Annotated in this window: 72 protein-coding genes and 1 pseudogene; 29 read left to right on the top strand and 44 right to left on the bottom strand. The window is 76.1% G+C overall.

Translation table 11 applies throughout. From position 1 onward, the window contains the following. The coding region (locus tag OF117_RS02825) for a hypothetical protein (RefSeq protein WP_263551266.1) at positions 1 to 1236 on the top strand (1236 nt) is incomplete at its 5' end. Positions 1237 to 1280: 44 nt separating this feature from the next. Here OF117_RS02825 and OF117_RS02830 read toward each other — a convergent pair. Beyond that, a complete protein-coding gene (locus OF117_RS02830) occupies positions 1281 to 2525 on the bottom strand; it encodes a sensor domain-containing diguanylate cyclase (RefSeq protein ID WP_263551267.1) in 1245 nt (414 codons plus the stop codon). Positions 2526 to 2728: 203 nt separating this feature from the next. Here OF117_RS02830 and OF117_RS02835 point away from each other — a divergent pair, with 203 nt between their 5' ends. Continuing rightward, positions 2729 to 3766 (top strand): glutathione S-transferase family protein, encoded by a 1038-nt coding sequence (locus tag OF117_RS02835; RefSeq protein WP_263551268.1) that lies wholly within the window; start codon positions 2729 to 2731, stop codon positions 3764 to 3766. Positions 3767 to 3846: 80 nt separating this feature from the next. Here the strand turns inward: OF117_RS02835 and OF117_RS02840 are convergent, their stop codons facing one another. From OF117_RS02840 to OF117_RS02850, 3 genes are all read right to left on the bottom strand, one after another. Continuing rightward, positions 3847 to 4092: a hypothetical protein gene (locus OF117_RS02840; RefSeq protein WP_263551269.1), complete on the bottom strand. Its 246-nt coding sequence runs from the start codon at positions 4090 to 4092 to the stop codon at positions 3847 to 3849. Between the two features lie 82 nt (positions 4093 to 4174). Next, complete coding sequence (locus OF117_RS02845) at positions 4175 to 5005, bottom strand: EAL domain-containing protein (protein ID WP_263551270.1); 831 nt, start codon at positions 5003 to 5005, stop codon at positions 4175 to 4177. 216 nt (positions 5006 to 5221) lie between these two features. Beyond that, positions 5222 to 6634, bottom strand: a complete 1413-nt coding sequence (locus OF117_RS02850; protein ID WP_263551271.1) for a DUF4407 domain-containing protein — start codon at positions 6632 to 6634, stop codon at positions 5222 to 5224. A gap of 303 nt (positions 6635 to 6937) precedes the next feature. Here OF117_RS02850 and OF117_RS02855 point away from each other — a divergent pair, with 303 nt between their 5' ends. Both OF117_RS02855 and OF117_RS02860 read left to right on the top strand, forming a co-directional pair. After that, positions 6938 to 7408, top strand: a complete 471-nt coding sequence (locus OF117_RS02855; protein ID WP_263551272.1) for a hypothetical protein — start codon at positions 6938 to 6940, stop codon at positions 7406 to 7408. A 272-nt stretch (positions 7409 to 7680) separates the two neighbouring features. Then, the gene (locus tag OF117_RS02860) at positions 7681 to 8085 is read left to right on the top strand and encodes a hypothetical protein (RefSeq protein ID WP_263551273.1); all 405 of its coding nucleotides are present in this window, start codon (positions 7681 to 7683) and stop codon (positions 8083 to 8085) included. Positions 8086 to 8214: 129 nt separating this feature from the next. Here the strand turns inward: OF117_RS02860 and OF117_RS02865 are convergent, their stop codons facing one another. After that, positions 8215 to 8946 carry an alanyl-tRNA editing protein gene (locus tag OF117_RS02865; protein WP_263551274.1) on the bottom strand — a complete coding sequence of 244 codons (732 nt, stop codon included), beginning with the start codon at positions 8944 to 8946 and terminating at the stop codon, positions 8215 to 8217. Positions 8947 to 9143: 197 nt separating this feature from the next. Between OF117_RS02865 and OF117_RS02870 the strand changes: the two genes are divergently transcribed. The 6 genes from OF117_RS02870 (at position 9144) to OF117_RS02895 (ending at position 16184) form a co-directional block, all read left to right on the top strand. Next, positions 9144 to 10685 (top strand): HNH endonuclease signature motif containing protein, encoded by a 1542-nt coding sequence (locus OF117_RS02870; protein ID WP_263551275.1) that lies wholly within the window; start codon positions 9144 to 9146, stop codon positions 10683 to 10685. A gap of 206 nt (positions 10686 to 10891) precedes the next feature. Beyond that, positions 10892 to 11515, top strand: a complete 624-nt coding sequence (locus OF117_RS02875; RefSeq protein ID WP_263551276.1) for a putative quinol monooxygenase — start codon at positions 10892 to 10894, stop codon at positions 11513 to 11515. 140 nt (positions 11516 to 11655) lie between these two features. Then, entirely contained in the window at positions 11656 to 13257 is a 1602-nt protein-coding gene (locus OF117_RS02880) for a SpoIIE family protein phosphatase (protein WP_263551277.1), read from the top strand. 110 nt (positions 13258 to 13367) lie between these two features. Continuing rightward, positions 13368 to 13979 (top strand): DUF6318 family protein, encoded by a 612-nt coding sequence (locus OF117_RS02885; protein ID WP_263551278.1) that lies wholly within the window; start codon positions 13368 to 13370, stop codon positions 13977 to 13979. Between the two features lie 428 nt (positions 13980 to 14407). Next, entirely contained in the window at positions 14408 to 14881 is a 474-nt protein-coding gene (locus tag OF117_RS02890; protein ID WP_263551279.1) for a hypothetical protein, read from the top strand. 190 nt (positions 14882 to 15071) lie between these two features. Beyond that, positions 15072 to 16184 carry an Ldh family oxidoreductase gene (locus OF117_RS02895; protein ID WP_263551280.1) on the top strand — a complete coding sequence of 371 codons (1113 nt, stop codon included), beginning with the start codon at positions 15072 to 15074 and terminating at the stop codon, positions 16182 to 16184. Positions 16185 to 16220: 36 nt separating this feature from the next. Here OF117_RS02895 and OF117_RS02900 read toward each other — a convergent pair whose 3' ends face one another. The 8 genes from OF117_RS02900 to OF117_RS02935 form a co-directional block, all read right to left on the bottom strand. Then, positions 16221 to 17339 (bottom strand): hypothetical protein, encoded by a 1119-nt coding sequence (locus tag OF117_RS02900; protein WP_263551281.1) that lies wholly within the window; start codon positions 17337 to 17339, stop codon positions 16221 to 16223. Between the two features lie 138 nt (positions 17340 to 17477). Then, positions 17478 to 18500: a hypothetical protein gene (locus tag OF117_RS02905; RefSeq protein ID WP_263551282.1), complete on the bottom strand. Its 1023-nt coding sequence runs from the start codon at positions 18498 to 18500 to the stop codon at positions 17478 to 17480. A gap of 13 nt (positions 18501 to 18513) precedes the next feature. Continuing rightward, positions 18514 to 18732 carry a hypothetical protein gene (locus OF117_RS02910; protein WP_263551283.1) on the bottom strand — a complete coding sequence of 73 codons (219 nt, stop codon included), beginning with the start codon at positions 18730 to 18732 and terminating at the stop codon, positions 18514 to 18516. A gap of 33 nt (positions 18733 to 18765) precedes the next feature. After that, positions 18766 to 19995: an NAD(P)/FAD-dependent oxidoreductase gene (locus OF117_RS02915; protein ID WP_263551284.1), complete on the bottom strand. Its 1230-nt coding sequence runs from the start codon at positions 19993 to 19995 to the stop codon at positions 18766 to 18768. Further along, the gene (locus tag OF117_RS02920; protein ID WP_263551285.1) at positions 19992 to 21071 is read right to left on the bottom strand and encodes an acyl-CoA dehydrogenase family protein; all 1080 of its coding nucleotides are present in this window, start codon (positions 21069 to 21071) and stop codon (positions 19992 to 19994) included. Before OF117_RS02920 ends, OF117_RS02915 begins: the two co-directional genes overlap by 4 nt. Further along, positions 21068 to 22219 (bottom strand): acyl-CoA dehydrogenase family protein, encoded by a 1152-nt coding sequence (locus OF117_RS02925; RefSeq protein WP_263551286.1) that lies wholly within the window; start codon positions 22217 to 22219, stop codon positions 21068 to 21070. Before OF117_RS02925 ends, OF117_RS02920 begins: the two co-directional genes overlap by 4 nt. 30 nt (positions 22220 to 22249) lie before the next feature. After that, positions 22250 to 22987, bottom strand: a complete 738-nt coding sequence (locus tag OF117_RS02930; RefSeq protein WP_263551287.1) for an enoyl-CoA hydratase/isomerase family protein — start codon at positions 22985 to 22987, stop codon at positions 22250 to 22252. A 63-nt stretch (positions 22988 to 23050) separates the two neighbouring features. Further along, positions 23051 to 25198 carry an acetate--CoA ligase family protein gene (locus OF117_RS02935; RefSeq protein ID WP_263551288.1) on the bottom strand — a complete coding sequence of 716 codons (2148 nt, stop codon included), beginning with the start codon at positions 25196 to 25198 and terminating at the stop codon, positions 23051 to 23053. Between the two features lie 130 nt (positions 25199 to 25328). Here OF117_RS02935 and OF117_RS02940 point away from each other — a divergent pair, with 130 nt between their 5' ends. Continuing rightward, positions 25329 to 26069, top strand: coding sequence for a TetR/AcrR family transcriptional regulator (locus OF117_RS02940; RefSeq protein WP_263551289.1), 741 nt, complete (start codon positions 25329 to 25331; stop codon positions 26067 to 26069). 114 nt (positions 26070 to 26183) lie between these two features. On the opposite strand, the gene OF117_RS02945 is transcribed toward OF117_RS02940, so the two are convergent. The 4 genes from OF117_RS02945 to OF117_RS02960 all read right to left on the bottom strand — a co-directional run bounded on the left by OF117_RS02945 (position 26184) and on the right by OF117_RS02960 (position 29598). Continuing rightward, a complete protein-coding gene (locus OF117_RS02945; protein ID WP_263551290.1) occupies positions 26184 to 26960 on the bottom strand; it encodes a fumarylacetoacetate hydrolase family protein in 777 nt (258 codons plus the stop codon). 2 nt (positions 26961 to 26962) lie between these two features. Continuing rightward, complete coding sequence (locus tag OF117_RS02950; protein ID WP_263551291.1) at positions 26963 to 27751, bottom strand: SDR family oxidoreductase; 789 nt, start codon at positions 27749 to 27751, stop codon at positions 26963 to 26965. Positions 27752 to 27776: 25 nt separating this feature from the next. Beyond that, the gene (locus OF117_RS02955; protein ID WP_263551292.1) at positions 27777 to 28640 is read right to left on the bottom strand and encodes a fumarylacetoacetate hydrolase family protein; all 864 of its coding nucleotides are present in this window, start codon (positions 28638 to 28640) and stop codon (positions 27777 to 27779) included. Positions 28641 to 28710: 70 nt separating this feature from the next. Further along, positions 28711 to 29598: a dihydrodipicolinate synthase family protein gene (locus tag OF117_RS02960; RefSeq protein WP_263551293.1), complete on the bottom strand. Its 888-nt coding sequence runs from the start codon at positions 29596 to 29598 to the stop codon at positions 28711 to 28713. Positions 29599 to 29749: 151 nt separating this feature from the next. Here OF117_RS02960 and lhgO point away from each other — a divergent pair, with 151 nt between their 5' ends. Beyond that, positions 29750 to 30991: an L-2-hydroxyglutarate oxidase gene (lhgO, locus tag OF117_RS02965; RefSeq protein WP_263551294.1), complete on the top strand. Its 1242-nt coding sequence runs from the start codon at positions 29750 to 29752 to the stop codon at positions 30989 to 30991. Positions 30992 to 31082: 91 nt separating this feature from the next. After that, entirely contained in the window at positions 31083 to 32270 is a 1188-nt protein-coding gene (locus tag OF117_RS02970) for an MFS transporter (protein ID WP_263551295.1), read from the top strand. 25 nt (positions 32271 to 32295) lie between these two features. On the opposite strand, the gene OF117_RS02975 is transcribed toward OF117_RS02970, so the two are convergent. The 8 genes from OF117_RS02975 to OF117_RS03010 form a co-directional block, all read right to left on the bottom strand. Further along, positions 32296 to 33198 (bottom strand): NAD(P)-dependent oxidoreductase, encoded by a 903-nt coding sequence (locus OF117_RS02975; protein ID WP_263551296.1) that lies wholly within the window; start codon positions 33196 to 33198, stop codon positions 32296 to 32298. Further along, positions 33195 to 33476, bottom strand: a complete 282-nt coding sequence (locus tag OF117_RS02980) for a hypothetical protein (protein WP_263551297.1) — start codon at positions 33474 to 33476, stop codon at positions 33195 to 33197. Before OF117_RS02980 ends, OF117_RS02975 begins: the two co-directional genes overlap by 4 nt. Positions 33477 to 33499: 23 nt before the next feature. Next, entirely contained in the window at positions 33500 to 34765 is a 1266-nt protein-coding gene (locus OF117_RS02985) for a CynX/NimT family MFS transporter (RefSeq protein WP_263551298.1), read from the bottom strand. Beyond that, the gene (locus tag OF117_RS02990) at positions 34758 to 36962 is read right to left on the bottom strand and encodes an Ldh family oxidoreductase (RefSeq protein ID WP_263551299.1); all 2205 of its coding nucleotides are present in this window, start codon (positions 36960 to 36962) and stop codon (positions 34758 to 34760) included. Before OF117_RS02990 ends, OF117_RS02985 begins: the two co-directional genes overlap by 8 nt. Further along, complete coding sequence (locus tag OF117_RS02995; RefSeq protein WP_263551300.1) at positions 36959 to 37792, bottom strand: DUF6282 family protein; 834 nt, start codon at positions 37790 to 37792, stop codon at positions 36959 to 36961. The genes OF117_RS02990 and OF117_RS02995 overlap by 4 nt, the downstream gene beginning before the upstream one ends. Beyond that, positions 37789 to 40050, bottom strand: a complete 2262-nt coding sequence (locus OF117_RS03000) for a TRAP transporter permease (protein ID WP_263551301.1) — start codon at positions 40048 to 40050, stop codon at positions 37789 to 37791. The genes OF117_RS02995 and OF117_RS03000 overlap by 4 nt, the downstream gene beginning before the upstream one ends. A gap of 2 nt (positions 40051 to 40052) precedes the next feature. Further along, the gene (locus OF117_RS03005) at positions 40053 to 40574 is read right to left on the bottom strand and encodes a hypothetical protein (RefSeq protein WP_263551302.1); all 522 of its coding nucleotides are present in this window, start codon (positions 40572 to 40574) and stop codon (positions 40053 to 40055) included. Positions 40575 to 40665: 91 nt separating this feature from the next. Then, entirely contained in the window at positions 40666 to 41682 is a 1017-nt protein-coding gene (locus tag OF117_RS03010; protein WP_263551303.1) for a TAXI family TRAP transporter solute-binding subunit, read from the bottom strand. Positions 41683 to 41879: 197 nt separating this feature from the next. On the opposite strand from OF117_RS03010, the gene OF117_RS03015 reads away from it, so the two are divergent. The 3 genes from OF117_RS03015 (at position 41880) to OF117_RS03025 (ending at position 45012) form a co-directional block, all read left to right on the top strand. Further along, positions 41880 to 42710, top strand: a complete 831-nt coding sequence (locus OF117_RS03015; protein WP_263551304.1) for a GntR family transcriptional regulator — start codon at positions 41880 to 41882, stop codon at positions 42708 to 42710. 192 nt (positions 42711 to 42902) lie between these two features. Continuing rightward, entirely contained in the window at positions 42903 to 43664 is a 762-nt protein-coding gene (locus tag OF117_RS03020; protein ID WP_263551305.1) for an SDR family NAD(P)-dependent oxidoreductase, read from the top strand. 64 nt (positions 43665 to 43728) lie between these two features. Further along, positions 43729 to 45012: an MFS transporter gene (locus OF117_RS03025; RefSeq protein WP_263551306.1), complete on the top strand. Its 1284-nt coding sequence runs from the start codon at positions 43729 to 43731 to the stop codon at positions 45010 to 45012. A gap of 24 nt (positions 45013 to 45036) precedes the next feature. Here the strand turns inward: OF117_RS03025 and OF117_RS03030 are convergent, their stop codons facing one another. Then, positions 45037 to 46272 carry a CaiB/BaiF CoA transferase family protein gene (locus tag OF117_RS03030; protein ID WP_263551307.1) on the bottom strand — a complete coding sequence of 412 codons (1236 nt, stop codon included), beginning with the start codon at positions 46270 to 46272 and terminating at the stop codon, positions 45037 to 45039. A 191-nt stretch (positions 46273 to 46463) separates the two neighbouring features. Here OF117_RS03030 and OF117_RS03035 point away from each other — a divergent pair, with 191 nt between their 5' ends. Together OF117_RS03035 and OF117_RS03040 are read left to right on the top strand one after the other, a co-directional pair. Then, a complete protein-coding gene (locus OF117_RS03035; protein WP_263551308.1) occupies positions 46464 to 46928 on the top strand; it encodes a DUF222 domain-containing protein in 465 nt (154 codons plus the stop codon). 306 nt (positions 46929 to 47234) lie between these two features. Further along, positions 47235 to 47642 (top strand): HNH endonuclease, encoded by a 408-nt coding sequence (locus OF117_RS03040; protein WP_263551309.1) that lies wholly within the window; start codon positions 47235 to 47237, stop codon positions 47640 to 47642. Between the two features lie 51 nt (positions 47643 to 47693). On the opposite strand, the gene OF117_RS03045 is transcribed toward OF117_RS03040, so the two are convergent. The 7 genes from OF117_RS03045 to OF117_RS03075 form a co-directional block, all read right to left on the bottom strand. Then, positions 47694 to 48743: an acyl-CoA dehydrogenase family protein gene (locus tag OF117_RS03045; RefSeq protein ID WP_263551310.1), complete on the bottom strand. Its 1050-nt coding sequence runs from the start codon at positions 48741 to 48743 to the stop codon at positions 47694 to 47696. A gap of 73 nt (positions 48744 to 48816) precedes the next feature. Further along, positions 48817 to 49986, bottom strand: a complete 1170-nt coding sequence (locus tag OF117_RS03050) for an acyl-CoA dehydrogenase family protein (protein ID WP_263551311.1) — start codon at positions 49984 to 49986, stop codon at positions 48817 to 48819. Positions 49987 to 50100: 114 nt separating this feature from the next. Next, the gene (locus OF117_RS03055) at positions 50101 to 50457 is read right to left on the bottom strand and encodes a hypothetical protein (protein WP_263551312.1); all 357 of its coding nucleotides are present in this window, start codon (positions 50455 to 50457) and stop codon (positions 50101 to 50103) included. Between the two features lie 117 nt (positions 50458 to 50574). Then, positions 50575 to 52818, bottom strand: a complete 2244-nt coding sequence (locus OF117_RS03060) for a SpoIIE family protein phosphatase (protein WP_263551313.1) — start codon at positions 52816 to 52818, stop codon at positions 50575 to 50577. Further along, positions 52815 to 53612 (bottom strand): alpha/beta fold hydrolase, encoded by a 798-nt coding sequence (locus OF117_RS03065; protein WP_263551314.1) that lies wholly within the window; start codon positions 53610 to 53612, stop codon positions 52815 to 52817. The genes OF117_RS03060 and OF117_RS03065 overlap by 4 nt, the downstream gene beginning before the upstream one ends. 122 nt (positions 53613 to 53734) lie before the next feature. Next, positions 53735 to 53962, bottom strand: a complete 228-nt coding sequence (locus tag OF117_RS03070) for a hypothetical protein (RefSeq protein WP_263551315.1) — start codon at positions 53960 to 53962, stop codon at positions 53735 to 53737. Between the two features lie 179 nt (positions 53963 to 54141). Further along, positions 54142 to 54795, bottom strand: a complete 654-nt coding sequence (locus tag OF117_RS03075) for a hypothetical protein (RefSeq protein WP_263551316.1) — start codon at positions 54793 to 54795, stop codon at positions 54142 to 54144. Positions 54796 to 54973: 178 nt separating this feature from the next. Between OF117_RS03075 and OF117_RS03080 the strand changes: the two genes are divergently transcribed. Next, entirely contained in the window at positions 54974 to 55816 is an 843-nt protein-coding gene (locus tag OF117_RS03080; protein ID WP_263551317.1) for a DUF1206 domain-containing protein, read from the top strand. A gap of 66 nt (positions 55817 to 55882) precedes the next feature. Here the strand turns inward: OF117_RS03080 and OF117_RS03085 are convergent, their stop codons facing one another. Both OF117_RS03085 and OF117_RS03090 read right to left on the bottom strand, forming a co-directional pair. Further along, positions 55883 to 57097: an acetyl-CoA C-acetyltransferase gene (locus tag OF117_RS03085; protein WP_263551318.1), complete on the bottom strand. Its 1215-nt coding sequence runs from the start codon at positions 57095 to 57097 to the stop codon at positions 55883 to 55885. Between the two features lie 77 nt (positions 57098 to 57174). Next, positions 57175 to 57543 (bottom strand): STAS domain-containing protein, encoded by a 369-nt coding sequence (locus OF117_RS03090; protein WP_263551319.1) that lies wholly within the window; start codon positions 57541 to 57543, stop codon positions 57175 to 57177. Positions 57544 to 57769: 226 nt separating this feature from the next. On the opposite strand from OF117_RS03090, the gene OF117_RS03095 reads away from it, so the two are divergent. Further along, positions 57770 to 58078, top strand: coding sequence for a hypothetical protein (locus tag OF117_RS03095; protein WP_263551320.1), 309 nt, complete (start codon positions 57770 to 57772; stop codon positions 58076 to 58078). A gap of 45 nt (positions 58079 to 58123) precedes the next feature. Here OF117_RS03095 and OF117_RS03100 read toward each other — a convergent pair whose 3' ends face one another. After that, positions 58124 to 61186, bottom strand: coding sequence for a sacsin N-terminal ATP-binding-like domain-containing protein (locus OF117_RS03100; RefSeq protein WP_263551321.1), 3063 nt, complete (start codon positions 61184 to 61186; stop codon positions 58124 to 58126). Positions 61187 to 61308: 122 nt separating this feature from the next. Between OF117_RS03100 and OF117_RS03105 the strand changes: the two genes are divergently transcribed. From OF117_RS03105 to OF117_RS03115, 3 genes are all read left to right on the top strand, one after another. Beyond that, positions 61309 to 62862: an aldehyde dehydrogenase family protein gene (locus tag OF117_RS03105; RefSeq protein ID WP_263551322.1), complete on the top strand. Its 1554-nt coding sequence runs from the start codon at positions 61309 to 61311 to the stop codon at positions 62860 to 62862. A gap of 80 nt (positions 62863 to 62942) precedes the next feature. Then, positions 62943 to 64553 carry a GMC family oxidoreductase gene (locus tag OF117_RS03110; protein ID WP_263551323.1) on the top strand — a complete coding sequence of 537 codons (1611 nt, stop codon included), beginning with the start codon at positions 62943 to 62945 and terminating at the stop codon, positions 64551 to 64553. Positions 64554 to 64692: 139 nt separating this feature from the next. Beyond that, positions 64693 to 65040 carry a nuclear transport factor 2 family protein gene (locus OF117_RS03115; protein WP_263551324.1) on the top strand — a complete coding sequence of 116 codons (348 nt, stop codon included), beginning with the start codon at positions 64693 to 64695 and terminating at the stop codon, positions 65038 to 65040. Positions 65041 to 65212: 172 nt separating this feature from the next. Here OF117_RS03115 and OF117_RS03120 read toward each other — a convergent pair whose 3' ends face one another. Then, entirely contained in the window at positions 65213 to 66613 is a 1401-nt protein-coding gene (locus OF117_RS03120; RefSeq protein ID WP_263551325.1) for an MFS transporter, read from the bottom strand. Between the two features lie 332 nt (positions 66614 to 66945). On the opposite strand from OF117_RS03120, the gene OF117_RS03125 reads away from it, so the two are divergent. Next, entirely contained in the window at positions 66946 to 68565 is a 1620-nt protein-coding gene (locus OF117_RS03125; RefSeq protein WP_263551326.1) for a DEAD/DEAH box helicase, read from the top strand. 146 nt (positions 68566 to 68711) lie between these two features. Beyond that, entirely contained in the window at positions 68712 to 69194 is a 483-nt protein-coding gene (locus OF117_RS03130) for a hypothetical protein (protein WP_263551327.1), read from the top strand. A gap of 43 nt (positions 69195 to 69237) precedes the next feature. Here the strand turns inward: OF117_RS03130 and OF117_RS03135 are convergent, their stop codons facing one another. Next, positions 69238 to 69777 carry a helix-turn-helix domain-containing protein gene (locus tag OF117_RS03135; RefSeq protein WP_263551328.1) on the bottom strand — a complete coding sequence of 180 codons (540 nt, stop codon included), beginning with the start codon at positions 69775 to 69777 and terminating at the stop codon, positions 69238 to 69240. Between OF117_RS03135 and OF117_RS03140 the strand changes: the two genes are divergently transcribed. From OF117_RS03140 to OF117_RS03155, 4 genes and pseudogenes are all read left to right on the top strand, one after another. Further along, positions 69751 to 71118, top strand: a complete 1368-nt coding sequence (locus tag OF117_RS03140; protein ID WP_263551329.1) for an alpha/beta hydrolase — start codon at positions 69751 to 69753, stop codon at positions 71116 to 71118. The two genes, OF117_RS03135 and OF117_RS03140, sit on opposite strands and share 27 nt — an antisense overlap. Before the next feature lie 97 nt (positions 71119 to 71215). Further along, positions 71216 to 71704 carry a cupredoxin domain-containing protein gene (locus tag OF117_RS03145; RefSeq protein ID WP_263551330.1) on the top strand — a complete coding sequence of 163 codons (489 nt, stop codon included), beginning with the start codon at positions 71216 to 71218 and terminating at the stop codon, positions 71702 to 71704. Next, positions 71704 to 72114, top strand: a complete 411-nt coding sequence (locus tag OF117_RS03150; protein ID WP_263551331.1) for a hypothetical protein — start codon at positions 71704 to 71706, stop codon at positions 72112 to 72114. The genes OF117_RS03145 and OF117_RS03150 overlap by 1 nt, the downstream gene beginning before the upstream one ends. A 1479-nt stretch (positions 72115 to 73593) precedes the next feature. Further along, positions 73594 to 76953 (top strand): annotated as a pseudogene (locus OF117_RS03155) (cation-translocating P-type ATPase); the annotation flags it as partial. Between the two features lie 79 nt (positions 76954 to 77032). Here OF117_RS03155 and OF117_RS03160 read toward each other — a convergent pair. The 6 genes from OF117_RS03160 to OF117_RS03185 form a co-directional block, all read right to left on the bottom strand. Then, entirely contained in the window at positions 77033 to 78040 is a 1008-nt protein-coding gene (locus OF117_RS03160; protein ID WP_263551332.1) for a sugar phosphate isomerase/epimerase family protein, read from the bottom strand. Between the two features lie 74 nt (positions 78041 to 78114). After that, positions 78115 to 79272 (bottom strand): xylose isomerase, encoded by a 1158-nt coding sequence (gene xylA, locus OF117_RS03165; RefSeq protein ID WP_263551333.1) that lies wholly within the window; start codon positions 79270 to 79272, stop codon positions 78115 to 78117. Next, a complete protein-coding gene (locus OF117_RS03170; RefSeq protein ID WP_263551334.1) occupies positions 79269 to 80447 on the bottom strand; it encodes a Gfo/Idh/MocA family protein in 1179 nt (392 codons plus the stop codon). Before OF117_RS03170 ends, xylA begins: the two co-directional genes overlap by 4 nt. Positions 80448 to 80535: 88 nt before the next feature. Beyond that, entirely contained in the window at positions 80536 to 81594 is a 1059-nt protein-coding gene (locus OF117_RS03175; RefSeq protein ID WP_263551335.1) for a substrate-binding domain-containing protein, read from the bottom strand. Positions 81595 to 81723: 129 nt separating this feature from the next. Further along, entirely contained in the window at positions 81724 to 82917 is a 1194-nt protein-coding gene (locus OF117_RS03180) for an ABC transporter permease (RefSeq protein WP_263551336.1), read from the bottom strand. Continuing rightward, positions 82914 to 84461 carry a sugar ABC transporter ATP-binding protein gene (locus tag OF117_RS03185; RefSeq protein WP_263551337.1) on the bottom strand — a complete coding sequence of 516 codons (1548 nt, stop codon included), beginning with the start codon at positions 84459 to 84461 and terminating at the stop codon, positions 82914 to 82916. The genes OF117_RS03180 and OF117_RS03185 overlap by 4 nt, the downstream gene beginning before the upstream one ends. Positions 84462 to 84930 lie beyond the last annotated feature (469 nt).

Raw genomic sequence — 84930 nt, forward strand, 5'->3', positions numbered from 1 at the left:
GGCCGCGTCACCGGCCGCGTCACCGGCCGCGTCACCGGCCGCGTCGCCGGCCGCGTCACCGGCCGCGTCGCCGGCCGCGCTCCGGCGGCGCGGCCCCCCGCGCGCCCTCGCCTGCCCGGCCTCGGCGCCGTCGTGCCCGCCGTCCGCCGCACCGCCGCGGCCCTCGCCCTCGCGCTGGCGGCCGGCTGCACCGCGGGGACCACGCCGGGCCCCGCCCCGCCCGCAGAGCGGGGCCCGTTCAGCGAGCTCCTGGGCACCGTCGATCTCGACGCCGCCGTCGACGCCGACGTGCGCCTCTTCGACCTCGCCGCCCTCCCCGGCGGCGGAGCGGTGGCCCTGCTCGGCGGCGACTCCGGTGACAGCCACCTCGTCGAGGTCGCGGCGGACGACAGCGGACCGGGGATCGGCCTCGGCGTCGGCGGCGTGCGCCGCATCCCCGCCGTCCGTCCCGGCGCCGACGTCGTCGCCGCCCCCGACGGCGCCGTGCTCGTCGTCGGCACGAGCGAGGCGACCGGTGAGCTGCAGCTGCGCGCGGACGGCGGGACCACGCCGCTCGGCCCGCCCGCCGACGCCGTCGCGACCGCCCTCTCCCCCGACGGGGACGACCTCTACGTCGGCGCCGGGGCCCGGCTGGTCCGGGTCGACCTGCCGACGCGGCGGACGACGGGCGTCGACGTCCCCGCCGCCGTCACGCACGTGGCGACCGGCCCCGACGGCGGCCTCACCGCCCTGCTCGCACTCGACCGCGGCGACGCCGGACCCGGTGTCGCCCTCGTCCGGTACGACGCCGACCTGCGACCGGCCGGTCCACCCGTCGACCTCGTCGCGGAGGGCAGCAGTGCCCGGCCCGCCGGCCTCCAGGTGACCGACGACGGCACCGCCGTCGTCGCCCTCGGCGAGCAGGCCCCCGGCCCGTCGCGGCCGCGGCTGCTCACCGTCGACGACGGCCGCATCGCGACGGCGATCGACCTGCGCGGCACCGAGGACTCCGGCCTCGACCTCGCCGTCGACCCGGCCGGGCGCCACGCGCACGTGCCGCTGGCCGCCTACCAGGTCGAGCCGGCCGTGGTCACCTTCGACCTGGCGACCGGCGAGCGCGTCGGCGAGGTGGTCCTCTGCCCGACCGGGGCCGGCAGCCTCGGCGCCGTCGCGCTGGCCGCCGACGGCGGGACCCTCACCGTCTCCGGCGTCTGCCTGGGCGAGGGCCTGGCGACGACCGCCTTCGTCATCGGGTGACCGGCGGCCCGGGGCCGCGGCCCGGGGCTCCCCCTGGAAGCTCGCTACGCCGACAGGTCCTCGTCCTCCACGACGTGCAGCACCCCGCGCCCGCGCTCCTTGGCGCCGTACATCGCGCGGTCCGCCACCGACAGCACCGCCTCGAGCGTCGTCCCCGGCCCGGCCATGGCCAGGCCGATGCTGGCCGAGATCCGCACGGTCCGCCGTCCCACGTCGACCTCGTCCACGAGGGCGGCCGCGAGCCGGTGGCCGAGGGTCTCCGCCGTGGCCCGGTCGACCCCGGGCAGGATGGCGGCGAACTCGTCGCCGCCCAGCCGCCCCACGACGGCCCCCGGGACGACGTCGAGGACGGAGCACCGCAGCCGGTCGGCGAGCCGCACGAGCAGCTGGTCACCGACGGCGTGCCCGCCGCGGTCGTTGACCTCCTTGAAGCGGTCGAGGTCGACGAACAGCACGGCGCCGCCCCCGTACAGGGCCGCCCGGCCGGCGTCCAGGAGGTGACCGCGGTTGGCCAGCCCGGTCAGGGGGTCCTGCCGGGCGGTGCGCAGCAGCGACCGCCGCCACCCGTCGGCCTCGGTCGCGACGGCGGTGAGCCGGTCCACGGCCTCCCGCAGACCCAGCAGCTGCTGCGCGTCGGCCGACGGCGACAGCTCCCTCACCGCCTGGGCGAGCAGGTCGAGGACGGCGTCCAGGGGCTGCCGCGTCGCCACCGCCTCCAGCGCCCGCCCCTGGACGGCGAGCAGGCCGGCGTCCCACCGGTGCGCGGCCACCTGCCGCCGCAGGGAGAGCACGCTGCGCACGAGCCGGACCTGGATCTCCAGCACGTCCTGCTCCGCCGCGGTGAACTCCCGCGGCTCGTCGTCGAAGACGCCCAGCGAGCCGAGGACGAAGCCGTCCTCGTCGATCAGCGGCACACCCAGGTACGCGCGGATCGCGCCGGCCACCACGGCCGGGTTCTCCCGGAGGACCGGGTGGTCGAGCGCGTCGGGCACCCGCAGCGGGGCGCGCAGGGCCACGACGTACGCGCAGAACGAGAGCTCGTCGGCGACGTGCGAGTGCGGCGCGCCCACCCCGCGCTCGGCGGGGAAGCACTGCTCGTCCGGGCCGACGAGGTTGATGATCGCGATCGGCGCGCGCACCGCCCGCGCCATGTACGCCACCACCGCGTCGAGGTCCGAGACGCCGGCGTGGCCGGGCAGCCGGTAGCTGTCGATCGCCGCCAGGCGCTCCGGTTCGGCAACGGCCGGGCGGGGGTCGGGCAGGACGGGCGACGGCACGCCGGTGGTCACGCGGCGGAACCCTAGCTGCCGACGGTCACCCGGTGAACACGCTGCGGCGCGCTTCCGGAACGTTCATGTACCTGAACGCCGGGCCCGCCCGCTCGCGCCCCGGCTCCTCCCGCGCCCCCGCCTGCGTCGGCGGGGACGGGCTCCCGCGAAGATCGTCAAGCGCTCAACCTGCGCCCACGCCGTTCGTCGCCCAGGCTGGGTGCATGGCGAACGACACCTCCGGATCCGGCTACGTCGAGCAGGGCGGCTACGAGCGGGACACGCAGTACCTCGCCGACCGGATCACCGCCGACGGGTCGAGCGGCTGGCCGGTCGAGCCCGACCGCTACCGGCTGGTCGTCGCCCGCGCGTGCCCGTGGGCCAACCGTGCGGTCATCGTGCGCCGGCTGCTGGGCCTCGAGGACGTCATCTCCATGGGCATCTGCGGTCCGGTGCACGACGAGCGCAGCTGGACCTTCGACCTCGATCCCGGCGGCCGCGACCCGGTGCTCGGCTACGAGCGGCTGGAGGAGGCCTTCCTCGCCCGCGACCCCGGGTATGCGAAGGGCATCACGGTGCCGGCGATGGTCGACGTCCCGACGGGAGCCGTCGTCACCAACGACTTCCCGCAGATGACGCTCGACTTCTCCACCGAGTGGGCGAAGTTCCACCGCGACGGCGCGCCCGACCTCTACCCCGACGAGCTGCGCGACGAGATGGACGACGTCATGCGGCGCGTCTACACCGAGATCAACAACGGCGTGTACCGCTGCGGCTTCGCCGGCGACCAGACGGCCTACGACGAGGCCTACGCGCGGTTGTTCGCCACCCTGGACTGGCTCGAGGAGCGGCTGTCCGGGCGGCGGTACCTGATGGGCGGGCACGTCACCGAGGCCGACGTCCGCCTGTTCACGACGCTCGCCCGCTTCGACGCCGTCTACCACGGCCACTTCAAGTGCAACCGGCAGAAGCTGGCCGAGTTCCCCGCGCTGTGGGGCTACGCGCGCGACCTGTTCCAGACCCCCGGCTTCGGCGACACCATCGATTTCCCGCAGATCAAGGAGCACTACTACGTCGTCCACGCCGACATCAATCCGACGCAGATCATCCCGGCCGGTCCCGACACGTCGGTCTGGTTGACCCCGCACGGCCGCGAGGAGCTCGGCGGGTCGCCCTTCGGCGACGGCACCCCGCCCGGACCGCCGTCGGCGGAGGAGACGGTGCCGGCCGAGCACGGGCCGGGCGGCATCCCGCACCGCTGAGCCCGGACCGGGTGGCTCTCCCGCGCCGCTGAGCCCGGACCGGGTGGCGTCCCCGCGCCCGGGGACCGTGGCCGGCGCGGTCAGCTCCCGGACTGCGGCGTCCAGGCCCCCGTCGACAGCTTCTGGAACACCACGCCGAGGGCCTGCAGCAGCGTCAGGGACTCGAGTGTTCGCAGCCGCGAGGCCTCGGCCTGCACCTCGGCCCAGCTCACCTCCGGCGCGGACTCGCGGAACAGCTTCCGCGCCTCGGCCAGGGCCTGGGAGACGCCGGTGAGGCAGACGTCGGGCCCGAACAGGGGCCGCACGCCGATCGGTTCGATGCGCATGGGCCCGACGCTAGGAACCGGACCGCAAGGAATCCGCAGGGAAGCGGTGAGGAAGGCGCGAGATCCGCCGGCCGGCCGCGGATCAGACGACGGCGGCCCGCTCCCGCTCCATGCCGTTGGTACTGCCCGTGAGGCACTCGGCCAGCGGATCGGCGGCGGCGAACAGCCACCCCTGCGCCGTCGGGCAGCCCATGCCGAGGAGCGCGGCCCGCTGCTCCTCGGTCTCCACGCCGACCACCGTCACCGCGAGGCCGGCCTCGCCGGCGAGGTCGACCAGCCGCTGGACGACGGCGCGGTCGCGGCCGCTGCCGAGGAAGCCGGCCACGTAGCAGCGGTCGATCTTCACCCCGTCGGCTGCGACCGCCCGCAGCCGCCGCAGCGAGATCCCGCTGCCGGCGTCGTCGACGACGACCGCCACGCCGGCGTCCCGCAGCTGCCCGATCGGCCGCGCCGCGCCGTGCAGGTCGTCGACGACGAGCGCCTCGGGCACCTCGATCCGCACGAGCGACGGCGGCAGGCCCGCCTTGCTGGCCGCGTCGACCAGCAGCTCGGGCAGGCCGGGCGCCAGCACCCGCTCGGCGCTCACGTTCACGTGCAGTGCGATGGCCGCCGCGTCGTGGCTGAGGGCTCGCCGGTGCGCGGCGAAGTCCGCGATCGCAGTGCGCAGCACCCAGTCGTCGAGCAGCGGCAGCTCGCCCGCGCGCGCCAGGTCGGCCAGGAAGGTCTCCGGCGTCAGCAGCCCGCCCCGCGGGTGCCACCAGCGGACCAGCGCCTCCACGGCGACCGGCGCCGCATCGGCGAGCCCGACGAGCGGCTGGTACCGGAGCTGGAGCTCACCGCGTGCGGACGCGCGGCCGACGGTCGACTCGGCGTGCTCCACGGAGCGGGCGCTCCGGGGCGAGGGGATGTGCATGGCGGCTGCCTCGTGCTCCGCAGGGCCGGCGGGGGATCGGGAGTTCATACCGGAGGGACACGCTACGGAGTGGGACGCCGGCGGAGTGTCGCCCGAGCCGGGGTCGCCACCCTCCCGGGTCAGGCGCCCGCCGTCGCGGCGATCGGCCGGCCCGCCGTCCCGACGGCACAGCGCGGGAGACCGCCGTCCCGATCGCACGCCTGGGCGGCGCCGGCATCAGACCGCCGTCGGCATCCGGTCCGACGGGCGGCGGCGGACCGAGCGCACCGTGCGCACGGCGTTGCGGGCCCGGTCGAAGACCGGCCCGGTGTCCCACAGCGGCCGTCCCGGCCGCACCGGCGCGGCGGCGGTCGGCACCGGCGCCTCGGCCGCCCGGGCGGCGGCCAGCGCGGTCGCCTCGGCCTCCGCGAGCGCCGCCCGCCGCCGGGCCAGGATGGCCTCCTTGCGGCGGTCGATCCGCTCCCGCTCGGCCAGCACGAGCAGCTCCTCGTTGGCCATGGCCACGGTCCGGCGCGACTGCTGCTGCAGCTCCTCGATGTCGACGTCACCGGCATCGCGCAGCGCGGCCAGCCGGTCGTAGGCGCTCGGCGGGCCGAAGTTGAGCAGCAGCTTCATCAGCACCGGCAGGATCTCGATGCACATGAACAGCAGCGAGAGCATGGCCTGTGCCGCCGCGAGCGTGGCGTTGCGGTCACCGAGGCGATCGAGCGCCTCCAGCCGCATGAGCAGCCCGCCGGCGCCCTCGTTGGTCGCGTCGAACGCGTCCTGCAGGCGGTCCTGATCGGCGGTGAGCCGGGTCAGCTCGGCCTTGTCGGTGGCCAGCGACGCCGCGGCCAGCTCGGCACTGCGCGCCTCGGCCGCCGCGGCCGCCGCCGTCGCCGCGTCGAGCTCCGCGCGGGCGCTGTCGACCGCGGACGCCTGCGCGTCGGCGGCCGCGCGGGCCTGCTGGAAGGCCAGGCCGGTGCCCGCGTCGCCGGTGCCGCAGGTGCCGTCGAGCTCGCACTGCGCCCTGGCCTCGAGCTCGCGCTCGGTGCCGACGGCCGCGTCGTAGGCGGCCTGCTTGGCGGCCAGCTCGCCCTGCACGTCGGCCAGCTCGGGATCGCTCCTGCCCCCGCTGGCGACGATGGCCTCTCCGTCGGCGATCCGCTGCTCCAGCTCGGGCAGGTGGGCGAAGCGCGCGTCGCCCTCCAGCCCGGCGCGGTAGGCGTCGGCGGCCTCGGCCTGCATCGTCACGATCTCGGTGTCGATCTCGCGGTGGAACACCTGCAGCGTCAGCGGCGTCGCGATGACGACGCCCAGCACGAGGGCCAGCCCGACCCGCGGGACGGCGAGCAGCAGGTTCCGCTTGAGCGACGCGTCGTGCGCCATGCCGACCAGGAGCATCCGGTCGAGGTTGACCACGACGGCGCCCCAGCCCAGGCCGACCAGCAGGGCCAGCGGCCACCAGACGCCCAGCGCCATGGCGACGGCGAACGCCGCCGACAGCACGGCCAGCCCGCCGGTGCTGAGCAGCACGCCGCCCAGCGCGACGAACCGCGGCCGCGCGCCGGGCGCCGCGGCCAGGACGTCGGGCCGCGCGCCGCCGAGCGCCGCCAGTCCGTTGCCGATCGACCGCAGTGGAGCTGCCATGCAGAGCCATCCCCCAGGCGACGGGGGTCGTGGAGCAGCCGCCGCCTCCCCTGCCTCATCGGCAGTCCGGGCAGGTCACCGAACGACCAGGTCGGTGATCGCCGTCGCACGGCCGATCAGGAGCCGGCACCGCTCCGGCGGCTCCCGGAGCCACCCCTGCCCGGTGCGTCGGCGGAGGCCGACCGCCGCTGATAGCACGTCCCACGGCTGTCCGACCTCGGCCGGCGGGCCGGGCCTGTGGACGCCGTCCCCGCCTGTGGACGGCGCCCGCGCGACGACGCCCTCCGGTGCAGGGTCCGGCGCATGACGACTCCCCCGATGACCCAGGTGCCGGTCCGCTCCGGCCTCGCGCTGACCCGACGCTGGGCCGCGCTGCTCTCGCCGCCGGTGTTCTCCGCCCGCAGCCTCTGGATGACGTGGCTCGACGGCGACGGCGTCCAGCTACCGCTGGTGCTGCCGATCGACGACTTCCCGTCCCGGCCGGACCTGGCGGCCCTCGACGGCCTGCGGCAACTGCACGACGACGGCCTGCGGCAACTGCACGACACCGTGGCGGAGCTGTACCTGGCCGATGGGGGCCACCTCGCCCTGGCGCTCTGCCGGCCCGGCGAGTGCGTCATGGACGGGGACGACGACGAGTGGGCCGAGCTCCTGCGCGAGGCGTTGGACGACCATCGGATCGACCAGACCTGGAGCCTGCACCTGGCCGCGGGTGGCCGGGTGGTGCCGCTCGTCGAGGCCCCCGCGCGGACCTGGGGCGGGCCGTCGTCGTGACGCAACCCGTGCGACCTGCGGACCGCAGCCGGCCCGTCGACGGCGTCGACGGCGTCGACGGCGCTGCGCCGGCGGTTCCCGCGCCGAGCTGGCGGGCGGGTCCGACGGCGAGCTGGCCGACCGGTCCCGCGGCGGGCCGGCCGGCTGATCCGGCGGCGGGCTGGCCGACCGATCCGACGGCGGGCGCCGGCGCGCCGCACCCACGGGCTGCGCCGCCGGAGCGCCCGGACGGCACCGTTCTGGAGCCCATACGCCGCCGCATCTCGCGGCGGGTGCTGGCCCTGGCCGTGGGGGCTCCGCTCCTCGTGGTGGTGACCTCCTTCGTGGCCTTCGACGCCCCCTCGGAGCCACCGAGCCCACGGGCGGCTGCCGAGGAGTACTTCGAGGCCATCACCGCCGAGCGTTGGGACGTGGCCTGGGACCTGCTGTGCTCCGCCGACCGGCGGGACGAGCAGGCGCGCAGGCGCTACATCGACCACTGGGAAGAGTCCGCGCGCCTCCTGCCGCCCCTCGGAGATGACCCCTTCACCGCCGCGCGGGTTCGCCCTGACGAGCGATCCTCGGTGCCGGCCTTCTTCGTCGAGATGGTGCTGCCCGAGGACTACGGCTCACTTCCGCTCGGTGAGGTCCACGTCGTCTGGGAGGACGACGCGTTCCATGTCTGCTTCGACGCGTGACGGCCCCTGATGTCCCGGAGGCCTCCGTCCGCGCCCTGGGAGTCGTGCCTCCCGCGTTGACGCGGTGGCCGAGTCGTGCCCCGCGTGACGGGGTCGGAGAGCCGCCCCCCGCCGTGGCACCGGTGAACGTCAGACGACGCGGATGCGCAGCCGGCGGAAGCCGCGCCCCTTGTTCTCCATCTTGGTCACCTCGACCCGGCCGACCATCGACGTCGAGGCGACGTGCGTGCCGCCGTCCGCCTGGGTGTCCAGCCCGACGATGTCGACGATCCGCACCACCTCGATGTCCGGCGGCAGCAGGTTGGTCGCCGTCCGGATGATGTCCGGGATCGCGAACGCCTCGTCCCGCGGCAACGTCTTCACCTCGATCGGCCGGTCCGCGGAGATCTCGGCGTTGACGGCCTCGGCGACGCGGTCCTTGAAGTCGGCGGGCACCTCGGCGAGGTCGAAATCCATCCGGGCGGTCAGCGGCTCCATGTTCCCGCCGGTCACCAGGGCACCGAAGTCGCGGAACACCACACCGGTCAGCACGTGCAGCCCGCTGTGCGTGCGCATGAGCTGGGTGCGCCGCTCGTCGTCGAGCGCTCCTCGGACCGCGGTGCCGACCGGTGGCACCGGATCGCCCTCGACCGGGACGAGGTACAGCTCGTCACCCTTGCGCGTGCCGGCGATGCGCGTGCGGACCCCACCCCACAGCAGCACGCCCTCGTCCGGCGGCTGCCCGCCACCGCCGGGGTAGAAGGCCGACCGGTCGAGCACGATGCCCTGATCCGGGTCGGCCGACAGCACGACGGCGTCCCACTCGCGCAGCGTGGCGTCGTCCAGGTCGAGTCGGTGGGTGTGCCCGTGCGCAGTGGTCATTGCTGCATGCTGCCCGGCGCACCGACCCATCGGCAGCCCGCCCGGCACCGTGACGAGGGACGCCGGCCTGAGCTGCGGAAACTGTCGTACCCGTCTTCTACGGTGCGGTCATGTGGGCAGACGAGCCGCCGCGGGAACCCGTCGAGTGGACGCCGTGCCCGGTGCTGCCCTAAGACCTCGCGCCGGAGCTGTCCGACATGGAGCTGGTGTCCGACATCTGGGCCGCCGACGCGCACGCCGCCCGCGAGCACGCGCGCAAGGCCGAGGCGATCGCCCGGTTGGCCCGGCGCCGCCGTCGTGACGCACTGGCCGAGCGCGGCGACCGCGGAGGACGTGGCCTCGACTCCCGCATGCTGGTGCACCCGGTGCTGGCCGAGGTGTCCGAGGACTTCGTGGCCGAGCTGGCGCTGATCCGCAACTGCTCACCGTCCGAAGCGGAGGCGCTGGCGGTGGAGGCCATCCTGCTGACCACCTCGCTGCAGCCCACCTGGTCGGAGCTGTACGCGGGACGCATCGACGTCCGCAAGATGCGCGCGGTCGTCGACCTGCTCGGCCAGGTCGACCCCGAGGTGGCGGCCCGCGTGCAGCAGCGCGTGCTGCCCAAGGCCGAGCAGCGCACGGTCGCCTGGCTGCGCGCTACGATCCACCGGCAGCTGGCCCGCCTCGACTCCGAGGCGGTCGACCGCCGGCGTGCCGAGAAGGCCAGGCAGGCCGACGTGCGCGCCCACCCGGTCGGCGACGGCATGAGCCAGCTCGTCGCCGATCTGCCCACCCCGGCAGCCGCGGCGTGCGCCGATGCGGTCGACCAGTACGCCAAGCTGTTGCGGGCCGACGGTGACACGCGGCCCATCGGCATGCTGCGCGCGAGCGTGCTGCACGACCTCATCCTGCGCCCGTGGGACACCAGCCGGCCGCCGGTCACCGCCGTCCTGAGCATCCATGCGCCCCTGCCTTCGCTGCATCCGGCCCTCCCATCACCGGCCACGAGCGCCGCCGCCCCGGCCGACGCCGGCGCGGCAGCATCGACCGGACCGCTCGCCGGAGGTCAGCGAGCTGCACGGCCCGACGGGCAGCCGGCGTGCGAGGTCAACGGGCAGGTGGTCACCGCCGAGCAGTGCCGCGCGCTGCTCCAGGAGTTGGACATGCTCGGCGTACGGCAGGCACCGCCCGGTGGCTGCGTGCAGGTCGCCATCGGTGACCCCGCCACCGGTCGGCTGGTCGCCGTGGCCACCCGTCGCGAGCTGCGGCGCGCCGCCGGGAGCGGCCGCCGGCGACGGCGGCGCGGCGCAGCCACGCGCACCACGATCGGCGCCGCGGCTGCCACCGGTGACGGCGTCGGCCTCACCTCGGCCGACGGGTCGGGCTTGCGTCCGCCTCCGGCGACGACCTCCTACTCCCCGACCGCGGCCCAGCGCAGGTTCGTCACGGTCCGCGACCGGCACTGCCGCATGCCCGGTTGCCGCCGCCGTCCCGGTCGGCTCGACATCGACCATGCGGTCGCGCATGCCGATGGCGGGGCCACCGACTGTTGCAATCTCTGCTGTCTGTGCCGTACCCACCACCGGATCAAGACCTTCGCCCGCGGGTGGCGCTTCGAGTTCCTCAGCGATGGCCGCCTGATCGTCCGAACTCCCAGCGGGGTCACCCGCACCACCGCCCCACCCGGCTACTGCTGGGACGACGAACCCGATCCGCCCTGGCTCGACGAGCAGGCGCCGCCCGATCCGCTCCTGGTGTAGTGGTCGCGTGCCCGCGAGCGTGCCGCCAACGGGGTCGAGACCATGGAGTCGTCTTCGACGCTCGCGAGACAGAAGTGCGCCGCGACCGTCCGGCGGCCGCCATCGCGTCGTGGCGCCGGACCGTTGTGGACCCCGGAGGACGCGAGGAGGCTGTGCCGCGCGGCGACGCCGCTGGGGCGCCGCCCGCGTCCTGGAAGGAGGGCGGCATGTACGCCCGCTCAGTCATCGTCCACGCCGACCCGCAGCGGATCGACGACGGCCTTGCCTACCTGCGTGACGAGGCGATGCCGGTCGTCCAGGACACCCCGGGTTGCGTCGGGATGTCCATGCTCTGCGACCGCGACTCCGGCCGGTGCATCGCCACCACGGCATGGGAGTCCGAGGAGGCGATGCGCGCCAGCGCGGAGAGCCTGCGGCACCTGCGCGAGCGCTTCGCCGACGTCCTGGGCGGCACGATGGAGGTGCAGCAGTGGGAGGTCGCCGGGATGCATCGACGGCGGCCGGCCGGGGAGGGCGCGTGCACCCGCGTCACCTGGAGCCGCGCCCGCGACGCCAGCCAGGTCGACCACATCATCGAGTCCTGGAAGGCGACCATGCCCATGCGGCTGGACGAGATGGACGGCTTCTGCAGCGTCAGCCTCATGGTCGACCGGGGCACCGCAAGGGCAGCATCGGCTGTCACGTACGAGAGCCGCGACGCGCTCGATCGGTCGCGCTCGGCCGCCCAGGCCATGCGCGACCAGTTCGTCACCGCCATGGACGTCGAGGTCACCGAGGTCGCCGAGTTCGAGCTCGCCTTCGCCCACCTCCGCGTACCCGAGATGGCCTGACCGGAGGTTGCCGGTGCGTGCGGCGACCGCCCGCACGCACCGGCGCCTGCTGGCACCGACGGCTCATCGTGGGCGTAACGTCCTGGACCGACCTCCTGTCGCATGGAGCGCCCGCGGCGGCGAGAAGGGCTGGGCGGGGCGTGACCGAGTGGGGTAGCGCGCCCGGCGGCGGCAGCGAGCGCGCCCTCGAGGCGATGCCGATCGGCCTCATCGTCGTCGACACCGACTGGCGCGTGTCGTACATCAACTCCGCCGGTGAGGCCGTCGTCGGCTACACCCGGCAGCAGCTGGTCGGCATGTCCTACTGGGAGGCGTTCCCGGCCAACGTCGACAACGAGTTCGGCCGTACCTACCGCGAGGTCGCGGCGACCGGCCGACCGGCGATGGTCGAGGCCTTCTACCCCGACCCGCTGAACAAGTGGTTCGAGGTCCGCGCCGTCCCCGGGCCCGCCGGCCTGTCGCTCTACTTCACCGAGGTCACCGAGCGCCGGCTCGCCCAGGAGCGGCTCGCGCTGCTGGCCCGCGTCGGTGTCGAGCTCGCCGCCACCCTCGACGCCACCGCCGCGGCCGCCCGGATCCCCGGGCTCGTCGCACCCATCCTCTCCTCCTGGTGCGCACTCACGCTCGTCCGGGACGACGGCACGCTCCGCGACATCGGCAGCTGGCACCCCGACCCCGAGGTCCGCCCGCTCGTGCAGCGCTACGCCGCCGCAGCCGCGCACGCCCCGGCACCCGGGTCGTCTGTCACCCGCGTGCTCGACTCCGGCTCCCCCGTCGTCGAGACCGGCGGAGCGCTGACCGTTCCTCACGACTGCGACGAGTCCGTCGCGGCCGTGCTCGCCGAGCTCGCCCCCGGCACGCTCACCGTGCTGCCCGTGCGCGGCCGCGACCGGACGCTCGGCGCGCTCTCCCTCGGCACCAACCGCCTCCGACCCGTCGCGCCCGGCGACGTCACGACCGCCCAGGAGGTCGCCGACCGGCTCGGCCTCGCGCTGGACAACGCGCGCCTCTACGACCAGCAGCGCCGACTCGCCGAGGAGCTGCAGCGCAGCCTGCTCACCGCGCCACCCGAGTCCGACGTCGCGGAGATCGCCGTCCGCTACCTGCCCGCGGCCGAGGCCGCCCGCGTGGGCGGCGACTGGTACGACTCCTTCCTGCACCCCGTCGGCGCCACCGCGTTCGTGATCGGCGACGTCGTCGGGCACGACACCGCCGCGGCTGCCGCCATGGGGCAGCTCCGCAGCCTGCTGCGTGGCGTCGCCGTGGCCACCCGCGCGGGCCCGGCCGGCATGCTCAGCGCCCTGGACGCCGCGATCACCCAGCTGCAGATGCGGACCTACGCGACGGCGGCCGTCGCCTGCCTCTCGCGCGACGGGGACGGGCGGGCGACGCTGCTGTGGGCCAACGCCGGTCACCCGACACCCCTCGTGCTGTCGGCCGACGGCGGCGTGTGCGAGCTGGGCGGCGGTCGCGGCGAGCTCATGCTCGGTGTGGACGCGGCCGCGACGCGCACGGACACCGAGACCGTGCTCGATCCCGGCGCGACCGTGCTCCTCTACACGGACGGGCTCGTCGAGAGACGTACCGGTCACCTCGATGCCGGCACGGCCGTGCTGCGCGCCGCGCTGCACGAGCTGCGCCACCTGCCACTCGAGCAGCTCTGCGACGCGCTGCTCGACCGGCTGGTCGAGGGACGCCCCGAGGACGACGTCGCGCTCGTCGCCCTCCGCGTCCGCAGCTGACCCGCCCGTCGTGCCGTCTGACCACATGCCGGACGGCGCGGTGTCGCCCGATCGGGCCACCGTCCACAGGCCGTCAGCGGACGACGGTCCGCGCTGGCTAGTCTCCGGCCGTGCGTGATCACCGACTCCGGGCAGGGCAGCAACCTCGACGGCTGGCCGTGCTCGGCTTCGCGGCTGCCGTCCTGGTGCTGACCGGCTGCAGCGAGGCGCCGCAGCAGCCGGCCGCGGTCGACGCCGCACCGACGTCGGCATCCGCGTCCCCCACGGAGGAGGAGCTGCCGCCGCTCGGCCCTCCGGATTTCCCGGTCCCCGACGAGGCCCGTACTCAGGACGAAGCCGGCGCCGAGGCCTTCCTCCGCTACTACATCGAGCTCATCAACCGTCAGCAAGCTGTTCCGGACGGTCAGCCGCTCCGCGACCTCGGTCCTGACTGCAGGGAGTGTCATGTAATTGCGCAGCGGTTCGATGACGCCGCGGCGGCGGGATACAAACTAGAAGGCGGACAACTCTCAATTACAAGCGATCTTGGGACGAAGGCATCACCCAATGAGGCGGAGATTGCCTTCATAGCCCGCGCCGAAGCGGCCGCCGCGTATGGAATGACAGGGACGCCCATCGCCGGCCTTCAGTACCCGGCGCAGGAGGCGTTGTCCTCGGGTCTCGGCGTGGTCTGGTCGCCTACGGATGAGTCCTGGCTAGTGAGCAAGTTAACGATCGGATGACGAGATCACTGCGTCGTGTCGCCTTGGCCGTATCGACCATAGCAGGATTGACTGTCCTACCCGCCGACATTGCGCTTGCCTGCCCATTTAGCTCATGTCCCGAGGTCGATTTAAAGCATGGCTCCGCAACGGTAAACCTGTCCCGTGACATCGCCGGGCAATTATACAAGCAGGGTGACGATCAAATCGCCGACTATCAATGGCGCCTGCAACACATGTGCACCATCTCCGATGCAGAGAGAGGCGGCTGTTCAGCCACGAACTTCCAGTCATGTCCTGAGCCGCCCGGACGTGTTGTCAGATACCTAGTGCTTGAGCGGCGACCCATTGTTCGCCCTGATGGCACAGTGGCAGACGGTCTCGTCCCACCATCTGGTCTTCAACCTGGTTCCCCGATGGGCGCCTGGACGGAAGTCAGGCGCGGGTGCTTGGACATCACCGTGCTCAACCCGCCGCCGAGTCCGGGCGAGGTCTACAGCTACTTCCGCCGCCTGCCGCTGCCCCAACTGGCGGCACGACACCAGCCGCCGGGCAACGGCCTGAGCAACCTGCCGGTGATCTTCTACACCGACGCCCCGACGACGCAGACCTTCACCGTCGACGTGCGCGGCTTCGACGTGGTCATCGACGCCCGTGCCGTCGAGTTCACCTGGCGCACCGGTGACCCGGCCCGACCGACCATCACCACGACCGACCCGGGCGCGCCCTACCCCGACCACACCATCACCCACGACTACCGGTCGGGCACCTACACCGCGTCGCTCACGGTCACGTGGGCCGGTGACTTCTCCATCGACGGCGGTCCCTCGACCGCCATCCCCGGCACCACCACGACCGACGGCCCGGCCGACACCTTCTCCGTCCTCCAGGCCCGGCCCGTCCTCGTCGACCCCTACCGCTGACCGCACATGCCGGCCCGCGGCACCGACACGGCTCACCGGACCTCCCAGTCGACCTCCGGGACGGCTTGGCGAAACTGTGGGGAGAGCCCACCCGCCACCGTTCCGCACCACAGCCGCCACGCACCACGGGAGAGAACGTGAGCACTGCGCCGTCCCGCACGCCCGCGACCGGCACCTCCGGTGAGCGCCGGTGAGCGACGCACGGCCGGCCTCCCGGCGCTTCCCCGCCGACCTGCTCCACCGCCAGGTCACCTCCGTGCTCAGCGCCTGGGGCATGCCCGACGACCTGGTCGAGACCACCGCCGCCGTCATGGTCGACACCGACCTCGCCGGCATCGACTCGCACGGCATCCAGATGCTCACCACGTACGAGACGCTCCTCCGCCGCGGCGAACTGCAACCCGCCGCCCGGCCCGCAGTCGTCAGGGAATCCGCCGTCTCCGCCCTGGTGGACGGTCGCGCCGGCCTCGGCCACCCCGCCGCCGCCATGGGCATGCGGCTCGCCGTCGACAAGGCCCGCGAGGCCGGCGTCGGCCTGGTCGGCGTCCGCAACTCGCACCACTTCGGCGCCGCCGGCCACTACGCCGCCATCGCCGCCGACCAGGGCATGCTCGGCCTCGTCACCACGACCACGCGGCAGATCGTCGGCGTCCCCACCCGCGGCGCCCTCCCCCGCCTCGGCACCAACCCGATCGCGTTCGCCGCGCCCACCGGACCCGGCCGGCCACCGTTCCTGCTCGACATGTCGACCACAACGGTCGCCGTCAACAAGGTCAGGGTCTACGAGCTCAACGACCGCCCGCTGCCCACCGGCTGGGTGCTCGACGGCGCCGGCCGGTCGGTCACCGACCCCGCCGCCGCGGTCCGCCAGATCAACGACTCCACCGAGGGCGGCCTCACCGCGCTCGGCGGCGAGGCCGACAAGGGCAGCCACAAGGGCTACGGCCTCGGCGTCGCCGTCCAGATCCTCGCCGGGGTCCTCACCGGCTCCTCCTTCGGGCCGCTCCGCGAGCCCGGCGGTCCCGCCGACATCGGCCACTTCTTCATGGCTCTCGACCCGCACCTGTTCCGGGACGGCGACGACTTCACCGCCGACCTCGACGCGGTCGTCGACGTCCTCCACGACACCCCGCCGGCCGACCCCGACCTCCCCGTCCTCGTCGCCGGCGATCCGGAGGCGATCAGCCGGGCCGAGCGCGCCCGCACCGGCATCCCCGTGCCCGACGCGCTCGTCGAGCGCATCCGCGGCCTGTGCGACCGCGCCGGTGTGCCGTTCCTCCTCGACGGGCCGGCGCCGGGCTGACCGGTACGCGGGGGTGACCGGCGCAGGGCTGACCGGCTACAGCGGCACCACCGGCGCCGTCACCGACCGGGTGCCACCCGACCAGCCGGGGAGCAGCAGCATCTTCACGCCCACGCCGCCGGTCACCACCAGGTGCAGGTCGGACGGCGACGGCGCCACCGCCAGCCCCTCGAGCACCGCGGGATCGGTCGGGAACCCGCCGCCGGACGACGCCGACCCGGACCGCACCGACCCGGACGACGTCGAAGCGGACCGCGCCGACCCCGACGCCAGCGACGCCACCAGCTCCGCCGCACCCGCCCGCAGCTGCGCGCCGCCCCGGTCGAACAGGTGCCGCGCGATCTCGTCCGGGCCCCAGCCGCGGTCGGCCAGGAAGCCCGCCAGCTCCGGCGGCAGCAGCAGCACCGAGTCGTACTGCGCCGCCCGCCGAGGGTCTCCCGCCGCCAACCCCACCGCGGCCAGCGCCGCCGCGACCGGGGCCAGCAGCGTCTCGGCGTCCCGGTACCCCAGGCCCGGCAGCACCTCGACCGTCCCGGCCACGCCGAGCACCGTCACCGCGTCGCCGCTGACTCCCCGCCGCGCGGCCAGCGACGGCCACGGGCCGTCCTCGCCCTCCGCCGTGCAGCAGGTCAACTTGGCGGGTTGTCCATGGGTCGACATGTCGGTGAGTCCACTCGTCGCCCCGCCGATCCCGGCCAGCGCCAGTGCCACCGCCCGACCGACGCACACGTTGGCCCGGCTGCCCGGCCCGAGCCCGTTGCCTCGCGAGGTCATCCCGAGCCGCGCCGCCACGGGGCCGTGCACCAGCACGCCCACCGCGGCCGCCCCGGTCGTGGTCGACATCCCCAGCAGGTTCACCCCGGCGTCCAGGGCCGACCGCGCCGCGGCCACCACCACCGGCAGCTCCGCCGGCCGGCACCCGGCCAGCACCGCGTACCAGGCAACCGCCCGCGCGGTCAGGTCGCCGCCCAGCGCCGGCACCCGGCCGTACACCAGGTCCGGCGCCTCCACGTCGGCGAGCATCGCGGCCAGCCGCGCGCGGGTCGGCGGCACAACCGGCAGCCCGTCGCCGTGCCCGGCCTCGAGCAGCCGCTCCAACACCTCGACCGGGTCGGCGTCGTCGGCCACGACCGGCAGGCCGGTCGGACCGGTCACGCCGGCGCTCCGTCCGGCGCGGCCGTCACGCCGGCGGCCCGTCCGGCGCGGCCGTCACGCCGGCGGCCCGTCCGGCGCGGCCGTCACGCCGGCGATCCGTCGGGCGCCGCCGTCACGCCGCCACCGGGCCGCGCTCGGTCATGCCGGCACGGCCCGCGACACCGCCGCCGTCGCCCCGAACGACGGGATCCACGCCGAGTGCTTCCCCGCTCCCCCGGCCACCAGTACGTGCAGCTGCTCCGGACCGGTGCTCACCGTGTACGCGTCGCCGTCGGGCACGACCCCCCAGTCCTCGAACTGCTTGCGGTTGTTCGCCGACACCTTCGCCACCGGGATCCGCGCCTGCTCCCACAGCCGCTGCTGCAGCGCCGGCACCGTCCACCCGTCGCGCGCCAGGGTCGCCGCGTGCTCCGGCCCCAGCACCAGGAAGTGCGGACCCTTCACGTACACGTTGTTCGACCCCGGCTGCGCCATCACCCCGGAGATGGTCAGCAGCAGGTCCTCGGCCGACGTCCCGCCGTGGTCGTTGACGTTGTGCGGGCCCTCCGTGGCCGCCACCGTCACCACCGACTCGCCGGGCGCGAAGCCGCGCCGCGCCGAGTACGGCTCGAACGGGCTCTCCTCCTCGTTCTCGCCGAAGCAGAACGTGTACTTCGCCGGCCCGCCCTGCGTCGAGCGGTCCATCGAGCCCGGCCGCGCGCCGCCGATGTTCGTCGTCACCAGCTGCACCGCCCGGCCGATCACCGCGTTGGCCCGCGTGCCCTGGCCGAAGCAGTTCGTGCCGCAGTTGACCCGCAGCGCGGTGCGCACCGGCCCGGACACGACCACCAGCGGCGCGCACGGGTGCGTCGTCGCCAGCACGCCGTGCAGGTTGTACTCGGGCGCCTGCAGCGCCCGCACCGCGGCGAGCACCACCGGCACGTCGGCCGGCCGGCAGCCGGCCATCACGCAGTTGGCCGCGAAGCTCTCAGGCGTCGGCACCAGCCCGGACGGCGGCAGCGGACCGAGCTCCAGCTCGACGCCGTCCAACGCGCGCAGCGCCGCCTCCACCCGGGCCGGCGTCGGCGCGACCAGCGGCAGCCCGTCGCCCCAGCCGCGCCGCAGCGCCTCGTCCTGCCAGTCGTCCTCGGTGATGCCCGGCAGGTCCAGCACCGCGCTCACGATCGCACCCCCGTCACGACGACCCCCGCGCCTCGTCGGCCACCGCCAGCAGCTCCCCCGTCGCGGCCTCGACCCGCGACGCGAGCTCGGCCTCGTTCAGCCCGCCCACCGGGTGCGGCACGACGACGAACCGCGGCGACACCCGCTGCGCCTGCGCCTGCGCGCGCACCAGCGGCAGGAAGCTCTCGGTCACCACCAGCGGCGCCACCACGCCGCGCTTCTCCAGCTGCACCGAGTCGTGGAGACTCCACGACGAGCACGAGCCCTAATCACCGACCGCGACCAGCACCATCTTGAACCGCTCGGACAGCCAGTCGATGGTGTCCTTGTCGGCGGCCACCGACGCGTTCGGCTTGCTCGCGAACCCCAGCTCGGGCAGCGCCCAGTGCTCCTGCAACCGCGCACCCAGGCCCTGCAGCAGCTCGGTCGCGTTCGGCTTGGAGTTGCTGAACAACGCCACCTGCGACCAGTCCGCGGTGCCCCCGCTCGCCATCGCCGCCGCCTCGTCGGCCGGCGGCACCCCGTGGGTCGGGTCGACCACGCGCAGCCCGCCGGCCGGCGGCGCAGCAGCCGGCGTGGGTCCGGCGCCCGACCGCAGCGCCGCCACGGCCGCCCGCCCCGCGGCCGCGCCGTCGGCCTCCGCCGCCGGCAGCTCCTCGACCGCACCGGCGCGCGCGTCGCCGGCCACGAACAGGTTCCGGACGGCGGTCCGGCCGCCCTGCTCGGCGACCAGCCGGCCCGCCCCGTCGACCGGCAGCCCCTCGACCAACGCCTCCGGTCCGCGTCGCCCGACGTAGGGGAACACCCCGCGCACCGTCAGCTCCCGCTCGCCGTCGACGGTCCGGACGACGACGCCCGACAGCACGCCCTCGCCGCGCAACCCCACGACCGACGCGCCGGCGAGCACCTCGACGTTCTCCACGGCCGCCAGCCGCGCCGCCCGGGACGCCGACCACCGCGGCTCCCCCGGCACCAGCACCGTCACCGCCGACGCCAGGCCGGCCAGCTCGAGCGCCTCCTCGGCGGTCCACTCGTCGTCGCCGACCACGGCCACCGGCGCGCCGCGGAACAGCGGCCCGTCGCACCCGGCGCACGTCGACACCCCGCGCCCGGCCAGCTCCGCCTCGCCGGGCAGCCCCAGCCGCCCGGGCCCGAGGCCGGTGGCCACGACGACGGCGTCGGCGGTGATCTCGCCGTCGGCGGTGTCCAGCCGCAGCGGCCCCTCGCCGTGCACCCGCGTCACCTGCGCGTACCGGACCGCCACCCCGGCGGCCTCCGCCCGCTCGACCAGCCGGGCCATCAGGTCCGGGCCGGAGCCGGTGAAGCCCGGCACGCCGTGCACCGCGGTCAGGTTGACCAGCTGCCCGCCCGGCGCCAGCTGGTCGAACACGGCGACGTCCAGCCCCGCGCCCGCGGCCTCGGTCGCCGCGGCGAGCCCGGCGGTGCCGGCCCCCACGACGGCGACGTCCCAGTGCGCGTCCCGCCCGGCGCTCACGCCGTCACCAACCCGGTCGAGATCCGCGGCCACAGCTCGTCGGCGCCGGCCTCGGCCAGCCGCCGGCCCAGCTCGCGGTTCCACCAGCGCTCGGAGCCGAACTCGTCGCGCCACGACCACAGCCGCCGCGACAGCTGGCCCAGCTCGTACTCCTTGGTCATCCCGATCGCGCCGTGCGCCTGGTGCGAGTGCCGGGCCGCCGTCGTCGCCGCCTCCGACGCCACCGCCTTCGCCGAGGCGACGTCGGCGAACGACGGGTCGGGCCGCGCGTTGCCGGCCGCCACCTGGACGGCGAGCTGCGCCAGCTGCGCCTCCTCGGCGATGGTCACCAGGTGCGCCTGCACCGCCTGGAAGCGGGCCACCGGCCGGCCGAACTGGTGCCGCTCGCCGGTGTAGCGGACCGTCAGGTCGCTGACCCGGGCCAGCGCGCCGGAGATCAGCGCCGCCCGGGCCAGGGCGCCGCGCAGCCGCAAGGCGTCGGCGTGCACCCCAGGCGGCGCCTCGGCCACGGCGTCGTCGGGCAGCGCCCCGCCGTCCCAGGTCAGGGTGTCGCGCGGCTCGTCCGCGAGGTTGCGCCCCGGCGTCACCGACGCCGACGACGTCGGCGCCGACACCACGTACGTGCTCCCGCCGGACGGCGCCAGCAGCACCACCCGCTCGGCCCGACCGCCCCACGGCACCCGGTGCACCCGCGCCGACAACGACCACGAGCCGGGCCCGCCGGTGAGCGACACCGTGTCGTCGGGCCGGCCCACCGCCACCGACAGCGGCCCCTCCGGCAGCTCCAGCCCGGCCGCGCCGAGCGCCCAGCCGCCGAGCAGCCCGGCCTCGGCCAGCGGCACCGGCGCGGCGAACCGGCCGGCGACCGCGAGCAGCGCGCAGGCGTCGGCGACGTCGCCCCCCGACCCGCCGGCCTCCTCGGGCACTGACACGTACGGGAAGCCGGACTCGGCCAGCGCGTCCCACAGCCGCGCCGACCAGCCGGAGCCCTCCGCGGCGACGACGTCCTCGGGCGTGCACAGATCGCCGAACAGGCCGGTCGCGACCTCGACCAGCATCGAGCGGTCGTCACTCATCGACCCAGTCCCTTCGCCGCGACCCCGCGCAGGATCTCGTTGGTGCCGCCCCGCAGCGTGTACGACGGCGCGGTCAGCACCGCCTCGGCGAGCAGCGCCTCGAACAGCGAGGCCGACCCGGCGTCCAGCTCGGTCTCGACAGCGGCCCGCAGCGCCTCGACCACCTCCTGCTCGAAGCGGGTGCCGATCTCCTTGACCAGCGCCGCCTCCACCGCGGGCGCCTCCCCGGCGTCCAGCGCGCGGGCCACCGACAGCGACATCTGCCGGATGGCCCGGTAGCGCGAGGCCAGCCGGCCGAGCACGACGGCCTCGTCGTCCGTGGCGTGCTTGCCGGCGTCGCGCCCCGGACCCTCGCGCAGCCACTCGCGCAGCAGGGGGAACGTCGACAGCCAGCGGTCGGGACCGCTGCGCTCGTAGGCCAGCTCGCTGGTCACCTGCTGCCAGCCGCTGCCCAGCTCGCCGAGGACCATCTCGTCGGGGACGAACACGTCCTCCAGCGCCACCTCGTTGAAGTGGTGCGACCCGTCGAGGTACGGGATCGGCGAGACGCGCACCCCGTCGGCGTGCAGGTCGACGATCAGCTGCGACAGGCCGGCGTGCTTGCTGCCCTCCTCCGGCGGGGACGTGCGGCAGAGCACGGCGAACCAGTGGTTCCGGTGCGCCTCGCTGGTCCACACCTTGGTGCCGGTGACCCGCCAGCCGCCCTCGACCCTCGTCGCCCGGGTGCGCACCGAGGCCAGGTCGGAGCCCGAGTCGGGCTCGCTCATCCCGAGGCTGAAGTAGATCTCGCCGGCCGCGATGCCGGGCAGGAAGCGGCGGCGCTGCTCCTCGGTCCCGAACTGCAGCAGCGTCGGCCCGGTCTGCCGGTCGGCGACGAAGTGCGCGCCGATCGGCGCGCCGGCGGCCAGCAGCTCCTCGGCGACGACGAACCGGTCGACCGCGCTGCGGCCGTGCCCGCCGTACTCGGGCGGGATCGCCATGCCCACCCAGCCGCGGGCGGCCAGCTTCCTGGAGAACTCCGGGGCGTGCCGGCCGGCGAAGCCCAGCGCCGGCCGCGAACCGGCCGGCAGCTCGGCGGCGAGGAACTCGCGCACCTCGGCGCGCAGCGCCTCCTCGGCGGCGGTCAGCGACGTGACGGCGAAGTGCATGCGGGGCGCTCCCTGGGTCGACCGGGCCGGTCAGGCCGTCTCGCGGCGGCGCTGCGACCACATCTGCGTGGCCCGCTCGAAGTGCAGGGCCGCCTCCCAGCCGATCCCCGGCGGGCCGGCCTCGGTGCGGAACGACCGCGCCGCCTCCCGGGCCAGCTCGGGGTCCTTCGCCGCGCGGCCGGCCAGCTCCATCGCGAGGTCCTCGACCTCCTCGTCGGGCACCGCGCGCCAGGCCAGCCCGATCTCGGCGGCCCGCGTGCCGCTGATCTCCTCGCTGAACAGGCCCATCGCCGCGGTCGCCTCGCGGCCGGCGGTGCGGCTGGAGATGGTGAAGTAGCCGCCGCCGGGGTGCAGCCCGATGCGCAGGAAGCCGGCGAGGAGCCGGGCGGTCTCGCTGACGATGCGCAGGTCGGTGGCGAGCGCCAGGTTGATCCCGGCGCCCACCGCGGCGCCGCGGACGGCGGCGATGGTCGGCACCGCCAGCGTGCCCACCCGGCGGAAGGCGGAGTAGACCGCGCCGAGCTCCTTATAGGTCGTGTCCTCGGCCTGGTCGGCGCCCGGCGTCCAGCGCCGCCGGTCGGCACCGGAGCAGAACGTGCCGCCGGCGCCGCGGACCACCGCCGCGCCGATCGCCGGGTCGGCGTCGACCTCCTCGCACAGCGCGGAGAGCTGCATGCCCATCTCCGGCGTCAGGCCGTTCTTGACGTCGTGGTTGTCGACGGTGAGCACGGCGATGCCGCCCTGCTTGTCCAGGTGGACCTGTCCCACGTCTGTCCCTCTCGGTCGGTCACGCCGGTGCGACCTGCTCGCCCGGCGGTGCTGCCGGTGGCGCTACTCCCCGAGCGGCGCCTTCGGTCCGGTGGTGGTGCGCACGAGCACGTCGACGGCGGCGGCACCGCGCCCCCGCCCGGCGACGATGAGCGGGTTGACCTCGAGCTCGGCGAGCCGGTCGCCGCCGGCGACCACGGCCCGGGAGAGCCGGACGACGGCGTCGACGGCGGCAGGCACGTCGGCGGGCTCGGCGCCGCGGAACCCGGCGAGCAGCGGCCAGGCCTTGAGGCCGCGCAGCATCTCCCACGCCTTCTCCGGCGGAACCGGGGCGAGGGCGGAGGCGATGTCGCGGTACAGCTCGGTGGTCACCCCGCCCAGGCCGACGGTGATGACCGGCGGGAATCCGTCGCGTCCGGCGGTCGCGCCGAGGATCAGCTCGGTGCCCGGGGGGATCAGCTCCTGCACCAGGACTCCGGCGACGTCGGGCACCCGGTGCCGCCGCGCGGCGGCCGTCAGCTCGGCGAAGACCTGCGCGGCCTCCTCCGTCCGGACGCCGACTCGGACCCCGCCCACGTCGCTCTTGTGCGCCAGGTCGCCGGCCTCGAGCTTGAGCACGCCCGGCCCGTCCAGGGAGGCGACCGCCTTCTCCGCCTCCTCGGCCGTGGTGACCAGCGTGGACGACGGCTGCGCGATGCCGATCGCGCGGAGCAGCGCCGGGCCGTCGACCGGCGACGTCGCGACCAGCCGCCGCACCTCGTCGGCCGGCACGTCCGGCGCGGCCGGCAGCACCGGCGGCGTGCCGCGGTGCGGCGGCGGGGCCATCCGGGCGGCGCAGCGCGCGATGTCGCCGACCGAGCCGAAGACCGGGATGCCCGCCTCCTTGAACGCCGCGCGCCCCTCGACGGTGAGCTCCTGCCCGGCGATCCACCCGACCAGCAGCGGCACCGGCAGCGAGCGGGCGGTGGTGACCAGGTCCTCGGCCAGCCGGGCGCCGGCCTCACCGACGACCATGGTCACGAACACGGCGACCGCGTCGACCGAGGGGTCGTCGGCGACGATGCGGCACACGTCGCCGAAGGCGTGCGCGCCGCGGTTGAACAGCTGCGCGGTGACGTCGACCGGGTTGGCCAGCGCACCGAACGGCGGGATGAGCGGGCGCAGTCGGTCCTGCGTCGCGGCCGAGAGCTCCGGCATCTCCAGGCCGAGCTCCTCGGTGAGGTCGGCGGCCAGGCTGCCCGCCCCGCCGGAGGTCGTGACGACGGCGATCCGCCGGCCCTCCGGCCGCCTCCCCTGCGCGAGGACGGCGGCCACCGACAGCAGCTCGTCGATGTCGTCGACCAGGACGACGCCGTGCTCCTGGCTGGTGAGCACGAAGGCCACGTCGTCGCCGAGCATCGACCCGGTGTGGCTGGCCACGGCCCGCCGCCCGGCCGACGACCGGCCCGACCGCAGGACGACCAGGTGCTTGCCGACGGCCCGCGCCTGCCGGGCCAGCGCGGCGTAGCCGGCGCCGTCGCCGGTGGCCTCGACGTACAGCATGAGCACCCGGACGGCCGGGTCCTCCAGGAGCTCGCGGCCGACCTCGACCAGGTCCAGGTCGGCCTGGTTGCCGGTGCTCGCCCAGGCGGCCAGCCCCAGGCCCATGTCGGTGGCCAGGTCGAGCACCGAGCCGCCGACGGCGCCGCTCTGCCCGACGTAGGCGACGCCGGAGTCGTGCGCGAGCGGGCGGTCGGCGGCGGCGGTGAAGGTCGCGACGACGCCGGTCGGCGCGTAGAGGAAGCCCTGGCAGTTGGGGCCGAGCACCCGGACGCCGGTCTCCTCCGCGACCGCGGCCAGCCGCTGCTGCAGCGCGACGCCCTCCGCGCCGACCTCGGCGAAGCCGGACGCGTAGACCACGGCGGTGCTGGCGCCGATCGCGGCGGTCTGCCGGATGGCGTCCTCGACCCGCTCGGCGGCGACCAGCACCAGCACCAGGTCGACCGGCCCCGGGACGTCGGCCAGCGTCGGGTAGCACCGCTGCCCGACCAGTTCGTCGTAGTTCGGGTTGACCGGGTAGATGCCGCCCGCGTAGCCGTGGTCGACCAGGTAGCGCAGCGGCCGGGACATCAGGTTCTCGCTGCGGCCGGAGATGCCCAGCAGCGCGATGCCGCGCGGGCGGAGCAGCGCCTGCAGGCCCCGGGGATGGGCGGCGGGCGGCTGCTCGGGCATGGGGAGGCGCACCTTCCACGGAGGGACCACGAGGGGATGACGGGGGGCTCGCCCGCCAGCTAAGTTGACGTCGACGTCAATGTCAACGGCGACCGGACGGTGCCGCTCTCGCGACCCCAGGGGGACGACCGTGCCACCCACCAGCCCGGGTGCCACCGCAGCCGGCGGCCCGACCCGGCCGCCCGCCGGCGCCGGCGTGGCGGCGCCGCCGACGACCCTGCCGACCACCGAGCGCGGGCGGCGGCAGCGCGAGCGGCTGCTGGCCGCGGCCCGGGTGGTGTTCGAGCGCGACGGCTTCCTCGACGCGCGGGTCACCGACATCTCGGCCGAGGCCGGCGTCGCGCACGGAAGCTTCTACACGTACTTCGGCTCGAAGACCGCCGTGTTCCGGGCCCTGCTGGCGGCCACCATGGACGAGCTGTACGACACCCTGCGGGTCGGGACCGCGGACTCCGGCGCTCCCACCGCGGATGCGCCCGCGCCGGCCGGCACCCGCTCGGCGGAGGAGGCCGTCCGGCGGGTCGAGCGGGCCAACCGCCGCTTCGTGGCGATGTACCGCGAGAACACCGCGCTGATGGCGCTGTTCGAGCAGGTGACCACGTTCGACCCGGAGGTGCGTGCGCTGCGCCAGGCCGCCCGCGAACGGATGGTCGGCCGGGTCCGGCACAGCATCGAGCAATTGCAGACCGACGGCCTGGTCGCCGCCGACCTCGACGCCGAGTACAGCGCGCACGCCCTCGTCGCCATGGTCAGCGGGCTGGTGCACTACTGGCTGGTGCTCGACGGCGACTTCGAGGAGGAGCGGCTCGTCGCCACGCTCACCCGCCTCTGGACGACGTCCCTCGGCCTCGCCCCCACCCCGACCGTCTGACGTCCCGCTCCCCGGTCGGTGCCCACCCGCGCTGCTCGTGCTCTGGGTGCGCGGCGCACCCAGCGGACGCACCCAGAGCACGACCTGCGCCGGACCAGCCTCGGCCGGGCGGCATCAGCCCCCGGCGATCCGCGTCGTGAGGGTGCCGATGCCGTCGATGGTCACGCTGACCTCGTCCCCGCGCTGCAGCGAGCCGACGCCCGCGGGCGTGCCGGTCAGCACGACGTCGCCGGGCAGCAGGGTCATCGCCTGGCTGATCCACGACACGCACGCGCCGACGTCCCGCAGCATGTCGGCGGTCGTGCCGTCCTGGCGCACCTCGCCGTTCACCGTCGACCGCAGCGGCAGCGCGGACGGGTCCAGCTCGGTCTCCACCCACGGCCCCAGCGGGCAGGCGCCGTCAAAGCCCTTGCCGCGGGTCCACTGGCCCTCGGACTTCTGGATGTCGCGCATCGTCAGGTCGTTGGCCACCGTGTAGCCGAACACGTACCCGTCGACGTCCTCGGGCGCGACCGCGCTGCAGGTCCGGCCGATCACGACCGCCAGCTCGCCCTCGAAGTGCAGGTCCTTCGTGAGCCGCGGGTAGGTCACCTGCGCGTCCGGACCGACCACCGACGTCGACGGCTTGAGGAACACGATGGGGATCTCCGGCACCTCGTTGCCGAGCTCCTTGGCGTGCTCGGCGTAGTTGCGGCCGAAGGCCACGACCTTGCTCGGCTCCACCGGCGCCAGCAGGCTCACCTCGGTGAGCGGGGTGCGCTCCTCCGTCGTCCGGACGCCGTCGTACGGGGCACCCTGGAGGCGGACGACGGCCGCCGCGTCGCCGTCCCCCTCCACGACGCCGTAGGACGCCGGACCGCCGCCGGCGGGGCTGTAACGGGCGATGCGCATCGTCAGATCGCCTTCACCATGCCGCCGTCGACCAGGAAGTTCTGCCCGGTCAGGTAGGTGTTCGCGCCCGAGACGAGGAACGCGGCCACCTTGGCGAACTCCTCCGCGGTGCCGTAGCGGCCCAGCGGGATGGCCTTCTCCGTCTGCGCGCGGACCTCCTCGACCGAGATGCCGGCGGTCGTGGCGCGGTTCGCGTCGAGCGAGGCCACCCGGTCGGTGGCGATGCGGCCCGGGCCCACCGTGTTGACCAGCACGCCGTGCGGGGCGAACTCCAGCGCGACCGACTTGGCCAGGCCGAGGATCGCCACCCGGTAGGTGTTCGACAGCAGCAGGTTCTCGATGGGCTGCTTGATCGACGACGACGCGATGGTGACGATCCGGCCCCAGCCCTGCTCGCGCATGTGCCCGAGGACCCCGCGGAACAGCCGCACGGTGGACAGCAGGTTGAGCTCGAAGGCCTCCTGCCAGGCGGCGTCGTCGAGCGCGTCGAAGCCGCCGGGCCGCGGGCCGCCGGCGTTGTTCACCAGCACGTCGACCCCGCCGAGCCGCGCGCGGGTCTCGGCGAGCAGCCGGTCGAGGTCGTCGCCGCTCGACACGTCGGCCGGGCAGTGCTCGACCTGCGCGCCGGTCTCCTCGGCGATCTCGGCGGCGGTCTTCTCCAGCTGCTCGGCGCTGCGCGCGGAGATCATCACCCGCGCGCCCTCGGCGGCCAGCTGCCGGGCGGTCGCGCGACCCAGCCCCTTGCTGGCGGCGGTGACGAGGGCGACCTTGCCGGTCAGTTCGAGGTCCACGTGCGTCCTCCGGGTAGTCGGTGAATCAGGCGACGGGGTTGGACAGGTCGCGGAAGCCGGTGATGGTCACGCCGGCGGTGTCACCGGGGCGGATGTGCACGGCGCCGGGCGTCCCGGTCGAGATGATGTCGCCGGGCAGCAGCGTCATCACCTTCGAGTGGAAGCTGACCAGCCACCACGGCCGGAAGGTCATGTTCGAGACGACGTTGCGCCGGTGCTCGCGCCCGTTGTGGATCGTCGCCACCTCGAGGGCGTCGACGTCGGCCACCTCGTCGGTGGTGACCAGCTCCGGGCCGAAGCTGAAGAAGGTGTCGAAGCTCTTCGACCGGGTGAGGTAGCGCGGGTTCTTCTCGAGGATGTCCTCGGCGGTCATGTCGACGATCGTGGTGAACCCGGCGACGACCGAGGGCGCGTCGGCCTCCTCGACGTCCTTGCACTCCCGGCCGATGACCACGCCCAGCTCGCCCTCGGCCGTCGTCCGCTGCGACTGCGGCGGGATCCGGATCTCGTCACCCGGTCCGATGATCGACGTGTCGGGCTTCAGGAAGCTGGCCGGCTCGGTCGAGGGCGCCTTCTCCGACAGGTCGGCGGCGTGCTCGACGTAGTTCAGCCCGATGCCCCAGATCTTGCGCGGCCGCCGGTAGAGCGGCGCGTAGCGCAGTTCGTCCTGCGGCAGCACCAGCCCGTCGAGCCGGCCGGCGTCCGCGTCCGACAGGCCGCCGACCCAGTCGCGCAGCTCCGCCAGCCGGCCGGCCTCCAGCAGCTCCAGCACGGTCGCCGGCCAGGACGTGCCGAACGCGTCGTTGACCGCGGGCAGCGGCGCCGCGCCCGCGGGGCGGACGACCGCGCCGGGCTCGGCGCCGTCGAGGCGGAGGGTGGTCAGTCGCACGGAGGAGTGCCTCCCGTCAGGGGGGGTGGGTTCGGGTTCCCGGCGTGGCGCCGGGTCGTCGGGCCGCCGGCTACAGGCCGACGGCGGCGATGAGGTCGTCGAGCTCGGCGAGGGTCAGCTCGTCGACCGGCGGGGCCGGGAACCGCGCGTGCGGCGAGGCGATCGCGCCGCGGCGGGCGAACACCTGCTTGCGGATGGTCACCCCGCCCACACCCAGCTGGGCCTCGTAGCGGATCAGCGGCAGGTGCCGGAAGAACCACTCCTGCGCCGCCTTGCGGTCACCGGCGGTGAACAGCTCGTAGGTGCGCACGAGGACCTGCGGGAAACCGAAACCGGTCATGATGCCGTCGGCGCCGCGCAGCAGCTCCTCGTACAGGTAGACGCCGCCGAGCCCGCCGAAGATGCCGACCGGGCCCTTGGCCTTGCTCTTGACCGCTGTCACCTTGGGCAGCGTCGGGGTCTCCTCGAGCTTGAGGTACCGGCAGCCCTCGATCTCGTCGAGCAGCCGCACGATGAACGGCGCCGGCATGGTCACCCCGGTGTTGACCGGCTCGTCCTGGACGACGACCGGCACGGACACCGCCTCGGCGACGACCCGGAAGTGCTCGAAGACCAGGTCGAGGTTCTTCACGTTGTCCGGCGCGGCCAGCATGACCGCCGCGGCGCCGGCGTCCTCGGCCCGCCGCGCGTAGTCCAGCGCCATCCGCGTCGCCCGCGCCGACACCCCGGCCACGACCGGCACCCGCCCGGCGGTCGCGTCGACGTAGCGGCGCAGCACCCGCTCCCGCTCCTCGTCGAGCAGCTTGGCCGCCTCACCCATGATGCCGAGGATGGTCAGGCCGTGGGCGCCGGCGCCGAGGTAGTCCTCGACGAGGGTGTCGATGCTGCGCTCGTCGACCTCGCCGTCGTCGGTGAACGGGGTCAGTGTGATCGGCAGCACACCGCGGAGCTCGGTCACCGGGAGCTACCCTGCTGGCACGGACGGCGGACGGCGGGGCCTGTCGCTGTGGGCGTGATCACGACGTTCACCGTATCGGCCCCCGACCTGGCCCGAGACCGCACCCCGGGAGCCGCCCGGGGCCCCGCCGCCCGACCGGGACGGGAGGACCATGGCCGGCACCGCCAGCAGGACCCGCTACGCCGTCGTCGGCGGCGGCATCATCGGCGCCGCCGTCGCGCGCCGCCTGCTCGAGCTGCGGCCCGACGCGCACGTCACCCTCCTGGAGAAGGAGGACCGGCTCGCCGCGCACCAGACCGGCCGCAACAGCGGGGTCGTGCACGCCGGCCTCTACTACCAGCCGGGCTCGCTGAAGGCGACGCTGTGCCGCCGCGGCGTCGGCCTGCTCGAGGAGTTCTGCGCCGAGAAGGGCCTGCCCTACGACGAGATCGGCAAGGTGCTCGTCGCGCTCGACGCCGAGGAGGAGCAGCGGCTCGGGGCCATCGCCGAGCGGGCCCGCGCCAACGGCGTCCCCGGCATCCGGATCATCGACCGCGCCGAGCTGCGCGAGCTGGAGCCGCACGTCACCGGGATCGCCGGGCTGCACTCGCCGTCCACCGCGATCGTCGACTACGTCGCGGTCACCCGGGAGCTGGCCGCCGACGCGCAGGCCCGCGGCGCCCTCGTCCGCACCGGCTTCCCGGTCACGGCCATCCAGCACACCACCGGCGGCACCGACGAGGAGGTCGTGCTGCGCGGAGCCTCCGGCGAGGAGGTCGTCGCCGACCGGGTGCTGCTGTGCGCCGGGCTGCACGTCGACCGCCTCGCGACGCTGGCCGGCGACGTCGACGCCCCGCGCATCGTGCCCTTCCGCGGCGAGTACTACGCGCTGTCACCCGAGAAGCGGAAGCTGGTCAACGGTCTGGTCTACCCGGTGCCCGACCCGCGGTACCCGTTCCTCGGGGTGCACCTGACCCCGCGGGTCGACGGCGAGGTGCTGGTCGGCCCGAACGCCGTGCTCGCACTGGCCCGCGAGGGCTACACCTGGCGCACGGTCTCGCCGGCGGACCTCGTCGACATCGTCCGCTACGCCGGCTTCCGCCGGTTCGCCAGGCAGCACTGGCGCACCGGCATCGGCGAGATGCGCGGCTCGCTGTCCAAGCGGGCCTTCACCGCGGCCGCGCGGCGCTACGTGCCCGAGCTGACCGTCGACGACCTGGTGCCCTCGACCGCGGGCATCCGGGCGCAGGCGCTGGAGGCCGACGGCGGGCTGGTCGACGACTTCCGCATCACGCAGAAGGGCGCGGTCGTCGCCGTCCGGAACGCGCCCTCCCCCGCCGCGACCTCCTCGCTGGCCATCGCCGAGCACCTCGTCGACGTCGTCCTGGCCGACGGCGCCGCCTCGGCGGCGTGACCCCCGCCCCCGGGGAGTGACCGGCCTCCCGCGCCGCGGCCGGGCCCGCCGCCCGGTGGGCTCGGCGGCGGCCGCGACCGCGGCGGTCACCGTGACCACCGTCGGCGTGCTGCCGGCCTACCTGGTGGGCGTGCTCTCGGTGCAGCTGAGCGCGGACCTCGGCTTCGGCCCCTCGCTGCTCGGCGTGCTGGTCGCCTCGTTCTTCGCGACGTCGGCGGTGTCGGCGTTCACCGCGGGCGCGCTGGTGCGCCGCGTCGGCACGGTGGCCGTGGTCCGGCTGTCGGCCGGACTGGCCGCCGCGTCGCTGGTCGTCGCCCTGCTCGCCCGGGACGTCGCGGTGCTGGTCGGCGCCCTGGTCGTCGCCGGCTGGGGCAACGGCATCGGCCAGCCGGCGAGCAACGACCTCATCGCCCGCGCGGTGTCGATGCCGCGCCAGGGGCTGGCCTACGGGCTGAAGCAGGCCGCCATCCCGCTCGCCACGCTGCTGGCCGGCGCGGCCATCCCGCTGGTCGCCATCCCGCTCGGCTGGCGGGCCGCGTTCGCCATCGCCGCCGGGCTCACCGTCGTCGTCCTGCTGTCGGTGCCCTCTGCGTCGCGGCTCGGGACGCGCGCCGCGTCGCAGCCGACCGAGGCCGCCGGCCCGTTCCGGCGGGCGCCGCTGTTCGTGCTGGCCGCGGGGCTGGCGCTGGGCGCGGGCACCGGCAACGCGATGGGCTCCTTCCTCGTCGTCACCGCCGTCGACGCCGGCATCGCGCCGTCGACCGCTGGTGTGCTCGCCGCGGTGGCCAGCGCCGGGGGCGCGGCCATGCGCGTGGTCATGGGCTGGCTGGCCGACCGCGTGCGCACCCGGTGGCTGCTGGTCGTGGCGGCGCAGATGGCGCTCGGCGGGATGGCCTACGCGCTGCTCGGCACCGGCGTCGAGGCGCTCATCGCGGCGGGGGCGGTGCTGGGCTACTGCACCGGCTGGGCGTGGGCGGGCCTGTCGACCTTCGCCATCACCCGGATGCACCACGGCATGGCGGCGCAGGCCACCTCGATCACCCAGGGCGGCATGGGGCTGGGCGCGGCGGCGGGCCCGCTGCTCTTCGGCGCCGTCGTCGCGGCCACCTCGTACGCGACCGCCTGGTACGGCACCGCGGCCTTCGCCGTCCTCGCCGGGGTCGTCATCGTGATCGGCCGGCGGATGCTGATGCGCGACCGGCCCGCGCTCGTCGAGGCCCACCGCGCCCGCCGCGCCGGCCGGACCCGTCGCCGCAGGAGGGTGCCCGCCGCCCGGTGACCGCCGACGCGGCGCTCCCGGTCGCTCAGCCCGCCGGCGGGCCCTCGGGCAGGCCGCGGAGGACGGCGAGCGCCTCGTCCAGCGAGGCGGGGACGTCGCCGGCCGCCCGCCCGGCCGCGGCCAGCCCGCGGGCGGTGCGCTCCTGCCGGGCCACGAGCGCGTCGGACATCAGCGGCTCGACGCCGGCCCCGCTCACCGTCTCGCGCACCATCCGCGCCTCGACCTGGCGGCGCCCCGCGTGCCCGACGTGCGTGGTCACGAGCATCGCGGCGAAGTCGCGGGTGGGCCACCGGTCGAGCGTCTCCTCGACGATCGCCATGAGCGGCTCGACCACGTCCAGCTCGCGGGCGGCCAGCAGCGCCTCGACCCACAGGCACTCCATGCCCTTGACCACCACGCTGCGCAGCATCTTCAGCGCGGCGGCCCCGCCGACCGCGTCGCCGACGACGACCGTGCGCAGGCCCGCCCCGGCGAGCAGCCGGGCGGCCTCGGCGGCGTCCGGCCCGGCCAGCGAGATCGGGATGCGCGCACCGTCGAGCTGGATGCCGCCGCCGGTCATCACGCCGTCGACCACCCGGGTGCCGGTCAGCGCGGCGGCCACGGCGTGCTTGGCCGCGGGCGTCGTCGAGTTCAGGTCGACGTACAGCTGACCGGGCCGGGCGTGCGGCGCGAAGGACTCGGCGGCCGCCACCGCGGTGGCCGGGGTGACCAGCGACAGGACGACGTCGCAGCCGGCCAGCCCGCCGACGTCGTCGACCGGGGTCGCTCCGGCGGCGCGCACCTCGTCGGCCAGGGACGGCCCCCGGCCGGGGTCGGCCAGCACCCGGTCGTGGACGGCGAGGTCGACGCCGTCGGCCGCGGCGAGCGCACCGCCGATCACCCGCCCGGCCTCGCCGAACCCGATGAGCCCCCACCGGCGGGCGGTCACGACGGCACCTCCGCGACGCGCACCTCGGTGAGCGCGGCGGTCACCCACGACCGGTCGAGCGTGCCGGCGGCGATGTCGGCGGACATCGCCTCCTCCATCCGCAGCCGCTGATCGCCCGCCGCGACCACCTCGGCCACCCGCTCGGCGGGCACGACCACCACCCCGTCGGCGTCGCCGACGAGCACGTCGCCGGGTTCGGCGAGGTCCGGCGCGCCGGCGCGGGTCAGCAGGTCGTCGTCCGGTCGCGGGCCGCGCGGGTGCAGCCGGCAGGTGCTCATGGGGTCCTCCTCGGGTCGGGCGCTCAGCCGGCGGGCGCCGGCAGCGCGCCCCGGGTGGGTCGGGACAGATCGGGCACCGGACCCGGCGGGCGACGCAGCCGCAGCGATGCGACCGGCAGCCCACGGGCGCGGCGGACGATGCGCCGGCCCAGCCGCACGGTCAGCGCGGCGGCCAGGCTCAGCGCGGCGGTCGTGAGCCAGGCGGCGGTGTAGGAGCCGAGCTGGGCGACGACGCCGAACAGCACCGGCCCGCCGGCCGCCCCGAGGGAGAGGCCGGTCTGCACGAAGCCGGTCACGCGCGCCGCCGCCGCGCGGTTGTCCTTGACGATCGCGAAGTGGTACAGGCCGGTCCACGCCCAGCCCAGCACGTAGGCGAGCACCGCTCCGGCCAGGAAGGGCACCTGGGCGCCGGTCGCCAGCAGGCCGTAGCCCAGCGCGCCGCCGGTGAGCAGGTTGGCGATGAACACCCAGCGGCTGCGCGAGGGGTGCCGGTCGGCCAGCCAGCCGAACCCGATCCGGACGCCGAGCCCGAGCACCGAGCAGCCGGCGAAGAGCACGCCGGCAGTGCCCGGCGCGAAGCCGGCGGCGACGGCCGAGTCGACCAGGAAGACCCCGATCGACGTCGAGGCGGCCGCGCCGAGGAAGCCGCCGAGGGTGAGCACGACCAGCCCGTTGCGCGGGAGCCCCTTGTCCGGGCCCCGGGCGGCCGCGCCGGCAGCACCCTGCCGGGTGTCGCGGCGGCTGACCGCGGTGGTGACGAGGACCGCGAGCGCCAGCACCGCGGCCGCGCCCATCGCCCAGCGCCAGCCGAGCACCAGGGCCAGGCTCGGCACGGCCAGCCCGCCGAGCAATGTGGCCGCCGGGATCGACGACTGCTTGACGCCGAACGCCACGCCGAGCCGGTGCTCGGTCACCAGCTCGGAGATGCCGAGGTTGGCCGCCGGCTGCGCCACCGCGTTGCCGAGCCCGCCCAGCGCCAGCGCGGCGATCAGCCAGCCGGGTGACCGCGCGGCGGCGATCGCCGACAGCGACAGCATCGACAGCCCGGCGGCCAGCGCCGCGCCGCGGCGGGACCCCAGCCGCTGCACCAGCCGGCCGCCGGGCCGCGCGAGCGATCCGGACACGGCGAACAGGGTGGACGCGGCGAAGCCGAAGAAGCCCAGCCCGATGCCGAGGTCGGCGCGGATCTGCACGGCCAGCGCCCCGACGAAGAAGGCGGGCAGCACGCCGAGCACCGAGACGGCGACCGCCTGGAGCACCGCCCGGGCCGGAGCCCGCCGCTCACCCACGGACGACGGCGTCGAGCGGGCGGCCCACCTGCTCGGCCAGCGCGTGCAGTGCCCGGTGCGTCTCGGCGTCCAGCGGCACCCCTCGCTCGCGCCGCCGCGCCCGCTCGGCGGCCGCCCGCTGGCCGGGGGTGCGCACCGGCAGGTCCTCGTCGACCGGGGCCAGCGCCCGCAGCCCGTCGAGCAGCTCCCGGGCGCCGGTCCGCACCGCCCCCGGGTCGCCGAGCCGCGCCGGGTCGAGCACGGCGACGAGGTGGCTGACGTCGGGGTGCCCGCCGCCGGCGCGGAAGGTCAGGTTGCCGACGCCGGGCCCGGTGGGGCCGTGAGCGAGCACGGCGGTGAGGATCTCGACCAGCAGCCCGAGCCCGTAGCCCTTGTGGCTGGACCGCTCGCGGTCGCTGCCCAGGGGCAGCAGCGCTCCCTTGGCCGGGTAGACCGCGGCCGGATCGGTGGTCGGCCGCCCCTCCGGGTCGATGCCCCAGCCCAGCGGCACCCGCTTCCCGGCGCGCAGCGCGATCTCGAACTTGCCGCCGGCCACCGCGGAGGTGGCCATGTCGAACACCATCGGCTCCTCCCCGGCGACGGGCAGCCCCAGCGCCAGCGGGTTGGTGCCGAGGTAGGGCCGGGCCGCCCCGGTCGGGGCGACCACCGGGCCGGTGTTGGTGGCGGCCAGCCCGACCAGCCCGAGCTGGGCCGCCTCGTACGCGTACGCCCCGCTCGGCCCGTGGTGGCTGCTGTTGCGCACGTTGACCCAGCCGATGCCGTGGGTGCGCGCCCGGGCCACCGCCTCGGCCAGCGCCACCCGGCTGACCGGGTGGCCGAGCAGGTGGCACCCGTCGACGAGGGCGACCGCCCCGCCGTCGGAGTGCACGACCGGCTCCCCGTCCGGAACGATGACCCCGGTGCGCAGCGCCTGCACGTACGCCGGGAGCCGGGCGATGCCGTGCGAGTCGATCCCCGACAGGTCGGCGTAGCCGAGCACCTCGGCGACGTCGCGGGCGTACGCCGGCCGGACGCCGACCGCCTCGAGCACGTCGGCGGTCCAGCCGGCCAGCGCGTCGGCCGGCACCCGCACCTCCGGCTCGTGCACCTCCACCGGCAGCGCCGTCCCGGGCGCGGGCACGCCCGGCGCCGCGGCATCCGCCGGCGTCGGCCCGGGGGCGTCGAAGGCGGCGAGCACGGCGTCGGCGACCGTCGCCGTCGACACCGGATCGACCCCCTCGGGGGCGAGGTCGTAGGTCCACGGGCCGGTGCGCAGCACCGTGCGGGTCGCGGCGCGCAGCCGCGCACCGGCCTCGCGGGTGGCGTCGAAGTGCTGCAGCAGGGCGACCAGCGCGAGGAAGCCGCCGAGCGGGTCGGCCTGGTCGCGGCCGGCCCTCCGCGGCGCCGAGCCGTGGGCCGGCTCGAACAACCCGACGCAGCGGCCGCGCGCCGGCTCCCCCGGGTGGATCGACGCCGAGCCGCACAGCGCCGGCGACCCGGCCCGCCCGGCGGCCAGGTCGGAGAGGATGTCGCCGAGGAGCCCCTCGGTGACGATGACCGCGGGCACCTCGGCCCCGGCGCCGAGCTCGTAGGCCGCGCGGTCGACGTACCGGTGCTCGACCGCGACCCCGCGGGCGGCGGCCACCTCGCCGGCCACCTGCCGCCACAGCCGGCCGGTCGCGTACAGGTTCGCCTTGTCGACCGACACCAGCCGTCCCCCGCCGCGCTGCGCGAGCACGTCGCAGCCTAGGTGCACGACCTCGGCCACCCGCCCGGGCGTCAACCGCAGCACGTCGGCGGCCTCGCCGCCATCGGCGCTGTACGTGCGGTCGGCCGCGCCGCCGTAGGAACCGCCGATCAGGTTCCGGACGACGGTCAGGTCGCTGGTCTCGTCGACCGGGATCTCCCGCACCGAGATGCGCAGGTCGTACCGCTCGCGCAGCCGGTGCAGCGCGACCTCCGGACGGGGGCAGACGTCGGCCGGCACGCGCGGGTCCTCACCGACCGCACCGAGCAGGATCGCGTCGGCCGCGTCGCAGGCGGCCAGCGTCTCCTCGGGCAGCACCGATCCGGTGTCGCGGGCGGCGGTCGCGCCCACCGGCCACGGGCCGGTCACCTCGACCAGCCCGCGATCGGCCAGCCCGCGCAGCAGCCGCGCCGGACCGTCGAGCACCTCCGCGCCGACGCCGTCGCCGGGCAGCAGCGCAACCCGGATCACCGCTGCACCAACCGCCGGCCCACGGTGGTCATGATCGTCTCGGCGTCCGACTCGCCCACCGTGCGCTGCAGGTCCGCCAGCCACCCGGGCAGCGCCTCGGGCATCGTGGGGTAGGAGGCGTGCCCCAGGTCGCCGCCGAACGCGAGCAGCTCGTGCGGGTACACCTCGCCCAGGCTGATCGACCCCGGGCCGTCGGTGAGGATGTCGGGCAGGATGCCCAGCTCGAGCACCACGCCGAGCTCGCGCAGTTCGGGCACCGCGGCGTCGTCCCAGCGCAGGAACGGCATCTTCGGGTGGTTGAGCAGCATCCGGGTGATCCCTGCCGCCCGGGCCGCGCGGAACAGCACCAGCGCCTCGGCGCAGGTCAGGTGGCCCGAGGCGAGCACCAGGTCGTGCGCGGCCACCACGTCGAGCACGTCGCGCCAGGCGGGCAGCAGCCGGCCGCCGTCGAGCACGTCGACCCGGGTGAACGCCAGGCCCTTGTGCACCGACAGCTCCGGGTCCGCCGCCGCGGCGATGTGCGCCGGTGCCGACACCGTCGGCATCCACACCACGCGCGCGCCGAGCCGGGCGGCCACCTCGACGGCGTCGGCGTTGGCCCCGCCGACCGGCGAGTTCAGCACGATCCCGCCGACCACCTCGATGCCGTCGGTCTCGCCCCGCGACGCGGCCAGCGCGGCCCGCTCCGCCGTCGAACCCTCGTGAGCCTTGAGGACGGCGAAGTCGACGCCGACGGTGCCGTGCGCGCCCAGCACCTCGTGGTCGAGGCCGTGCCGCTGGACCAGGCTGGGCGCGCCGTGCACGTGCAGGTCGGCGACCCCCGAGATCACTTCTCCGTCCGCGGGGCGCCCGCGGGGAACGCCTCCGTGGAGGGTTCCGGCGGCGAGGCCGGACCATCCCCCGACGGCTTCCCGCCGCCGAGGGCGTCGACCGTCGTCGTGCTCCCGGTCGCCGCGGGCTCCGGGGTGCCCGCGCCGGCTGTGGTGCTCGGCCGCTCGCGGTGCCGGCGCAGGTTGACCAGGTGCACCGCCACACCGGCGGCGGCGAAGCCGGCACCGATGAGGATCGCGGTCGGCTCCATGACCAGCAGCGCGACCGCGGCGACGAAGAACAGCACCCGCTCGGGGATGCGCGCCGGGCCGAGCAGCCACGACCCGGTGACCACGGCCAGGCAGGCCACCGCGACGACGGCGGTCGTGAAGGCGACCGCCACCGTGCCGATGCCGCCCTCGAACAGCAGGCCGATGCCGTTCGGGGAGAGCACGAAGATGAACGGCACCAGGAAGGCCGGCAGCGTGTACTTCCAGGTCAGCCACATGGTGCGCACCGGCTTGCCACCGGTGATGGCGGCGGCGGCGAACGGCGAGAGGGCCGTCGGCGGGGACACCTCGCTGAGCACCGCGTAGTAGAAGATGAACATCGCCGCGGCGAACGGCTCCACGCCCACCTGCTGCAGCGCCGGCGAGATGACGACGAACGAGATGATGAAGCTCGCCGTCACCGGCACCGCGAGGCCGAGCAGCACGACGACGATCGCCGAGAAGATCGCCGTGAGCACGACGTTGCCGTTGGAGAAGTCCACGATGATCCCGGCGAGGCGCAGCGCCAGGCCGGTGAGGGTCATGACGCCGACGATCAGGCCGGCGACGGCCATGACCGGGATCACCGACAGCGCGCCGGTGGCGCCCTGGCTGAGCGCCTGCCAGATCCGCTTGGGCGTGAACCACGACTGCCGGTCGAAGAAGGCGAGCACGAACGCCAGCGCCGTGGCGTAGACGACCGCGCGGAACGGGGTGTAGCCCAGCACGAGGAAAAGCACGATCGCGCCCAGCGAGCTGAAGTGGTACCCGTAGCGCAGCAGCAGCTTCCACGCCGACTGGGTCTCGATGTCGACCACGTGGGTCTTGTGCCGGCGGGCGTCCATCTCGATCGCCAGGATGATCCCGAGGTAGTACAGGATCGTCGGGATCGTCGCCCAGATCAGCACCTCGAGGTAGGAGACCTGCAGGTACTCGGCGATGATGAAGGCCGCCGCGCCCAGGGTCGGCGGCGACAGGATGGCGCCGATGCCGGCCGCGGCGAGCACGCCACCGCCGTGCTCGGCCGGGTAGCCCGCTCGCTTCAGCAGCGGCCAGGAGATGCCACCGAGGGTGACCGTCGTGGCGACGCCGGAGCCGGACACCGTGCCGAGCAGGAAGCCGGAGAGGGTCACCGTGCGGCCCGGGCCGGCCGGGGACTGGCCGAAGGCGGCGAAGGACAGGTCGATGAAGAAGCGGGTCGCGCCGGAGGCGGCCAGGACGGCGCCGTAGATGGTGAACAGGATGATGTAGGTCGCCGCCACGTCGAGCGGGGTGCCGAAGACGCCCTGGGTGCCCATGATGTTGTGCCCGACCAGCCGGGGCCACTGGAAGTCGGCGGTCGTGAACGGGGAGGGCATCGAGGCGCCGAAATAGGCGTAGGCGAGGAAGCCGAGCACCACGACCGGCACGAGGACGCCGACGGTGCGGCGGGCGGCCTCGAGGGTGAGCAGGATGAGGATCGTGCCCATCACGAGGTCGAGGTCGGTGGGCAGGATCGCCCGCCGGAAGAAGCCCTGCCAGTCGTTGACGATGTAGAGCGGCGGCACCAGCGACAGGCCGGCGAGCACCCAGTCCAGGACGTTCGGGTTGTCGCGCTTGCCGGCGGCGCGGTCGGTCGCCGACCGGCCCCAGCCGCGGTAGGTCAGGAAGGTGAGGAACAGCCCGAGGCCCAGGAACAGCGGCAGGTAGACCTGCCGCGGCATCGGGTTGAAGACCCAGTAGAGGGCGAACAGCGACAGCGCGACGCCGAAGACGGCGGTGATGTGCCCGGGGATGCCCGACAGCGTCCGCGCGGGCTTCTCCGCCTCGAACTCGGCGAGCAGCTTCTCCTCGTCGATCATGTCCGGGTCGTCGGCCGGCGGCGCGTTCTTCGACTGGTGGAGCGTCGCCGCGTCGAGGACGCCGCCCTGCCGGTGGGCGGCGTGGTGCGCGACGTCGTGCCGCAGGTGATCGGCGCGGGCCTCGTCGTCCTCGGCGGAACGCGCCCGTGCGCGGCCGGGCAGTCTCATCTCTACTCCTCGATCTCCAGTAGCACGGTCGGGTCCTCGCCGGTCACCAGCCGCCAGATCGGGACGGGATCGGCACCCGGGACGTACAGCGTCCGTTCGCCCAGGTCGGTCGCGGCGATGTTGAGGACGTCGAAGACGGCGGGCCGGGCCGGGTCGGGCTCGGCCACGTGGTCGAGCCGGTCACCGGGTCGGGCCGGGCGGGGCGGCCCGGGGACGGCGTAGTACTCCTCGAGCACCGCGACCTGCTCGGCGGCGATCTCGACGAGCGCGAAGCGGCCGTCGCGCAGCACGCGGTACCGCTCCTCGGCGAGCGTGCCGTAGATGCTGTTGCGGTAGCCGACGGCGAACCGGTCGCCGTCGAGGGGGACGCGGGCGACCAGCCCGCCGTCCGGGGTGCGCACGGTGACGGCCGGCCCGCCGGCCCCGGCTCCGCCGGCCGTGACCAGCGCCCCCGCCGCGACCAGCAGGGCGAGCAGCAGCGCGACCACCGCGGCCGGACGGGCGCCCCGGCGACGCCGGGGCACAGCCGTGCTGCCGGGGCCGGACGACGGTCCGGCACCCGGCAGCACGGCGGTGTCCAGGGTCAGGCCCCCGGTCCGGCGGCCGCCGCGCGGCTCAGCCGACCTCGTCGAAGTAGGTCTGGGCTCCCGGGCAGGTCTCGATGAAGCCGATCTCGCCCGCCGTGGTGGCGTCGAGCTCCTCGGCCGCCGGGTGCACGGTGATGAGCTGCTCCTGGTTCTCGAAGATCGTCCGCGTGATGGCCTCCTGCAGGGCCTCGTCCATGTCGCTGCGCACGACGAGGATGTTGGGCGAGACGACGTTCGGCACGGCCTCGTCGACGCCCTCGTAGGTGCCGGCGGGGATGTCGGCCTCGAAGTAGTACTCCCCGTACTCGGCCGCCAGGTCCTCGGCGTACTGGCCGGTCGGGAGCAGGACCAGCTCGTTGGTGCTGGCCAGGTCGACGATCGCCCCGGTGGGCAGGCCGCCGGACCAGGCGCCGGCGTCGATCGTGCCGTCCTGCAGCGCGGCGACGGTCTCGGCGACACCCAGCTGCGCCCGCTCGATGTCGGCCTGCGGGTCCAGCCCGGCCGCCTGCATGATCCGGTCGGCCGTGACCTCGGACGCCGAGCCGACCGCACCCGGCGACACGCGCTTGCCGCGCAGGTCCTCGATCGAGGTGATGCCGGTCTCGGCGGTCGTGAAGAAGTGCACGAAGTTGTTGTAGAGGTTGCCGAGCGCGCAGATCTCCAGGGGCTCGGTGAACGTGTTCTGCCCGGCCGCGGCGTCCGCGACGACGTCACCCAGGCCCAGGGCGAGCTGCGCCTGGCCCGACTGCAGCAGCTGCATGTTGTCGACGGAGGCGTTCGTCTCCTGGACGGTCACCGTGAGACCGGGGACCTGCGCGGAGAGCACGTTCGCGATGCCGCCGCCGTAGGGGTAGTACACGCCGCCGGTGCCGCCGGTGGCGAAGGTCAGGCTCTCGTTGAACTCCTGGGTGTCGCCGCCGCCGGCGGCCTCGCCGCCACCGCCTTCGTCACCACCGCACGCCGTGAGGGCGAGGCTGGCCGCGATGCCCGCGGCGAGCACCAGTCGGGACCGCCGCCGTGCGGCGGCGCGGGGCAGAGAGGTCATCGTCGGCCTTCCTGTGCGTTGCTCGGAGAGTGCCGCCCGACCCGGGACGCGGGCGCCAGGCAGGCGCCGGACGGCTCACGTCGCCGGCCGGCGGCCGGTTGGTGTCCCGAGTGAAGCAGCTCACACGAGGATCTGTCTATTGTTTACGATGTTGTGACCTGGGGCGCCGGCTCCGGGAGTCTACGGAGGTGGCGGCCGTGGTCGATCCTTCCCCCATCCACGCCGTTCCGCTGCGCGAGCACGTGTACGAGCGCCTGCAGGAGATGTTGATCGCCCGTGTCCTGCCGCCCGGTGGCCACCTCGTGGAGGAGCGCCTGGCCGGCCAGCTGGGGGTCAGCCGCGGTCCGGTGCGCGAGGCGCTGCAGCGCCTGCACCGCGACGGGTGGGTGACCCTCCGGCCGCGCTACGGCGCCTTCGTCAACCAGCCCACGCCCGACCAGGTCACCGAGTTCTTCGAGGCCCGCGAGCTGCTGGAGAGCTGGGCGGCCTCGCTGGCCGCGCAGCGCTGCACGGACGGCGACGGCGCGGCCCTGCTGCGCATCTGCGACGAGGCCGACGAGGGCCTGCGCACCGGCCGGGCGGCCGGGGAGATGGCCGCGCTGACCGCGCGGTTCCACACCACGGTGCTCGAGATCGCCCGCAACCACATCCTGCTGGAGTTCGGTCGCCAGCTCTCCCACCGCAGCCGCTGGTTCTTCGCCCCGCTGGTGAGCTCGCTGGCCCCGCGCGCCTGGGAGGAGCACCGCGCGGTGGCCGAGCTGATCGGTTCGGGCCGGGCGGACGAGGCGGCGGCGGCCATGCGCACCCACATCAGCGAGTCCCGCGACGCCTACCTGGAGACCCAGCCGGTGGCGCCCGACGGCGGGGCGGACGCCGCGGTGCCGGCCGCCGCGGTGCCGGCCGCCGCGGTGCCGGCCGCCGCGGTGCCGGACGCCGCGGTGCCGCACGCCGCGGTGCCGGACGCTGCGCCCGTCGGCGCGGGGCGGCCCGCCGGCGACGCGCTCCCGTCCCGGGCGGCACCGACCTGAGCGGCACCCCCGTCCGCGAGCGGACCCTCGCGGACGGGACCATCGCGCCCGGGACCGTCCCGGTCGAGACCCACCACGAACGGGACCACCGCGAACGGGACCACCGCGAACGGGACCATCGCGAACGGGACCATCCCGGGCGACACCCATGCCGTGCCGCCGCCCGGCGGCACGGCCCGAGAGAGGAGAACCGTGGAGAGCGATTCGGTGGTGCTGGTGACCGGCGCGTCCAGCGGGATCGGACAGGCCTGCGTCGATGCGTTCCTGCGCGAGGGCGCGCGGGTGATCGCTGCGGCCCGGCGCGGCGACCGCCTGGAGCACATGCGTGAGGGCCGCGAGGACCGCGTGCTGCCGCTGACGATGGACGTGCGCCACCGGGCGGAGGTCACCGCCGCGCTCGACGGCCTCCCCGACGACTGGTCGACGATCGACGTCCTGGTGAACAACGCCGGCCTGGCCGCCGGCCGGGGGCCGGTGCACACCGACGACCCCGACGACTGGGACCGGATGCTCGACACCAACGTGCGCGGACTGCTCAACGTGTCGTCCTGGGTGCTGCCGCGGATGGTGGAGCGGGGGTCCGGTCACGTCATCAACATCGGGTCGAACGCCGGCCGCGAGGTCTACCCGGGCGGCACGGTCTACTGCGCGTCCAAGGCCGCCGTGGAGCGGATCACCCGCGGCATGCGCATGGATGTCCTCGGCAGCGGCGTCCGGATCAGCCAGGTCGACCCGGGCATGGTGCAGACCGAGTTCTCCACGGTGCGCTTCCACGGCGACGAGGCCGCGGCGGCCAAGGTGTACGAGGGGCTGACACCGCTGAAGGCCGAGGACATCGCCGACGTCGTCACCTGGGTCGCCTCGCGGCCGCCGCACGTCGTCGTCGCCGACGTCCTGGTCTACCCGCTGGACCAGGCCGGGTCGGGCAAGTTCGCCCCGCGGCGGGCGGGGTGAGCGCGCGCTGAGCGCGCCGGGCACGGCAACCCGGCCGCGGCGCCGGGACTTCCCCGGCTGGCGGATGGTGTGGACGGTCTCGGCGACCGAGACCGTCGCCTACGGCGTGCTCTTCTACAGCTTCGCGGTGTTCCTCGTGCCGATGCGCGCCGAGCTCGGCGCGAGCACGGCGGAGCTGTCCGGCGCGCTCACCCTGTCGATGGCGCTGACCGGTGTCGCCGCCGTCGGCGCGGGCCGGTGGCTGGACCGGCACGGACCGCGCGGGCTCATGACCGCGGGCAGCCTGCTGGCCGCCGCCTCCGTCGTCGGCTGGTCGCAGGCGCGCGACCTGCCGCAGCTCTACCTGGCCTTCGCCGGCATCGGCATCGCCGGTGCGGCCGTGCTGTACGAGCCCGCCTACGCGCTCATCAACACCTGGTTCCGGCGCGACCGCCCGGCCGCGCTGGCCACCCTGACCGTGGTCGCCGGTTTCGCCTCGACGATCTTCCTGCCGACGTCGCAGGCGCTCGTCGACGCGCTCGGCTGGCGGAGCGCGCTGCTCGTGCTGGCCGGGCTGGTCGCGCTGTGCGCGCTACCGCACGCACTGGTGCTGCGTCGGGCGCCGGCCGACCTGGGGCTGGCCCCGGACGGCGGCGCGGCGCGGCCCGCCGGGGCGGCGCTGTCCGCCGGCGCCTCGCCGTCTGCCGGCGCCTTCCCGGCTCCGGGTCCGGAGCCGGAGCCGGAGCGGGGATCGGGGACGGCGGCGGCCGCGCCGGGAGCCGCCTGGCGTCGGCCCGCCGTCCGCCGGCTGACGCTGGCCGCGTCCATCGAGATGGTCGCGATCATGGCGGTGGCGGTGCACCTGGTCGCCTTCCTCCGCGGCAACGGCGCGGGCGCGACCGTCGCCGCCGTGGCCACCGGTGCGCTGGGCGCGCTGTCGGTGGCCGGCCGGCTGGTGCTGACCGGGCTCGGCCGCCGGGTGGGCATGGCGCGGCTGACCGCGGCGCTGGTCGCCGGGCAGGCGGTCGGCGTCCTCCTGCTGCTGGTCCTGCCGCGGCCGGTGGGCATCCCGGCGTTCGTGCTGCTGTTCGGCCTGGGCTTCGGCGTCATGCACATCGCCCGGCCGGCGCTGCTCGGCAGCTACGTGCCGACCGCCGTCTTCGGCCGCGTGTCGGGCGCCCAGACGCTGGCGACCCAGGCGGGCCGGGTCGTCGCCCCGGTGTCGGCCGGCCTGCTGATCGGCGCGGCGGGCTACGAGGTCACCTTCGCCGCGGTCGGGGCGTGCGCGCTGGCCGCGGCCGCGCTCGTGGTGGCCGCCGAACGGGCGCACGCCGCCGAGCGGTCGCGCGCGGCCGTGCCGCGGACCTGACCGCCGCCACGTCCGCGCCCGGCGTCAGGCCGGCGGGCCGGCCTCGGTCTCCCCCGCCGGGTGGTGCGGCTTGCCGGTGGCCTCGGCGATGCGGGCCTCGTCGAGGCCCAGCGCGCCGAGCACCTCCGCGGTGTGCGCGCCGAGCGGCGGCGCGCCGGGCAGAACCGGCGCCCCGCTGCGGGCGAAGGTCCAGGGCAGCCGGGCCTGCACGAGCGGGCCCTCGGTCGGGTGGTCGACCTGCTCGAACAGCCCGACGGCGGCGAGGTGCTCGTCGGCGAAGAGGTCCTCGACGGTGTTGACCGGCATGGCTGGGATGGCGTGCTCGTCGAAGGCGGTCTGCCAGTGGGCGGTCGGCTTCTCCGCCAGCTTCTCGTCGACGAGCCGGTACAGCTCGTCGATGCGCTCGGTGCGGCCCCGGATGGTCGCCAGTTGCGGATCGGCGGCCAGGTCGCGCCGGTCGACCAGCGTGAAGAAGCTGCGCCACTGCGCATCGGTGTAGATGAGCACCGCGATGGTGCCGTCGGCGGTGCGGTAGGGGCGGCGGTAGGGGGATGCCGTCCGCGCGTACCCGGTGCCGCCGGTGCGCCCGGCGTAGACCCGGGCGCCCTGCTGCTCCATGAGCAGGAAGGTGGCCATCGACTCGAACATGGGGACCTCGACGGCCTGGCCGCGGCCGGACACCGAGCGCTCGTGCAGCGCGGCGAGGATCGCGGCCAGCGCCATCACGCCGACGGTCTTGTCGACCATCTGGGTGCGCACGTACTGCGGGTCGCCGTCCGCCCCGCCCTGGACGGCGGCCAGCCCCGACACCCCCTGCACGACGTCGTCGTAGGCCGGCCGGTCGCGGTACGGCCCCGCGGCGCCGTAGCCGACGGCCGAGCAGTGCACGATCCGCGGGTTGCGGGCCAGCACGGTGCCCGCGTCGATGCGCAGCTTGGCCGCCGCCCGTGGGCGCATGTTGTGCAGCAGCACGTCGGCGCGGTCGACCAGCAGGTCGAACGCCTCGCGGCCGGCATCGGTGGTCAGGTCGAGCACGACCGACCGCTTGCCCCGGTTGAAGTTGAGGAACGTCGGACCCAGGCCGGAGTGCCGCTCGTCGGCGACGTACCGGATGATGTCGCCCTCCGGCGGCTCGACCTTGACGACCCTGGCGCCCATCTGGGCCAGCAGCTCGCCGCAGTACGGGCCGAGGAACGTCGAGGTCACGTCGAGCACGGTGAGGTCGGCCAGCGGCCCGGCGGCCGCCGAGGGGTCGCTCACCGCCCGTCCGCGGAGGTCATCGGCGCTCGCACGGGGCTCACCGTAGCGACAGCCGGCCGTGGGCCAGGTCCGGCCGTCGGCGGTTGACCGGCGTTGACCACGACTCCCGACCTGTGAGCCCACCGGGGCCACCGGGGGTCCGCCGCACCGGAACGCCGAGAAGTGTCGTACCTCGTACGTGCGTTCGGCCCGTGGAGCGGATCGGTGGTCGGCGGTCGGTGGAGGGGCTGCTGCTCGACTGGTCGATCGCCCGGCCCCGGCCCGGCCGCCGGCTGCCCGTGGGTCTGCCGAGCCGCGAGCAGAAGGCCGCCGAGCTGCAGCGGGTGCAGGCGGAGAAGGCCTCGATCGCCGCCTACGAGGCCGAACTGGTGCTCGGCCTGGCCGACGACGCCCCCGACACCCTCGACCCGCCGCCCGACCACCCCGGCGCCCGGCGCGGCTCCCGGGCGCCGGACGCCGAGCTGCCCGGGGTCAGCGAGTTCTTCGTGCCCGAGCTGGCCGTGGTGCTCGGCTGCGGCCGGGGCACCGCCGCCCACCTCGCGCACCGGGCCCGGGCCTACCGGGAGAACCTGCCGGCCACGTGGGCCGCGCTGGCCGCCGGCGACCTGGACGAGCCGCGGGCCAGGGTCCTCGCCCCTCGCACCTGGAGGGCATGAGCACGCTGGCCGCCGAGCTGCCCACCCCGGTGTCGGCCGAGTGCCTGGACACCGTCGACCAGCTCGCCGCCATGCTCAGGGCCGACGGCGACCCCCGCCCGATCGGCGCGCTGCGGGCCGTGGTGCTGGCCGACCTGATCCGCCGGCCGTGGAACACCCGGCTGCCCGCGGGCCACCACCACCCCCGAGCAGCTCGAGCAGCGGGCCCGGCGCGGCTGCCCCGCCCACCCCGACCGCGACTGCGGCTGCCCGCTGCTGGACCGCCCGGCGGCGACCGCGGCCTACGCGCCCACCGCCGCCCAGTGCGTGTTCATCGACGCGCGCGACCGCGCCTGCCGGTGCCCGAACTGCGGGCAGCGGGCCGGCTGGGCCGACCACGACCACGTCGTCCCGCACGCGGTCGGCGGCCGGACGACCTGCGAGAGCCTGTGCTGCCGGTGCCGCAGCCACCACCGGCTCAAGACGCTGGCCCGCGGCTGGCGGTTAGTCCTGGACGACGACGGCACCCTGCACGTGACCACCCCCTCGGGCATCACCCGCACCACCCGCCCACCCGGCCTCCGGCCACCGGTACCCGAACCACCCGGAACACCACCCGCGACCGGGACACCGGTGCCCCAGCCACCGGTGCCCGAGCCACCGGTGACCGAGCCGCCGGGGACACCACCCGCGACCGGGACACCGCACCCGGACGACGACCCGCCGCCCTTCTGACCACCGGCGCAGGTCGGCTCGTCGCCATGCCCGACGACCGACAGGGCACCGTCACACCGCGCGGGTCAGGGCTCCCCAGAGGTCGTCGCCGCTCCGGGCCACCAGCCCGGCGCCGAGCACCCGTGCCCAGTGCAGCTCGCTGCCGGCCTCGTCGCGCCAGGACCACAGGCGCCTGGTGAGGTGGTGCAGCCGGTACTCCTGGGTGAAGCCGATCGCACCGTGCACCTGGTGCCCCAGCCCGGCGACCACCTCCACCGCGGCGCCGGCCCGAACCTTCGCGGCCGCGGCGGCGATCGTCAGGTCGCCGCCGTGCTCCAGCACCTGGACGGCGGCGTCGGTCAGCGCGGCCGCCGCGGTGACCTCGCCGGCCATCTGCGCCAGCTCGACCTGCACCGCCTGGAACCTGCCCAGCGGGCGGCCGAACTGCTGCCGCTCACCGGCGTACTGCACCGTCCAGGCCAGCACCTGCTCGGCCGCGGCGGACAGCTGCACGGCCCGGGCGAGCGCGTGGCGGGCACGCAGCTCCTCCGCCTGCTCGAAGGTCAGCTCGGCGGCGTCGGCTGGTGTCCCGTCGAACACGACCGAGCCACGCGGCTCGCCGGCGAGGTTGCGCGCGTCGCTGGCGTCGAGCCCGTCGGCCGCGACGCGGGCGAGCACGGGTCCCGACGGGCCCGCCGCCAGCACGGCGAGGTGCGCGGCGACGCCCGACCAGGGGATGTCGGTGGCGGTGCCGGTGAGCGACCAGCCACCGTCGGACCGCTCGGCGGTGACCGCCCCCGCGGCCGCGACCGAGAGCGGCTCCTCCGGGGAGGGCAGGTCCAGCCCGGCGGCGAGCAGCGCCGGCCCGGCCACCAGGATCTGCTCGGCCACCGGCACCGCCGCCGCGCCCGCGGCGAGGGTGCGCACGACGGCCACGGCGTCGGCCGGCTCGCCCCCCGAGCCGCCGGCCTCCTCGGGCAGCCCGACACCGGTGAGCCCCGCCTCGGCCAGGTCGCGCCACAGCCCGTCGTCCCACGGGCGCTCCGGTGACAGCACGAACGGCTCGTGCCCGGCGAGGATGTCGCGGACGGTCTCGACGACGAGGTCCTGGTCGGAGGCCATCAGCGCTCCACCTCCTGCTCGACTCCGGCCTCGTTCCGCTCCTCGGTCGCCGGCGCTCCCGGCTCGGCCGTCGTCATCGCAGCCCCAGCCCGCGGGCCACGATCCCCTTGAGGATCTCGTTCGTGCCGCCGCGCAGCGTGTAGCCGGGCGCGTGCAGCTGCGCCTCGGCCATCGCCCGGCCCAGCGGATCGGGCGACTCCAGCGACGGCACCACCTCGAGCACCGCACGGATCTCGTCGACGACGTCCTGCTCGAACGTCGTCCCGACGTCCTTGACCAGCGCCGCGGGGATGTCGGGCAGCTCGCCGCGGTCCAGGGCGGCGGCGATGCGCAGCGACAGCTGGCGCAACGCGAGCAGCCGGGCCGACAGCCGGCCGAGGGCGGCCAGCTGGGCCGGGTCGCCGGTCTCCGCGGCGCGCCGCCCGAACTCGGCCAGCAGCGGGTAGGTGGACAGGAAGCGCTCCGGTCCGGAGCGCTCGAACGCCAGCTCCGCGGTCACCTGGTGCCAGCCGGCGCCCTCCTCCCCCAGCAGCATGTCACCGGGGACGACGGCGTCGTCGAAGACCACCTCGTTGAAGTGGTGCCCGCCGTCGAGGATGCGGATCGGGTTGATCGAGATGCCCGGCAGCGACAGGTCGACCAGCAGCTGGGTGAGGCCCTGGTGCTTGCCGCGGGGGCCCTCCCCCGGCGGGCCGGTGCGCACCAGCACGATGCCGTAGTGGCTGTGGTGGGCGTTCGACGTCCAGACCTTGGCACCGTTGACCACCCAGTCGCCGGCGCCGTTGCGGGCCGCGCGGGTCCGGATGCTGGCGAGGTCGGACCCGGAGTCCGGCTCGCTCATGCCGATGACGAAGTAGCACTCGCCCGCCGCGATGCGCGGCAGGATCTCCTTGCGCTGCTCCTCGGTCCCGTAGCGCAGCAGGTTGGGGCCCGACTGCCGGTCGGCGATCCAGTGCGCGGCGACCGGGGCGCCGGCGGCCAGCAGCTCCTCGGTGACGGCGTAGCGTTCCATCGCCGTCCGCTCGTGCCCGCCGTACTCCTTCGGCCAGGTCATGCCGAGCCACCCGCGGGCGCCCAGCTTGCGGCTGAACGCGGGATCGACACCGGACAACCAGGTGTCGACGTGCGTCGTGAAGGTGCCGGCCTCCCGCTCCGCGGCGAGGAACTCGCGCACCTCCTGCCGGACGCGTTCCGCGGCGTCGGACCGCGGCGGTGGCGCCAGCGTCAACGAGGTGCTGCTCATGGTCGGCGACTCCCCACGTCGGTGTGGTCCTGCCCGTCCCGTTCTACACGGGGACGGCGACCCCCCGCCGCCCGGAAGCCGGTCGGTCCTCCGTGGCCGCAGCCGGACCGCCGGTCAATCCTCCGGGACCGCGGCCTGTCCCTCGCCGTCCCGGGGCTCGCGCGGGCGGACCAGCTCGCGCAGTTCGCCGGCGACGTCGCCGGCCGCCACGGTCAGCGAGCTGAGCGCGCCGCTGACCAGCCGGCGCACGCCGGCGCCGTCGAGGCCGAGGACGGAGCCGAGGCCGGCGGCGACGTCGAGCCCGGCGAGCGGTCCGGGGAGCACCGTGCCCGGGCCCCGCTCGGCCAGCTCCGGTGACCAGCGCATCGCGTCGCCGGACACCGACCAGTCACCGGTCGAGCCGTCGATCGCGTCGGCCACCGGATCGGGGACGGCCGCGCCGGCGGCCGCCGACCGGGGCGCCTCGTCCATGCCCGCCTCCTGCCGTGGGGGACACGCCCATCGTCACCCCTGGGCGGTCCGGGTGGGAACCGACGGGGCTCCCGATCCGCGCGCAGTGACGCTGCTGGGGGCCCCGCTCGCGCTGGGTCACCGCCGCTCGGCGCGGGTCAGGGCCAGCAGCGCGATGTCGTCGGCGCGGTGGTCGCCCGCCAGGTCGGCGAGCAGCCGGTCGCACAGCCGGTCGGGGTCGTCGCCGGCCTCGGCCGCGACCGCCAGGACCCGGTCCAGGCCGGCGTCGATGTCGGTCGTGCGGCTCTCCACGAGACCGTCGGTGAACAGCAGCAGCGTGGCCCCCGGGACCAGCTCGGCCGCCCACTCGACGGCCGGCGACGGCGGCGCGCCGAGCATGGGCGCGGGCGGCACGGGCAGCAGCTCGGACCGGCCGCCGGCGATCAGCACCGGCGGCGGGTGTCCGGCCGAGGCCAGGCGCAGGCACCCCGACTGCAGGTCGAGGGTGGCGAACAGCGCCGTGGCCATGCGCTGCAGACCCAGGAACGGCCACCCCTTCTGCAACCGGTCGACGACGGCCGCCGGCTCGGGGCGCTCGGCGAGCATGGCCCGGTAGACGCTGCGCAGCTGCCCCATCGTCGCCGCGGCGGTGATGTCGTGGCCCACGACGTCGCCGACCGCCAGCGCCACGGTCGACCCGGGCACCACCGCCACGTCGTAGAAGTCGCCGCCGACGTCGACCCCGTGGCTGGCCGCGACGTAGCGCACCGCCACCGACAGCCCGGGCACCGACGGCGGTGCCGGCGGCAGCAGGAAGGCCTGCAGCGTGTGCGACGTGACCGCCTCGAACTCGTACCGCTGCGCCTTGTCCAGCACCTGCGCCACCTGCAGCGCGAGCTGTTCGGCCACCTCGACGTCGGCCGGGGTGAACGGTCCGCGCCGGGAGTCGTTCCCGAGCGTGATCGCGCCCAGCACCCGCCCGCCCACGCGCAGGGGCACGCTGACGAGGCTGACCAGCTCGAGCCGGCGGGCGACCTCGGCGTGCCGCGGGCCGGTGGTGATGCGCGTGAGCGCGGCCTCGTCGAGCCGGCGCACCCAGTGGGTGCGGCCGTCGGCCAGCGCCCGCGAGGCGGGGTGCACCGGATGCCGGCCGGGCAGGTGCGCCTCGCGCAGCTCGTCCAGGAGCGCCTGCCGGTCCGGATCGGCGTGGCGGGCGGCCGGCCGGGTCGGGCCGGAGTCGCCGACGAGGTCGACGACCGCCGCCGTGGCCAGCCGCCGGACGGTCAGGTCGGCCAGCCGCTGCACGGTCTCCGTCACGCTGGAGGCCTCGGCCATCAGCCGGGCCGCCTCCAGCAGGAGCGCCGACCGCTGGGCCTGGCGCGCCGTCTCCTCGTGCAACCGGGCGCGCTCGAGCGCCTGGCCGGCCTGCCGCCCCAGCGTTGCCAGCAGCTCCAGGTCGGCGTCCGTCCGCACCGGTTCCGCGCCGGGCTCGGTCGGGTCGATCAGGCCCTCGTCGGGGGCGCCGAGCGCGATCACCAGCACCCCGAGGTAGTGGCTGTCGGCCGACACGGGGACGACGACGAGCCCGGTGAGCGCGGCCTCCTGCATCGCGGCCGCCATGGCCGGCCGCCGGCTGCGCAGCCCCTCGTCGAGCGGGACCGGTCGCACACCCTCGGCGAGCGTGAGCACCAGCCGGCCGCGCGCCGCCGCCTCCAGCTCGGCCAGGAGGTCCGCCGCCAACCCGCTCGACCGGGCGACGCCCAGCGTCGGCTCGTCGCCGTCCGTCCCGCCCAGCAGCACCAGCGCGGCGCCGCGCGCCCGGAGGGCCGCCCGGCCGCGCTCGACCACCACGGCGGCGACGTCGTCGACCGTGACGGCGGCCGCCAGGGCCGAGACGAGCTCGTGCAGCGTCCGGGCGCGGTGCTCGAGCCGCTCGGCCTTCCGCCGGGCGGAGAGCAGCTGCTCCTCGTACCGCCGCCGGTCCGCGGCTTCGAACAGGGTCGCCCGCACGAGCAGCGGCTGCCCCTCGTCGTCGCGCACCTCGACCGCGTTGAGCAGGCAGGGCAGGACCGAGCCGTCGGTCCGGAGGACGTCCACGGCGATCTCCCGGACGGCGCCGCGCATCCGCAGCAGCGGCGCGACGTTGGTCTCGTGGAAGACCCGGCTGCCCACGGCGAACAGGTCGGTCAGCCGGGCGCCCACCACGTCGGCGGCGACCCGCCCGGTCCAGGCGCACAGCGTCCGGTTCACCTTGACGACGCGGCCGTCGGGGGTGGCGGAGACGTAACCGACGGGTGCGTCCTCGTAGACGTCGGCGGGGTCCTCGTCGAGCGACCGGTGACCGCGCTCGGATTCGTCGAGCGGGCGGTGGGTCCCGGTCATCGGCCGAGGAAGGCGCGGATGGCGGCGGTCGTCTCCTCCGGCGCGCTCAGCTGCGGGCAGTGACCGGTCGCGCGCAGCTGGACGAAGGAGCTGTCCGGCACGTGCGCGTGCACGTACCGGCCGACGGGCACCGGCGCGATGACGTCCTCGCTGCACTGCAGCACGAGGGTGGGTACGGCGACGCGCGGCAGATCGGCGCGGTTGTCGGACAGGAAGGTCACCCGGGCCAGGTGGCCGACGACGTCCGGGTCGGACCGGCAGAACAGCTCGGCCAGCTCGCCGGCCAGCTCGGGCCGGTCGGGGTTGGCCATGATGACCGGCGCCATCGCCGCCGCCCAGCCGACGTGGTTGGCCGCCTGGGCGGCCAGCAGGTCGGCGATGTCGGCCCGGCTGAACCCGCCGACGTAGTCGCCCTCGTCGACGTACCGCGGGCTCGGGCCGACCATGACCAGCGCACCGAAGAGCTCCGGCGCCTCCTGGACGGCCAGCGCGCCGATCATCGCGCTCACCGAGTGGCCCACCAGGACGGCATCGCGCAGGTCGAGCTCCCGGCACACCTCGACGACGTCGGCCGCCCAGCCGGCGAGCGAGCCGTGCCGGTCGGGGTCGTAGGCGGACCGGTCGGCGCCGCCGTGCCCGGCGAGGTCGAGCAGCACGACCCGGTAGTCGGCGGCGAGGTCCGGCAGGACGAGCCGCCACATCGACTGGTCGCAGCCCAGCCCGTGCACGAGGACGAGCGGCCGGCCGTCGGGCGCCCCGGCGACCCGCACGTTGTGGCGTGCGAGGACGCTCATGCGCCGAACCTACGGGACGGCGACGGCGGATCAAGCCCTCCGCTCGCACGGACCGGACGCCCCGGTCGAGCGGACGCGGCTGCCGCCGGACGGTGCCACCGGCGGCGTCCCAGGAGGGGCCGTCAGTAGCGGGAGGTGCCGCAGTCGGCGCAGCGCTTGCGGGGCGCCCGCGTCTCACCCCGGCAGTTCGGGCAGCTCCACGTCTCGGCCTCCGGCACGGACGCCCGCACACCGGCGCGGCCGCGGTCCAGCGCCGAGGCCCGCCCGGTCCCCGACGTCGGCCCGCCGGCCGCCGTCCGTGCCGGCCCGGGCGCCGGGTCGCTCCCGGGCACGCTCGTGGTGGTGACCATGATCCCTCCGTCCTGGGCTCGCGGGACCTCGTCGTCCTCCGTCGCACCCGACGGTAGGCAGCGGTCGTGACGCGCCGGTGTCGCGGAGTTTGCGTCGGCGTGGCCGGTCGTCCCGGGCGCACCAGTGGCACCGCGCCCGGTGCCGTCCTCCGATCCGGCGCGGGGCCGAGCCGGAGGGCTCAGCCGCAGCCGCCGGCGCCGCACGCGCAGCCGGCGCAACCGGCGGGGCGCGCCGGCTCGGGCCCGGCGGCGACGGCCCGGAGGTTCACCGCGGCCAGCAGGACCGGGACGGCGAGCACGGCCACGGCCAGCGCGGTGACCACCGTCGCGACGCCGGCGGCCCGGTCCCAGCCCTGGAGGGTCCCCGTGGCGACGAGCGCGCCGGTGACCAGCACCGACCACACGAGCAGGGCCAGGCCGCCGCGCCGGGGCGTGCCCCGGCGGGTGAGCAGCCCGAGCGCCGCGCCGAGCAGCAGCACCGGGACGGCGACCAGCAGCACCCGACCGGCCAGCGCCGAGGGCACCAGGGCGACGGCGACCGCGGCGGCGCCGACGACCAGCACGACCCCGCCCAGCGACCCGGCCGAGCCGGCCAGGTCGGGGACGTCGCCCAGCGAGCCGGACCGGGCGCCGCGCACCAGCAGTGCGCCGCGGACGGCGAGGAACAGGCCGACCGCGCCGAGCAGCAGCCGCGCACCGCCGCCGTCCCAGACGACCGCGGTGCCCGCGACGGCGAGCATCGCCAGGCCCAGCGCCAGCCACCGCGGCCAGGTGCGCCGGGCCACGGCGGGGGTCGTCTGCGCGGTCAGGATGCCGGAGGGGGCGGTCGTCACGGCTGCCAGTGTCCCCCACCGGCCGGCGGGCCGGACGCGCCCGTCCGGGCTCCGGTCGCCCGGTGGCCCGCCCCGCCGCCCGCCTCCTCCGCTGGTCACCGACGCGGATCGACCGGCGGGCCGTCCGGGGCTGTGCCACGCTCAGGTGTTCCCCCACCGCGGTCGGAAGGAGCGGGTCATGAACGCGCGCAGGACCGCGGGGTCGGCGGCCGGGCAGGCCGCGCACAGCGACGCGCTGGAGCACCTGGCCCGCGTGGGCCTGATCGCCTACGGCGTGGTGCACCTGCTCGTCGCGTGGCTGGCGCTGCAGCTGGCGTGGGGCGGCGGAGGGGGCGAACCGGCCGACCAGTCCGGCGCCCTGGCCACGCTCGCGGAGACCCCGGTCGGCGGCCCGCTGCTGTGGGTGGTCGGGCTGGGCCTGGTGGCGCTGGCCGCGTGGCAGGCCGCCGAGGTCGCCCGCTGGCGGCACGGCTGGTCGGCGTCCGGGGAGGACCGCAAGAAGGCCCTGTGGAAGTCGGGCAAGGCGCTGGCCAAGGCGGTGGTCTACGGCGCGCTCGGCGTCCTCGCGCTGCGCTTCGCGACCGGCGGCGGGCAGTCCAGCGGCGGGCAGCAGCAGCAGACGGCCGCGGGCGTGCTCGGCTGGCCGGGCGGGCAGTGGATCGTCGGCGCCGCCGGGCTGGTCGTCATCGGCATCGGCGTCCACCACGTCCACAAGGGCCTGTCCAAGGGCTTCCTGAAGGAGATCGACACGTCCAGGTCCGACGCGCGGGCCCGGCGGTTGGTCACCCGCGTCGGCCAGGTCGGGTACCCGGGCAAGGGCGTCGCCCTGCTGCTGGTCGGCGGCCTGGTCGTCTGGGCCGCGGTCACCTACGACCCGCAGAAGGCCGGCGGCCTGGACGCCGCGCTGCGCACCCTCCAGCAGGCCCCGTTCGGCTGGGCGCTGCTCACCCTCGTCGCGATCGGCATCGCCGCGTTCGGCGTCTTCTGCTTTGCCCGGGCCCGCTACCCGGAGCGGCGGTGAGCCGCCGGGGCGGGCATCAGGTCCTCCCCACGACCCGACTCCGCGCCCCGGTCCGCTCCGCGCTCGTCAGGTGACCCGCTCGAAGACCGCGGCCAGCCCCTGACCCCCGCCGATGCACATGGTCTCCAGGCCGTAGCGGGCGCCGCGGCGGTCCATCTCGCGCAGCAGCGTGGCCAGGATGCGCCCGCCGGTGGCGCCGACGGGGTGGCCGAGGGAGATGCCCGACCCGTTGACGTTGGTACGTGCGAAGTCGGACTCGGTGAACCCCCACTCGCGGGTCACGGCGAGCACCTGGCTGGCGAAGGCCTCGTTCAGCTCGATCAGGTCGACGTCGGCGAGCTTGAGATCGGCGGCGGCCAGGGCCTTGGCGGTGGCCGGCACCGGGCCGATGCCCATCGTCGCCGGCGGCACGCCACCGATGCCCCACGACACCAGCCGGGCGAGCGGGCGGAGGCCGAGCTCGGCGGCCCGGTCCGGGTGCGTGACAACGCAGATCGCGGCCCCGTCGTTCTGGCCGCTGGCGTTGCCGGCGGTGACGGTGGCCTCCGGGTCGTCGCGGCCCAGGATCGGCCGCAGCCTCGCCAGCGTCTCGACGGACGAGTCGGCACGGATGTGCTCGTCGCGGTCGACGACCGTGTCGCCCTTCCGGCCGGGAACGGTCACCGGCACGAGCTCCTCGGCGAAGCGGCCGGCGTCGGTGGCCGCGGCGGCCCGTTGGTGGCTGCGGACGGCGTACTCGTCCTGCTCCTCGCGGCCGATCCGGTACTCGCGGCGCAGGTTCTCGGCGGTCTCCAGCATGCCGCCGGGCACCGGGTGGTTCTTCCCGCCGGCGGTCACGCGGCCGCGGGCCAGCCCGTCGTGCAGCAGGACGCCGGGGCCGGCCTTCACGCCCCAGCGCATGGCGGTCGAGTAGAACGGCGCGTTGCTCATCGACTCGGCGCCGCCGGCGAGGACGACGTCCGACGCCCCCGAGGAGACCTGCATCGCCGCGTACAGCACCGCCTGCAGGCCCGAGCCGCAGCGCCGGTCGATCTGGATGCCGGTCGCGGTCACCGGCAGCCCGGCGTCGAGGGCGGCGACGCGCCCGATCGCCGGCGCATCCATCGTCGGGTAGCAGTGGCCGAGGACGACGTCGTCGACCGACTCCGGCGGCAGTCCGGTGCGCTCGAGCAGCGCCCGGATCACGGTGCTGGCGAGGTCGACGGCCGGCACGTCGCGCAGCGACCCGCCGAAGCCGCCCACCGGTGTCCGCAACGGTTCGCAGATGACGGCATCGCGCACGGGAACCCCCTGGTCGACCGGCAGTGTGTGCCCAGTCTGCCCCCGCGGCCGGGGGCCGCGGGAAGGGGGTCGGTCGGTCAGGCGGCGCTGCCGGTGCCCGGCTCCACCTGGACGACGCCGAGGAGCTCCCACAGCCCGGTGATCTGCAGCGGCCGGATCACCGCGCGCGAGGAGGCCAGCACGCGCAGCCGGACGTCGTCGCGCGCGGCCCGACGGTGCGCCGCGGCCAGCGCGGAGAGGCCCGCGGAGTCGAGGAAGGTCACCAGGTCGAGGTCGACGGTCACCTCGCGGGCGCCACCGTCGAGCACGGTGTCGAGGTGGCGACGCAGCAGCGGGGCCGAGGAGGAGTCGATCTCCCCCATGGCGGTGACCCGGACCTGCGCCGCGGATCCGGAGACGGTCACGGAGACGAGGTCGCTGGTGGGGTCGATGGAGGTTGCGGTCACGGGTGCACCTCTCAGTAGTGGTGCCTGCCGGTCGGGGCCGACGGTGGACCTCGGACGCTCGAGGCACCAGCCCGAGCGAGGCGGCTCGTGTGTTCAACCGCATCCCGGACCCTAGGGTCGGAAGCCCCTGTTTGGCAAGGGAGCGCAAGATAGTTGTGCCCCACCAGTCACAGGTGCTTCGCGGCGGCTCGCGGCGGCTCGCATCCCGGCGCGGATACTGCTAGGCGTGCCGACCGCTCCCGCCTCCCGCAGGACGACCGTGCTCGTCGTCGCCGCGTGCGCGGCCGGCGCGGTCCTCGCGTTCCTGCTGCTCGACCCCGTGCTCGCCGCGGCCCTGACCATCGGCGGCACGACGCTGGCCCTGGTCGCCCTGCTGGCCCGCGACTGGGACCGGCACCCCGACTTCGAGCAACGCGAGCTCGCCCGCGCCCGCCGCCGGGCGGTGAAGCGCGAGCGCACCACGGAGGCCCGGGCCCGCGACCGCGCCCGGTGGGAGGCGTACCAGGCGAAGAAGGCCGGCCGCCGCCCGGGGTGACCGCCGTCCGCGTGCCCGGCCGTCGTGCCCCGCACCGGACGGTGATCACCCCCGGGAACCGCCACCGAGGCTGTCGTCGGCAGCCAGCTCGTCGGCCCGTTCGGGGCAGGCGAACGCTTCGGCGAGCGCCTGGCGCCTCCCCCACGCCCCGCACCGCCAGGCCAGCGCCCGGCCCAGCGCCGCCGGGCTGCCGTCGACGTGGTCGACGCCGTCCTCCGGCCACCAGGCCACCGCGCGGCCGCCCACGGTCAGCCGCTCGTGCACCGCGACGCCACCACCGAGCGCACCGCCGCCCTGCGCACTCCTGCCCCGCGCACCCCCGCCGGGCGCCCCGTCGTCCAGGGCGGGGCGGCCGAGCCGGGCGGCGGCCAGGCCAGCACCGGGCAGCGCGCTCCACGCCAGCCGCCGCGCCGGGCTGCTCGTCACCGACGCGCGCACCACCTCCGAGGCCAGCGGCAGGTCGAGCAGGTCGGCCACCGGTCCAGGGGCGCCGCCGGAGGGCACGAGCGGCGCATCGACCAGTGGCTGCAACCACGGTGCGTCGAGCACGACGGCGTCGCCGACCACCCGGTCGGGGCCGACCCGGACCCGCGCGGGCGGGTCGACCGCGACCCCGTCCAGCGCCGCGGCCAGCCGGGCGTGCACCTCGCGCAGCACGTCGGGACGCACCGTGCGGGCGGGGTCGCCGAGCCGCCGCAGCAGGTCCAGCGCGCCGTCCACGTCGCCCAGCACGTCGGCCACCGAGGCCGGCGGCGCGAGCAGCTCCAGCAGGTCGGGCGGCAGGTCGGCCGGCTCGTACAGTCCCTGCAACTCGGCGCCGTCGGGGTGCCGGAGGCGGTCGGGCCGCCGTCCCGCGAGCACCGGGCGGGTCCGCAGCCACCAGCGCAGGTACGACGGCGCCGTGACCGGCCCGAGCCGGACGTCGTCCCGGGTCACCGGCGGCAGCGCCGCCAGCAGCGGCAGCGCGGCCGCCCAGTCGGTGACCAGCTCCAGGTCGCGGACGGCGGTCACCTCCGGCCACGCCGGCGCAGGTTCCCCCGGCGGCAGCCGGTCGAGGACGGCGTCGACCCACTCCTCGACGGCGTCGACGTCGAGGTCGTCCGGGTCCTCGGCGCGGACGACGGCGAAGGTGTCGAGCACGCCGACCGCCCGCAGCACCGCCGGGTCGGCGCCGGCGGCGACGTCCGGGTCGAGCGTGCCCAGCGCGTCCCCGGCGACCGCGCCGGCCAGCGGGGAGCCGGGCAGCACCAGCTCCCCCGCCGGCGCCCAGCCGCCGTCGGCGTCGGGCAGCGCGAGCTCGGCCAGCCAGGGCAGCTCGCCGGGGCGGACGCCGGCCGCCGCCACAAGCGCCAGCACGGCCCCGGCCAGCTCCTCGGGGTCCTCGCCGTCGACCTCGTCGAGGGCGTCGAGCGAGCCCTCGACCGCGGCCCGCACCGCCGGGTCGGCGAGCACCCCCGCCGCGGTGGCGGGCTGCGCGCCCAGGCGCTCGAGCACCCGCCGCGCCGCGGGCGACCCGGCGGCCCCGGGCGCGGCCAGCCGCAGCCGCAGCGGTCCGAGCCGGTCGACCGGCAGCGCGGGATCGGGCAGCAGCACGCCCGCCGGGGCGTGCGCGGTGCGCCCGTCGGCCAGCGGCACCGGGAGCGCGGCCAGCTCGTCGCGGTCGGCGCCGTCCAGCGCGGCGTACAGCCGAGCCCACCACGCCGGCGGGCGGGCGACGCCGCGCACCGCCTCCACCACGTCGGCCAGGCGGAGCCGCCGCACGCCGAGGGCGGCCAGGGCGGGCAGACCGGACGGCGCCGACCAGCCGGCCGGCAGCAGACCGGGCAGCACGTCGGCCAGCGCCGCGACCCGCTCGTCGGTGGCGTCGTCGAGCGCCGCCGCCCGCTCCGGACGCAGCCGGTGGCCGTCCCGCTCGCCGGGCAGCCACGCCGTGCCGCGCAGCCGGTCGAGCACCGCCGTCCCCAGCGCGGCGTCGAGCTCGGCGCCGGCCAGGCCGACCCGGGGCACCAGCGCGAGCACCCCCGGATCGGCCGGCAGCGCCGTGAGCAGGTCGGCGTAGGCGTCCGCGGCCGCCGCGACCAGCGCGTCGGTGACCGGGCCGGGCAGCACGTGCCGCCGGTCGGGGCCGAGCGGGAAGGGCGCGATCAGCCGCACGGGCAGCGACAGCGGCTCGTCGCTCGGCGTGGGGGCGTGCACGAGCTGGCGCAGCGGCAGCGGTCGAGGGCGGCCGTCGTCGTCCAGCGGCACGGCGCAGGTGACCGTCCAGCCGCGGCGGGCGCGTTCCTCGACCGGCCGGTCGGCCAGCAGCGCGGGGTCCAGCTCGCCGGTGCGCCGCACCACCTGCCAGCGCGTCGTCGTCGCGCCGTCGGTGATCCCCGCGACCGCGGCCGCGCCCGGCCCGCCGGCGGGCGCCGGGGCGTCCACCGACAGGGTGCGGACGGCGCCGTCGCGGACCACCTCGACCGCGCCGAGCCCGGGCAGCGCGAGCAGCAGCTCGGCCGGCAGCTCGTCGAGCGCCGCGACCACCGCGGACCGGGAGCCCGAGCGCAGCGGCAGCACCACCTCGGTCGCGAAACCCTCCGGCGGGGCGCCGTCCGCGGGCCACGGCAGCCGCAGCACCGGCACCGCCCCGTCCCGGCGGGCCAGCTCGTCGGCCAGCGACGGCACCACCGCCACCTCCGCCCGCGTGCCCGCGGCGCTGAACCGGACCCCGCCCGAGGTGGAGATCAGCGCCGGCTCGTCGCTGACCGCGAGCACCGCGGCGAAGCCGACCCCGAACCGGCCGACGCCGCCGGGCTCGTCGCGCTTGGCCGAGGCCCGCAGCGTGGCCAGCGCCTGCACGCCGTCGGCGTCCAGCGGGGCTCCGGTGTTGGCCGCCCGCAGCACCTCGCCGGCCAGCTCGAGCCGCAGCCGCCCGGGCGTGCCCGCGCGCAGCGCGGCGTCGGCCGCGTTCTGCGCCAGTTCCACCAGCAACCGGTCGCGGTAGCCACCGCGGACCAGGTCCTCCTCGGCGTTGGCGTCCTCGCGGAAGCGGGCCGGCGAGGCGGCCCACGCGGCCAGCACGCGGGCGCGGATCGCCGCGGTGTCGAAGGGGTCGGCGGCGGTCACGCGCGCCAGCATGGCAGCGCGGACGACGGCGTCCGCGGAGGGCGGGCGGACCACCGGCGGGCGGATCGGCGGGGTCCGGCTCGGCCCGCCGACGGTCCGCTACGCGCCGGTAACCTCGCGTCATGTCGCTCGCCGAGGAGATGCACCGGGCCGGTCGGGCCGCCGCCGGCACGGTCGACCCGCACGGCGCGCCGGGGACGTTCGCGTCGACCGACCCCGCCAGCGGCGCGGTCGTCGGCGTGTTCCCGGTGCACGACGCCGACACCGTCCGGGCGACCGTGGCCCGTGCCCGGATCGCCGCCGAGCACTGGCGGGCGCTCGGTCCGGACGGGCGCCGGCGGCGGCTGGCCGCGTGGCGCGGCTACCTGGCCCGGCGCGTCCACGAGCTGGCCGAGCTGGTGCACCGGGAGAGCGGCAAGCCGCACGCCGACGCCGTCCTCGAGATCTGCCTGGCCGTCGACTCCGTCGCGTGGGCCGGCCGGCACGCGCGGAGGGTGCTCGGCCCGCGGCGGGTGCGTCCCGGCCTGCTGTCGGTCAACCACGCCGCCTCCGTCGAGTACCAGCCGCTGGGCGTCGTCGGCGTCATCGGGCCGTGGAACTACCCGGTGTTCACGCCGATGGGTTCGATCGCCTACGCGCTGGCGGCCGGCAACGCCGTCGTGTTCAAGCCCTCCGAGCACACCCCCGCGGTGGGCACCTGGCTGGCCACCGCGTGGCGGGCGGCGGTGCCCGACTGCGCCGACGCCTTCCTGGTCGTCACCGGCTCCGGTGGGACCGGGGCCGCGCTGTGCCGGGCGCCGGTCGACAAGCTGGCCTTCACCGGCTCGGCGGCCACGGGTCGGGCGGTCATGGCCGCCTGCGCCGAGACGCTCACGCCGGTGCTCATGGAGTGCGGCGGCAAGGACGCGATGATCGTCGACCACGACGCCGACGTGGCCGCCGCCGCCGATGCCGCCGTCTGGGGCGCGATGAGCAACGCCGGGCAGACCTGCATCGGCATCGAGCGGGTGTACGCGACCGCGGCGGTCTACGACAGGTTCGTCGCCGAGGTCACCGCGCGGGCGGCCCGGCTGCGCCCGGGCTCGGACGACGAGGCCGCGTACGGACCGATGACGACGGCCGGGCAGGCCGACGTCGTCCGCCGGCACCTGGCCGACGCCGTGTCGTCGGGCGGGCGCGCGGTCACCGGGGGCGGCGTCGACGGCGGCCCGGACCACGGCAGGTACGTGCGGCCCACCGTGCTGCTCGACGTGCCCGACGACTCGGCCGCGGTGACGGAGGAGACGTTCGGCCCCACGCTGACCGTGACCCGGGTCCGCGACGCCGAGGAGGCGCTCGCGCGGGCGAACGCCACCGCGTACGGGCTGGCCGGTGCGGTGTTCTCCGGCTCCCGCCGCCGGGGAGTGGACCTCGCCCGGCGGATGCGCAGCGGCATGACCTCGGTCAACGCAGTGCTCGCCTTCGCCGCGGTGCCGGCGCTGCCCTTCGGCGGTGTCGGCGAGAGCGGCTTCGGACGCGTCCACGGCGAGGACGGGCTGCGGGAGTTCGCCCGCGCCAAGGCGGTCACCCGGCGCCGCTTCACCCTGCCCGTCGAGCTGATGAGCTTCGGCCGGCCGGCCGGCGCCGCCGACGCCCTGGCCCGGGTGGTCGGCCTCGTGCACGGCCGGCACCGGTGACCGCCACCCCTCCCGCCGGTTCCGGCCTTGACCGGCGCCGGGGCAGCGGCGTCGGCCACCACCGCCGCACGGATGGCGGGGTGGAGAAGTTCGACGTGGTCGTCGTCGGTGCCGGGTCGGCCGGCTGCGCCCTCGCCGGACGGCTGACCGAGGACCCGTCGCTGCGCGTGCTGCTGCTGGAGGCCGGCGGCTCGGACGACGTGCTCGAGGTCAGGGTTCCGGCCGGCTGCCACAAGCTGTGGCGCACCCGCCGCGACTGGGGATACACGACCGAGCCGCAGCCGGGCCTCGGGGGGCGGCGGCTGTACTGGCCACGGGGCAAGCTGCTCGGCGGGTCGTCGTCGATGAACGCGATGATCTACGTGCGCGGTGCCGCGGCCGACTACGACGAGTGGGCTGCGCTGACCGGCGACGGCAGCTGGTCCTACGAGCACGTGCTGCCGCTGTTCCGGCGCAGCGAGGACAACGCCCGCGGCGCCGACCGCTGGCACGGCGTCGGCGGGCCGCTGCGGGTCGAGGACCTCCGCTCGCCGCACCCCTGGACGCGCGCGGTGATCGCGGCGGCGCAGGCCGTCGGCCACCCGCGCAACGACGACTTCAACGGCGCGGTCCAGGACGGCGTCGGGCCGTACCAGGTCACGCAGCGGCGGGGTCGCCGGTGGTCGGCCGCGGACGCCTACCTGCACCCGGCGGCCGGGCGGCCCGGCCTGACCGTGCGCACCGGCGCGCTGGCCACCCGGGTGGTGGTGGAGCGCGGCCGGGCCGTCGGCGTGGAGTACCGCCACCGGGGCCGCACCCGGACGGCGCGGGCGGCGGCCGAGGTGGTGCTCGCCGGCGGGGCGGTGAACAGCCCGCAGCTGCTCCTGCTCTCCGGCATCGGGCCGGCCGAGCACCTGGGCTCCGTGGGCGTCGACGTCGTCCACGACCTGCCCGGCGTGGGCGCGGGCCTGCAGGACCACCCCGTCGTGCCGGTGATCTGGCACGTGCGCTCCGGGAAGTCGCTGCTCCGGGCCGAGTCCCCGTCGGGGTACGCGCGGTGGTTCGCCGCCCGCCGCGGCCCGCTCACCTCCAACCTGGCCGAGTCGGGGTTGTTCGCCCGGTCGGCGCCCGCCCTCCCCGGGTGCGACCTGCAGTTCCACTTCCTGCCGGTGAAGTTCTGGCGGCAGGCCGAGGTCGACCCGGACGTCGACGCCTTCACCGCCGCGACCGTGCTGGTGCACGTGCGCTCCCGCGGGTCGGTGCGGCTGCGCTCGGCCGACCCGGCGTGGGCGCCGGCCATCGACCCGGGCTACCTGACCGACGAGCGCGATCTCCGGGCGCTGGTCAGCGGGATCGAGCTGGCCCGGGAGATCGCCGGCGCGGGACCGCTGGCCGACGTGCTCGCCGAGGAGTGGTCGCCCGGGGGCACGCTGCACCGGCGGGCGGACCTGGAGCGCGCGGCCCGGCTGACGCTCGAGTCGCTGTACCACCCGGTGTCGTCGTGCCGGATGGGCCGTGCCGACGACGACGGCGCGGTGGTCGACCCGCAGCTGCGGGTGCGCGGGCTCGACGGGCTGCGCGTGGTCGACGCCTCGGTGATGCCGACGCTCGTGCGCGGCAACACCAACGCGCCCACGATCATGATCGCCGAGCGGGCCGCCGACCTGATCGCCGGCCGCACCGTCGACCCGCACCTGGCGCACGCCGGCTGACCACGGCCGGGTGGCAGGCGGGGGGCGCCGCCTCGGCGAGGACAGCGGACGTCGAGGGACCTGGCCTGCGCCCTGCCCGCGGGCCATGCTCGGCACTCCGCCCCCCGGGGCGAGCCGAGAACCAGCCCGAGGAGGAACCATGGCCCGGACGCCGCAGGAGATCTTCCAGCACCACGCGAGCGCACTGATCGCTGGCGACGTCGACGAGGTCGTCGCGGACTACGCCGACGACGCGCTGTTCATCACGCCGAACGAGGTGCTGCGGGGCAAGGACGGCGTGCGCCAGGGGTTCACCCGGCTGCTCGGTGATCTCCCGGACGCGACCTGGGACGTGCCGACCCAGATCTTCGAGGACGACGTCCTCTTCATCGAGTGGTCGGCGGTGTCGGAGAAGGCCCGGGTCCGGGACGGCATCGACACCTTCGTCTTCCGCGGCGACACCATCCGCGTGCAGACCGTGCGCTACACCCTGGAGCCCACCTCCTGACCTCGGCCGGTCGGCGGCCGCGTCGGAGCGGATTCCCGGTGACCGCGCCGGCCCCGGCCGGGCCCCGTGCGGGTGACCCCGAACGCCCCGTGCTCTGCGTGCGAGGGGCAGGCAGAGCCCGGGGAGCGCGGAGCACGCTCCGCGACCCGGTCGGTCCGGCGGGCCGCCCCGGTCAGCCGTGCGCCGAGCCGGCGGCGGCCTGCTCCGGGGACGGCGGCAGGCCGTCCGGTGCGGCGCCCCGGCCGGGTCGCGGCGCCGGGCGGCGGCGGATCGAGATCGACAGCCCGGAGGCGAGCAGGCACAGCGCGCCGGCGCCGAACCAGGCGGCGTCGTAGGAGCCGGTGACGTCGCGGATCACCCCGCCGCCGAAGGCGGCGAGCGCCGAGCCGACCTGGTGCGCGGCGAACACCCAGCCGAACACCACCGGCGCCCGGGCCCCGAAGTGCTCCCGGCACAGCGCCAGCGTCGGCGGCACCGTGGCCACCCAGTCCAGCCCGTAGAAGACGATGAAGGCGATCATGCTCAGCTGCAGCTCGGGGCCGAACAGCGGCGGCAGCAGGAACAGCGAGAACCCGCGCAACCCGTAGTAGGCCAGCAGCAGCACCCGCGGATCGACCCGGTCGGTCAACCAGCCGGACAGCACGGTGCCGGCGATGTCGAAGATCCCGACGACGGCGAGCAGCCCGGCGGCCGTGGTGACCGGCATGCCGTGGTCGTGCGCGGCCGGGATGAAGTGCGGCTGGACCAGCCCGTTGGTCGACATCCCGCAGATGAGGAACCCGCCGGCGAGCAGCCAGAACGGGCGGGTGCGGGCGCCCTCGGCCAGCCCGCGCACCGCCGTCCGGGCCGCCCCGTGCCGGACCGGCTCCACGTCGTCGGCGGCGGTGCCGCCGTACGGCACCGTCCCGAGGTCGCGCGGGCGGTCCCGCAGCAGCCAGGCCACCAGGGGGACGACGGCCAGCGCCGCCACCGCCGTGCCCAGCGCCGCCGCCCGCCAGCCCCAGCGGGCGTCGACCGTGGCGACCACCGGGAGGAACACCAGCTGACCGGTCGCCCCGCCGGCGGTGAGGATGCCGGAGACCAGCCCGCGGCGGGCGACGAACCACCGGCCGGTCACCGTGGCCACCAGCGACAGCGCCATGGAGCCGGTGCCCAGCCCGACCAGCAGGCCCCACAGCAGCACCAGCTGCCAGCTGGCGGTCATGAAGACCGTCAGCCCGCTGCCCGTGGCGGTGATCAGCAGGGCGCACACGACGACCCGGCGGATGCCGAAGCGCTCCATCAGCGCGGCCGCGAACGGCGCGGTCAGGCCGTACAGCGCCATGTTGACCGCGACCGCCGCGGAGATCGTCGACACCGACCAGCCGAACTCGGCACGCAGCGGCTCGATGAGCACCCCGGGCACCGCCCGGAACGCGGCCGCGCCCACCAGCGCGAGGAAGGTCACCGCGGCCACCCACCAGGCCGGGTGCACCCGCCGCGCCGGGCCGGAGGTGGACGGCGCAGGGGTGGGCGGCGCGGGGGCGGGCGACGACGTCGGGAGCGCGGCGGGCCCGCGGCCGGGGGAGGTCACGGCGGAGAGCATGACCGACGGACCGGTCCGCCGACGAGCGCCCCGGCGGACACCGTCCGCAACGAAGCCGCCACGAGGCGGTGTGATGCGTTCCTCCCCACCGGCCGGAGCACGGCGGGCCGGCGTCTGGTTGAGTGGGAGGTGCCGGCGCCGTCCCCGCTCATCCGGAGCGGCAGGGAACGACGTCGGGCCGAGGCAGCGCCACCGAGGTGCGCCCGGCTGTCCGACGTCCTCGACGACGAGGCGCCCGCCCGGCCCGCGGCCGGTGCGGCGAGGCGCCCGCGTTCGACCGGGCCCGACGGCAGCCACCGAGAGACTTCCGAGGACCCCGCATGACCATGCCTGGCTCCAACCCGTTCAGCGCCGGCTCCGACCGGCCCCGCCGACGCCGTGGCAGCCGCGGCCGGGGCGCCGGCCGGCCGGCCTCCGGCGTCACCCCGCCGCCCGCGCCGGGCACCACGCCCCAGCCCGCCCCGCCGGTGGTGCCCGCCCAGGCGCCGGCCACGGTGCTGCCGGCCGACACCACGTTCGCCGCGCTCGGCGTGCCGGCCCCGCTGGTCGAGATCCTCGCCGCCAGCGGGATCACCGCCCCGTTCCCCATCCAGGTCGCCACGCTGCCCGACAGCCTCGGCGGCCGCGACGTCCTCGGGCGGGGTCGCACCGGGTCGGGCAAGACCCTGGCGTTCGCCCTGCCGCTGGTCGCCCGCCTGGCCGCGTCCGACGGCCGCCGTCAGTCCCGGCGCCCGCGCGGGCTGGTGCTCGTGCCGACCCGCGAACTGGCCAACCAGGTGTTCGCCGTGGTCGAGCCGCTCGCCCAGGCGCTCGGCCTGTCGGCCACCACCGTCTTCGGCGGGGTCGGCCAGAACCCGCAGGTGCAGGCCCTGGGCCGCGGGGTCGACATCGTCGTCGCCTGCCCCGGCCGGCTCGAGGACCTCATCGGCCAGGGGCACGCCGACCTCCGCGCGGTCGAGGTCACCGTGCTCGACGAGGCCGACCACATGGCCGACCTCGGCTTCCTGCCCGGCGTCAAGCGGCTGATGGACCGCACCCCCGGCGCCGGCCAGCGGCTGCTCTTCTCGGCCACCCTGGACAACGGCGTCGACGTGCTCGTGCGGCGCTACCTGACCGATCCGATCACCCACTCCGTCGACCCGGCGGTCGCCCCGGTGGCCACCATGACCCACCACGTGCTGCACGTGCAGGGTGGTGACAAGGCCGCTGTGGTGCGGGAGCTCGCCGGCGGGCTGGGCCGCAGCGTGCTGTTCACCCGCACGAAGCACGCGGCGAAGAAGCTCGCCCGGCAGCTGACCGCCGCCGGCGTGCCCGCCGTCGACCTGCACGGCAACCTCAGCCAGAACGCCCGCGAGCGCAACCTCGAGGCCTTCGCGACCGGCAGCACCCGGGTGCTGTGCGCGACCGACATCGCCGCGCGCGGCATCCACGTCGACGAGGTCGCCCTCGTCGTCCACGTCGACCCGCCCGCCGAGCACAAGGCCTACCTGCACCGCTCCGGGCGCACGGCCCGGGCCGGCGCCGGCGGCACCGTCGTCACCGTCGTCACGCCGGACCAGGCCGGTGAGGTCCGCGCGCTCGCCCGCCAGGCCGGCATCACGCCCACGGTCACCCCGGTCGCGCCGGGGGCGCCGCTGCTGACCGAGCTGGCCGGCCCGCCCGCTCCGCACGTCGAGCCGGCGCCGGCACCCGCGCAGCAGCCGCAGGGCCCGGGACGGCGGCGGCGCGGGAGCACCGCCGCGGCCGCCGGGCGCGGCGCGGCCCCGTCCACCGGGCGCGGCGGCGCGGCGTCCACCTCCGGCCGCGGCGGCGCGGCGTCCGCCGGCCGGTCGGGGAGCGGGCGCCCGTCCGGACCGGCTCGGACCCGTGCCGAGCTCGCCGCGCGCGCCGGCACCACCTCGGCCGCCGCGTTCAGCGCCCGGTCCCGCCGCGGCCGCTGACGTCCCGTCCCGGCACCGGGCGCCCGGTGCCGGGACGGGCACCCGCCGGCCCCGCGCACGCGGTGGTTGACGCGCGGCCGGACGGGCACAGCAACCGACGTCCCGGGAGGCGCGACCTCCTCCGCCGTCGACCTGCGAGGTGCCCCGTGCGTCTGCCCATCACCCTGAGCGAGATCGGCCCGCGGATCTCGGCCGGCGCCTTCATCCTCACCAGCGGCCTGGGCAAGCGCGGGGCCGACGAGGAGACCGCGGCGGGGCTGCACGGCTTCGCGGCCGGCACCTACCCGCCGATCAGGAAGATGACCCCGCAGCAGTTCGTGTCGACCCTGTCGACCGCGGAGATCGCCATCGGCGCGGCGCTGCTCTCGCCGTTCGTGCCCACCGCGGTGGCCGGCGCGGCGCTCACCGCCTTCTCCGGCGGCCTGCTCGGCCTCTACCTGCGCACGCCGGGCATGCGCAAACCGGGCAGCCTGGCCCCCACCGACCAGGGCCTGGCCATCGCCAAGGACGTGTGGCTGCTGGGCATCGGCGTCGGCCTGCTGACGCGCGGCACGGTCGACCGCGAGACGGTGCTGGCCCGCACCGACCGGCGGTCGGCGGCCACCCGCTGGCTGCGGTCCGGCCTCTGACCCGGAGGAGATCGTGCGGGTGACCCGCACGGATCTCCTCCGGTCAGTCGGCGGGCAGGTGCACGGTGCTGACCAGGCGCCTGCGCCGCCCCTCGCCCGGCCGGTTCTCCATCCGGGCGCGCAGTGCCGCGGCCAGGTCGGTGACGAGCTCGTCGAACTCCTCGTCGGTGACCCACACGGCGGCCTGCCGGTACCCGACCCGGTCGGCGAGCAGGTCGGGCGGCCCGCCGCCCGTCGTGGCCCGGTCGACGTAGCGGTCGAAGTCGGCGAGCAACGCGGCCACGAAGGTGGCGAAGGCGCGGCGGTGGTCGTCGGCGGTCATGCCGGCCGCGGCCCCGGGATCGACCGAGGCCGCCGCGAGCACCAGCCGGTAGCTGCGCTCCGCGGTGCCCCGCACGCGCCGCTCCTGCACGACCTCGAGGACCCCCGCGTCGGCGAGCACGGCCACGTGCCGGTACAGCGTCGCGACCGGGACGTCGGGCAGCTCCTCGCGGAGCGCGCCGGTGGTCAGCGTTCGGTCGCCGAGGAAGGCCTGCACGATCCGGAGACGGACCGGGTGAAGCAGCAGATCGGCGGTGGCCATCGCGGCTCCTTCGTTCTCACTATTGACAACGTTATCGATCCTGATAATTATTGTGGCATGGCCACGCTCTCGCTGACCAGGTCGTCGCTGTCGGTGCGCCTCTCCCGGGGGGAGAAGGTCGCCGGCCTGCTGCGCGACCTCGAGGTGCCGCTCACCTCCGTCCGCTCGGCGGAGGTCGTCGACGACCCCCTGGCCGCGGTGCGCGGGTTGCGGGCGCCGGGGTTGGCGCTGCCCGGCGTCCGGAGGATCGGCACCTGGCGACGCCCGGGAGAGCGCAGCTACGTGTGCGTCCGGCGCGGCCAGCCGGCGTTGCGTGTCGGGTTGCGCGGCGAGCGGTACGACGCCGTGCTGGTCGGTGCGGACGACGCCGCGCGGATCGCCGCCCACCTCGACGCCGCGGTCGTCGCGGGCACGCCGCGCTGGACCGAGGTCGAGGTCACCGTCCCCGGCCCGGTGCCGCTGGCCGGCACGCTTACCCTCCCCGCGGGCTCCGACGCGCCGGTGCCCGCGGTCGCGCTGGCGTGCGGATCGGGCCCGCTGGACCGCGACTCCAACCACCGGCGGGCCCGGTTCGACGTCACCCGGCAGCTCGCGCACGCCCTCGCCGCGGCGGGTCTGGCCTCGCTGCGCTACGACAAGCGCGGAGTCGGGCGCACCCCCGGTGACTGGCGCGCGGCCGGCCTGCACGACAACGCCGACGACCTGGCCGCCGCGCTCGACGCGCTCGCCGCCCGTCCGGAGGTCGACGCCGGCCGACTGGTGCTCGCCGGCCACAGCGAGGGCGCCGTCCTCGCCGCGTCGGTCGCCGCCCGTGGCGGGCGCGCACCGGCCGGCGTCGTCCTGCTCTCCCTCGCCGCCCGCCCGGGCGACGACCTGCTGCGCTGGCAGGCCCGGCGGATCGCCCCCACGCTGCCCGCGCCGGCCCGCGCGCTCATGCGCCTGTTCCGGGTCGACCTCGAGCGCAAGGTGGCCACCAACCACGCGAAGGTCCGGGCGACCCGCACCGACGTGGCCCGGATCGGCGGCGCGCGGGTCAACGCCCGCTGGCTGCGGGAGTTCCTCGACCACGACCCCACCCGCGACCTGCGGCGCACCGCCGTCCCCGTGCTGGCGGTCACCGGCGACACCGACCTGCAGGTGCCGGCCGACGACCTGGAGGTGCTCGCCGCGGCCGTCCCCGGCGGCGCCGAGGTGCACCGGGTGCCCGGGCTGACCCACACGCTGCGGCGGCAGCCGGGCCGCGCGTCGCTCGGCGCCTACCGCGGAGAGCTGCGCCGGCCGGTCGACCCGGAGGTGCTCGACGTGGTCGTCGGCTTCTGCCGGCGCGTCACCGCGCCCTGACGGGGCGCCGGCCCGGGCCACGCCGGGACCCCTTGGGAGGAGACGGGCCCGGCGCGCAGAGTGGGACCGACCCGTCCACCATCCCGAGGAGCAGGCAGTGACCCGTCCGAACCGCACGCGCGTGCCTTCCCGCCGCGGCCGGGCGGCCGCCGTGGTGCTCTGCGGCGCACTCGCGCTGACCGGCTGCGGCGGCGCGGAGGACGACGGCGGCGCGGCGGCGCCCGGCACCGGCACCGGCAGCCCGCCGACGACGGCGGAGACCTCGCCCGGTTCCCCGCCGGCCGCGGGCGGCTCCGAGCCGGCCGCCGCGCAGGAGCTCCCGGTCGCCGCCGTCGACTTCGACTACGAGCTGCCGACCACCGAGCTGGCCGCCGGCCAGCTGACCATCGAGCTGGTCAACGAGGGCGACGCGAGCCACAACCTGGTCGTGGAGCGGGACGGCGCGGACGTCGCCTCGACCGAGGTCATCAGCCCCGGGGCGACGACGACGCTCACCGTCACCCTGGAGCCGGGCGAGTACGTCTTCTACTGCTCGGTCGGCAACCACCGGGCGATGGGGATGGAAGTCCCCGTCACGGTCACCTGATGGCCCGCGCACCCGTCGCCCGCCGGGCGGCCCCGGCCGTCGCGGTGCTGCGCGTGCTCGGTGCGGTGCTGCTGCTGGGCATCGCGGTGATCCACGGCTACCTGTGGCAGCAGGGCTACCGCGGCATCGACGTCATCGGTCCGGCGTTCCTCCTCGACACGGCGCTCGCCGTCGGCGGCGCGGTGCTCGTGCTCGTCGCCCCCCGCCGGTGGCTGCCCGCCGTCGCGGCGGCCGGCGCGCTGCTGGCCGCGGGCACGCTCGGCGCCCTGCTGGTCTCCACCACCGTCGGGCTGTTCGGTTTCGTGGAGTCGACGGCCGCGCAGCTGTGGTGGGAGTCGTTCTGGGTGGAGGCGGCGGCCACCGTCGTCCTGGCGGCGCTGGCCGTGCTCGCGCGACCGCCGCGCCGCTGAACGGCCCTCCAGCGTTCACCGACGCGACATCCGTCGGTACCCGGTGCGACGACCGGCGGAGCGAGCCTGGGCACGTCCTTTCCGTTCCTGGAGGAAGTCATGTCCGAGCTGCTGATCGCCGTCGCGGCCGAGGCCCTCACCGCCGTCCTGGTCGCCCTGCTCGTCGGCCTGGCGAAGCGGGCGGTCGCCCGCCTGGCCTGACCCGCCAGTACCGCGGCGACCGCTCCGGTGCGGGTGTCCGCGGGCTCCGACGGGGTACGGCGCACTCCTCGCGCTCCCGGCAACGACGCACGGCCGCCGGCCGTGGCAGCCTGCCGGGGACGGGTCCCCGGGAGGGAGGCGGCGGTGACGTCGGCGGCCCTCCTGCCCGGCCTCCTCGGTGGGTCGACGGCACGCGGGCCGCTGCGCCTCGGCCGGACGGCGCTGGCCGGGCCGGCCCGGTTGGCGCGAGGTGCGCTCGCGATGTCCGGCGATCTCGCCCGGGCCGCCGTGGGGGCGGTGACCGCGGACCCCCGCGCCGACCGCCAGGTGTGGAGCTGCGGACCGCGCAGCTACGTGGAGCTGTTCGGGCTGGCGGGCCCCGGTGCGCGGGAGCGGGCCGCGGCGCTGGAGGCCGGGATCGGCGCGCTGGACGGCGTCGAGTTCGCCCGGGTCGACACGGTGACCCGCCGGCTCGCCGTCCACCACGACCGGGTGAGGGCTCCGCTGGACGCCGTCCTCGCGGCCGTCGCCGGGTTCGAGTCGGCGGCGCCGCCCACCGAGGCGGCGGAGCGGGCACGGCCGGCCGGGGCCGAGCGGGCCGAGCCGGCGGGGCCGGAGCCGGCCGCACCGGCCCGGCCGCCCGCCGAGGACGAGGGCCCACCCCCGCCGTTCCCGGGCGACGTCCGTCCGCTCGCGCTGCAGGGCCTGGCGCTGGCCGCCGGCCTCGTGGCGCTGTCGGCGGCGGTCACCGGCCGGGCGCTGCGGTTGCCCGCGATGCCCGGCAGCGCCACGGCCGTGGTGGTGCTGGCCGACAACCAGCCGTGGCTGCGCGAGCGGCTGGAGACGCGGCTCGGCACCGCCGGCACCGACCTGCTGCTCGCGCTGGCCACGGCGACCGCGCACGGCGCGGCGCAGAGCGTGCCGGCGCTGCTCGTCGACGTGGCCCTCCGGGCCCAGCAGGTGCGGGCCGTCGTCGCCCGCCGCGCCGCCTTCGCCGGGCAGGAGGCCGCGCTGCTCGGGCCGGACCGGCCCGGACGCACCGACCCGGTGCCGCGCGCCCCCCGTCCGGCGCCGCTGCCGGAGGGGCCGGTCGAGAAGGTGGCCGCGCGGCTGGCCACCGGCTCCCTGCTGGCGGCCACCGGCGTGCTCGCCGGCACCCGCGACCTCGACCTGGCGGGTCGCACCGTGCTCGCCGGCGTCCCGAAGGCCGCGCGCGCCGCCCGCGAGGGCTTCACCAACGGCCTGGAGCCGGCCCTCGCCCGCCGCGGGGTGCTCGTCATGGACGACGCCGCGCTGCGACGGCTCGACCGGGTGAGCGCGGTGGTGGTCGACAGCGCCGTCCTGCACGTCGATCGCCCCCTCGTCGTCCAGGCGTCCGCCCGCGACGAGCGCTGGACCGACGAGGCGGTGTGGAGCGCCGCCCAGCGGCTGCTGTGGTCCGGCACGGAGCTGCCGGTGCCGCCACCGCGCGGGCACGCGCGCGACGGCCTCGTGCTCCTGCCCTCCCGCCGGCGGGAGCCGGTGCCGGCCGGGCTGACCCGGCTGCGCCTGGCCGAGGAGGGGACGACGGCCGGCGAGGTGCTCGTCGGCGCGGAGGTGCACCCGCTCGCCGACGCCGTGCTCACCGCCGCGCGGACGGCCGGCGTCCGGCTGCTGCTCACCGCGGACGCCGCCGCACCGGAGCTCGGCGGCTCCGCCGACACGGTGCTGCCCCCGGGCGCCGACCTGACCGCCGCGGTCCGCCGGCTGCAGGCCGACGGCGAGGTGGTCGCGCTGGTCGGCACCGACGAGCCGGCGCTGGCCGCGTCCGACGTCGGCATCGGGATCGTCCCGGGCACCGGCCGGGTGCCCTGGGCGGGACACCTGGTGTGCGGGCCCGGGATCGACGAGGTGCCCCGGCTGCTGCAGGCGCTGCCGGTCGCCCGGGCCGTGAGCGAGCGCGGCGTGCGGCTGACGGTCGCGGCGAGCTTCCTCGGCGCGCTGCTGCTCGCGCTGAGCCGGCGCTCCCGCGACTCGGCCGTCCTGCCGGTGACCGTCGCCGCCGGCAGCGCGCTCGGCGCCGGCGCGCTCGCCGCACGCCGGGTGGCGGCCCTGCCGGCGCCCGCGCCGGTGCTGCACACCCCCTGGCACGCGCTCGAGCCGGACGAGGTGCTCGACCGGCTCCCCGCCGTCCCGGTGCCCGCTCCCGGCCGCGACCGGCGTCGACCGGCGGCCGCCGCGGCGGCCGGCCGGCTGCTGCGCTCGCTGTCCGCCGAGCTCGACGACCCGCTCACACCCGTGCTGGCCACCGGCGCGGCCGCCTCGGCCGTCATCGGCTCGGTCACCGACGCGCTGCTGGTGGGCGGCGTGCTGCTGGGCAACGCCGGGATCAGCGGTGCCCAGCGGCTGCGCGCGGAGGCCGCGCTGCACCGGCTGCTGCTCGACCAGCGGCTCCCCGCCCGCCTGCTCGACCGGGACGACGGCGCCGCGCCGGCCCGCGAGGTGCCCGCTTCCCGGCTGCGATCCGGTCACCTCGTCGAGCTGCAGGCCGGCGACGTCGTGCCCGCCGACGCCCGGCTGGTCGCGGTGCGCGACCTCGAGGTCGACGAGGCCAGCCTGACCGGGGAGTCGGTCGCGGTCGCCAAGCAGGTGGCGGCCACCCCCGGCGCGGAGCTGGGCCAGCGCGCCTGCATGGTCTACGAGGGGACGACGGTGGTGGCCGGCACGGCCTCCGCCCTCGTGGTCGCCGTCGGCCCGGCCACCGAGGCCGGCCGCGCGCTGGCGCTGGCCGGCCGCGCGGGCCGGCCGGCCGGCATGCAGGTCCGGCTGGAGGAGCTGACCCGCGGCGGCCTGCCGGTCACCCTGCTCGGTGGCGCCGCCGTCGCCGGGCTGGCGCTGCTGCGCGGGTGCGGGCTGCGGGAGGCGCTGTCGTCGGGCGTGGGCATCGCGGTCGCCGCCGTGCCCGAGGGCCTGCCGCTGGTGGCCACGGTCGCCCAGCTCGGCGCCGCCCGCCGCCTGTCCGCCCGCGGCGTCCTCGTCCGCTCGTCCCGGACGGTGGAGGCGCTGGGTCGCGTCGACACCGTCTGCTTCGACAAGACCGGAACCCTGACCGAGGGCCGGCTGCGGCTGGTGCGGGTGGCCGGCCCGGACGGCGAGTGGGCACCCGAGGCCACCGCGGCCCGCCGCGTGCTGCTGGCCGCCGCCCACGCGTCGCCGCGTCGCAACGGATCGCGCCCGGTGACGCACGCGACCGACCGGGCCGTGCTCGACGCGGCGGCCGCCGTTCTCGCGGAGGACCTCGACACCTCCTGGCACGAGCTGCTCGAGGTGCCCTTCCAGAGCGACCGCGGCTTCTCCGCAGCGCTCGGCACCACGGCCGGGCGGAAGGTCCGGCTGGTGGTCAAGGGTGCGCCCGAGGTGCTGCTCCCCCGCTGCACCCACCAGCGCGGGGAGACCGGCAAGCGGTCGCTCGACGCGGCCGGCCGCGCGGCCGCCGCGGCCGCCGTCGAGGCCCTGGCCGCCCAGGGGCTGCGGGTGCTCGCCGTGGCGCGGCGCAGCGTGACCGACGTCCGCACCGACCTGCACGCCGACGGGGACGGGTCGGCGGTGCCCGACCCTGCCGTCGCGGCCGAGCCCGACGACCTCACGCTGCTCGGCTTCGTCGGGCTGGCCGACACGCCCCGTCCGGGCGCGCGCGACACCGTGGCCGGGCTGCAGGCCGCCGGCGTCGGCACGGTGATGATCACCGGCGACCACCCGGTCACCGCCGCCGCCGTCGCGGCCGACCTCGGCATCGGCCCCGGCCGCCTGGTGACCGGTCCCGAGCTCACCGGTCTGGACGACGCCGCGCACACCGCGCTGGTGACCGAGGCCGCGGTGTTCGCCCGAGTCAGCCCCGAGCAGAAGCTGCGCATCGTCGCCGGCCTGCAGCGGTCCGGCCGCGTGGTCGCCATGACCGGTGACGGGGCGAACGACGCGGCGGCCATCCGGCTCGCCGACGTCGGCATCGGCATGGCCGCGCGCGGGTCGACGTCGGCTCGCAGTGCGGCCGACCTCGTGCTCGTCGAGCCCGACGTGCGGCTGCTCACCGACGCGCTCGTGGAGGGCCGGGCCATGTGGCGGCGGGTCCGCGACGCCGTCGCCGTGCTGCTCGGCGGCAACGCCGGCGAGGTGCTGTTCACGCTCGCCGGCACCGCGCTCAGCGGCCGGGCGCCGCTGGGCACCCGGCAGTTCCTGCTGGTCAACATGCTCACCGACCTCTTCCCGGCGATGGCGGTGGCGCTGGCGCCCACGCCGGCGGAGGAGGCCGACCGGGCACGGCTGCTGCACGCCGGGCCCCCGTCGCTGGGCGCGCCGCTGCTGCGCGACATCGGGATCCGCGGCGGGGTCACCGCCGCGGGGGCGCTCGCCGCCTGGCAGGTCGGCCGCCTGACCGGGCCGGCCCGGCGGGCCTCGACGATCGGGCTGGTCGCGCTCGTGGGGACGCAGCTGGGGCAGACCCTGCTGATCGGCTGGCGTCAGCCCCTGGTCGTCGTCACCGGGCTCGGCTCCGCGGCCGCGCTCGCCGCGCTGGTCCAGCTGCCCGGGGTGAGCCAGTTCTTCGGGTGCACCCCGCTGGACCCGCTGGCCTGGGCCACGGCCGGTGGCTGCGCCGCCGCGGCGACCGTGCTGTCGGCGCGCGCGCCGCAGCTGCTGGCTCGCCTCGTGCCGGCGTCCGCGACGGATCCACCCCGGTCGGTCAGCTGCCGCTGGAGAAGGCGGCGTCGAAGGCCGCGGACGGCGGGTCGAAGGCCAGCCGGCGGACGAAGGCCAGCGCCTCGGGCGCGCCGACCAGCCGGTCCATCCCGGCGTCCTCCCACTCCACGGAGATCGGGCCGTCGTAGCCGATGGTGTTCAGCATCCGGAAGCAGGCCTCCCACGGGACGTCCCCGTGCCCGGTCGAGACGAAGTCCCAGCCGCGCCGCGGGTCGGCCCACGGCAGGTGCGAGCCCATCCGCCCGTTGCGCCCGTTGCCGACCTGCTTCTTCGCGTCCTTGCAGTCGACGTGGTAGATCCGGTCGCGGAAGTCCCAGATGAAGCCGACCGGGTCGAGGTCCTGCCAGACGAAGTGGCTCGGGTCCCAGTTCAACCCGAACGCCTCCCGGTGCCCGAGGGCCTCGAGCGTGCGCACCGTCGTCCAGTAGTCGTAGGCGATCTCCGAGGGGTGCACCTCGTGCGCGAACCGGACGCCGACCTCGTCGAACACGTCGAGGATCGGGTTCCACCGGTCCGCGAAGTCGCGGTACCCGTCCTCGACCATCGACTCGGGCACCGGCGGGAACATGGCCACGGTCTTCCACACCTTCGACCCGGTGAACCCGACGACCGTCTGCACGCCGAGCTTGGCCGCCGCGCGGGCGGTCAGCTTCATCTCCTCGGCGGCCCGCTGCCGCACGCCCTCGGGGTCGCCGTCGCCCCAGACGCGCGGGTGGACGATGCCCTTGTGCCGCTCGTCGATCGGGTCGTCGCAGACGGCCTGGCCGTTGAGGTGGTTGGAGATGGCCCAGACCTTCAGGCCGTGCTTGTCGAGCAGGGCCAGCCGGTCCTGCACGTACGCGTCGTCGTCGGCGGCGCGCTCGACGTCGAGGTGGTCGCCCCAGCAGGCGATCTCCAGGCCGTCGTACCCCCACTCGGAGGCCAGCCGGCACATCTCCTCGAACGGCAGGTCGGCCCACTGGCCGGTGAACAGGGTGACGGGGCGGGGCATGCGCGGTCCTCCTCGATGAGGTCGGGGCCGAGCGCCCGCCGGCGGGCCGGCGGGCGCTCGGTGGGTCGGGTCGCTCAGCGGACGCCGAGCAGGTGCTCCATCGCGAGCTGGTCGAGCCGCTCGAAGTGCATCCCACGGGCGCCGAGGGCGGCGAGGTCGTGGGTCTCGGCGCGCAGCTCGTCGAGCGTCTCGCCGTCGGCCAGGGTCGGGACGGCGAGCTGGTCGACCCGCGCGGCGGTCAGCGCCTCGGCGACCTCCGGGTCGGCGCGGAAGGCCCGCACCTTGTCGCGCAGCAGCAGGTAGTTGCGCATGCAGGCGCGCGCCGACTCCCACACGCCGTCGATGTCCTCGGTGCGCGGCGGCTTGTAGTCGAAGTGCAGGAAGCCGTCGTAGCGGCGGTCGGTGCCGGCCCCCTCGAGGACGTCGACGGTCCAGAACGCGCCGCGCAGGTTGCCCGCGCCGAAGCGCAGGTCCTGGTCGTAGCGCGGGCCGTGCTGGCCGTTGAGGTCGACGTGGAAGAGCTTGCCGTGCCACAGCGCCTGGGCGATGCCCTGCGCGAAGTTCAGCCCGGCCATCTCCTCGTGCCCGACCTCGGGGTTCAGGCCCACCCGGTCGGGCTCGTCGAGGGTGTCGATGAAGGCGATCGCGTGCCCGACGGTGGGCAGCAGGATGTCGCCGCGCGGCTCGTTCGGCTTGGGCTCCAGCGCGAACCGCATGTCGTAGCCCTGGTCGCGGACGTAGCCGCAGAGCAGGTCCAGCGCCTCCCGGTACCGGTCGAGGGCGGCGGCGACGTCCTTCGCGGCACCGGACTCCGCCCCCTCCCGGCCGCCCCACAGCACGTAGGTGCGCGCGCCGAGCTCGGCGGCCAGGTCGATGTTGCGCAGCGTCTTCGCCAGCGCGTACCGCCGGACCTCGCGGTCGTTGGCGGTGAACGCGCCCTCCTTGAACACCGGCGAGCCGAACAGGTTGGTGGTGGCCATCTCGACGCCGAGGCCGGTCTCGGCCAGCGCCTTGGTGAACCGGTCGAGGGTGGCCTGCCGCGTGGCGTCGTCCGGTACCAGGTCGTCGTCGTGGAAGGTGACCGCCGCGGCGCCGAGCTCGGCGAGGCGGTGCACGGCCTCGACCGGGTCCAGCCGGGGGCGGACGGCGCCGCCGAAGACGTCGACGCCCTGCCAGCCCACGGTCCACAGCCCGAAGCTGAAGCGGTCGTCCTTGGTCGGTGTTGGGGTCATGCCTCGATCCTCGTCCACGCGGAGCGGTCGGCGGCACTGCGCTCCACGGCGTCGAGCACCCGCTGCACCTGGAGCCCGTCGGCGAAGGTCGGCGTGGGGTCCTGGCCCTTGGCGATGGCGGTGAGCAGGTCGACGACCTGGTGGGTGAAGCCGTGCTCGTACCCCAGGCCGTGCCCGGCGGGCCACCACGCGGCGACGTAGGGGTGCTCGGGCTCGGTCACCACGATCCGGCGGAAGCCGGCGGTCGCCGCGGGCTCGGTGGCGTCGTGGAAGTGCAGGACGTTCATGTCCTCGAAGTCGAAGGCCAGGCTGCCGGACGAGCCGTTGATCTCGATCCGGATGGCGTTCTTGCGGCCGGTGGCGAAGCGGGTGGCCTCGAAGACGCCGAACGCGCCGCCGTCGAAGCGGCCGAGGAAGGCGGCGGCGTCGTCCACCGTGACCCGGCCGGTGCCCTCGCCGCCGACCCCGGACAACGCGCCGCCGCCCGCGGCCAGCGGCCGCTCGGTCACGAAGGTCTCCAGCATCCCGCTGACCCCGGACAGCCGCTGACCGGTGATGAACTGGGTCAGGTCGATGATGTGCGCGCCGATGTCGCCCAGCGCGCCCGAGCCGGCCTTGTCCTTCTCCAGCCGCCACGACATCGGCGCGGCCGGATCGGCGATCCAGTCCTGCAGGTACTGGGCGCGCACGTGCCGGACCTCACCCAGCCGGCCGGCGGCCACCAGCTGCCGGGCCAGCCCGATCGCCGGCACCCGGCGGTAGGTGAAGCCGACCATCGAGCGGACGCCGCGCTCCGCGGCGCGCGCCGCGGCCGCGGCCATCGCCTCGGCCTCGGCGACGGTGTTGGCCAGGGGCTTCTCGCAGAGCACGTGCTTGCCGGCCTCGAGCGCGGCGATGGCGATCTCGGCGTGGGTGTCGCCGGGGGTGCAGACGTCGACGAGCTGGACGTCGTCGCGCTCGAGCACCCGGCGCCAGTCGGTCTCGGTCGACGACCAGCCGAGCCGGGCCGCGGCGTCGGCGACCTTGGCCGCGTCGCGGCCGGCGAGCACGGTGAGCTCGGGCTGCAGCGGTAGCTCGAAGAAGTGGGGGGCGGTGCGCCAGGCCTGCGAGTGCGCCGCACCCATGAAGGCGTAGCCGATCAGGCCGACGCCGATCGTCGGCGGGGTGGAGGTCATGTGCGGTCGCTCCGGGATCGCGCGGGTGGTGCCGGACGGGTGGCGGCGGGGAGGCGGGCGGCGCGGGCCGCCCGCCTCCCCGGGTCGGTCAGGACTCGAAGGCGCGGTCGATGTACTGGTCGACGTTGTCCGCGGTGACGACGGGCGCGTTGAGCACGATCCGCTGCGGCACCGCCTGCGAGACCAGGTCGGACAGCGACTTCTCCTGCGCTACCAGCCGCGCCAGGCGGATGCCGTCGGCGGCCTGGGTGTGCGGGTAGATGACCGTGGCCTCCAGCACCGACTCGCCGGACTGGATCTCCCGCATGGCGTTGGCCGAGCCGGCGCCGCCGACCATGAAGAACTCGTCGCGGCCGGCGTTCTGGATGGCGGCCAGGACGCCGACGCCCTGGTCGTCGTCGTGGTTCCACAGCGCGTCGATCTGCGGGGCGGCCTGGAGCAGGTTGGCCGCCGCCTCCTCGCCGCTCTCCACGGTGAACTCCGCGGCCACCCGGTTGTCGACGTCGAGGCCGCACTCGGACAGCGCGTCGGCGAAGCCCTGGCTGCGGTCCTGGGTCAGCGGCAGCGAGTCGATGCCGGCGATCTCGGCCACCACGGCGTCCGGGTTGTCGCCGAGCCGCGAGCAGATGTACTGGCCGGCCGAGACGCCCATGCCGTAGTTGTCGCCGAGGATCGTGGCCCGGGCGGCGAACGGGCTGTTGAACTCGCGGTCGACGTTGATGACGGGGATGCCGGCCTCCATCGCCTCGAGGGCGACCGGGGTCATCGCGGCCCCGTCGAAGGGCAGCAGCACGATCGCGTCGACGCCCTCGTTGATGAAGGTCTCGACCTGGCTGATCTGGGTGCTGACGTCGTTGGTGCCCTCGGCGACCGAGAGCTCGACGTCCTCGTACTCCTCGGCCGCGGCGCGCGCGGCCTCGGTGATGCCGGCCATCCAGCCGTGGTCGGCCGCCGGTGCCGAGAAGCCGATGGTGACGGTCTCGCCGGCCTCGTCGTTCGAGCTCGCCGCGCCGCCCGACGAGCCGCCGTCGGAGCCCTGGCTCTCCGGCTCGTTGCTCGTGCAGCCGGCGACGAGGGCGCCGGCGCCGACGAGCGCGACCGTGGTGGTCATCAGGCGGCGGTAGGGGCGCTGCCTCGTTGCGGACATCGTTCTCTCCTCGGGTGTCGCCGGCCCGGCCGGGAGGCCGGGCCGTCGTTCTCTCGACGGTGGTGCTCCCGCCGGGCCGGCGGCCCGACGAGGTGGTGCTGACCGGTGCCGGCGGGTCGCCGGCACCGGTCAGGTCTTCGGGGTGGAGCCGCCGGGGCGGTCGCCGGCCGGGCCGCCGGGGACGCCGGAGCCGCCGCTGACCGCGCCCGCGGGTGCCCCGGGCGCCGCGGGGCCACCGGAGGACGCCGTCCCGCCCCCGCCGCCGCGGGACAGCCGGCCGAAGCCGCCGCCCCGGGCCAGGCGCATCTGCAGCAGCACGGCGAGCACGATGATCACGCCCTTGGCCACGGCCTGGGCGGAGCTGGACAGGTTGTTCAGCGTGAAGACGTTGCCGAGCGTGGTGAAGATCAGCACGCCGATCACGGTGCCGACGACGGTGCCGCGGCCGCCGATGAGCAGCGTGCCCCCGATGACGACGGCGGCGATCGCGTCGAGCTCGTACAGCGTGCCGTGCGTCGAGCTGCCCGTCGTCGTCCGGGCCATGAGCATGACCGCGGCGATGCCGCAGGTGATGCCGGACAGCACGTACAGCTTGAGGGTGTGCCGCTGCACCTTGATGCCCGCCAGCCGGGCGGCCTCGGCGTTGCCGCCGACGGCGAAGGTGTGCCGGCCGAAGGTGGTCCGGTTCAGCAGCACCCAGCCGCCGACGGACACCAGCGCCCAGATGATGACCAGGGTCGGGATGCCCAGGACGTCGCCGGAGAAGAAGGACAGGAAGTCGCGGTCCTGCACGATCTGGGTGCGGCGGTTGGCCAGGATCTCGGCCAGCCCGCGGGCGGAGACCAGCATCGCCAGCGTCGCGATGAAAGCGACCAGCCGCCCGTAGGCGATGACGATGCCGTTCACCAGCCCGGCCCCGGCTCCGACGGCGACCGCGGTGAAGATCATGACGATCCAGTGGACGTCCTCGGCCATGCGCTGGGTGGCCAGCGTGGTCGCCCACACCGACGACAGCGCCACCAGCGCGCCGACCGAGAGGTCGATGCCGCCGCCGATGATCACGAAGGTCATGCCGATGCTGACCACGCCGATCACCGCGGCCAGCCGCAGGATGGTCAGCACGTTGTCGACGTCGACGAAGCGCCCCGGCGCGGTGACGGCACCGACGACGCACAGCAGCGCCAGGGCGAGGACGAGGCCGGCCAGCCGCCCGGCGGGCCCGGCCATGAGGCCCGGACCCTTGCCGTTCCCCGGTCCGGCGCCGGTGCGGCCGCCGGACGCCGGCGCGGCCGCCCCGCTCGTCGTGGTGGTGCTCCCGCTCATGCCACGTCCCCTTCGTGCGTCGTCGCGGGGATCGGGGCGCCGCGGTGCCCCGTCCCCTCCATGACCAGGTCGAGCACGCGGTGCTCGTCGAGCGCGTCCGCGGGCTCCGAGGCGAGCACCCGGCCCTCGGCCACGACCAGCACGCGATCGGCGAGGCCGAGGACCTCGGGGATCTCGCTGGACACGACCACGACGGCCACGCCGCGGTCGGCGAGGCCGCGGACCAGGTTGTAGATCTCCGAGCGGGCGCCGACGTCGACGCCGCGGGTGGGCTCGTCGAGCAGGAGCACACGGCAGTCGCGCAGCAGCCACCGGGCCAGCACGACCTTCTGCTGGTTGCCGCCGGACAGCGTGCGCACCTCGCGCTCGACGTCCTGGGGACGCACCTCGAGGGCGCGCACCTGCTCGTTCGCCGCCGCCTTCTCCGCGGCCCGGGCCACGAAACCCCCGCGGGCGAAGCGGGCCAGGCTGGAGATGCTGATGTTGCGTGCCACCGACTCGCCGAGCAGCAGGCCCTGGCTCTTGCGCTCCTCCGGGGCCAGGCCGACCCCGGCGGCGACGCTGGCGCCGACGTCGCCGGGGCGCAGCCGCCGTCCGGCCACCTGGACGGTCCCGGCGGTCGCCCGGCGGGCGCCGTACACGGTCTCGAGGATCTCCGAGCGGCCCGAGCCGACCAGCCCGGCCAGCCCGACCACCTCACCCGGGCGCACGGTGAACGAGACGCCGGAGAAGGTGCCGTGCAGGCCGAGGCCCTCGACCTCGAGCAGCGGCTCGGCCTCGGGCACCGGGCGGCGCGGGGGGAAGACGTACTCGATGTCCCGGCCGGTCATCAGCTCGATGACCTTGCGGGTGGGGGTCTCGCGGGCGGGCAGGCCCGTGGCGACGGTGCGGCCGTCCTTGAGCACGGTGATGCGGTCGCCGATCTCGCGGATCTCCTCGAGCCGGTGCGAGATGTAGACGACCGCGACGTCGTCCCGGGTGAGGTCGCGGATGACGCCGAAGAGCCGCTCGACCTCCTCGTTGTCCAGCACCGCCGACGGCTCGTCCATGACGATGAGCCGCGCGTCCTGGGACAGCGCGCGCGCCATGCTGACCATCTGCTGGGAGGCCGCCGGCAACGACCCGACCTCGGTGGTGGGCCGGATCTCCGGGTGGCCGAGGCGGGCGAGCAGTTCGGCCGCCGCCTTGTTCGCCGACGCCGGGCGGGCGATGCCGAACCGGGAGCGCTCGCGGCCGAGGAACACGTTGTCGGCGACGGTGAGCCCGGGGACGAGGTCGAGCTCCTGGTAGATGGTCGCGATGCCCAGCGACAGGGCGGTCTGCGGGTTGCCCAGCTGCACGGCCTCGCCGCGCCAGCTGATCCGCCCGCCGTCGGGCTGGTGCGCGCCGGCGAGGACCTTGATGAGCGTGCTCTTGCCCGCGCCGTTCTGGCCGAGCAGGCAGTGCACCTCCCCCGCCCGCACGTCGAGGTCGACGCCGTCGAGCGCCCGGACACCCGGGAACTGCTTGACGATGCCGTGCATCTCGAGGAGCGGCGCGGTCACGCCACGCCTTCCGGCGGGCCGGGGCGGACCGCGGCCGGAGCCGGCACCACCGGTCGTCGCGCGGTCGGATCGCCGCGCCGGGCCGAGTCGAGGACCACCACCGGCCACCCCCAGACTTTTGCTCAACATTGACCATTAGTCCGTGCAGGCAGCAACATAAATCCTCGCTGGGGTGTGGTCAAGGTCCCACTGGGGGGTTATCGAACCGCAATCACACGGTCGCCCTCCGGGCTCCGACCGCGGCCACGTGCCGTCCCCGGCAGACGCTGAGCCCCACCCCGCGTCCCCGGCGGGGAGCCTCCGGCCCCCGCGCCGGGTCCACGACCCCGCCGGGCGGCCCGCCGACCGACCGCGGCCACGTGCCGTCCCCGGCAGACGCTGAGCCCCACCCCGCGTCCCCGGCGGGGAGCCTCCGGCCCCCGCGCCGGGTCCACGACCCCGCCGGGCGGCCCGCCGACCGACCGCGGCC

This window comes from Geodermatophilus sp. YIM 151500 (assembly GCF_025716945.1).
GTDB lineage: Bacteria > Actinomycetota > Actinomycetes > Mycobacteriales > Geodermatophilaceae > YIM-151500.

What these genes read in the sequence shown, in the direction of transcription:
- OF117_RS02835 (WP_263551268.1), top strand. Translation starts at nt 2,729, where the DNA reads ATGGCGAACGACACCTCCGGATCCGGCTACGTCGAGCAGGGCGGCTAC.
- OF117_RS02840 (WP_263551269.1), bottom strand. Translation starts at nt 4,092, where the DNA reads ATGCGCATCGAACCGATCGGCGTGCGGCCCCTGTTCGGGCCCGACGTC.
- OF117_RS02845 (WP_263551270.1), bottom strand. Translation starts at nt 5,005, where the DNA reads ATGCACATCCCCTCGCCCCGGAGCGCCCGCTCCGTGGAGCACGCCGAG.
- OF117_RS02850 (WP_263551271.1), bottom strand. Translation starts at nt 6,634, where the DNA reads ATGGCAGCTCCACTGCGGTCGATCGGCAACGGACTGGCGGCGCTCGGC.
- OF117_RS02855 (WP_263551272.1), top strand. Translation starts at nt 6,938, where the DNA reads ATGACGACTCCCCCGATGACCCAGGTGCCGGTCCGCTCCGGCCTCGCG.
- OF117_RS02865 (WP_263551274.1), bottom strand. Translation starts at nt 8,946, where the DNA reads ATGACCACTGCGCACGGGCACACCCACCGACTCGACCTGGACGACGCC.
- OF117_RS02870 (WP_263551275.1), top strand. Translation starts at nt 9,144, where the DNA reads ATGGAGCTGGTGTCCGACATCTGGGCCGCCGACGCGCACGCCGCCCGC.
- OF117_RS02875 (WP_263551276.1), top strand. Translation starts at nt 10,892, where the DNA reads ATGTACGCCCGCTCAGTCATCGTCCACGCCGACCCGCAGCGGATCGAC.
- OF117_RS02920 (WP_263551285.1), bottom strand. Translation starts at nt 21,071, where the DNA reads ATGAGTGACGACCGCTCGATGCTGGTCGAGGTCGCGACCGGCCTGTTC.
- OF117_RS02925 (WP_263551286.1), bottom strand. Translation starts at nt 22,219, where the DNA reads ATGCACTTCGCCGTCACGTCGCTGACCGCCGCCGAGGAGGCGCTGCGC.
- OF117_RS02935 (WP_263551288.1), bottom strand. Translation starts at nt 25,198, where the DNA reads ATGCCCGAGCAGCCGCCCGCCGCCCATCCCCGGGGCCTGCAGGCGCTG.
- OF117_RS02945 (WP_263551290.1), bottom strand. Translation starts at nt 26,960, where the DNA reads ATGCGCATCGCCCGTTACAGCCCCGCCGGCGGCGGTCCGGCGTCCTAC.
- lhgO (WP_263551294.1), top strand. Translation starts at nt 29,750, where the DNA reads ATGGCCGGCACCGCCAGCAGGACCCGCTACGCCGTCGTCGGCGGCGGC.
- OF117_RS02980 (WP_263551297.1), bottom strand. Translation starts at nt 33,476, where the DNA reads ATGAGCACCTGCCGGCTGCACCCGCGCGGCCCGCGACCGGACGACGAC.
- OF117_RS03000 (WP_263551301.1), bottom strand. Translation starts at nt 40,050, where the DNA reads ATGAGACTGCCCGGCCGCGCACGGGCGCGTTCCGCCGAGGACGACGAG.
- OF117_RS03010 (WP_263551303.1), bottom strand. Translation starts at nt 41,682, where the DNA reads ATGACCTCTCTGCCCCGCGCCGCCGCACGGCGGCGGTCCCGACTGGTG.
- OF117_RS03025 (WP_263551306.1), top strand. Translation starts at nt 43,729, where the DNA reads ATGGTGTGGACGGTCTCGGCGACCGAGACCGTCGCCTACGGCGTGCTC.
- OF117_RS03045 (WP_263551310.1), bottom strand. Translation starts at nt 48,743, where the DNA reads ATGGCCTCCGACCAGGACCTCGTCGTCGAGACCGTCCGCGACATCCTC.
- OF117_RS03050 (WP_263551311.1), bottom strand. Translation starts at nt 49,986, where the DNA reads ATGAGCAGCACCTCGTTGACGCTGGCGCCACCGCCGCGGTCCGACGCC.
- OF117_RS03055 (WP_263551312.1), bottom strand. Translation starts at nt 50,457, where the DNA reads ATGGACGAGGCGCCCCGGTCGGCGGCCGCCGGCGCGGCCGTCCCCGAT.
- OF117_RS03060 (WP_263551313.1), bottom strand. Translation starts at nt 52,818, where the DNA reads ATGACCGGGACCCACCGCCCGCTCGACGAATCCGAGCGCGGTCACCGG.
- OF117_RS03065 (WP_263551314.1), bottom strand. Translation starts at nt 53,612, where the DNA reads ATGAGCGTCCTCGCACGCCACAACGTGCGGGTCGCCGGGGCGCCCGAC.
- OF117_RS03070 (WP_263551315.1), bottom strand. Translation starts at nt 53,962, where the DNA reads ATGGTCACCACCACGAGCGTGCCCGGGAGCGACCCGGCGCCCGGGCCG.
- OF117_RS03080 (WP_263551317.1), top strand. Translation starts at nt 54,974, where the DNA reads ATGAACGCGCGCAGGACCGCGGGGTCGGCGGCCGGGCAGGCCGCGCAC.
- OF117_RS03105 (WP_263551322.1), top strand. Translation starts at nt 61,309, where the DNA reads ATGTCGCTCGCCGAGGAGATGCACCGGGCCGGTCGGGCCGCCGCCGGC.
- OF117_RS03115 (WP_263551324.1), top strand. Translation starts at nt 64,693, where the DNA reads ATGGCCCGGACGCCGCAGGAGATCTTCCAGCACCACGCGAGCGCACTG.
- OF117_RS03125 (WP_263551326.1), top strand. Translation starts at nt 66,946, where the DNA reads ATGACCATGCCTGGCTCCAACCCGTTCAGCGCCGGCTCCGACCGGCCC.
- OF117_RS03135 (WP_263551328.1), bottom strand. Translation starts at nt 69,777, where the DNA reads ATGGCCACCGCCGATCTGCTGCTTCACCCGGTCCGTCTCCGGATCGTG.
- OF117_RS03150 (WP_263551331.1), top strand. Translation starts at nt 71,704, where the DNA reads ATGGCCCGCGCACCCGTCGCCCGCCGGGCGGCCCCGGCCGTCGCGGTG.
- OF117_RS03160 (WP_263551332.1), bottom strand. Translation starts at nt 78,040, where the DNA reads ATGCCCCGCCCCGTCACCCTGTTCACCGGCCAGTGGGCCGACCTGCCG.
- xylA (WP_263551333.1), bottom strand. Translation starts at nt 79,272, where the DNA reads ATGACCCCAACACCGACCAAGGACGACCGCTTCAGCTTCGGGCTGTGG.
- OF117_RS03170 (WP_263551334.1), bottom strand. Translation starts at nt 80,447, where the DNA reads ATGACCTCCACCCCGCCGACGATCGGCGTCGGCCTGATCGGCTACGCC.
- OF117_RS03175 (WP_263551335.1), bottom strand. Translation starts at nt 81,594, where the DNA reads ATGTCCGCAACGAGGCAGCGCCCCTACCGCCGCCTGATGACCACCACG.
- OF117_RS03180 (WP_263551336.1), bottom strand. Translation starts at nt 82,917, where the DNA reads ATGAGCGGGAGCACCACCACGACGAGCGGGGCGGCCGCGCCGGCGTCC.